At 71.8% G+C, this 109,200-nt stretch carries 115 protein-coding genes, 1 tRNA gene and 2 pseudogenes; 42 read left to right on the forward strand and 76 right to left on the reverse strand.

Translation table 11 applies throughout. From position 1 onward, the window contains the following. Positions 1–339: 339 nt before the first annotated feature. Both AB0F11_RS02110 and AB0F11_RS02115 read right to left on the reverse strand, forming a co-directional pair. The gene (locus AB0F11_RS02110; RefSeq protein WP_361918009.1) at positions 340–813 is read right to left on the reverse strand and encodes a RidA family protein; all 474 of its coding nucleotides are present in this window, start codon (positions 811–813) and stop codon (positions 340–342) included. Next, on the reverse strand, positions 810–971 hold the full coding sequence (locus tag AB0F11_RS02115) for a DUF4177 domain-containing protein (protein WP_007264966.1): 162 nt from the start codon (positions 969–971) through the stop codon (positions 810–812). The genes AB0F11_RS02110 and AB0F11_RS02115 overlap by 4 nt, the downstream gene beginning before the upstream one ends. A gap of 71 nt (positions 972–1,042) precedes the next feature. On the opposite strand from AB0F11_RS02115, the gene AB0F11_RS02120 reads away from it, so the two are divergent. Beyond that, a complete protein-coding gene (locus AB0F11_RS02120) occupies positions 1,043–2,023 on the forward strand; it encodes an ArsA-related P-loop ATPase (RefSeq protein ID WP_362167270.1) in 981 nt (326 codons plus the stop codon). A 56-nt stretch (positions 2,024–2,079) separates the two neighbouring features. After that, positions 2,080–3,372: an ArsA family ATPase gene (locus AB0F11_RS02125; protein WP_362167768.1), complete on the forward strand. Its 1,293-nt coding sequence runs from the start codon at positions 2,080–2,082 to the stop codon at positions 3,370–3,372. A gap of 65 nt (positions 3,373–3,437) precedes the next feature. On the opposite strand, the gene AB0F11_RS02130 is transcribed toward AB0F11_RS02125, so the two are convergent. Further along, a complete protein-coding gene (locus AB0F11_RS02130) occupies positions 3,438–3,794 on the reverse strand; it encodes a WhiB family transcriptional regulator (protein WP_361918016.1) in 357 nt (118 codons plus the stop codon). A 397-nt stretch (positions 3,795–4,191) separates the two neighbouring features. Between AB0F11_RS02130 and AB0F11_RS02135 the strand changes: the two genes are divergently transcribed. Next, positions 4,192–6,477: a transglycosylase domain-containing protein gene (locus AB0F11_RS02135; RefSeq protein WP_362167273.1), complete on the forward strand. Its 2,286-nt coding sequence runs from the start codon at positions 4,192–4,194 to the stop codon at positions 6,475–6,477. An 80-nt stretch (positions 6,478–6,557) separates the two neighbouring features. Here AB0F11_RS02135 and AB0F11_RS02140 read toward each other — a convergent pair whose 3' ends face one another. Continuing rightward, entirely contained in the window at positions 6,558–7,019 is a 462-nt protein-coding gene (locus AB0F11_RS02140) for a GatB/YqeY domain-containing protein (protein WP_362167275.1), read from the reverse strand. 67 nt (positions 7,020–7,086) lie between these two features. Here AB0F11_RS02140 and AB0F11_RS02145 point away from each other — a divergent pair, with 67 nt between their 5' ends. Together AB0F11_RS02145 and AB0F11_RS02150 are read left to right on the forward strand one after the other, a co-directional pair. Continuing rightward, positions 7,087–8,025, forward strand: coding sequence for a metallophosphoesterase (locus AB0F11_RS02145; RefSeq protein ID WP_362167278.1), 939 nt, complete (start codon positions 7,087–7,089; stop codon positions 8,023–8,025). A gap of 103 nt (positions 8,026–8,128) precedes the next feature. Beyond that, positions 8,129–8,202 (forward strand) — tRNA-Pro (locus AB0F11_RS02150). 119 nt (positions 8,203–8,321) lie between these two features. Here the strand turns inward: AB0F11_RS02150 and AB0F11_RS02155 are convergent. From AB0F11_RS02155 to AB0F11_RS02215, 13 genes are all read right to left on the reverse strand, one after another. Next, positions 8,322–9,839: a LacI family DNA-binding transcriptional regulator gene (locus AB0F11_RS02155; protein ID WP_362167280.1), complete on the reverse strand. Its 1,518-nt coding sequence runs from the start codon at positions 9,837–9,839 to the stop codon at positions 8,322–8,324. 51 nt (positions 9,840–9,890) lie between these two features. Beyond that, a complete protein-coding gene (locus AB0F11_RS02160) occupies positions 9,891–10,229 on the reverse strand; it encodes a helix-turn-helix domain-containing protein (protein ID WP_362167283.1) in 339 nt (112 codons plus the stop codon). A 480-nt stretch (positions 10,230–10,709) separates the two neighbouring features. Continuing rightward, the gene (locus tag AB0F11_RS02165) at positions 10,710–12,185 is read right to left on the reverse strand and encodes an ATP-binding protein (RefSeq protein WP_362167285.1); all 1,476 of its coding nucleotides are present in this window, start codon (positions 12,183–12,185) and stop codon (positions 10,710–10,712) included. A 2-nt stretch (positions 12,186–12,187) separates the two neighbouring features. Further along, positions 12,188–13,033: a bifunctional DNA primase/polymerase gene (locus tag AB0F11_RS02170; protein ID WP_362167287.1), complete on the reverse strand. Its 846-nt coding sequence runs from the start codon at positions 13,031–13,033 to the stop codon at positions 12,188–12,190. Between the two features lie 170 nt (positions 13,034–13,203). Beyond that, positions 13,204–13,485: a hypothetical protein gene (locus tag AB0F11_RS02175; RefSeq protein WP_362167290.1), complete on the reverse strand. Its 282-nt coding sequence runs from the start codon at positions 13,483–13,485 to the stop codon at positions 13,204–13,206. A gap of 10 nt (positions 13,486–13,495) precedes the next feature. Beyond that, positions 13,496–13,678, reverse strand: coding sequence for a hypothetical protein (locus tag AB0F11_RS02180; protein WP_362167292.1), 183 nt, complete (start codon positions 13,676–13,678; stop codon positions 13,496–13,498). Between the two features lie 11 nt (positions 13,679–13,689). Continuing rightward, positions 13,690–14,133 carry a hypothetical protein gene (locus AB0F11_RS02185; RefSeq protein WP_362167770.1) on the reverse strand — a complete coding sequence of 148 codons (444 nt, stop codon included), beginning with the start codon at positions 14,131–14,133 and terminating at the stop codon, positions 13,690–13,692. A gap of 266 nt (positions 14,134–14,399) precedes the next feature. Further along, entirely contained in the window at positions 14,400–16,511 is a 2,112-nt protein-coding gene (locus AB0F11_RS02190) for a hypothetical protein (RefSeq protein ID WP_362167294.1), read from the reverse strand. Positions 16,512–16,513: 2 nt separating this feature from the next. Beyond that, a complete protein-coding gene (locus tag AB0F11_RS02195; RefSeq protein ID WP_362167296.1) occupies positions 16,514–18,034 on the reverse strand; it encodes a hypothetical protein in 1,521 nt (506 codons plus the stop codon). A gap of 167 nt (positions 18,035–18,201) precedes the next feature. Then, positions 18,202–18,444: a hypothetical protein gene (locus AB0F11_RS02200; protein WP_362167298.1), complete on the reverse strand. Its 243-nt coding sequence runs from the start codon at positions 18,442–18,444 to the stop codon at positions 18,202–18,204. Between the two features lie 28 nt (positions 18,445–18,472). Beyond that, on the reverse strand, positions 18,473–18,811 hold the full coding sequence (locus AB0F11_RS02205) for an RRQRL motif-containing zinc-binding protein (protein ID WP_362167299.1): 339 nt from the start codon (positions 18,809–18,811) through the stop codon (positions 18,473–18,475). Next, on the reverse strand, positions 18,808–19,812 hold the full coding sequence (locus AB0F11_RS02210; protein ID WP_362167773.1) for a hypothetical protein: 1,005 nt from the start codon (positions 19,810–19,812) through the stop codon (positions 18,808–18,810). Before AB0F11_RS02210 ends, AB0F11_RS02205 begins: the two co-directional genes overlap by 4 nt. 59 nt (positions 19,813–19,871) lie before the next feature. Further along, a complete protein-coding gene (locus AB0F11_RS02215) occupies positions 19,872–20,129 on the reverse strand; it encodes a DUF6284 family protein (RefSeq protein WP_362167301.1) in 258 nt (85 codons plus the stop codon). Between the two features lie 595 nt (positions 20,130–20,724). Here AB0F11_RS02215 and AB0F11_RS02220 point away from each other — a divergent pair. Both AB0F11_RS02220 and AB0F11_RS02225 read left to right on the forward strand, forming a co-directional pair. Further along, positions 20,725–21,483 carry an XRE family transcriptional regulator gene (locus tag AB0F11_RS02220; RefSeq protein WP_362167303.1) on the forward strand — a complete coding sequence of 253 codons (759 nt, stop codon included), beginning with the start codon at positions 20,725–20,727 and terminating at the stop codon, positions 21,481–21,483. A gap of 2 nt (positions 21,484–21,485) precedes the next feature. Next, positions 21,486–21,959, forward strand: a complete 474-nt coding sequence (locus AB0F11_RS02225) for an NUDIX domain-containing protein (RefSeq protein WP_362167305.1) — start codon at positions 21,486–21,488, stop codon at positions 21,957–21,959. Here AB0F11_RS02225 and AB0F11_RS02230 read toward each other — a convergent pair. The 4 genes from AB0F11_RS02230 to AB0F11_RS02245 all read right to left on the reverse strand — a co-directional run bounded on the left by AB0F11_RS02230 (position 21,947) and on the right by AB0F11_RS02245 (position 24,868). Further along, positions 21,947–22,525 (reverse strand): HD domain-containing protein, encoded by a 579-nt coding sequence (locus tag AB0F11_RS02230; RefSeq protein WP_362167307.1) that lies wholly within the window; start codon positions 22,523–22,525, stop codon positions 21,947–21,949. The two genes, AB0F11_RS02225 and AB0F11_RS02230, sit on opposite strands and share 13 nt — an antisense overlap. Beyond that, positions 22,522–22,989 carry a MarR family transcriptional regulator gene (locus AB0F11_RS02235; protein ID WP_362167309.1) on the reverse strand — a complete coding sequence of 156 codons (468 nt, stop codon included), beginning with the start codon at positions 22,987–22,989 and terminating at the stop codon, positions 22,522–22,524. The genes AB0F11_RS02230 and AB0F11_RS02235 overlap by 4 nt, the downstream gene beginning before the upstream one ends. A 254-nt stretch (positions 22,990–23,243) precedes the next feature. Beyond that, positions 23,244–24,251, reverse strand: coding sequence for a hypothetical protein (locus tag AB0F11_RS02240; protein WP_362167311.1), 1,008 nt, complete (start codon positions 24,249–24,251; stop codon positions 23,244–23,246). Positions 24,252–24,343: 92 nt separating this feature from the next. Further along, positions 24,344–24,868: a hypothetical protein gene (locus AB0F11_RS02245; protein ID WP_362167312.1), complete on the reverse strand. Its 525-nt coding sequence runs from the start codon at positions 24,866–24,868 to the stop codon at positions 24,344–24,346. Between the two features lie 719 nt (positions 24,869–25,587). On the opposite strand from AB0F11_RS02245, the gene AB0F11_RS02250 reads away from it, so the two are divergent. Beyond that, entirely contained in the window at positions 25,588–26,229 is a 642-nt protein-coding gene (locus tag AB0F11_RS02250; protein ID WP_362167314.1) for a class I SAM-dependent methyltransferase, read from the forward strand. Positions 26,230–26,306: 77 nt separating this feature from the next. Then, positions 26,307–27,047: a metallophosphoesterase gene (locus AB0F11_RS02255; protein WP_362167317.1), complete on the forward strand. Its 741-nt coding sequence runs from the start codon at positions 26,307–26,309 to the stop codon at positions 27,045–27,047. On the opposite strand, the gene AB0F11_RS02260 is transcribed toward AB0F11_RS02255, so the two are convergent. From AB0F11_RS02260 to AB0F11_RS02285, 6 genes are all read right to left on the reverse strand, one after another. After that, complete coding sequence (locus AB0F11_RS02260) at positions 27,044–27,391, reverse strand: VOC family protein (RefSeq protein ID WP_362167319.1); 348 nt, start codon at positions 27,389–27,391, stop codon at positions 27,044–27,046. The genes AB0F11_RS02255 and AB0F11_RS02260 overlap by 4 nt on opposite strands. Before the next feature lie 9 nt (positions 27,392–27,400). Beyond that, on the reverse strand, positions 27,401–27,904 hold the full coding sequence (locus AB0F11_RS02265) for a DUF5956 family protein (protein ID WP_362167322.1): 504 nt from the start codon (positions 27,902–27,904) through the stop codon (positions 27,401–27,403). A 36-nt stretch (positions 27,905–27,940) separates the two neighbouring features. Beyond that, a complete protein-coding gene (locus AB0F11_RS02270; RefSeq protein WP_362167324.1) occupies positions 27,941–28,531 on the reverse strand; it encodes an HD domain-containing protein in 591 nt (196 codons plus the stop codon). Beyond that, positions 28,512–29,858, reverse strand: a complete 1,347-nt coding sequence (gene codA / locus AB0F11_RS02275; RefSeq protein ID WP_362167327.1) for a cytosine deaminase — start codon at positions 29,856–29,858, stop codon at positions 28,512–28,514. Before codA ends, AB0F11_RS02270 begins: the two co-directional genes overlap by 20 nt. 82 nt (positions 29,859–29,940) lie before the next feature. Further along, complete coding sequence (locus AB0F11_RS02280) at positions 29,941–30,105, reverse strand: hypothetical protein (RefSeq protein WP_362167330.1); 165 nt, start codon at positions 30,103–30,105, stop codon at positions 29,941–29,943. Between the two features lie 108 nt (positions 30,106–30,213). Then, the gene (locus AB0F11_RS02285) at positions 30,214–30,384 is read right to left on the reverse strand and encodes a hypothetical protein (RefSeq protein ID WP_362167332.1); all 171 of its coding nucleotides are present in this window, start codon (positions 30,382–30,384) and stop codon (positions 30,214–30,216) included. A gap of 101 nt (positions 30,385–30,485) precedes the next feature. On the opposite strand from AB0F11_RS02285, the gene AB0F11_RS02290 reads away from it, so the two are divergent. Together AB0F11_RS02290 and AB0F11_RS02295 are read left to right on the forward strand one after the other, a co-directional pair. Beyond that, a complete protein-coding gene (locus AB0F11_RS02290) occupies positions 30,486–32,279 on the forward strand; it encodes a prolyl oligopeptidase family serine peptidase (RefSeq protein ID WP_362167335.1) in 1,794 nt (597 codons plus the stop codon). Positions 32,280–32,324: 45 nt separating this feature from the next. After that, positions 32,325–33,143 carry an SURF1 family protein gene (locus AB0F11_RS02295; protein ID WP_362167338.1) on the forward strand — a complete coding sequence of 273 codons (819 nt, stop codon included), beginning with the start codon at positions 32,325–32,327 and terminating at the stop codon, positions 33,141–33,143. Here the strand turns inward: AB0F11_RS02295 and AB0F11_RS02300 are convergent. From AB0F11_RS02300 to AB0F11_RS02335, 8 genes are all read right to left on the reverse strand, one after another. Beyond that, positions 33,109–34,233, reverse strand: a complete 1,125-nt coding sequence (locus AB0F11_RS02300; RefSeq protein WP_362167339.1) for a hypothetical protein — start codon at positions 34,231–34,233, stop codon at positions 33,109–33,111. The two genes, AB0F11_RS02295 and AB0F11_RS02300, sit on opposite strands and share 35 nt — an antisense overlap. Continuing rightward, positions 34,230–35,060: a SigE family RNA polymerase sigma factor gene (locus AB0F11_RS02305; protein WP_362167341.1), complete on the reverse strand. Its 831-nt coding sequence runs from the start codon at positions 35,058–35,060 to the stop codon at positions 34,230–34,232. The genes AB0F11_RS02300 and AB0F11_RS02305 overlap by 4 nt, the downstream gene beginning before the upstream one ends. Before the next feature lie 168 nt (positions 35,061–35,228). Beyond that, a complete protein-coding gene (locus tag AB0F11_RS02310; RefSeq protein ID WP_362167343.1) occupies positions 35,229–36,305 on the reverse strand; it encodes an aspartate-semialdehyde dehydrogenase in 1,077 nt (358 codons plus the stop codon). Next, on the reverse strand, positions 36,302–37,582 hold the full coding sequence (locus AB0F11_RS02315) for an aspartate kinase (RefSeq protein ID WP_362167345.1): 1,281 nt from the start codon (positions 37,580–37,582) through the stop codon (positions 36,302–36,304). Before AB0F11_RS02315 ends, AB0F11_RS02310 begins: the two co-directional genes overlap by 4 nt. Positions 37,583–37,687: 105 nt before the next feature. Further along, the gene (locus AB0F11_RS02320; RefSeq protein ID WP_362167347.1) at positions 37,688–38,263 is read right to left on the reverse strand and encodes a Uma2 family endonuclease; all 576 of its coding nucleotides are present in this window, start codon (positions 38,261–38,263) and stop codon (positions 37,688–37,690) included. A gap of 50 nt (positions 38,264–38,313) precedes the next feature. Further along, complete coding sequence (locus AB0F11_RS02325) at positions 38,314–39,243, reverse strand: hypothetical protein (protein WP_362167349.1); 930 nt, start codon at positions 39,241–39,243, stop codon at positions 38,314–38,316. Positions 39,244–39,457: 214 nt separating this feature from the next. Continuing rightward, positions 39,458–39,679 carry a DUF397 domain-containing protein gene (locus AB0F11_RS02330; RefSeq protein WP_362167352.1) on the reverse strand — a complete coding sequence of 74 codons (222 nt, stop codon included), beginning with the start codon at positions 39,677–39,679 and terminating at the stop codon, positions 39,458–39,460. Next, positions 39,676–40,503, reverse strand: coding sequence for a helix-turn-helix transcriptional regulator (locus AB0F11_RS02335; protein WP_362167354.1), 828 nt, complete (start codon positions 40,501–40,503; stop codon positions 39,676–39,678). The genes AB0F11_RS02330 and AB0F11_RS02335 overlap by 4 nt, the downstream gene beginning before the upstream one ends. 75 nt (positions 40,504–40,578) lie before the next feature. Here AB0F11_RS02335 and AB0F11_RS02340 point away from each other — a divergent pair, with 75 nt between their 5' ends. Beyond that, positions 40,579–40,980, forward strand: coding sequence for a hypothetical protein (locus AB0F11_RS02340; protein ID WP_362167357.1), 402 nt, complete (start codon positions 40,579–40,581; stop codon positions 40,978–40,980). Here AB0F11_RS02340 and AB0F11_RS02345 read toward each other — a convergent pair. The 3 genes from AB0F11_RS02345 to AB0F11_RS02355 all read right to left on the reverse strand — a co-directional run bounded on the left by AB0F11_RS02345 (position 40,977) and on the right by AB0F11_RS02355 (position 42,660). Continuing rightward, positions 40,977–41,636 carry a DUF5063 domain-containing protein gene (locus tag AB0F11_RS02345; protein WP_362167359.1) on the reverse strand — a complete coding sequence of 220 codons (660 nt, stop codon included), beginning with the start codon at positions 41,634–41,636 and terminating at the stop codon, positions 40,977–40,979. The two genes, AB0F11_RS02340 and AB0F11_RS02345, sit on opposite strands and share 4 nt — an antisense overlap. Then, complete coding sequence (gene recR / locus AB0F11_RS02350; protein WP_361918066.1) at positions 41,629–42,228, reverse strand: recombination mediator RecR; 600 nt, start codon at positions 42,226–42,228, stop codon at positions 41,629–41,631. Before recR ends, AB0F11_RS02345 begins: the two co-directional genes overlap by 8 nt. Before the next feature lie 84 nt (positions 42,229–42,312). After that, positions 42,313–42,660: a YbaB/EbfC family nucleoid-associated protein gene (locus AB0F11_RS02355; RefSeq protein ID WP_362167362.1), complete on the reverse strand. Its 348-nt coding sequence runs from the start codon at positions 42,658–42,660 to the stop codon at positions 42,313–42,315. A gap of 264 nt (positions 42,661–42,924) precedes the next feature. Between AB0F11_RS02355 and AB0F11_RS02360 the strand changes: the two genes are divergently transcribed. Continuing rightward, positions 42,925–43,677, forward strand: coding sequence for an SLATT domain-containing protein (locus AB0F11_RS02360; RefSeq protein WP_362167364.1), 753 nt, complete (start codon positions 42,925–42,927; stop codon positions 43,675–43,677). A gap of 665 nt (positions 43,678–44,342) precedes the next feature. Here AB0F11_RS02360 and AB0F11_RS02365 read toward each other — a convergent pair. The 4 genes from AB0F11_RS02365 to AB0F11_RS02380 all read right to left on the reverse strand — a co-directional run bounded on the left by AB0F11_RS02365 (position 44,343) and on the right by AB0F11_RS02380 (position 49,856). Next, positions 44,343–44,999 (reverse strand): hypothetical protein, encoded by a 657-nt coding sequence (locus AB0F11_RS02365; RefSeq protein WP_362167366.1) that lies wholly within the window; start codon positions 44,997–44,999, stop codon positions 44,343–44,345. A gap of 117 nt (positions 45,000–45,116) precedes the next feature. Next, positions 45,117–47,681 (reverse strand): glycosyltransferase, encoded by a 2,565-nt coding sequence (locus tag AB0F11_RS02370; protein WP_362167369.1) that lies wholly within the window; start codon positions 47,679–47,681, stop codon positions 45,117–45,119. Positions 47,682–47,692: 11 nt separating this feature from the next. Further along, positions 47,693–48,373, reverse strand: a complete 681-nt coding sequence (locus AB0F11_RS02375; RefSeq protein ID WP_362167370.1) for a GntR family transcriptional regulator — start codon at positions 48,371–48,373, stop codon at positions 47,693–47,695. Positions 48,374–48,491: 118 nt separating this feature from the next. After that, on the reverse strand, positions 48,492–49,856 hold the full coding sequence (locus tag AB0F11_RS02380) for an aspartate aminotransferase family protein (protein WP_362167372.1): 1,365 nt from the start codon (positions 49,854–49,856) through the stop codon (positions 48,492–48,494). Positions 49,857–50,039: 183 nt separating this feature from the next. Here AB0F11_RS02380 and AB0F11_RS02385 point away from each other — a divergent pair, with 183 nt between their 5' ends. The 4 genes from AB0F11_RS02385 (at position 50,040) to AB0F11_RS02400 (ending at position 52,385) form a co-directional block, all read left to right on the forward strand. Then, positions 50,040–50,681 carry a DJ-1/PfpI family protein gene (locus AB0F11_RS02385; RefSeq protein ID WP_362167375.1) on the forward strand — a complete coding sequence of 214 codons (642 nt, stop codon included), beginning with the start codon at positions 50,040–50,042 and terminating at the stop codon, positions 50,679–50,681. Continuing rightward, positions 50,674–51,186 carry a MarR family winged helix-turn-helix transcriptional regulator gene (locus AB0F11_RS02390; protein WP_362167377.1) on the forward strand — a complete coding sequence of 171 codons (513 nt, stop codon included), beginning with the start codon at positions 50,674–50,676 and terminating at the stop codon, positions 51,184–51,186. The genes AB0F11_RS02385 and AB0F11_RS02390 overlap by 8 nt, the downstream gene beginning before the upstream one ends. A 150-nt stretch (positions 51,187–51,336) precedes the next feature. Continuing rightward, positions 51,337–51,738: a nuclear transport factor 2 family protein gene (locus AB0F11_RS02395; RefSeq protein ID WP_362167379.1), complete on the forward strand. Its 402-nt coding sequence runs from the start codon at positions 51,337–51,339 to the stop codon at positions 51,736–51,738. Positions 51,739–51,743: 5 nt separating this feature from the next. Next, the gene (locus tag AB0F11_RS02400; protein ID WP_362167382.1) at positions 51,744–52,385 is read left to right on the forward strand and encodes a LysE family translocator; all 642 of its coding nucleotides are present in this window, start codon (positions 51,744–51,746) and stop codon (positions 52,383–52,385) included. 16 nt (positions 52,386–52,401) lie between these two features. On the opposite strand, the gene AB0F11_RS02405 is transcribed toward AB0F11_RS02400, so the two are convergent. The 3 genes from AB0F11_RS02405 to AB0F11_RS02415 all read right to left on the reverse strand — a co-directional run bounded on the left by AB0F11_RS02405 (position 52,402) and on the right by AB0F11_RS02415 (position 53,799). Next, a complete protein-coding gene (locus AB0F11_RS02405; protein WP_362167776.1) occupies positions 52,402–52,887 on the reverse strand; it encodes a diadenosine tetraphosphate hydrolase in 486 nt (161 codons plus the stop codon). 64 nt (positions 52,888–52,951) lie between these two features. Then, positions 52,952–53,383 (reverse strand): MarR family winged helix-turn-helix transcriptional regulator, encoded by a 432-nt coding sequence (locus tag AB0F11_RS02410; RefSeq protein WP_362167384.1) that lies wholly within the window; start codon positions 53,381–53,383, stop codon positions 52,952–52,954. Beyond that, the gene (locus AB0F11_RS02415; RefSeq protein ID WP_362167387.1) at positions 53,383–53,799 is read right to left on the reverse strand and encodes an SRPBCC family protein; all 417 of its coding nucleotides are present in this window, start codon (positions 53,797–53,799) and stop codon (positions 53,383–53,385) included. Before AB0F11_RS02415 ends, AB0F11_RS02410 begins: the two co-directional genes overlap by 1 nt. 360 nt (positions 53,800–54,159) lie before the next feature. Between AB0F11_RS02415 and AB0F11_RS02420 the strand changes: the two genes are divergently transcribed. The 9 genes from AB0F11_RS02420 (at position 54,160) to AB0F11_RS02460 (ending at position 63,728) form a co-directional block, all read left to right on the forward strand. Further along, positions 54,160–55,236, forward strand: coding sequence for an alpha/beta hydrolase (locus tag AB0F11_RS02420; protein ID WP_362167389.1), 1,077 nt, complete (start codon positions 54,160–54,162; stop codon positions 55,234–55,236). Further along, positions 55,229–56,524 (forward strand): acyltransferase, encoded by a 1,296-nt coding sequence (locus tag AB0F11_RS02425; protein WP_362167392.1) that lies wholly within the window; start codon positions 55,229–55,231, stop codon positions 56,522–56,524. Before AB0F11_RS02420 ends, AB0F11_RS02425 begins: the two co-directional genes overlap by 8 nt. 10 nt (positions 56,525–56,534) lie before the next feature. Further along, positions 56,535–57,833, forward strand: a complete 1,299-nt coding sequence (locus AB0F11_RS02430; RefSeq protein ID WP_362167394.1) for a sensor histidine kinase — start codon at positions 56,535–56,537, stop codon at positions 57,831–57,833. A gap of 9 nt (positions 57,834–57,842) precedes the next feature. Then, a complete protein-coding gene (locus AB0F11_RS02435; protein WP_362167396.1) occupies positions 57,843–58,523 on the forward strand; it encodes a response regulator transcription factor in 681 nt (226 codons plus the stop codon). A gap of 88 nt (positions 58,524–58,611) precedes the next feature. Then, complete coding sequence (locus AB0F11_RS02440; protein ID WP_362167398.1) at positions 58,612–59,949, forward strand: histidine kinase; 1,338 nt, start codon at positions 58,612–58,614, stop codon at positions 59,947–59,949. Continuing rightward, complete coding sequence (locus AB0F11_RS02445; protein ID WP_361912685.1) at positions 59,946–60,605, forward strand: response regulator transcription factor; 660 nt, start codon at positions 59,946–59,948, stop codon at positions 60,603–60,605. Before AB0F11_RS02440 ends, AB0F11_RS02445 begins: the two co-directional genes overlap by 4 nt. A gap of 87 nt (positions 60,606–60,692) precedes the next feature. Then, positions 60,693–61,676 carry a helix-turn-helix domain-containing protein gene (locus AB0F11_RS02450; protein WP_362167401.1) on the forward strand — a complete coding sequence of 328 codons (984 nt, stop codon included), beginning with the start codon at positions 60,693–60,695 and terminating at the stop codon, positions 61,674–61,676. A 21-nt stretch (positions 61,677–61,697) separates the two neighbouring features. Continuing rightward, complete coding sequence (locus AB0F11_RS02455) at positions 61,698–62,519, forward strand: MBL fold metallo-hydrolase (RefSeq protein WP_362167403.1); 822 nt, start codon at positions 61,698–61,700, stop codon at positions 62,517–62,519. A gap of 9 nt (positions 62,520–62,528) precedes the next feature. Continuing rightward, entirely contained in the window at positions 62,529–63,728 is a 1,200-nt protein-coding gene (locus AB0F11_RS02460; protein ID WP_362167406.1) for a cytochrome P450, read from the forward strand. Here the strand turns inward: AB0F11_RS02460 and AB0F11_RS02465 are convergent. Next, a complete protein-coding gene (locus tag AB0F11_RS02465; RefSeq protein WP_362167409.1) occupies positions 63,691–63,861 on the reverse strand; it encodes a hypothetical protein in 171 nt (56 codons plus the stop codon). The two genes, AB0F11_RS02460 and AB0F11_RS02465, sit on opposite strands and share 38 nt — an antisense overlap. A gap of 17 nt (positions 63,862–63,878) precedes the next feature. Here AB0F11_RS02465 and AB0F11_RS02470 point away from each other — a divergent pair. Then, positions 63,879–64,028: pseudogene (locus tag AB0F11_RS02470) on the forward strand (MarR family transcriptional regulator); the annotation flags it as partial. Between the two features lie 134 nt (positions 64,029–64,162). Then, the gene (locus AB0F11_RS02475; protein ID WP_362167411.1) at positions 64,163–65,473 is read left to right on the forward strand and encodes a hypothetical protein; all 1,311 of its coding nucleotides are present in this window, start codon (positions 64,163–64,165) and stop codon (positions 65,471–65,473) included. Here the strand turns inward: AB0F11_RS02475 and AB0F11_RS02480 are convergent. Next, positions 65,457–66,272 (reverse strand): diacylglycerol kinase, encoded by an 816-nt coding sequence (locus AB0F11_RS02480; protein ID WP_362167778.1) that lies wholly within the window; start codon positions 66,270–66,272, stop codon positions 65,457–65,459. The genes AB0F11_RS02475 and AB0F11_RS02480 overlap by 17 nt on opposite strands. A gap of 184 nt (positions 66,273–66,456) precedes the next feature. Here AB0F11_RS02480 and AB0F11_RS02485 point away from each other — a divergent pair, with 184 nt between their 5' ends. Further along, complete coding sequence (locus AB0F11_RS02485) at positions 66,457–67,740, forward strand: adenylosuccinate synthase (RefSeq protein WP_362167413.1); 1,284 nt, start codon at positions 66,457–66,459, stop codon at positions 67,738–67,740. A gap of 57 nt (positions 67,741–67,797) precedes the next feature. Here AB0F11_RS02485 and AB0F11_RS02490 read toward each other — a convergent pair whose 3' ends face one another. Beyond that, the gene (locus AB0F11_RS02490) at positions 67,798–68,256 is read right to left on the reverse strand and encodes a hypothetical protein (protein ID WP_362167415.1); all 459 of its coding nucleotides are present in this window, start codon (positions 68,254–68,256) and stop codon (positions 67,798–67,800) included. A gap of 24 nt (positions 68,257–68,280) precedes the next feature. Next, entirely contained in the window at positions 68,281–68,877 is a 597-nt protein-coding gene (locus tag AB0F11_RS02495; protein WP_362167417.1) for a helix-turn-helix domain-containing protein, read from the reverse strand. Between the two features lie 97 nt (positions 68,878–68,974). On the opposite strand from AB0F11_RS02495, the gene wrbA reads away from it, so the two are divergent. Then, positions 68,975–69,586 (forward strand): NAD(P)H:quinone oxidoreductase, encoded by a 612-nt coding sequence (gene wrbA / locus AB0F11_RS02500; RefSeq protein ID WP_362167419.1) that lies wholly within the window; start codon positions 68,975–68,977, stop codon positions 69,584–69,586. A gap of 49 nt (positions 69,587–69,635) precedes the next feature. Here wrbA and AB0F11_RS02505 read toward each other — a convergent pair whose 3' ends face one another. Both AB0F11_RS02505 and AB0F11_RS02510 read right to left on the reverse strand, forming a co-directional pair. Continuing rightward, complete coding sequence (locus AB0F11_RS02505) at positions 69,636–72,695, reverse strand: DUF6879 family protein (RefSeq protein ID WP_362167421.1); 3,060 nt, start codon at positions 72,693–72,695, stop codon at positions 69,636–69,638. After that, positions 72,583–72,852: a hypothetical protein gene (locus tag AB0F11_RS02510; protein WP_362167424.1), complete on the reverse strand. Its 270-nt coding sequence runs from the start codon at positions 72,850–72,852 to the stop codon at positions 72,583–72,585. Before AB0F11_RS02510 ends, AB0F11_RS02505 begins: the two co-directional genes overlap by 113 nt. A 131-nt stretch (positions 72,853–72,983) precedes the next feature. Between AB0F11_RS02510 and AB0F11_RS02515 the strand changes: the two genes are divergently transcribed. Continuing rightward, complete coding sequence (locus tag AB0F11_RS02515) at positions 72,984–73,385, forward strand: RidA family protein (protein ID WP_362167427.1); 402 nt, start codon at positions 72,984–72,986, stop codon at positions 73,383–73,385. A 207-nt stretch (positions 73,386–73,592) separates the two neighbouring features. After that, the gene (locus AB0F11_RS02520) at positions 73,593–73,856 is read left to right on the forward strand and encodes a hypothetical protein (RefSeq protein ID WP_362167430.1); all 264 of its coding nucleotides are present in this window, start codon (positions 73,593–73,595) and stop codon (positions 73,854–73,856) included. Between the two features lie 35 nt (positions 73,857–73,891). Here AB0F11_RS02520 and AB0F11_RS02525 read toward each other — a convergent pair whose 3' ends face one another. From AB0F11_RS02525 to AB0F11_RS02540, 4 genes are all read right to left on the reverse strand, one after another. After that, positions 73,892–75,145: a hypothetical protein gene (locus AB0F11_RS02525; protein WP_362167432.1), complete on the reverse strand. Its 1,254-nt coding sequence runs from the start codon at positions 75,143–75,145 to the stop codon at positions 73,892–73,894. An 82-nt stretch (positions 75,146–75,227) separates the two neighbouring features. Continuing rightward, positions 75,228–75,743, reverse strand: a complete 516-nt coding sequence (locus AB0F11_RS02530) for a SigE family RNA polymerase sigma factor (protein ID WP_362167781.1) — start codon at positions 75,741–75,743, stop codon at positions 75,228–75,230. A 159-nt stretch (positions 75,744–75,902) separates the two neighbouring features. Next, complete coding sequence (locus AB0F11_RS02535) at positions 75,903–76,316, reverse strand: hypothetical protein (RefSeq protein WP_362167434.1); 414 nt, start codon at positions 76,314–76,316, stop codon at positions 75,903–75,905. Between the two features lie 359 nt (positions 76,317–76,675). Then, positions 76,676–77,149, reverse strand: coding sequence for a carboxymuconolactone decarboxylase family protein (locus AB0F11_RS02540; RefSeq protein WP_362167436.1), 474 nt, complete (start codon positions 77,147–77,149; stop codon positions 76,676–76,678). A gap of 113 nt (positions 77,150–77,262) precedes the next feature. Here AB0F11_RS02540 and AB0F11_RS02545 point away from each other — a divergent pair, with 113 nt between their 5' ends. Next, positions 77,263–77,685, forward strand: a complete 423-nt coding sequence (locus AB0F11_RS02545) for a hypothetical protein (RefSeq protein WP_362167438.1) — start codon at positions 77,263–77,265, stop codon at positions 77,683–77,685. Positions 77,686–77,707: 22 nt separating this feature from the next. Next, the gene (locus AB0F11_RS02550) at positions 77,708–77,992 is read left to right on the forward strand and encodes a hypothetical protein (protein ID WP_362167440.1); all 285 of its coding nucleotides are present in this window, start codon (positions 77,708–77,710) and stop codon (positions 77,990–77,992) included. A 322-nt stretch (positions 77,993–78,314) separates the two neighbouring features. Here the strand turns inward: AB0F11_RS02550 and AB0F11_RS02555 are convergent, their stop codons facing one another. Both AB0F11_RS02555 and AB0F11_RS02560 read right to left on the reverse strand, forming a co-directional pair. Next, positions 78,315–78,557, reverse strand: a complete 243-nt coding sequence (locus tag AB0F11_RS02555; RefSeq protein ID WP_362167443.1) for a DUF397 domain-containing protein — start codon at positions 78,555–78,557, stop codon at positions 78,315–78,317. Further along, positions 78,554–79,387 (reverse strand): helix-turn-helix transcriptional regulator, encoded by an 834-nt coding sequence (locus tag AB0F11_RS02560; RefSeq protein WP_362167784.1) that lies wholly within the window; start codon positions 79,385–79,387, stop codon positions 78,554–78,556. The genes AB0F11_RS02555 and AB0F11_RS02560 overlap by 4 nt, the downstream gene beginning before the upstream one ends. Before the next feature lie 125 nt (positions 79,388–79,512). On the opposite strand from AB0F11_RS02560, the gene AB0F11_RS02565 reads away from it, so the two are divergent. Further along, on the forward strand, positions 79,513–79,998 hold the full coding sequence (locus AB0F11_RS02565) for a hypothetical protein (RefSeq protein ID WP_362167445.1): 486 nt from the start codon (positions 79,513–79,515) through the stop codon (positions 79,996–79,998). Here the strand turns inward: AB0F11_RS02565 and AB0F11_RS02570 are convergent. The 4 genes from AB0F11_RS02570 to AB0F11_RS02585 all read right to left on the reverse strand — a co-directional run bounded on the left by AB0F11_RS02570 (position 79,923) and on the right by AB0F11_RS02585 (position 83,905). Then, positions 79,923–80,843 carry an alpha/beta hydrolase gene (locus tag AB0F11_RS02570; protein WP_362167447.1) on the reverse strand — a complete coding sequence of 307 codons (921 nt, stop codon included), beginning with the start codon at positions 80,841–80,843 and terminating at the stop codon, positions 79,923–79,925. The two genes, AB0F11_RS02565 and AB0F11_RS02570, sit on opposite strands and share 76 nt — an antisense overlap. Before the next feature lie 226 nt (positions 80,844–81,069). Then, positions 81,070–82,410 carry a kynureninase gene (gene kynU / locus AB0F11_RS02575; protein WP_362167449.1) on the reverse strand — a complete coding sequence of 447 codons (1,341 nt, stop codon included), beginning with the start codon at positions 82,408–82,410 and terminating at the stop codon, positions 81,070–81,072. Further along, a complete protein-coding gene (locus AB0F11_RS02580; protein ID WP_362167452.1) occupies positions 82,403–83,248 on the reverse strand; it encodes a tryptophan 2,3-dioxygenase in 846 nt (281 codons plus the stop codon). Before AB0F11_RS02580 ends, kynU begins: the two co-directional genes overlap by 8 nt. 243 nt (positions 83,249–83,491) lie before the next feature. Then, the gene (locus tag AB0F11_RS02585) at positions 83,492–83,905 is read right to left on the reverse strand and encodes a DUF3151 domain-containing protein (protein WP_362167454.1); all 414 of its coding nucleotides are present in this window, start codon (positions 83,903–83,905) and stop codon (positions 83,492–83,494) included. 228 nt (positions 83,906–84,133) lie between these two features. Between AB0F11_RS02585 and AB0F11_RS02590 the strand changes: the two genes are divergently transcribed. After that, positions 84,134–85,573, forward strand: coding sequence for a transposase (locus AB0F11_RS02590; RefSeq protein WP_362167457.1), 1,440 nt, complete (start codon positions 84,134–84,136; stop codon positions 85,571–85,573). A 321-nt stretch (positions 85,574–85,894) separates the two neighbouring features. Here the strand turns inward: AB0F11_RS02590 and fbaA are convergent, their stop codons facing one another. The 7 genes from fbaA to AB0F11_RS02625 all read right to left on the reverse strand — a co-directional run bounded on the left by fbaA (position 85,895) and on the right by AB0F11_RS02625 (position 92,569). Then, positions 85,895–86,917: a class II fructose-bisphosphate aldolase gene (fbaA, locus tag AB0F11_RS02595; protein WP_362167460.1), complete on the reverse strand. Its 1,023-nt coding sequence runs from the start codon at positions 86,915–86,917 to the stop codon at positions 85,895–85,897. 256 nt (positions 86,918–87,173) lie between these two features. Next, a complete protein-coding gene (pyrE, locus tag AB0F11_RS02600; RefSeq protein WP_362167462.1) occupies positions 87,174–87,713 on the reverse strand; it encodes an orotate phosphoribosyltransferase in 540 nt (179 codons plus the stop codon). Positions 87,714–87,777: 64 nt separating this feature from the next. Further along, on the reverse strand, positions 87,778–88,566 hold the full coding sequence (locus tag AB0F11_RS02605; RefSeq protein ID WP_362167463.1) for an aldose 1-epimerase: 789 nt from the start codon (positions 88,564–88,566) through the stop codon (positions 87,778–87,780). A 21-nt stretch (positions 88,567–88,587) separates the two neighbouring features. Continuing rightward, positions 88,588–89,505: an SRPBCC family protein gene (locus AB0F11_RS02610; RefSeq protein WP_362167465.1), complete on the reverse strand. Its 918-nt coding sequence runs from the start codon at positions 89,503–89,505 to the stop codon at positions 88,588–88,590. A gap of 131 nt (positions 89,506–89,636) precedes the next feature. Beyond that, the gene (locus tag AB0F11_RS02615; RefSeq protein ID WP_362167467.1) at positions 89,637–91,286 is read right to left on the reverse strand and encodes a polyamine aminopropyltransferase; all 1,650 of its coding nucleotides are present in this window, start codon (positions 91,284–91,286) and stop codon (positions 89,637–89,639) included. A 150-nt stretch (positions 91,287–91,436) separates the two neighbouring features. Next, positions 91,437–91,979 (reverse strand): DUF2617 family protein, encoded by a 543-nt coding sequence (locus AB0F11_RS02620; RefSeq protein ID WP_362167469.1) that lies wholly within the window; start codon positions 91,977–91,979, stop codon positions 91,437–91,439. Positions 91,980–92,278: 299 nt separating this feature from the next. Then, positions 92,279–92,569: a hypothetical protein gene (locus AB0F11_RS02625; protein WP_362167471.1), complete on the reverse strand. Its 291-nt coding sequence runs from the start codon at positions 92,567–92,569 to the stop codon at positions 92,279–92,281. A 132-nt stretch (positions 92,570–92,701) separates the two neighbouring features. Between AB0F11_RS02625 and AB0F11_RS02630 the strand changes: the two genes are divergently transcribed. Together AB0F11_RS02630 and AB0F11_RS02635 are read left to right on the forward strand one after the other, a co-directional pair. Next, the gene (locus AB0F11_RS02630) at positions 92,702–93,901 is read left to right on the forward strand and encodes a pyridoxal phosphate-dependent aminotransferase (protein ID WP_362167473.1); all 1,200 of its coding nucleotides are present in this window, start codon (positions 92,702–92,704) and stop codon (positions 93,899–93,901) included. A gap of 124 nt (positions 93,902–94,025) precedes the next feature. Further along, the gene (locus tag AB0F11_RS02635; RefSeq protein WP_362167475.1) at positions 94,026–95,180 is read left to right on the forward strand and encodes a hypothetical protein; all 1,155 of its coding nucleotides are present in this window, start codon (positions 94,026–94,028) and stop codon (positions 95,178–95,180) included. A 42-nt stretch (positions 95,181–95,222) separates the two neighbouring features. Here AB0F11_RS02635 and AB0F11_RS02640 read toward each other — a convergent pair whose 3' ends face one another. Both AB0F11_RS02640 and clpB read right to left on the reverse strand, forming a co-directional pair. Beyond that, a complete protein-coding gene (locus tag AB0F11_RS02640) occupies positions 95,223–95,765 on the reverse strand; it encodes a YbjN domain-containing protein (protein ID WP_362167477.1) in 543 nt (180 codons plus the stop codon). Between the two features lie 159 nt (positions 95,766–95,924). Continuing rightward, complete coding sequence (gene clpB / locus AB0F11_RS02645) at positions 95,925–98,516, reverse strand: ATP-dependent chaperone ClpB (protein ID WP_362167479.1); 2,592 nt, start codon at positions 98,514–98,516, stop codon at positions 95,925–95,927. A gap of 116 nt (positions 98,517–98,632) precedes the next feature. Between clpB and AB0F11_RS02650 the strand changes: the two genes are divergently transcribed. Further along, positions 98,633–99,046 (forward strand): TIGR03618 family F420-dependent PPOX class oxidoreductase, encoded by a 414-nt coding sequence (locus tag AB0F11_RS02650; protein WP_362167482.1) that lies wholly within the window; start codon positions 98,633–98,635, stop codon positions 99,044–99,046. A gap of 139 nt (positions 99,047–99,185) precedes the next feature. Here AB0F11_RS02650 and AB0F11_RS02655 read toward each other — a convergent pair whose 3' ends face one another. Beyond that, positions 99,186–99,500 carry a (2Fe-2S)-binding protein gene (locus AB0F11_RS02655; RefSeq protein WP_114053450.1) on the reverse strand — a complete coding sequence of 105 codons (315 nt, stop codon included), beginning with the start codon at positions 99,498–99,500 and terminating at the stop codon, positions 99,186–99,188. Beyond that, complete coding sequence (locus tag AB0F11_RS02660; protein WP_362167484.1) at positions 99,497–99,781, reverse strand: hypothetical protein; 285 nt, start codon at positions 99,779–99,781, stop codon at positions 99,497–99,499. The genes AB0F11_RS02655 and AB0F11_RS02660 overlap by 4 nt, the downstream gene beginning before the upstream one ends. Before the next feature lie 102 nt (positions 99,782–99,883). Here AB0F11_RS02660 and AB0F11_RS02665 point away from each other — a divergent pair, with 102 nt between their 5' ends. Next, a complete protein-coding gene (locus tag AB0F11_RS02665) occupies positions 99,884–100,903 on the forward strand; it encodes a helix-turn-helix transcriptional regulator (RefSeq protein ID WP_362167486.1) in 1,020 nt (339 codons plus the stop codon). Positions 100,904–101,016: 113 nt separating this feature from the next. Here AB0F11_RS02665 and AB0F11_RS02670 read toward each other — a convergent pair whose 3' ends face one another. From AB0F11_RS02670 to dnaK, 4 genes are read right to left on the reverse strand one after another with little or no spacing between them, the layout of a single operon-like run. Beyond that, complete coding sequence (locus tag AB0F11_RS02670; protein ID WP_362167487.1) at positions 101,017–101,487, reverse strand: helix-turn-helix domain-containing protein; 471 nt, start codon at positions 101,485–101,487, stop codon at positions 101,017–101,019. Between the two features lies 1 nt (position 101,488). Beyond that, positions 101,489–102,670 (reverse strand): molecular chaperone DnaJ, encoded by a 1,182-nt coding sequence (gene dnaJ, locus AB0F11_RS02675; RefSeq protein WP_362167490.1) that lies wholly within the window; start codon positions 102,668–102,670, stop codon positions 101,489–101,491. A 51-nt stretch (positions 102,671–102,721) separates the two neighbouring features. Then, positions 102,722–103,411, reverse strand: a complete 690-nt coding sequence (gene grpE / locus AB0F11_RS02680; RefSeq protein WP_362167493.1) for a nucleotide exchange factor GrpE — start codon at positions 103,409–103,411, stop codon at positions 102,722–102,724. Then, positions 103,411–105,252 carry a molecular chaperone DnaK gene (gene dnaK / locus AB0F11_RS02685; RefSeq protein ID WP_362167495.1) on the reverse strand — a complete coding sequence of 614 codons (1,842 nt, stop codon included), beginning with the start codon at positions 105,250–105,252 and terminating at the stop codon, positions 103,411–103,413. Before dnaK ends, grpE begins: the two co-directional genes overlap by 1 nt. Positions 105,253–105,504: 252 nt before the next feature. Between dnaK and AB0F11_RS02690 the strand changes: the two genes are divergently transcribed. Both AB0F11_RS02690 and AB0F11_RS02695 read left to right on the forward strand, forming a co-directional pair. Then, complete coding sequence (locus AB0F11_RS02690) at positions 105,505–106,062, forward strand: sugar transferase (protein WP_362167497.1); 558 nt, start codon at positions 105,505–105,507, stop codon at positions 106,060–106,062. Positions 106,063–106,172: 110 nt separating this feature from the next. Then, positions 106,173–108,380 (forward strand): annotated as a pseudogene (locus tag AB0F11_RS02695) ((Fe-S)-binding protein); the annotation flags it as partial. Positions 108,381–109,200 lie beyond the last annotated feature (820 nt).

Below are 109,200 nucleotides of genomic sequence, written 5' to 3' on the forward strand. Positions count from 1 at the left end.
GGCGCGGGCCCCCCCCCCCCCCCCTGCCCGGCGGAGCCGGGATCCTTGGGGCTCCGCCCCAAACCCCGCGCCTCAAACGCCGGCGAGGCTGAAATGGCCCACCCCCCGCTTCGACGGCAGGGCGCGGCTGGAAGGGGCTCCCGCTTCGACGGCAGGGCGGGTGAGATGGGCCCGCTCCGAAAGCGGAGCCCCTCGCATGGGCTGCGGTGGGCGGGAACGCGTCCCGCCGCGCGGGGCTTCGACGTCGGGTCCGGCACATCCAGCCCCGCCGGCGTTTGAGACGCGGGTCCGGGCAGAGCCCGGTACGGGCCCTGCCTCAGGAGACCCGGCTCCGGCGGATCAGGCGTCGGGGAGGAGTTCCACCTGGAGTTCGACCTCGACCGGGGCGTCCAGGGGGAGGACCGCCACGCCGACCGCGCTGCGGGCGTGGACGCCCTTGTCGCCGAGGACCTCACCGAGCAGCTCGCTGGCGCCGTTCAGGACACCCGGCTGCGCGGTGAAGTCGGGCGCCGAGGCGACGAAGCCCACGACCTTGACGATCCGCGCGATCCTGTCCAGGTCGCCCGCGACGGACTTCACCGCGGCCAGCGCGTTCAACGCGCACACGGCGGCGAGCTCCTTCGCCTGCTCGGCGGAGACCTCGGCCCCCACCTTGCCGGTGACCGGCAGGCTGCCCTTGACCATCGGGAGCTGCCCGGCGGTGAACACGTACGCGCCCGACCGGACCGCCGGCTGGTACGCGGCCAGCGGCGCAGCCACCTCGGGCAGGGTCAGGCCGAGCTCGGCCAGCTTCGCTTCGACGGCGCCGCTCATGCCTTCTCCCGCTTGAGGTAGGCCACGAGCTGCTCGGGGTTGTTCGGGCCGGGCACGACCTGGACGAGCTCCCAGCCGTCCTCGCCCCAGGTGTCCAGGATCTGCTTGGTCGCGTGGACCAGCAGCGGGACCGTCGCGTATTCGAACTTCTTGGTCATGGGGGCGAGCGTATCGCCTGTGGGGGAGGGTCATGCGCGGCCCGAGGGGCGAGTGGTTAGGCTCAGGCCCTGTGAGCAGGCTCCAGGTGGTCAGCGGCAAGGGCGGAACCGGGAAGACCACGGTCGCCGCGGCACTCGCGCTCGCCCTCGCACGCGAGGGCAGGCGGACGCTTCTGGTGGAGGTCGAGGGCAGGCAGGGCATCGCGCAGCTCTTCGGGACGCAGGCGCTCCCGTACGAGGAACGCAAGATCGCCGTGGCCTCGGGCGGCGGCGAGGTCTTCGCGCTCGCCATCGACGCGGAGCAGGCGCTGCTGGACTACCTGCAGATGTTCTACAAGCTCGGCTCCGCCGGGCGCGCCCTCAAGAAGCTCGGGGCCATCGACTTCGCCACGACCATCGCCCCCGGCCTGCGGGACGTGCTGCTGACCGGCAAGGCGTGCGAGGCGGTGCGCCGCAAGGACAAGTCCGGCCGGTACGTCTACGACCACGTGATCATGGACGCTCCGCCGACCGGACGGATCACCCGCTTCCTGAACGTCAACGACGAGGTGGCGGGCCTGGCCCGGTTCGGGCCGATCCACAACCAGGCGCAGGCCGTCATGAAGGTGCTCAAGTCCCCGGAGACGGCGGTCCATCTGGTGACGCTGCTGGAGGAGATGCCCGTCCAGGAGACCGCCGACGGGATCGCCGAGCTGGCGGAGGCGGGGCTGCCGTTCGGGCGGGTCGTGGTCAACATGGTCCGCCCGCACCACCTGGACGAGGACGCGCTGCGCGCCGCGGGCGGCGAGCGCCGGGCCGACGTGGCCCGGGCGCTGTCGCGGGCGGGGCTGGGCGGTTCCCGGCGCGGCGGCCTCGCGGAGCGGCTGGTGGAGCCGCTACTGACGCAGGCCGCGGAGCACGCGAGCCGGGTGGAGCTGGAGCGCGCGCAGCGCACCGTACTGCGGGAGTTGAAGGTGCCGACGTACGAACTGCCCCTGCTCGGCGCGGGGATGGATCTGGCCGGGCTGTACGAGCTGGCCTCGGAGCTGCGGAAGCAGGCGGGCGAGGAATGAGCGCGACGGGGGCAGACAACAACACCAGTACGGGTACCAGCACGAGCGGCGCCGGCATGGACGCCCCGTCGGCCCTGGCCGTGGACCGGCTGCTGGACGACCCCTCGACCCGGATCATCGTGTGCTGCGGCGCGGGCGGCGTCGGCAAGACCACCACGGCGGCGGCCCTGGGCCTGCGGGCGGCGGAGCGCGGGCGCAAGGTGGTCGTCCTCACGATCGACCCGGCGCGCCGGCTGGCGCAGTCGATGGGGATCGACTCCCTCGACAACACGCCGCGCAGGGTCGCGGGCGTGGCCGGCGACGGCGGTGAACTCCACGCCATGATGCTGGACATGAAGCGGACCTTCGACGAGATCGTCGAGGCGCACGCGGACCGCGAGCGGTCCGAGGCGATCCTGGCCAACCCCTTCTACCAGTCCCTGTCGGCCGGTTTCGCGGGCACGCAGGAGTACATGGCCATGGAGAAGCTGGGGCAGCTGCGGGCCCGCGACGACTGGGACCTGATCGTGGTGGACACCCCGCCGAGCCGGTCCGCGCTGGACTTCCTCGACGCGCCGAAGCGGCTGGGGTCGTTCCTGGACGGGAAGTTCATCCGGGTGCTGATGGCTCCGGCGAAGGTGGGCGGCCGGGCGGGGATGAAGTTCCTCAACGTCGGCATGTCGCTGATGACCGGCACGCTCAGCAAGCTGATGGGGGCGTCGCTGCTGAAGGACGTGCAGACGTTCGTGGCGGCGATGGACACGATGTTCGGCGGGTTCCGCACCCGCGCGGACGCGACGTTCCGACTGCTGCAGGCTCCCGGTACGGCCTTCCTGGTGGTCGCGGCGCCCGAGCCGGACGCCCTGCGCGAGGCGGCGTACTTCGTGGAGCGGCTGGCCGCGGAACGGATGCCGCTGGCCGGGCTCGTACTGAACCGGGTGCACGGGAGCGGTGCCGCGCAACTGTCCGCGGAGCGGGCGCTGGCCGCCGCAGAGAATCTTGAGGAAGGCGGCATTGTCGATCAGGAGTCCGGGAAAGCTGGACTTCGTGACGCCGAGGGCCTCGACCCCGCGTCGACTCCCGAGACCGGCTCCCCCACTGCCGACGGCCCGGGATCCGATGCGGACGCCCAGACGGACACCGAGACGGAAACCGACGACGTGGACCTGATCACGGCCGGGCTGCTGCGCCTGCACGCCGAGCGCATGCAGGTGATCGCGCGCGAGCAGCGCACGCGCGACCGGTTCACCTCACTGCACCCGGAGGTGGCGGTGACGGAGGTGGCCGCCCTGCCCGGCGATGTGCACGACCTCGCCGGGCTTCGGGCCATCGGAGAACGACTCGCGGCCGGGGTGCCGGCCGGAGCGTAGGCGTTCGTACGGAATGCAGACCTCTCGCCGCTCGCCCGGGGGCGGACGGGGCGGGTCGACAGCGGCTACCCGGCCGCCGCGTAGGTCTCGTACGGAACGTCAATCTCCCCATTGACATCCACATCCACGGTGAGGATGCCCGTACTGCGCTCGTACTCCGTGCGGGCGGTTTCGAGCAGCCGTCGCCACGAGGTGACGGTGGGACGCCTGCGCAGCAGTGCGCGGCGCTCCCGCTCGGTCATTCCGCCCCATACTCCGAACTCGACACGGTTGTCGAGCGCGTCGGCCAGGCACTCGGTCCGCACCGGACACCCGGTGCACACCGCCTTGGCCCTGTTCTGTGCCGCTCCTTGAACGAACAGTTCATCCGGATCGGTAGTGCGGCAGGCTGCCTGCGCACTCCAGTCGGTAACCCAGCCCATCCCGGCGCCGTCCTCTCCCGAATCGAGGCTCCCCCACGGCGGTAGCGGCATATTCACCGCTGCCAGTTGAGGACGTTACGGAAGGCGAGCACAGTGCAACACCCCCGACGGGCCCAATCTTGAATGGTCCGAACGGACTATGGGTAAGCGGCAGATCACCCGACGGAGTGATCCGGCGACATGCCCGACCATTCCGGCGATTCGGGTGTAATCGGCGGAGTCGGGACGAGCGGCCGTCAGAGTGAAGAACGAGATTCGGACATGAGTCCACCCCATTCGGGAAGGGTGAAAATCAAGCCGGGGGGTTGATGTCGCACCACACTGCTGTGACAGTTGGGGACAGCTTAGGCCAAGGCATTCGCGCGTGTCCGGTGAATGAGAACGTAGGCTGCCCTCCATGGGAAAGAAGCGCTCGGGCGCCGGGCTCACGGGGCCGCAACAGGCCGCAAAGTTCCTCGGGGTGTCCGTTCTCGCCGGCGTCGTACTGGCCGGCATCGCGATCCCGGGCGCCGGCGCCCTGGGACTCGCCGCAAAGGGCACGGTCGAGGGGTTCGACGAGATCCCGGCCAACCTCAAGACACCCCCGTTGAGCCAGCGCACGACGATTCTGGACGCCGAGGGTGGCCTGATCGCCATGGTCTACTCGCGCGACCGGCAGGTGGTGCCGCTCACGGCCATCTCCCCGTACGTGCAGAAGGCCATCGTCGCCATCGAGGACTCGCGCTTCTACGAGCACGGCGCGGTCGACCTCAAGGGCATCCTGCGCGCGGTCAACCAGAACGCGCAGGAGGGCAGCGCCGCACAGGGCGCCTCGACGCTCACGCAGCAGTACGTGAAGAACGTCTTCGTCGAGGAGGCCGGCGACGACGAGACGAAGGTGCGCGAGGCCCAGGAGAAGAGCCTCGGGCGCAAGGTCCGCGAGCTGAAGTACTCGATCCAGGTCGAGGAGGAGCTCGGGAAGAAGAAGATCCTCGAGAACTACCTCAACATCACGTACTTCGGCCAGCAGGCGTACGGCATCGAGTCCGCCTCCCAGCGCTACTACAGCAAGCCGGCCAAGGACCTCACCCTCGACGAGTCGGCGCTGCTCGCCGGCCTGGTGCAGTCGCCCAGCCGGTACGACCCGGTCAACGACTCCCAGGAGGCCATGAAGCGCCGCAACGTCGTCCTCCAGCGGATGGCCGACCTGAAGGAGGTCACCCAGACGGAGGCCGACGAGGCGAAGAAGAAGCCGGTCGTGCTGAAGGTGACCCGGCCCAAGAGCGGCTGCATCACCGCAGTCAGGGGTGCGGGCTTCTTCTGCGACTACGTGCGCAACACGGTGCTGACCGACCCGGCGTTCGGCAAGACCCGCGAGGAGCGGGCCAAGCTGTGGAACCTGGGCGGCCTGACCATCCGTACGACGCTGGACCCGCAGTCGCAGGACTCCGTCAACGAGTCGATCAAGGACCACGTCAACCAGGACGACAAGGTCGCCACGGCCGTCACCCTGGTCCAGCCGGGCACCGGCCGGGTCCTCGCGATGGGCCAGTCCAAGCCGTACGGCTTCGGCAAGAACGAGACGCAGATCAACTTCTCCGTCGACAAGCGGATGGGCGGCTCGAACTTCGGCTTCCCGACGGGCTCGACGTTCAAGCCGTTCGTCGCGGCCGCGGCGCTGGAGAACGGCATGCCGGCGGGCAAGGTGTACACCACCGCGCAGGAGATCGAGTACCCCGGCCCCGTGGAGACCTGTGGCGACAAGCCCTGGGTGAACACCGACCACGAGCGGGTGCCGAACGAGTCGCTGTCCGAGTTCGGCGCGTACAACCTGCGGGACGCGATGGCCAAGTCGGTCAACACGTACTTCGCGGAGATGATCGCGGAAATCGGCCTGTGCCCGGTGACCGAGATGACCACCAAGCTCGGGGTGATCCCCGCCGACGGCAGCAAGCTGCCCGAGGTCCCGGCCATCGCACTCGGCACCGAGGGCATGTCGCCGCTGACGATGGCGAACGCGTACGCGACCTTCGCCAACCGCGGCACGTACTGCACGCCGGTCTCCATCGAGTCGATCACGGACGCGCACGGCAAGGCCCTGTCGGTGCCGAAGTCCAAGTGCGACCGCGTCATGGCGGAGCGGACCGCCGACACCATCAACACGCTGCTGCTCGGCGTGGTCGACTCGGGTACGGGTACCCAGGCGGGCCTGACCGACCGGCAGAACGCGGGCAAGACCGGTACCACCGACAACCGCTACAACGCCTGGTTCGTCGGGTACACGCCGAACATGTCCGGTGCGACCTGGGTCGGCTCGGGCGGCGCCAAGCAGGTGTCGATGGAGAACATCAACATCGGCGGCCAGTACTTCGAGAAGGTCTACGGCGGCGGGCTGCCCGGCCCGATCTGGAAGCAGGCGGTCTCCGGCGCCCTGTCCGGCCGCGAGGCCCCGAACTTCGCCACGGTCGGCCTCGACGGCGGCGGCGCGCCGGTCGGCGGCGGCCGGCCCAGCAACCCGACGGGCCCGAAGCCCGGGAAGCCGAACAAGCCCGGTAAGCCGGGCAAGCCCGGCGGCACCACCGGATCCACCGGTTCGACGGGCACCACGGGCACCACGGGCACCACGACGGGCGGCTCCCCGAACGTCCCGGTCCCGGGAATCACCCCGGAGCCGGGCCTGATCGGCGGCCCGGACACGCAGTAGCCGGCGACGGCAGCGGCAGACAGCAGCAGAAAGGGAAGGGCCCCGACACCAAAAGTGTCGGGGCCCTTCCGGTTACGTGCTCAGGCCAGGTGCTTCTTCACGGCGGCGGCCACCCGGCCGCCCTCCGCCAGCCCGGCCACCTTGGGCGTCACGATCTTCATGACGGCGCCCATGGCCCGCGGCCCCTCGGCGCCCGCGGCCCGGGCCTCCTCGACGGCCTGCGCGACGATCGCGCCGAGCTCGTCGTCGGAGAGCTGCTTGGGCAGGTAGGTGTCGAGGAACTCACCCTCCTCCGTCTCACGCGCGGCCTGATCGGCACGGCCGCCCTGGGCGAACGCCTCCGCGGCCTCGCGGCGCTTCTTCGCCTCCTTGGCGATCACCTTGAGGACTTCGTCGTCGGAGAGGGTGCGCGCCTCCTTGCCCGCGACCTCCTCCTTGGTGATCGCGGCGAGGGTCAGTCGCAGCGTGGACGAGTGGAGTTCGTTGCGCTCCTTGATCGCGGTGGTGAGGTCATCCTGCAGCTTGGCCTTGAGCGTGGTCATGCCCCGAGTCTGCCAGGTGCAGGGCCGGTGGCGCCCGCCGGTTTTCCGGGTCTGAGACCATGGGGCCATGCGTGCGCGTTACGGAGTACCCCTGAAGGTCACCGCCGGAATCGCGGCGGTGGGGGCCGCGGGTGTGGCCTATGCCGCCGGTTTCGAGGCGCGGTCCTTCCGCCTTCGCCGGATCACCGTTCCGGTGCTCCCCGCGGGGATGCGCCCCTTGCGCGTGCTCCAGGTGTCCGACATCCACATGGTCAGCGGGCAGCGCAAGAAGCGTGCCTGGCTGCAGTCCCTCGCCGGGCTGCGCCCCGACTTCGTCGTGAACACCGGCGACAACCTCTCCGACACCGAGGGCGTGCCGGAGCTGCTCGACGCGCTCGGCCCGCTGATGGACTTCCCCGGCGTGTACGTCTTCGGCTCGAACGACTACTACGGGCCGCGGCTGCGCAACCCCGGGCGCTACCTGATCGAGAAGGTGCAGGGGCGGCACGGCCTGAACGGCAACAAGCCGGTCGTCGGCGCCGTGCACAACCCGTGGGAGGGCATGCGGGACGCCTTCGACGCGGCGGGCTGGGTGAACCTGACCAACACGCGGGGCCGCCTGAAGCTGGACGGCCTGGAGCTGGCCTTCACCGGCCTCGACGACCCGCACATCAAGCGGGACCGCTACGAGCGGGTGGCCGGCGGCCCGGAGCCGGACGCCGACTTCTCGATCGCCGTGGTGCACGCCCCGTACCTGCGCTCGCTGGAGTCCTTCACCTCGGACGGCTACCCGCTGATCCTGGCGGGCCACACGCACGGCGGGCAGCTGTGCATCCCCTTCTACGGGGCGCTCGTCACCAACTGCGACCTGGACACCGACCGGGTGAAGGGCCTGTCCACGCACGAGGCGGACGGCCGCCGCGCCTACCTGCACGTCTCGGCGGGCTGCGGCACGAACCGCTTCACGCCGGTCCGCTTCGCCTGCCCCCCGGAGGCGACCCTGCTGACCCTGGCCCCGAAGGCCTGACCCCGCCCGGGCACCGCCCCGCGAAAACCGGATTTCGTCTCCGGCCGAGGGTCCGCTAAAGTAATCGATGTCGCCAGGGCGAAGGCCCGAAAACGGCGGCGATCGGGGTGTAGCGCAGCTTGGCAGCGCGCTTCGTTCGGGACGAAGAGGTCGTGGGTTCAAATCCCGCCACCCCGACAGAGTAAGACCAGCTCAGAGCCGGTGTCCTTCCAAGGACACCGGCTCTGACTGTTTCTCCCCGGCCTCTCGGGAGAATCCTGGGAGAAACTTCCCCCGAAACGGCTACCGGCTCGCCCCTACGCTCCTGCCCTCAGCAGCGCATCGAGGACGGCCACAGGCGACCCCGGCGACATCCGCCGACGTACGGCGAGTGCGCCCTCCCACATCTCGGTCAGGCCGCGGAGGAGCTCACGGCGCATCTCGGGTGTGATGTGGGAGTACCGGGCCTGGACCGAGCCGTCCTCGTGCCCCATCCGCTCGTCCATGAGCTTGGGGGGCGTCCGGAGCTCGTCCATCATCGTCTTGTGGCTGTGTCGAAGCCCGTGGGGCGTGAGCCCCGGCGCGATCGGCACCCACGACGCCTCGGCACGGCCGGCGGCGCCCCGGCCGCGGGCCGGGATGCCCGGCCAGGGTTCCGCGATCAACGGCACCGGACGCGCTTCCTGCGGCGACTTCTTCGGGTACCAGCCGGTCACGGCCGGGTGGAACAGCCAGGTCGCGAAGCCGTTCCGCCTCCAGTGCGCCGCGTTCTCCCCGGACGCCCAGGCTCTGACGTACCCGAGGTCTGCCATGGCCTTCTCGACCACGGCCCGCGTCGCCTCGGCCACCGAGCCAGGACGGTTCAGCACGTTCGAGACCGTGCCGGTGGAGACCCCGGCCGCGCGCGCCACGTCGGCCAGCTTGGCACCGGGCCGGCGGGCCGCGCCATTGGCGGCCGCGTGCCCGCTGAACAGGTACCGCCGCCCATGACATTCACACGGTCTCTCCCCCGCCCGTGCGATCTGGCCGGCCAGCAGGTTCGAGAGCCAGCCCGGCGAATCAATCGTCCGATAGGAGTCGTCCTTCGGCGGGCAGCGGTGCAGCTCGCCGGAGTCCAGCTCGTACAGCTGGTGCTCGACCCGCACGGCCGCAGGACGGATGAACTCGGTCTCCAGGCCGACGACCTCGCCCCATCGCATGCCGGTGTAGCCCTTGAGCACGACACCGACGAACTCGTCGTCCCGACCCGACAGCAGAGCAGCCCGCTCGGCGATCAGCAGCACGCCGAGGGCGGACGTCACCACCTTCTCGGGGCCCCGGCTCCGGGATCGACCGGCCCGCTTGCCGCGGCCCCGGCGGCGGGTCGCGGGGTTCGACTCGCGCAGTTCCTCGTCGACCGCATCAGCGAGGATCAGGTGCAGAGTGCCGCGCCACGTCTTGATGCTGCTGGCGGCGTACCCACGCTCTCGCTCGCTGCGCTCCCACGCATCGATCTCCCCCTTCGTGATCTCACTGACGATGGCGTCCTCAAACTGCGGGAGCAGGTGCTCCTCGATGTGCCGGCGGTAGTTCTGCATGGTGGAGGCGGCGAGGTCCTGGCCCTCGTACCACCTGCTCGCGTAGTCGCCGAACGTGATCCGCTCGGGTTCCGGGGCCGCGGTGGCCCGGCTGGCGGTGAGGGCTTTCTCCTCCTCCACAGCGGCCGCCTTCTCGGCGGCGCGCTTCGTCCGGAAGCGGATGGTCTTGCCGTACTCGTCGGCGACGGTGCCGTACTTGCCGGGTGCGATCTTGTACCGCCCGCGCCAGTACTCCCCGCGGTTCTCTGCGAATCCCAAAGTGCTCTCTCTACGAATGAGCCCCGCCCGGATCGGCCGGGCGGGGCGGTCTTATGCGGCGTCCTGCTGTTGTTTCAGGTGGGCGGTGCGGCGTGGGGGGCGTGCCCGCAACCGTGCGGCCGGCGCCGGCCTCGGGACCTTGGGCAGCGCCCCCGGCACCCGGACCGAGGTGGGCCGGGGCTGTGGAGGCACGCTCGGGCCGCTCGGCCCGTCGGCGAAGAGACGGAGAATCTCCGCGAACTGCTCGGCCGTGAACCGGTAGGCGCGGCCTGGCTTCGTATAGGGGATCCGGTGGTTGCGTGCTTGCTCCTTGACCCACCACTCAGACTTGCCGAGCGCCCTGGCGACGTCGGCCGGGTAGTAGAGGTGGGGCAGAGGGTCTCGCTTCACGGGCTGGTCCTGTCCTCTCGGCGGGCTGTGCTGGACGATGCGGGAAGTCCGCGCCTGTCCGAGGCTCGGACTTCTGCGTCACCGCGTCGCCTGTGTCATTTGCCGTCTTGACCTGCGGTTTTCGGTGACACAGGGGGATAGCGTGTGTCACCGGCCTGTGTCACCCGGGCCCTGGGGTGACGCAGGCCGGTGACGAGGGTGACGCGTGCTGACACAGCCGGGGGCGTCTACGTCACCCCTGTGTGGGCAGCTCAGGGGCGGTTAGTGCGCTTGTGGTGACGTGGGTGACGCAGCGTCTCTCTTCTTAGGAAAAAGAGAGGGGTGGTGTCTGTTGTCGTGCGCGCCTTCAGGCATGAAGAAGGAGCCGCAAAGCGGCACGCCCTTTGGGCCGGCGTTCCGCCGGAACGGCAAGAAGAGCACGCCCGCCCGGGGGCCGGGTGCTCTTCTTGCCTGTGCCTGGCCGGTCGGCGGCCGGTCCGGTCAGAACATCGGGTCGCGCTGGACGGGTGCGGGTGGGGCCGGGCGGGTCATCTCGATATAGCGGGCTGCTTTGGTGCGGCCCCAGTCCACGAGGACACCGCGCGCGGCGAGCGTGGGCTGCAGCCGCTTGAGGCGGTCGGAAAGGACCTTGCCGGTGGTCGGCCAGCCCTTGGGCAGGGGGCGGAAGTCCTCGCCGGTGTAGAGCTGGGTGAGGGCGTGCAGCCACTCGGTCGAGGCCATCCGCACCTCCTCGCCCGGGTCGAGGCCCGCGGCGTGCTTGAGGACGGTCTGCGCGAGGAGGTCGCCTTCAATGACGTCGTCGTTGAGGTCGTCGAGGCTGGCCCGGTACGCGGCCAGCGCTGCGAGGCCGGTGGCCGCGTCGAGCTGGGCGCAGAGGTGGGCGAAGTCGGCCATGCGCAGGTCGGTGGGGATGTCGGCCTCGGTGGCCCGCACCTTCACGGTCAGGTCCAGCAGCGAGCCGAGGATGACGGGCAGCACCTGCGCGTACTCCGCCCACAGCTCGGCTTCCGTCCGCCGCACCCGGGGCCGCTCCAGACGGAGCGGCAGGAGGCGTTCGGCGAGGTCGGGGCGGATGACGCCCACGTCGATGCCGGTCAGCAGCAACGGGCGGCGGTAGCGGGAGCGGTGGACATCGCCATCGCTGAACAGGGCGCGTTTGATGCTTTCGGCGCCGGTGACGATGCAGCACATCAGGTCGGACAGGTCCGGCGGCAGGTGGGACAGGTTGTCCAGGGCGGTGACCCATCCGGCCGCCACCGCGGTGATCAGGTTCTCCTCGTCCTTCGGTGCCCGGCGTAGGTCACCGGTCATGCCCTCGATGATCCGCACGAGCATGCGGCCGCCGGTGGACTTGCCGGCGCCCTGGGGGCCGGTGAGGAACGGGGCGGGGACGGGCACGGACGGTTCCAGGCAGCCGATCAGCCACGCCACGGCCAGGCACTCGCTCTCGGCGTTCGCGAAGTTGCACAGCCGTAGCAGGGCGTCGATGCCCTTGCCGTCGGTGTCCTTCTCGGGGAGGGGCAGTTCGCCGGTGAGCTGGGTGCGCCGCCAGCACACCTCGCGCGGGTCGGGGATGCTGATGTCCCAGCCGGTGGGGTGGATGCGGACGGATCGGCCGTCATCGCGGCCCAGGTCCAGCCACGTCGCACCGTCGAAGCCGGGCGCGACCCGGATGTGGGTGGCCTGTACGTCCTGGCTGAGTGCGAGTGCTTCGATCAAGTCCAACGCCTCCTTCAGGGCGGTGCCGTTGAACACGCCGAGCCCGTCGTTGAACAAGCCCACCATGAGTTCCTGGCGATGGCTGCCGGTCGTGCCCTGGGACCGGATCGGCCGGGCGACGGGGTGGCCGTTCCGCTGCGCGTACACGGTGCCCTCTGTCGTGCGGAAGTACCGGAAGTGGGCCTGCGCGTAGTCGGTGATGATCTCGCGGGCCGGAGTCTTCTCCTCCTCGGGCACGATTACACCCCCAGCCGCATCCGGGCGTTCTCCCACGCCGCCATGCAATGCCGCAGGGATTCCCCCTTGGTCTGAGCGGCGGTGAACAGCCGGTCGATGTCGTCCTCGTTGAGACAGCCGCACCGCCCGTGAACGGACAGCACGGCGAGGAACGTCCGGTACACCGTGTGGTGGATGGCGCTGTCGGCGGCGAAGATGCGCTGCTCCGCCATGGCGATACCGCGCTCCAGGTAGGCCGGCGCGCGGTGGGGGCACTCCCCACCCCCGGCCGGGGCGGGGACAGCGGCAGACAGCGCGGGCCCGGCCGGGGTGGGGTGCTTGACGACAAGCGCACGCACGGCGTCCGGCAGAGCGGCCATGGGTCCGGCGCCGGGGCCGCGCCATCGGGCGTAGACCATCGTGGACTTCAGGTCGACGCCCGGGCGGACGCCGTTCGCCGAGCCCATGGCGCCCCGGTAGATCCAGTGTTCGCCGCGGGTGGTCGCCACGGTCTTGGTTGCGGGGAGGTTCTGGCGGGCCCATGCGACCGCGTCGGGGTTGTCGAGGTCGACGACGGTGAGCCCGGCGCCGCCGGGGTGGTAGGCGACGGCCTGAGCCTGCCGCCAGGCTCCCGCCCACGCGGCGGAGGTGAGAACGGCCGGGTCGGTCGTGGCGGCGGCCCAGGCGTGGCAGGGGGCCGGGCACTGGCAGGGGCCGGCGGCCTTCATGTTCGGCCGGTCGCCGCATGCCGAGCGGGTGCAGGAGCGGCAGTTCCCGAAGGGGAGTTTGCCCTCCCGCAGCGGCAGCACGGGCAGGCCGATCTCGGCGAGCCAGAGCGCGGTCCGCAGGTGGCCGGTCGCGCGGATCACGCGGCCACCGCCCCGGCGCCGCCCTGGCAGCAATACGCGTCCAGGAGCCGCAGCGCACGGCCTCGCGGAAAGGGGGTGGTGTGGGTCATGCTGGAGTCCTCCAGATCTGTGGTTGGAGCTGGACGTGGGGCGGCCCGGACTTTGCCGAGACGGGGCCGCCCTTCGCGTTGCTAGAACGGGGGCTCGTCGTCGTAGCCGCCCCACGGGTCCGGGCTGGCCTGCCTGCGCCGCAGACGCGGGATGGTGAGCGGGAGGAGGAGCCAGTGGCGGTCCTCGTCCCAGCAGGGGCAGGGCTCCCATTCGGTTCCGGCGTACTCGCCGGTGTCGTAGTCGCCGTAGTCGTGGTTGAAGCCGCCCCCGCCCCGGCAGTCGGGGCAGTTTGGGTCCGGGGTGTCGGTCAGGATCAGGGCCCGGCGGGGCCAGGTGACGTGCTGGATGCGGATCCGGAGCACGGCCTACTCCTCAGCCGTGGAGGGTGTGGTCGGTGGCGAGGTCCGTGAGGCGCTTGGCCTCGGCGGGGGTGACGGCGCGGTAGCGGACGCTGACACGGCATCCGGGTTCGGGGCAGCGCACGGTGCGCTGGCCGGTGAGCAGGGCGAATGCGTCATGGATCCGGTCGGTGAGGGGCGGGACGGAATCATCCATGCGGGTTCTCCTCAGCGGTTGTTGAGGGTGCCGGTGGCACGTCCGAAGAGGCCGTTGGCGGTGATGTTCTGCGTGATGTGCTGGACGGGCCCGCCGCGGTGGCTGGTGCCGCGTCCGGCGCGGAGGAGGAGGGGTGCGGCGGTGCCGGCGGCGATGAGTGCCGCGGCGGCCCAGAGGGCGTCGGCCATGGCGAGGACTCCGGGGGCTGCGTAGGAGATGCCGAATCCGGCGGCGCCGATCCCGCCGCCGATGGTCGGTGCGAGGAGGGCGGTGGTGCGGGCCCACCGCGGGATCGGCTCCGCCTGGCGGGCCGGTTCCGGTTCGCGGTCCGGTCCAGGCTGCGGGTGGGTGTAGGCCAGGGTCCGCACCCCGTTGGGGAGGGTGACCCATTCGACGCCTGGCGGGATGTCCGCGGGCAGCACCACCGGCGGTTGGACGGGCAGTGGGCGGTGGATGGGGTCGCCGTAGCGGGTGGCGGGGGCGGTGCCCGGGAGAGTGGGCTCGGTGTGCACAACGTGGTCCCTTCAGCGGGGCGGGACCACCCCTAAACGTTTAGGTGTGGTCCCGCGGTGGCTTGTCGGGTGCTTGTCGTCTGTCTTGTCGTGCGGCTTGTCGCTTGTCTTGTCTTGTCGCTTGTCGCCTCCGAGGTCAAAGCCCCGATTCCGTCGGCAGGCGGCTCCGGAGGGGCTTTCCCGTGATGGGGCGACAAGCGGCCTTGCGGCTACTGCTCGGGGGCGTGGGTGTGGTGGATGTAGCGGACTTTGGTCCCGCTCCCGACGCGGATGGCGGTGCCGTCCTTGGCCCATTCCTGGAGCCATCCGCTGATCGTCTGCCGGTTCGTCCCGTGTGCCTCGGCGAGGACGCGGGCGATCGCGGACGCCCCCGTCCCGGCCGGGCCGGCCGCCTTCAGCGCGGCGAGTGCGGCCTGCCGGGCGGCGTCGTCGGGCTCGTCGCGGAGCGCGGACAGGTTCAGCCCGCCCGCCTCCGGCCGGGGCGCCGGTGTGGGTTCCGCTTCCGGTGCGGGGGCGCTGGGGAACAGCTCGTCGAGCTGCTGGCGGAACGCCGCCGCGAGGCGGTCCTCCTCGCTGGCCGGGGCCTGCACCTGCGTGCCGGTGTCCTGCAACGCGGACAGCGCCAGCCCACCGGCCGCACCGCCCGTCGCACCTGAGGTCGGAGCGGAGGGGGCGGGGTCGTCGCCGGGGTTGGTGATCCAGGCGGTCCGTGCCTGGTCCCAGCGGCGGGCGTAGTCCGGGCCGGCCGCCTTGGCGGAGACGTCGTCCAGGCGGGGGTGCCGGTCGGAGGTGGCGTGGACGATGTCGCGGATCTGGTTCGGGGTGATCCGCCAGGACTTGAACAGGGCCGTGGGTGACTCGGGCGTGCCCAGGAACCCGGAGCCCTTGTAGGGGGCCTGTTCGACGCGCACGCCGTTGGCGTTGGGGAACATCTTGGCCAGGTCCATGCCTTCCTTCTCGCCACCAGTCAGGGCGGCGCGGACCTTAGCTTCGCGGCGGATCAGGAGGTTGCCCAGGACCGAACCGGTGGCGCCGAGAGCCGTGAGAACGGTGCGGATGGCCATGGCGCGAGAGATCCTGATGAGTTCGTAGATCTTCTCAGCTAGGGCCCGCAGGGTCCGGTCGGTGCTGATCAGGATCTCCGCACCCTCGTCGACGATCAGCATGATCTGCGGAAGCTCATGCGAGACCGGCAGGAGATCGGTGTTGGCCTTGGCCATCAGATCCTGGTAGGCGACCTTGCGCCGTTTGGCGATCGCGATCGCCGCGTCCAGCATCCGGTGCGCTTCCTCCGGCGTGGAGGCGAGCCAGTCGACCCCCGGCCGCACCGTCTGCCCCTCCTCAGCTCCCAGGGCGGGGCGGACCCAGGGCAGGCCGGCGGACCCGGCGTTGAGATCGATCACCCACGGCAGGATGTCCGTGGCGCGGGCCATGCCCGCCAGGATCGTGTGGACGAAGTTGGTCTTGCCGGACCCGGTCGGGCCCACCAGGAGTGCGCACTGCTCGCGCAGGTAGACCGGGACGGGCCGGCCGTCGGTGCGCACGCCCCAGGGCAGGCCGGTGTAGATGGACAGCGGCCCGTACTCGGCCGGATAGGTGATCTCTTCGGCCAGGACGTTAACGGTGGTGACGTCGATCAGCACCCGACCCTGGTCGATCCCGGGGGACGCGGCGGCGGTGCAGCCGTGCGGCAGACGGGCGTCGGCGGATAGACGGGCGCTCTCGCGCGCGATCCGGTCGTAGGTGGTTCCGCCGCCGGGGAGTTCGGCGTCGATGGTGAACCCGGTCCCGGTCGGCCACATCTCCACCGCCAGGATCTTCAGGCTCACACCGCAGACGCGCTGGACGCGGTCGGCCCACTCCGCGGCGATCTCCCTGCGCTCTGCCGACAGCTCCCGCGCCACCTCGAGTGCGGCCTGCTCCAGAGCAACGTTCTCCCGGCCCTCCTCATACAGGCCGCTAGCGCGTGCGGCGGCGGCCATGCCGATTCCGAGGGTGGCCAGCGATCCCAGGGCCGCCCAGGACAGGGGGCTGGTGGCGGCGGCCCAGGTGGTCCAGCCGCCGGCCAGGAGCCAGGACGCGGCCCGGGTGGCCAGGGTGCGGCCGGCGAGACGCTGCCGCAGGCCGGCGGCGGTGTGGCCGACCGCGCCGACTGCGCCGATGGTGAGGGCCCAGGCGGGGGGCATGTGGGTGGCGGCGCCGATGGCGGCGACGGCGTAGGCGCCGGTGGTGGCGGACAGGGCGCCGGTCACGGGTCCGTGACCGGCCGCCCAGTCCAGCGGCACCCCCGAAGCCTTCTTCTTGTTCGGGGTGGTGGCCATGATCAGACGTTCCAGCCCTTCTCGGCCTCGATGCCGTTGCGGGGGTCCTCGTGCCGGGCGATGTCCGCCTCGTGAACCCGACGGAAGATCGGGCCCATTTCCTCCGAGAGGGAGGAGGCGGCCATGACGGCGCCGAAGGCGTCCCGGAACGTCTCGGCGACCGCCTTGTCCAGGGGGAATTCGGAGTCGGAGCGCTCGGCGAGGATCTTCATCACGTTCGCCACCGAGGCCAGGGCGTAGGGCAGGCCCTCGATCATCGCGAGGATCTCCATCGCCGAGTCCGGTTCGTAGGCCTGCGCGGCCTGCTCCATCTCGGCCGCCAGCTCCTCGAAGCGGAAACCGGTGCTGCTGGTGCTCACGGCGCCTCCCAGGGCGGTGGTCGTGGACGGTGCGGAGGGGATGGTGGTGGGGGAGTCGGGGCGCTCGACCCGGTCCCCGATCGGGTTGTCCTGCTCGGACTGCTCCGCCGTCGCCTGCTGCTCGGCAGCGGTCTCGGCATCGGCGAGCTCGGCGCGGATCGCGGTGTCCCGGGCCTCGCGGGCTGCGCGGGCCTTGCCCGTCAGCCACGCGAGGAGGCGGCGGCCGGGGTGGATCAGGAAGGCCAGGCCGAGTTTTCGGCCCAGCGGGGTGGTGGCCATGCCGACGATCCCGGCGAGGCCGGCCAGGATCGCGGCGCCGATACGGCGGGCCTGGTAGCGGGCGGCGGATCGGAGCAGGGCCCGGCGGGCGGCCTTCTGTGCCGGCCGGGACAGTTCAGCCACCCGCCGGGTGCGGGCGGCGGACTTCACGGACTTCTCGGCGGCCTGGACCTGCCGGGCGGCCTGCCGGTCTCGGGCCTTGCGGCTGGCGGCCACCGCGCGATCCCGCACCCTGCCGACACCGGCCCGGACACCGGCCGCCGCCCGGCCTGCCACCGACCGGGCACCAGTCCGGCGGTGTCCGCTGGTCGGGGCCTTCGTTCCGGTACCGCCGGGGGTGGGCCGGTTGCTGGCAGGAGTGTGGGCGGTGGCCTTTGCTGCGCGGCGGGCGTCGGCGACGGCGCGGCGGGCGGTCGTGGTCTGGGCCCGGCGCGCCGCACGCGACGGTGCCGCCTGGCCCACCGCTGCCCGCAGCGCCGCCGCCTGCGCGGCCCGCCGACCACCCGGCACGCGGGCAGCCACGCGGCCAGCGGCCGACTTCAACCCGCCCCCGGCCCCGCCAGCACGGCGGCCGGCGGAGGAGCGGAGCCCGGCGGACTTCAGTCCGACGGCCCGCCTGGACTGGCCCGGCACCCGGCCCATGCCGGACCCTGCGCCGTTGCGGGTCGACGCCGTGGCGCCAGCACGAGCGCGTGAGGCGGCGTTCTGCCGGGCTTTGTTGCTGGTGCGGGTGGCGGCGACAGCGAGGACAGCTGCACCAGTCATCGCGAGCGCGGCGGCCAGCGGGCCGCCGGCGAGGGCGGCCGAACCGACCAGCCCGGCCGTGCTGTTCACCCCAGCCAGGGACAGCGGCACGACCGGCCAGCCGCCCGCCGTGTGGTCCACCGGTTCAGGAGTCACAGGAGCGGGGGCGGCGGCTGCTGCCGGGGTGGTGGTCGCAGGGGGTGGGACTGTTGGAGCATTGAGGGTTTCCGTCATGCTGAACAGGCCTCCAAGAGGTAGGGGCCCGGCTGGATCTGTGGTGGAGAGGGCCGGGCCCCGCTGGGTGTGGTTTAGAGCTGGTTGGGCTCCAGGGCGAAGAACATGACGTTGGCGTTGGCCAGCTCCGGGTACCGGCCGGCAACCTCCTGCCTGATGGCCAGGAACACGTCGTGCCGGGTCGAGCCGGGGCGCACGTTCCAGGTCCCGAACTGGGTGGCGGTGATCCGGCCGGGCACCTCCAGCGTGAGGACCCAGTGGAACGAACCCTGCGTGGCCGGGGTGGCGGTGCTGGGCTGTGCGTTCTGCGCGGTCACAGAGATCTCCTGATCAGGTCGAGGTGTGTCAGGTGATGTGCTGTTCGTCGGGGTAGGCGCACGGGGCGCACATGCCGAGCGAGGGCGGGATGACGTAGCCCGCGTCCCTGCCGCAGGCGGGGCAGGTACGGCGGGCGGTGTTCGCCCGGTTCAGGGCCTCCCGCTTCGCGGGGGTCATGGGTCGGACGGGCAGGGCGCGGTCGATCCGGTACAGGAACGCGACCAGCGGGCCCCGCCGATGGCGGGAGCGTTCGAGCTGCGCGGCGACGTCCTGACCGCCGGGCCGGAGCCCGGCGGCGCGGAGCTGGCGGCGCGTCGCCAGTCCCTGCGGGGCGAGGCGCCACGGGTAGACGGGGAGGGCGCTCACGGGGTGCTCTCTTCCTGGGCCATCAGGGCGCCCCAGGCGGAGCGGATGCGCTGCTCTCCGCCGACGAACCCGGCGTCACGGAAGGCCGTGACGGCCTGCCGGTAGGACAGCGGCGGGTCGTCCGCGTAGCGCAGGTGCCGCAGCACCACCACCAGCTGTACGTCCGTGAGCGGCTCTGCGGGATGGGGCGTGGGCACGCCCGCCACGGCCGCGACCTCGTCCAGCGTCACGGGCGGGACGGCGGCTGTGACGCTCTCCTCCTCAGAGGTCGGCATTGCCGGGTTGACCTGCGTGTCTTCCCCGTCACGGGGTGCCGTGACGGGGGTGTCCTCGGCCGCGGGCGAGGCGGACGCCGTCGACGGTTCCGGGGCCGGGGGGAGGGCGGGCGTCACGGGCGCCGTGACGGCGTGACGCTCGGGTGTGACGGCCACGGCGAACATGTCCGCCAGCGCGACGTCCGCACCGGTGGTGACGCGCTCGCGCTGCACGTCCAGCAGAAGCGAACCGAGCGAGACATCTCCCGTGCCGACCTTGCGGGCCAGCCTCCACGAGGTGCGTTCGGACCACTTGCGTACGCGGGCGTCGGGGTGGTTAGCGGCGCGGGCCCGGTGGAAGGCCAGCGACCGCACCACCGCGGCGGCGCGGTGCTCGGCCTCAGCGTCACGGCCGTCGGTGTGGACCACGATCCGCCGGGCCAGGAACGCCATGCCCTCCGCGGACACGCACATGCCCATCGGCGTCACCGCGTAGATGACGGTGCGACCCGGCCCGTCCGCGGCCATCGCAGCCATGACGGACGCGGCGGCCGGCAGCAGCCACAGACCTGCCCGCACCACGAGCGGCGAGGCTTGACCCAGCATGGTCAGCCCCAGCAGCACCAGGGCGAGGACAGCGGTGGCGCCCTCACCGGCGGCGACCGCGCCGAGCGCGGTCCCGGAGCCGTAGGCGCCCTTGATGTTGGTGAACGTGCCCACCCCGCCGGCTGCGCCGGTGGCGAGCATCGGCACGAATGCGGCGCCGAGAACGAACCTCTGCGGCCGGGTCAGGGCCCGGCCGGTGCTCACGCCGCCTCCTTCGGGCCCTGCCGGTTGGCCAGGTCCCGACGGGCGGCAAGCACCCGGTTGTGCGCGCGGCGGATCCGGCGGGCGTCGAACTCGCTCGCGGGCCGGTCCAGCAGGGCGATCAGGGCGTCCAGCAGCTCGACCTCGGCCGAGATGACCGGCATCTCGGCCTCGATCGCGTCCAGCTCGGCGGCCGTCGGCTCCAGATCCGGCGGCAGCACCGTAACGGGCTTCTGACGTGCAACGATGGACTTCATTGGGTCTTGCTCCTCTCACACAGGAACGGGACCGAACAGCGCCCCCGGTGTTCCAGCACCGGGGGCGCACGTCGTTGGTGAAGCAGGAGGAACTCCGGCTCCCCTGCGCCCCGCCCGTACGGCGCCGATGCGCGGACGGGCGGAGGAGGCAACCGGCCGTGAACCCAGGGGGGCCCGCGGGCAGCTCGAACACGTACTGCTGTCTCCTTCGGGAGCGAGCTCCCGTCTCAGGCGTATGGAGACGTGGCCTTTCGGCCTCAAGCCCTCCGGTTGACCAGGGATCCGGGACCCTCGGCCCCGTCTTTCAGGGGCCCCTTGTCGTACGGGGTGCCTCGCCCCTCCAGCCCTTTCAGGCAAGGAGGGACTAAGGCTCCGCTCCGCGTTCCTCGCAGAACCGATGCGGTACCTCTATTACAGGTATCGCATCCAGGCCCGTCAAGCAGGACCGCGGAGGTTCTTCGCTTTCGCGCCGGGACTTCCTGGCGCACCATCAGAATCCCGCCAGGTCAGGGGCGTTGTTTACCCCGCGCATGGACAGGTCGGGGCCTTCTGGCTACGGTCAAGAGCTCCCAAGACGTCCCACCTGGGGGTGTAGATGTCCAATGAGCGCTTACGGTCCGCCCTGCTCGCGAAGGGGATGACCGTCCAGGGACTCGCCGAGGCCATCGAAGTCAACGCGAAGACCGTGGAACGCTGGATCACGCAAGGCAAAGTCCCGTACCGGCGCCACCAGTACGCCGTAGCGGCCCAGCTCGGCGTTGCGGTGACGACGCTGTGGGACGACGAGCGGGCAGTCGAGACGTTTACCGACCTGAGCAAGGCCGAGATCGTGACGGTCTACCCGCACCGGCACATGGTGCCGTCGGGGCTTTGGCGTGAGATGTACGACCGCGCCAAAACACGCGTTGACGTGCTCGTTTACGCAGGCCTCTGGCTGTCGGAGGACCCGAAGTTCCACGAGCTCCTGAAGAACAAGGTGTCGGCGAACACCCAAGTGCGACTCCTGCTGGGGGACCCCGCCTGCGATGCCGTCCGACAGCGCGGCATCGACGAGGGTCACAGGATCATGGACGGCAAGATCCGCAATGCACTCATGAACTACCGTCCGCTACTCGCCAGCCACCCCGACATCGGAATCCGGCTGCACGACGCGACGCTGTACAACTCGCTGTTCCGGGCCGACGACGAGATGCTCGTGAACACCCATGTGTACGGCATCGGAGCCTACTTGGCCCCGGTCCTCCACCTACGCCGGCTCCCCGGGGGCGGCCTCTTCGACACGTACGCGAATAGCATCGAACAGACCTGGGGGCGGGCGCGCCAGGTCGCCGACGACGACTTCACGGGAGCATGAGCATGGGACGCATCGACTACCTTCACGACCCCGACGCACCGCCCGCCAACAGCGTCGTCCCCTCCGTCGTGGCCTTCGTCCAGAACAACGCCGGCGAAGTGCTGATGATCCAGCGCTCCGACAATGGCCGTTGGGCCCTTCCTGGCGGCGGGCACGACGTGGGCGAGTCCATCAGCGACACCGTCGTACGCGAGGTCTGGGAAGAGACCGGTATCAAGGCCGAGGTCCTCGACCTGTCCGGCATCTACACGGACCCCGGCCACGTGATGCTCTACGACGACGGCGAAGCGCGGCAGCAGTTCAGCATGTGCTTCCGGGCGCGCCCGGTGGGCGGGGATATACGTACGAGCAACGAGACGACGCAGGTCCGATGGGTGCCCCCCACAGACCTGGCCGACCTCGACATTCACTCCACGATGCGGCTCCGGATCCAGCACGCCCTGGACACGACCCGGGGCACGCCCTACATCGGCTGAGCCGCGCCGGCCCTCGCCGCGGAGAGCCTGCTCAGCACGCGGACCGTGCACAGCAGGATCTCCGGCTCGGCGCGCCGGATGAACTGCCCGATCAGGCTGTCGGGCCCGTAGCGGCCCGCGATCTCGTTGACCCGATCCACCGGGTTCGTGGGCGTGCCGTCCGGCGTGGTGTTCATGTCGCAGAAGCAGAGGGCATCCGCCAGGTGCTGCTCCTCCCGCGGGAACTCGGCTTCTAGCTTCTCCCGCAGGCCCCGGGCTTCTGCCTCCATCCACGCGCAGGAGTGGTGCGCGACGAGCCGTACTACGCGCTCGTCGGCCCCGACGCTCCGGAGGTAGCGGGCACCGTCCAACGGGTGGAACCCCGTCTTCGCCAGGGCCGGTGCGTAGCCGATGTCGTGCAGAACGGCCGCGGCCTCGAGCAGCTCGGCGTCCGGGCCCAGAATCTCCGCGATGGCGCGTGCCCGCTCGGCGACGCCGAGGCAGTGGTTCCAGCGGCGGGGAAGCGACTCGGCGAGCAGCGACTCCGCGAGCGGGTAGGCCCATTCCGTGAGCGTGGCGGTGGTCAAGACTTCAAGTCCTCCTGTTGGGATGGTAGGGCTCGGACAGCCCTGCGCTTGCCCTGCCCCCCTTTGGTGAGGAGGCCGGCGGCCTCCAACTGGGCCAGGGCTTTGCTGATGCTGGGGCGGGACGCTCCCAGACGGGTGCTGAGTTCCCCCGCACTCAGGAAAGGTGTCCCCACGTCTAGCCCCTCGGCAGTGATGAGCTCGGCGATCCTCTCGGAAAGCGGCCGCCGATCCATCCCCGCCCCCGCTCGTACGACGCGCCAACGGGCACCGGGCACTGGCTCGGCTAGACCCTCCTGCTGAAGCACCTTGAAGGCACGGAGGGCGACACCTCGGCTCACGCCGTGCTCATCCATGACTTCCGCCAACGAAGGCAACTCGGCCATGCCGGGTTCAGCGGCGATCCGCCCCTTCACGTGATCAGCGATCTTCAAGAAGGTCCCGCGAGGGTTTGCCTGCTCCGTCACTCGATCTCCTTGTCCGCCAGCAACTGAACCAAGCGTCGCACGAGGGCGTACCCGCGGAAGCGTGGACAGACATCCTCGGTGGTGGGAGGCGGATGCCCGCGGCAAGGAGGCCTTGCGGGTGGACCGCTTGCCGCCGGACGCCCGCTACGGCGGGGCGGGATTCGTCTGGCACCAGGGACGCCTAAGTCGGCGGGTCAACCATCGATTCTGTAGAGATACAGACCCCAAGACCGAGCCTTCCAGGCGGCCGCATATCAGCCTTTTTTGGTCCTCTCGGATCTTACTTTGCGTAGCCCTGCCCCGGAAATTCGCACTTCCTCAAGCTCTTCATTGGTCTCTGTCTCGCCCCGGAACTCACTGAAGTCGTGCTGTCCGTCAACGTATGCATCCTGAACGAACAACGTTACTCGGCTCCACATTCGGCGCTCTTCCAGAATATCTGCAGGCAATTCCAACCCCAACGCCTTGGCTAGGGGCTTGCGCCCCAAGTTTGCGAGAGCCTGCTGCGTGGCGGACCACTCTGCCGCAGATGTGCATGCCACGTGGTACCACATGCGCGACAAGACGACTAGTCCAGCAAAGGTGATCCACAGGATAGGCTTGTTTTGGGCGCCCGACAGGGCGGCGCCGAGAGCGGCGAGAGAAACCAAAATGTGCCCAAAAAGCAGACAAACGAATAGATCGACTGTACTGCGAGCCACATCGCCTTGGCGTGATACCTCTTTTGGCGCAACTGCCGATATTTCGTACCACAAAGTCTGAGTGTCTAGCTGGTAGCGATTGAATGAGTACTCTTCGAATTGCCGTATGGCGTTCCCGAGCCGAGTGGGGGCAACCTGGTCTTCATCGACAGGGTAAAGGGCTCGCTTCTCTTCGGTGATCCCAAGACGCAGCGCCCTGCTCTTCCCTTCATTTATAGCCTTCTGCAATTTTCCGACTTTCTTATCCAACCTTGCCCTTCTTTTCTTCTGCAGCCAGCGCCCAAAATCGTGCGCCCATTGCGGCCAGAACAGATATCCTTCCAGCATTCGGTAGAGGGGCGTCTGTAGGGCATTCAATAGCAGTCCCGCCATGATGACCGCGCCGATCACGAGCCACACGTCTCCAGCAGAGTCTTCAACTGCCTTTGCGCTGTAGCCTTTGCCTTGCAGGCTCGGCATGACCAGCACGATGAAAAGCGTGACGTTGATGGCAGTCGGTAGGAGCCAGCCGACCAGAAGCGCCCACCCTCCTGCGAGCACACCCTTCGCGATATCGATCATCTGACTTCCCGTTCTTTACATCTCGCATCTGGCGATTTGAGTGCCTTCGGCAACTGAACGAGTCGATGCAGCGCAATGGTGTCGATAGTTCACTAATCGCCTTTAGGGCGAAACTTCGGACCCGGGGGCCGCCATAGAGCGCGAACGCGCTCACGAAATTCTCGCTCCCTCATAGGCTCTTGCAGGTCCTGCGCCAAGCTTTGGATCAGCGATGGGTCGCTCGGAGTTTCTTTAAGGTTGGCGAGCGTGCCGTCCTGGCCGTCTATTCGACTTTTGACCAATCGAGTCAAGTCGGTCAGATCGTCTTGATCGGCCAGTACGCGCGCAGTTCTTTGGGCCACCCCGATAGCTGCAACATATTTTCGGTAGCCGACGCGGGAACGGAGAACCGCCCGAAACTTCTTGTTCTTGCCGATTTTCCGTACATGATCGGCCAGGTCGTATATGGCGCCCACGCTGTCGGGATTTTGCTCGGCTATGGTGAGCGCTTCTTGGGCGGTCGAATTTTCTACCAGATGAGACCGAACCAGCTCGGCCACCTGAGGTGCGGAGAGTGACCGACCGACGACAATCTCCGCGACGGCAAAGGCCTCTGGCTTTGTGAGCGATTTCGCCACGACTCCTCCATACTGACGCGGGCAAAAATTGAGCCCTGGAAGACGGCATCCACAACGAAATCGTGTGGGATTCTTTGGGCTGGCCGCGCGACGCCTGTTTTAACCTGCGGAGTCTCTAAGATCAGCTTGCACCTAATCCTCCAAAACCGCTACTGGAGCGGGCACTTGCCGACGACAGCGGATCGCGGCGGCGTTCTGACTTCAGCAGTAACCGCCCAGATGTTGCTCTATGCCGCGGCGGGCGGGGCCGGGACGATGCAGCTTCGGGCGCAGAACTGGACACGACAGATCCCGTGGAGGCAGGAAAGCCCCACGAGGGGCGATCGGCGAGGAAGGCGTGAGCCGCGACGGAGCTTCCTGGGAGAAGCTGGGGAGAAAATCTCCCCGGGGAGGCTCCCGGGAGGCCTTCCTGGCCAACTCTTACCGACGCTCTGACCTGCGACCATTCCGGTTGCGGCAGGTCGGGGCCGACACCGGACCTCATTCGGGACGAAGAGGTCGTGGGTTCAAATCCCGCCACCCCGACTTGGTAAGACCAGGTCAGAGCCACCTAGTGAGATCACTAGGTGGCTCTTCTGTTTCCTGCTTCACTCACGAGCGGCCACCGCGCGGCCGCTCCCCCGTCCCGAAGATCGCGTCGTGCCCCTGGCTCGACGGCCCCGATCCGGATCACCGGACGGATCTGCGCCCGCCGCGATCGCCGTCGGTAGCCTTTGGGGATGCGTGGTGAGGAGGGGGTCGGCGGGGAGGGCGGTGTGCGGGTCAGAGGGACCGCCGGGTATGCCGAGGCGGCGGATGAGTTGGCCGTTCAGTACGAGGGGGTCGGCTTCGACGAGGTGCACCGGGCTGTGCTTGCGCTGGTTCCCGTCGAGCCCGGGCGCGTCCTCGATGTGGGGGCGGGGACCGGGCGGGACGCCGCTGCGCTGGCGGCGCGGGGTCACCGGGTCGTGGCGGTCGAGCCGACTGCGCAGCTGCGGGCCCATGGGCAGCGCATCCATGCCGGCAGCGGGATCGACTGGGTCGACGGTGCTCTGCCGGACGTGGTGCTGGGCCGGCACACCGGAACGTTCGATGCGGTGTTCGCCACGGCGGTGTGGATGCATCTCGACCCCGAGGAGCGGGGGCGCGCGATGGGCAGGATCGCCGCGCTGCTGAACCCCGGCGCGCGGTTCTTCGTGAATCTGCGGCACGGGCCCGTTCCCGAGGGGCGTGTCATGTTCGACGTGTCTGCTGCCGAGACCGTCGAGCTGGGTGAGGCGTACGGGCTGCGAGCGGTCCACCGCAGTGAGCGGGCCGACCTGCACGGGCGGGGCGGGGTCCGGTGGACTTCCCTGGTGCTGCAGGCGGGTCACGCGTCCTGACGCGCCCGGTCTGGGTAGCGTCGGTGATGCCTGCGCCTGTGCCGAGGCGTGGGGAACTCGCTTGGGAGGGAACCGTTTTGACCGTCATCGCCCACGTCAGTGATCTGCACCTGGACCTCGGGGAGCGTGCCACGGCGCGTGCGCGCAAGGTCATGGACTACCTGCGGGACATACCCGGGCCGGTCGACGCCGTGCTGGTCTCCGGTGACATCGCCGACCACGCCGCGGACGAGGAGTACGCGCAGGCGCGCGAGCTGTTCGACCTGCCCTGGCCGGTCCTCGTCCTGCCCGGCAACCACGACCGGCGAGCCCCCTTCCGTACCGGGCTGCTCGGCGGCAAGCCGGAGGAGGACGAGCTGAACCGGGTCGTCGCCGTGCCCGGTGCGGTCTTCGTGCTGTGCGACTCGACGGTGCCGGGCAGCGACGAGGGCCACCTCGGCGACGCCACGCTGCGCTGGCTCGACGAGACCCTGGCGGGCCTGGCGGGCGACCTGCCCGTCTTCGTCTGCTTCCACCACCCGCCGGTCGACCTGCACACCCCGTACGTGGACCGGGTCCGGCAGTTCGGCGAGGACCGCCTCGCCGCGGTGCTGGGCCGCCACCCGCAGGTCGTGGCCCTGCTGTGCGGGCACGCGCACGTGGCCGCGGCCACCACCTTCGCCGGGCTGCCGCTGCTGGTGGCGCCGGGGGTGGCCTCCACCGTTCCGCTGCCGCTGGAGGGCCGTCCGGCGGTGGACTTCGAGCTGGCGCCGGGGTTGGCGTTCCACGTGCTCGACGATGCGGGGCGGCTGGTCACCCACTACCGGGCGCTGGGCTAGCCAGGCGTGACGAAGCAGAACTCGTTGCCTTCCGGGTCCCGCATGGTCTGGAAGGACCCCTGGTCGTCGGTGACCGGATCACCGACCGGGACGGCGCCCAGGGCGGCCGCCCGCGCGGTGGCGGCCCGGACGTCGTCGACGGCGAGGTCGAGGTGGAGCCGGTTCTTGGCGGTCTTGCCCTCGGGCACCGGCTGGAAGGCGAGCCGGGCGATGCCGGGCAGGTCCACGTGGGACCAGCCGCGGTCCCGGTCGACGGGCTCGCCGCCGGCCAGCCGGGCCCAGAACCGGGCCAGCGACGCGGGGGCGCGGGAGTCGACGACGACTTGGTGCAGGCTCATCCTCATGCCGACACCCTAGGCAGCCAGGGAGGACAGTTCCTCCTGGGCCAGCTGCAGGAAGGCCGGGGTGGGCGACGGCGGGACGCCGCGGGAGCGCGCCGTCGTACGGAGGCGGTCCAGGACCGCATCGACGGACGGGAGGCCTCCCACCGGGCGCAGCAGCCACAGGCGGCCGGGCGGCCGCGGGGGCAGGCCCAGCGCGGCCAGGGCCTCCTCGGCCTCCCGGTCGAGGTCGTGGAGGTCCGGCTCGGGCAGCGGGGCGGCCCGCACGTCCGTGATGTGGCCGTGGCCGTCCAGGACGGTGTCCACCGCCCAGTGGGTGGAGCGGTCCGGGATCCAGGTCCGGGCCGCCGGCGGCCACACGTACGGGAGGAACACCCACTCGGCCCCCTCGGGCGCCGGCTCCCAGCCGAGCACCTCCAGCTCCCGTACCTCCGGCAGCCGGTCCGGCTCCTGCTCGCTGCGTCCGGTGCGGCGCAGCGCGAGCGGGTGGGGGGTGCCGTTCTCGTCCCACGACATGGGCGCAGGCTACCGCCGGCTGCCGTCGACGGCGGGTTACATGCGGTCCAGCGGGTTGCTCCCGGCGCGTCCGGCGCCGCCGCTCGCGACCCAGCCCGCGGCCGCGCACCCCGGCTTGCGCGCCGCCTGCTCCTCGAAGAGGGCGGTGAAGGCCTTGCCGAAGCCGAGCCGCGGGTGCTCCGCGAGCAGCTCCCGTACGAAGCCCCGGTCGAACTCGCCGACCCGCAGCCCGGAGACGTCGGCGCTGGTGCCGACCTGGAGCAGGTGGCTCTCGACGTCCTCGGCGGCGGTGACGTCGTCCCGCATGTGCAGGACGATGATCTCCTCGGCGCGGGCGCGCCGTTCGGCCGGCCAGCCCAGTCCGGCGGTCAGGACGCGCGCGACGTGCCCGCCGGCCTCCTCGAACGGCAGGGTGTGGCTGTCGAACGGCGCGGTCAGCCCGAGGTCGTGGACCAGGGCGCTGACGTAGAAGAGGTCCTCGTCGTAGGCGAGGCCGTGGCGCGCCGCGTACTCGGCGCCGAAGGCGTACGACCGGACGGAGTGGTTCAGCAGCGCGGGGTCCGCGTACTCCGAGGCGATTTCCAGGGCGGCGCGGCCCGATGCGGTGTCATGTGTCCAGGTGTTCATGGGGGTTCAGGGTAGAAGGCCTGCCGAAGTCGGTCTCCGTCGGCGGCTCGCCCGGCCAGGACAGGCGGGTCGGCGCGGGCGGGGTCTCGGCGACGACCGTCCCGCGGGAGACGACGTACCGGGGCCGGACCTGCCGCCGGATCGCCTCGAGCGGCGACGGCGCGGGCAGCAGGACGAAGGAGGCGGGGGCGCCCTCGGTGATGCCGTACTCCGCCTCCGGCAGGCCGAGCACGCGTGCGGCCCGGTCGGTCACCATGGAGAACGCCACCGGGATCTCGTCCGCGCCGGTCAGCTGGGCGGCGTACAGGCCGACGAGGGCGGTCTGCAGCGGGTTGCCGGTGCCGAGCGCGTTCCAGGGGTCCATGACGTCGTCGTGCCCGAAGGCAACGTTCACCCCCGCGGCCAGCATCTCCTTGACCTGGGTGAGTCCGCGCCGCCTGGGGTAGGCGTCGAAGCGGCCCTGGAGGTTGAGGTTGGCGAAGGGGTTCGCGACCAGGTTGATGCCGGAACGCGCCAGCAGCCGCTGGAGTTTGAAGCTGTAGGCGCCGCCGTAGGAGCCCATGGCGGTGGTGTGCGAGGCCGTCGCCCGCTCCCGCAGCCCGGTGCGCAGGGCGTGCGCGGCCAGCACCTCCACGAACCGGGACTGCTCGTCGTCGATCTCGTCGCAGTGGGCGTCCACCCGCAGCCCGTGCTCCTCCGCGACGGCGAAGGCGATGCCGAGGGAGGCGACGCCGTCCTCGCGGGTGTCCTCGAAGTGCGGGATCGCGCCGACGACGTCCGCGCCGCGGGCCACCGCCTCGCGCAGCAGGGCCTCCCCGCCGGGGAAGGAGACGATGCCCTCCTGCGGGAAGGCGACGATCTGGAGGGTCATGAAGCCGCCGACGCGGTCCTGCACTTCGAGCAGCGCGTCGAGCGCGGTGAGTGCCGGGTCGGTGGTGTCGCAGTGGGTCCGTACGTGCAGCACGCCCTGGGCGGCCTGCCAGCGCAGCACCTCGGTGGCGCGGTCGACCACGTCCTCGCGGGTCAGGGTGGGCTTGCGCTCGCTCCAGCAGGCGATGCCCTCCCAGAGGGTGCCGGAGGCGTTCGGGCGGGGCTGTCCGGCGGTGAGGGCGGTGTCGAGGTGGATGTGCGGCTCGACGAACGGCGCGGTCAGCAGTCCGCCGTGCGCCTCGATGCGGACGCCGGTGGCCGGGGGCTCCTTCTGGTCGTCGTACGGGATCACCCGGGCGATCCGGCCGTCCTCGGCGACCTCCACGTCGTACAGGCCGGTGCGCAGCGCGGGGCGGTCGGCCGCCAGCAGGCGGGCACCCCGGACGATCATCCGCATGCGGCCAGCCTAGAGCCGGGGCCCGCGGTTTCCCGGGAATCGCGGGAAACCGCAGGCCCGGGCGGGCCGGGCGGACACCTGCTCAGCCGCGCTTGGCCTGGGCCTTCTGATGCATCCCCCTCGTCTTCGCCGACAGGGACGCCTCGCGCGCCGCGGATTTGGCGCGGGCCTCGGCCGCGGTGTTCTTCGCCCGCTCGCGCTCGCGCTCGGCGGACTGTGCCGTGCCGGCGCGGTCCTTCTTGGCCATGGTCACTCCTCCTCGGGGCACACCGGAGGGCGTACGTCCCTCCACTGTCCCCCGGTTGGGCGGAGGCGGCATCCGCAGGGGCGGGCGGAGGTCACCGGCAGGGCTCCGTCAGCCGCGACCGCCCTTCCTGCGCTGCTCGCGCATCCGGTCCTCCTCCATGGCCAGCCGCTGGGCCTCGCTGACGTCCTCGACCAGCTGGGCCGGCTGCTGCCGCTGCCCTGACCCGGACTGCGACGCTCGGCGGGTGTCCTGCGCCGGTTCCTTGCGCTGCTTCGCCATGATCACTCCTCACGGGAATACGGCTGGGTGGGACTCCGCCCACACTCCTCCCTCTTGCCCGGACCGACCATCCGACAGCGCCAATCGGGTTACATAGAGGTATGACTGAGAACACGGCCATGCCCGACTGGGAGAAGCGCTTCCGGGCGCCGCGCGTCGGGCTGCCCGAATGGGCCGAGGACGCTCCGGACCGCTCCCTGTTCGTGTCGAACGCGACGGGGACGTACGAGCTGTACGCCTGGGACCGCGCCACCGGCACGCAGCGGCAGGCCACCGACCGGCCGAACGGCACCACCGACGGCACGCTCTCCCCCGACGGCGAGTGGATCTGGTGGTTCTCGGACACCGACGGGGACGAGTTCGGCACCTGGGTGCGCCAGCCCTTCGCGGGCGGCCCCGACGAGCCGGCCACGCCCGGCCTGGAGCCCTCGTACCCGGCCGGCCTCGCCCTGGGCCGGGACGGCACGGCGGTCGTGGGCCGGTCCACCGACGAGGAGGGCTCGACGGTCCACGTGGTGCGGCCGGGCGGCGCGGAGCCGGTGGTGATCTACCGGCACCGCGAGTCGGCGGGCGTCGGCGACCTGTCGCGGGACGGGGGGCTGCTGGCGATCGAGCACACCGAGCACGGCGACGCCATGCACGCGTCCCTGCGCGTGGTCACCCTGGACGGCGCCATGGTCGCCGAGCTGGACGACTCCAAGGGCGGCACGCAGGAGCTGGGCCTGGAGGTCCTGGGCTTCGCCCCGGTCGCCGGCGACACGCGGCTGCTCGTCGGCCACCAGCGGCGCGGCCGCTGGGAGCCGATGGTGTGGGACGTGGCCACGGGCGCGCAGGAGGACCTGGCGCTGGACCTGCCGGGCGACGTGAGCGCGCAGTGGTACCCGGACGCCTCCGCGCTGCTGGTCGAGCACAGCTTCGAGGCGCGCAGCGAGCTGTGGCGCTACGACCTGGCCCGCCGGGAGCTGGTGCGCGTGGACACGCCGCCGGGGACGGTCTCGGGGGCGACGGCCCGGCCCGACGGGACGGTCGAGTACCAGTGGTCCTCGGCGGCCGAGCCCTCCTCGATCCGGTCGACGGCGGGCGGGGTCGTGCTGGACCCGCCCGGCTTCCGGCCGCCCGGCTCTGTGGCGGTCCAGGACGTGTGGGTGGAGGGCCCGGGCGGGCGGATCCACGCGCTCGCGCAGCGGCCCGTGGGCCACGGCGAGGGTCCCTTCCCGACGGTCTTCGAGGTGCACGGCGGCCCGACCTGGCACGACAGCGACGCGTTCGCCGCGGGCCCGGCGGCCTGGCTGGACCACGGCTTCGCCGTCGTGCGGGTCAACTACCGAGGCTCGACGGGGTACGGCCGGGAGTGGACCGACGCCCTCAAGCACCGCGTCGGGCTGATCGAGCTGGAGGACATCACGGCGGTCCGGGAGTGGGCGGTGGCCTCGGGGCTGGCCGACCCGGCGCGGCTGGTGCTGTCGGGCGGCTCCTGGGGCGGGTACCTGACGCTGCTGGGGCTGGGCATGCAGCCGCAGGCCTGGGCGGTGGGCCTGGCCGCGGTGCCGGTCGCCGACTACGTGACGGCGTACCACGACGAGATGGAGGCGCTGAAGGCGCTGGACCGCACCCTCTTCGGCGGCTCGCCGGAGGAGGTCCCGGAGCGCTTCGAGGCGTCCTCGCCGCTCACGTACGTGGACGCGGTCACGGCGCCGGTGCACATCGCGGCGGGCGTCAACGACCCGCGCTGTCCGATCCGGCAGATCGAGCACTACGTCGACCGGCTGGCGGCGCGCGGCGCGGTGCACGAGGTGTACCGCTACGACGCCGGGCACGGCTCGCTCGTCGTGGAGGAGCGGATCAAGCAGGTCCGGATGGAGCTGGAGTTCGCGCTGAAGCACCTCCCCCGCTGAGCCCCCGCCACGCTGATCGCGGTGCACCCCCCGTACGGTGGTGGGGTGCACCGGTTTCTCCTGACCCCGCGCTGGTGGGGGATCAACGTCTTCGTCGCGCTCGCCGTTCCCTTCTGCCTGTTCATGGGGACCTGGCAGCTCGGCCGGTTCGAGGACCGCGTCGCCACGCACCGGGAGGCGGCCGAGGGGCGCCCGGCCGACGAGGCCGCCGCGCCGCTGGAGTCGCTGCTCCCGGTCGACAGGCAGACCTCGGGCCGGCTCGCGTCGGTGTCGGGGCAGTACGCCGACCAGCTGCTGGTCCCCGAGCGGCGGCTCGACGGGAAGGACGGCTTCTACGTCCTGACCCTGCTGAAGACCGACTCCGGCAAGGCCGTCCCCGTGGTGCGCGGCTGGCTGCCGGGCGCGCCGGACGCGGGCCGGGCGCCGGCCGCGCCGACCGGGCGGGTCGAGGTCACCGGGGCGCTCCAGGCCTCGGAGACCTCCACCAGCAAGGGCGTGCGCGCGCAGGGCGGTCTGCCGGCCGGGCAGCTCGGGGTGATCGGGGCCGCCTCGCTGGTCAACCTGGTGCCGTACGAGCTGTACGACGCCTGGCTGACGGTGCAGTCCCCGGCGGACGGGATGACGCCGGTGCCCGCGCAGGCGCCGACCAACACCGGGCTGGACCTGAAGGCCTTCCAGAACCTCGGCTACACCGGCGAGTGGTTCGTCTTCGTCGCGTTCGTGCTGTTCATGTGGTTCCGGCTGTACCGCCGCGAGGTGGAGACCCTCCGCGACGCCGAGGCCGGGCTGCTGGCCGGGGCCGACACCGGGGCCGCCCCGCACGCCCCCGTCACGGCTTCGGCGTCGGGGTCTCCAGCGGAATGACGCCCGTCCGGTAGACGGTGCCCCCGCAGGCCGCGGGGATGGTCGCCTGCGTGGTCGGCGCGACGCCGGGCACGGCCGTGTTCGGGGTGTGGGTCACCGCCACACGGGCCGCCGGGTCCGGTGCCGGGCCGTCGGTGCGGGCGGTGGTGCCCGTCGCGGCCGAGGTGTCGGCGGTGCCCGGCTCGTCCTTCGGGGCGCCGCCCGCGGGGGTCTTGGCGGCCGGGTCGGGCGTGGCCGCCGGGCAGGACTGGTCCGAGGGCACCCAGGCGAAGCGGACCTCGTACGCCGTGTACGGCTGGAGCAGCATCACCGAGGCCTCCGCCGACGGGTCGGGCAGCAGCCCCGCCGCCGGGTCCCCCGCGGTGTGGCCGACCACGGTGACGCCCGAGGTCTTGCCGGGCGCGGAGGCCGTCACGGAGGACGCGGTGACGGTGTCCGGGCCGACGACGGCGCAGCCGCGGGCCGAGACGTTGGTGACCTTGAAGCTGCCGTAGACCTTGCCGTCGGGCTCGGGGGCGCGGGCGCTGCCCTGGACGCCGAGCTGCTCGGCCCCGCAGGCCGGGACGCCGGATACGGCGACCGGCGGCATGGGACCGGCGCCGAGGCCGGTGCCGGGTCCGGCGGAGGCTCCGGAGGTCGCCTCCCCGGTGGCGTGGCCGCCGTCGGGGGAGCCGCCGGCCGCGGAGTCCGGGGGGGTGCCGGTGCCGCCGGGGCCGATGCCGCGGCCGGGTGCCTGGGGCGGGTGGGGCCCGTCGCCGGGGCCGCCGGCGTGGTGGGCGGGGCTGTCGCCGGTCTCCGCGGCGGCGGAGTCCTCGCCGTGGCCGGCCATGGCGGAGTGCTCCCCGACGCTGCCCTCGCCGCCGGTGGTGCGCAGGTGCAGGGCGGTCGGGACGGCGGTGCCGGCGAGCAGGACCGCCGCGGCCGCACCGACCAGTGCCCGCCGCCTGCGGGTCCGGCGGGCGGGGACGGCGGCCTGCAGCCGCTCCAGGGCGCCGTCGGAGGGCTCCAGGCCGGCGACCGCGCCGTGGAAGAGGTTCCGCAGCTCCTGCTCCCCGGCGGTGCCGCCCGGCGCGGTGTGGTCGTCCATCATGACTGCGCAGCCTCCATCGCCACCCGCAGCGCGGCAATGCCCCGCGATCCGTACGCCTTGACCGAGCCGAGGGAGACGCCGAGGGTCTCGGCGACCTGGGCCTCGGTCATGTCCGCGAAGTACCGCAGCACCAGCACCTCGCGCTGCCGCCGCTGGAGCCCCCGCATGGCCTTGATGAGGTCGTCCCGTTCCAGCTGGTCGTACGCGCCCTCCTCGGCGCTGGCCATGTCCGGCATCGGCTTCGACAGCAGCTTGAGGCCGAGGATGCGGCGGCGCAGCGCGGAGCGCGAGAGGTTGACGACGGTCTGGCGCAGGTACGCCAGCGTCTTGTCGCGGTCGCGGACCCGGTTGCGGGCCGAGTGGACGCGGATGAACGCCTCCTGGACGACGTCCTCGCAGGAGGCGGTGTCGTCGAGGAGCAGTGCGGCGAGGCCCAGCAGGGAGCGGTAGTGGGCCCGGTAGGTCTCGGTGAGGTGGTCGACGGTCGTGCCGGCCACGACCTCGCGCGCCCCTTCGGCGCCGTCGACGGCAGCGGCATCGGATCCCGCGGCGGTGGCGTCGGCGCCGGCGGCAGTGGTTCCGGTGGTGGTGCCCGCCTCCTCCCCGCCGGCTGCGGAGGGCTCGCCGCTCCCGGAGGCCTCGGCGCTACCGCGCGGCGCGGGCACGCGGCCGCCCGGGGTCGGCAGGGCGGTCAGGGCGGCCGACGGCACGGCCGGCGGAACCGGGACGATCACCGGGAAGCCGCCGGGCGTGCGGGGTAGCCGGCGCGGGGCAGCGATCGTGCTGCGCACCGGAGCGCCGGCGTATTCGAGAAGTGCCTCTGCCACGCCAGTTGGACACGCGTCCCCCCGCCAGGGTTGTACGCGCGAGGCGACTTCACCAGCAATGTCTTCATTGCCCTCATGCGTACTCGCTCTTCCTGATTGCCCCGTCCGTCCAGCGGCAGTCAGGCCATCACCTTGATCAAGGGATCAGCGCTGATCCTACAAAGTGAATTACGCGAATTCACCAGCGAGCAGTTCCGCGATCTGAGTGGCGTTCAGCGCCGCCCCGCCCTGGAGGTTGTCGGCGCACACGAAGAACTCCAGCGACCGCGGATCGTCCAGCGAGGCCCGCAGCCGCCCCACCCAGGCCGGGTCCGTGCCCGCCGCGTCCACCGGGGTAGGGAACTCCCCCGCCGCCGGATCGTCCACGACGACCACCCCCGGCGCCGCCTCCAGCACCTCCCGCGCCCGCCCGGCGTCCACCGCGGCCCCGAACCGGGCCCGCACGCTCAGCGAATGCCCGGTCAGCACCGGCACCTGGACGCAGGTCACCGCCACCGGGAGCGCCTCCAGCCGCAGGATCCGGCGCGTCTGGGCCCGTACGGCCAGCTCGTGCGAGGACCAGCCGCCCTCGCGCAGCTCGCCCGACCACGGCACGACGTTCAGCGCGAGCGGGGCCGCGAAGGGCCCGGTGTCCTCGCCGACCGCGCGCCGCACGTCCCCGGTCATCTCGCCCAGCGAGGTCCCGGCGACCAGCGACAGCTGCCTGCGCAGCGTCTCGGAGCCGGCCCGCCCGGCGGCGCTCGCGGCCTGGTACGAGGACACGGTCAGGTCGGCGAGCCCGTACTCGGTGTGCAGCGCGCCCAGCGCCGCGATCATCGCGGCGGTGACGCAGTCGGGGCTCGCGACGATCCCGCGCGGCCGGTTCCGTACGGCCGGCGCATTGACCTCGGGCACCACGAGGGGCACCTCGGGGTCCTCCCGGAAGGCCGCGGACTGGTCGACCACGACCGCGCCGCGGGCGGTGGCGACCGGCGCCCAGCGGGCCGAGACCTCGGCCGGGGTGAGGAAGAGCGCGACGTCGCCCGCACCGAGGCCGTCGAAGGCGTCCTCGCTGAGGGCGAGCACCTCGGTCTCCTCGCCGCGCACGGCCAGCATGCGGCCGGCCGAGCGCGCGGAGGCGATCAGGCGTATGTCGCCCCAGACGTCCGCCCGCCGGGACAGGTTCTGGAGCAGGAGCGATCCGACCGCTCCGGTCGCCCCGACCACGGCGAGCGCCGGAGCCGGGGTCGACCGGGCCGGCGTCATCGTCCGGTGCCTCCGTAGACGACCGCCTCGTCGCTGTCGGAGTCGAGGCCGAAGGCCGTGTGGACGGCGACGACGGCCGCGTTGACGTCGTCCTGGCGGGTCACCACCGAGATGCGGATCTCGGAGGTCGAGATCAGCTCGATGTTGACGCCCGCGTCGGACAGCGCCTGGAAGAAGGAGGCGGTGACGCCCGGGTTGGTCTTCATGCCCGCGCCGACCAGGGAGATCTTGCCGATCTGGTCGTCGTAGCGCAGGGAGTCGAAGCCGATCTGCGCCTTCGCCTTCTCCAGGGCGTCGATGGCCTTGTGGCCCTCGGTCTTGGGGAGGGTGAAGGAGATGTCCGTCAGGCCCGTGGCCGCGGCGGACACGTTCTGCACGATCATGTCGATGTTGATCTCGGCGTCCGCGATGGCGCGGAAGATCGCCGCAGCCTCGCCCGGCTTGTCCGGAACGCCGACGACAGTGATCTTGGCTTCGGAGACGTCGTGGGCGACTCCGGAGATGATGGCGTGCTCCACCTGCTCGTCCCCTTGCGACTCGGGCTTCTCGTTGCTGACCCAGGTACCCGGCAGTCCGGAGAAGGACGAACGGACGTGGATCGGGATGTTGTAACGGCGCGCGTACTCCACGCAGCGGTGCAGCAGCACCTTGGAGCCGGAGGCGGCGAGCTCCAGCATGTCCTCGGAGGAGATCCAGTCGATCTTCCGGGCCTTCTTCACCACGCGCGGGTCGGCGGTGAAGACGCCGTCGACGTCGGTGTAGATCTCGCAGACCTCGGCGTCCAGCGCCGCGGCGAGCGCGACGGCGGTCGTGTCCGAGCCGCCGCGGCCCAGGGTGGTGATGTCCTTGCTGTCGGCGGACACACCCTGGAAACCGGCGACGATGGCGATGTTGCCCTCGTCCAGCGCGGTGCGGATACGGCCCGGCGTGACATCGATGATGCGCGCTTTGTTGTGGACCGAGTCGGTGATGACGCCTGCCTGGCTGCCGGTGAACGACTGCGCCTCGTGGCCCAGCTTTTTGATCGCCATGGCCAGCAGGGCCATGGAGATCCGCTCTCCGGCGGTCAGCAGCATGTCGAATTCACGCCCGGCAGGCATCGGCGATACCTGCTCGGCGAGATCGATCAGCTCGTCCGTCGTGTCGCCCATCGCGGAAACCACGACGACCACCTGGTGGCCGTTCTTCTTGGCATCCACGATCCGCTTGGCGACGCGCTTGATGCCCTCGGCATCGGCTACGGAGGAGCCTCCGTACTTCTGCACGACAAGGCCCACGTGCGCTCCTCGCTCATTCCAGTACTCGGTCGCGGGCCAGTGTAACGAGCGACCGCAATGCGGCCGACGCGTACCGCATCATGAGACGTTCCGTTCACCTCATGATCACTCTGCGAATTCCTTGAGCCCTTCGGTCGCCAGGGTGATGCCGACCGGCTCGGGCAGCTCCACCTCGGCTCCGAACGGCCGCTTGGTGACGGCCAGGTACCGGCCCTCCTCCGGTTCCGCGTGCACCACGACCGACGGCTCGTCCCGGTCGATGAGCAGATAGACGGGAATGCCCGCTGCCGCGTACCCGGCGGGCTTCTCCACCCGGTCGCGGGCGTTGGCGTCCCGGTCGCGGGAGGTCACCTCGACCACCATGAGCACGCCGGCGGGATCGGCCCACTCCCCCTGTCCGCCGAGACTCCTCTTCGGCGCCAGCAACCCGTCCGGCCGTGCTCGACCGCTGCGGTACTTCTCCACCTTCAGCCCGCGCTCGGGGTAAAGGAACAGCTCCGGGCGCTGCTGCATGCACACCGTCAGCAGCCACGCCACGATCTCGCTGTGGTATCCGTCCGGCACCGGCTTGACCTGCACCTTCCCCTGGATGAACTCCAGCCTCACGAGCTCGGGCGCGTTGCGCGCCAGCTCCTCGAACTCCTCGGTCGACATCTGCGCCCGGGCACCGGTGGGGGTCATGGCTTCACCTCCTCCCCACCATGGTGCCCCGACGGGCACCTCCTGCACGCTCATACGCGGCCCCTGGGGAGGAGACCGCCCGCCTCGCGGACGATGTCGGCGAACTTGCGGACCTCCTCGGGGGTCGGCCCGGCGGCCCGGAAGGTCTGCCGTTCGCGCAGCTCCTCCACCTCGGCCTCGACGGCCTTGCAGTGCTCGCAGTTCATCTCCAGCAGGCACTGCGGGCAGAGGCCGTTGACGATCCGTACGGTCCGTTCGTCCTGCTCGCAGAACATGCAGGCGAAGTACCGCTCGACCACCACCCCCTCCTCCCCGTTCTCGTCCGTCTCCACGGCCGGCTGTTCGGGCGGCATCTTGGGCTCCAATCGCGACCGGATCAGGGCCGCAGCGTTGTGGACGGGCCGGGGCAGTCCGGCCGTCAGGCTCTGGGTGAGCTCGGCGACGGTGACCCCGCGCTCCAGCCACCGTTCGGCCAGCGGCGCGAGCTCCTCGCACTCGGCGGCCGACAGCACGAGCTGCGGATCCGCCTCCTTCAGCCGGGCCAGCGCCTGGTAGGCCAGCTCCTTGGGCGGCAGCCGCAGCGGCTCGGCGCCGATGCTCTTGCAGTACTCCAGCCACCAGCCCCGGTCCCGCTGGGTCCGCGAAAAGTAGGTCCTGGTCACCCAGCGGGAACTGGACGGCAGGACCACGCGCTCGCGGAACAGGCAGAGGTGCCCGGAATCGACGAGCCGGTGCAGCAGCCCCCGGCAGCCGGCCTGCCCGAGCCCGTCGATGCGGGCGGACAGGGTTTTGTGGTCGATCGCCGCCCCCTCGGGCAGGCGCTCGATAAACCAGGCGAGCGCCGCTTCATCCTTGGGCAGGTGTGCGAAGTCGTCCCCGGTTCGGGGCGCCTGGCCGGGCGCGTCGCGCTTTCCGTAGCCGGGATTGGCCATTGGGTGGGCGGCGGCAGGCTGGGCAGCGCTAAGGTCGTCGTACGCCACGAGATCCCCTTTGCGGATCTTGTAGGTCAGACCCCGGCCGGTGTTCCTGCACCGTCCGGGGTCGATTCGTCTGGGCCGGACGCTAAGGCCTCGCGACGCTCCGTCGCAACTCGATCACGATTAGTCATATCGCGCTGCATGCGCGGGACTTGGGTGGGCGGGTGGGTTCAACCCAACCGCCCAATCCAACAAGAAAGAGCTCGGAGCTCGGAGCTCAGATCCGCCCCACGAAATCGCCCCACACGGCTGCCGGGAACGTGAGTTCGGGCCCTCCGGTCACCTTGGAATCCCGCACGTGGACGGCGTCCGGCCCGTCGGCGACCTCGACGCAGGCACTGCCCTCGCCATCGCTGTACGTGGACTTTCGCCAGTTGAGGGCCACCTCCACGCAGGCGTCACCCTCGGAGTCGCTGTAACTCGACTTGAACCACTTCATAGTTCATCCACCATCCGCTTGATGAAGGCGACCGACTCGCAAGGGCTGAGGGCCACTGTGCGGATCATGCCAAAGCGCTCGGTGTGCGTACTCACCACTGATGGGTCGGAGGTCAGTTGACTCACCGACTGCCCGGTCGAATAGGCGTAGCGATCGAGCTCGCGGGACTCCAGCAGAACCATGGGGCCGCTCGCTGCCGCCGGGATAGCCCGGTCGAAAGGCATCACCTGGAGCGAGACGTTGGGCAGCTGGGCATCCCAGGTCAGGGAGAGCAGTTGCTCTCGGTGCATCTCCACCCCGCCCCAACGGCAGCGCAGAGCGGCCTCGAAGACAACGAAGCTGGCCGCGACGGGCGACTTCCCCGTGAGCAGCACCTGACGTTCCAGACGGGCCGCAACCCGCTGCTCAAGCGTCTCCTGGTCGAGCGGCGGCCAATGCTTGGCCATCAGCGCCCGCACATAGTCCTCGGTCTGCAGCAGGCCAGGGATCAGCGTGACCTCGTACCACCAGATACTCCGCGCCTCGCGCTCATGCTCCATGAAGTCCACGGCCCGCGCGGGGAACTTCTCGCGCCGGAGGTATTCCTTGGCGGCGCTCAGCAGCCCCTCCGCCTGGAACAGCGCATCAGCCGCGCCCAGCAGTTGCGGGGTCGGCATGCGCACGCCCTGCTCCATGGCCTTGATGGTGTCGGGCGAGTAGCGGGCGGCCTCGCCCAACTGCTCCCTCGTGACGCCGGTCTTCACCCGCCACCGCTTCAGCTGGTCACCCGCATACCGCCAGGAGGACGGCGGTACGGAAGGGTTCGGCACTGACACAGCGGCCACCTCCGACGGCTACATCACGACCTGTATCCGCTCAGTCACTCTCCACCGTAGCCCCGAGGCGGAAGGCTGCGGGACATGAACAGCGCACTGCGGCCCGATTGGGTCCCCCTGCTCGGCCACCAGCTCCGCCTGACCGGCGTCCACTTCGACGCGGTCCGGATCCCCGGGGTGCGCGGCGAGGCCGTCGCCGGGCAGCTCATCGAGGCGACCGACGGGCGGGCCGGGCCGATCGTGTGCGAGGCGGCCGGGTTCCGCTGGATGTACTTCCTGCTCGCCCCCGGCGCCTCGCGCCGCTACTCCTGGCCGCTCGGCGTCCAGCGCTTCGGCACGCAGACGCGCACCGCCGCGTACGTCGGGGTGCCCGCGCTCGGCGGGGACACCTGGCCGCTGTTCTGGCAGTCCCCGCCGACCGCGGCCGCGCCCTTCGTGGACGCGGCCGCGCTGCACTCCGTACTGGCGCGGCCGAGCAGTGGCTAGCTGCGGGCGGGGCGGCGGCCGATCGTGCCGAGTTCCTCGGCCATGACCCGGCCGGCCTGCTCGGCGAGGTCGTCCTCGGCCAGGTCCTCGTCGGTGTCGAGCCCGTCCAGGGCCTCCAGCGGCTGGTCCAGCCGTACGTGGGCGACCAGCGACTGGAGGGCGCGCAGGGTGGCCGAGGCCGTCGAGCCCCAGTTGGAGAAGTACGAGAACTGCCACCACCACAGGGCCTCGGCCGTGCGGCCCGCCCCGTAGTGCGCCAGGCCGTGCCGCAGGTCCGCCACCACGTCGGCCACGTCGTCGGAGATGCGGTGCGCGACCGGGGCCTTGCGCGGCTCGTAGGGGTCGAAGACCTCGGAGTAGACGTCGACCGGTTCCAGCAGGTACGCGAAGCGCTCGCGCAGCTCGTCCACGTCCGGCTCCGGGCCGAGGTCCGGCTCGTAGCGCTCGTCGGGCAGGACGTCCTGGTAGGCGCCCAGCCGGCCGCCCGCGAGCAGCAGCTGGGAGAACTCCAGGAGGAGGAAGGGCACCGCGCTGTCCGGGTCCTCGCCCCTGGCCACCTCGGTGACCGCGACGATGAAGGACTCGATCTGGTCCGCGATCGAGACCGCGAAGTCGTCCGGATCCTGGCCCAGGATGTTCAGCGTTGCGTCAGACATCGAGAAGTCGCCTTCCTTCAAAGGCCCGCCCCAGCGTGACCTCGTCCGCGTACTCCAGGTCTCCCCCGACGGGGAGCCCGCTTGCCAGGCGGGTGACCTTCAGGCCCATGGGCTTGATCATGCGCGCGAGGTACGTGGCCGTCGCCTCGCCCTCCAGGTTGGGGTCGGTGGCGAGGATCAGCTCGGTCACCTCGCCGTCCGCGAGGCGGGCGAGCAGCTCGCGGATGCGCAGGTCGTCCGGGCCCACGCCCTCGATCGGGCTGATCGCACCGCCCAGGACGTGGTACTTGCCCCGGAACTCGCGCGTCCGCTCGATCGCGACCACGTCCTTCGGCTCTTCCACCACACAGATCACAGTGGCGTCCCGGCGCGGATCGCGGCAGATGCCGCACCGCTCCTCCTGCGCCACGTTCCCGCACACGGCGCAGAACCGGACCTTCTCCTTGACCTCCAGCAGCGCGTGCGCGAGGCGCCGGACGTCGGCGGGCTCCGCCTGCAGGATGTGGAAGGCGATCCGCTGCGCGCTCTTGGGCCCGACACCGGGCAGCCTGCCCAGCTCGTCGATCAGGTCCTGGACCACGCCTTCGTACAACGGACTGCCTACTCTCGGGAAAACGAAACGAAACGAAACGGAACAAAACAGAACGGAACGGTAAGGGTCGGGGAGGTCCGGAGGCTAGAACGGCAGGCCGGGGATCCCGGTGCCGCCGCCGCCCAGGCCCTGGGCAAGGGGGCCCAGCTTCTCCTGCTGGAGCGCTTGGGCGTTCTCGTTGGCCGCCTGCACGGCCGCGACCACCAGGTCGGCCAGGGTCTCGGTGTCCTCCGGGTCCACCGCCTTCGGGTCGATCACCAGTGCGCGCAGCTCACCGGATCCGGTGACCGTCGCCTTCACCAGGCCGCCGCCGGACTGGCCCTCGACCTCGGTGCGCGCCAGCTCCTCCTGGGCTGCCGCGAGATCCTGCTGCATCTTCTGGGCCTGCTGGAGCAGCTGCTGCATGTTGGGCTGACCGCCACCGGGAAACACAGGTCATTCACTCCGTACCGTCGGGACGCGTCTGGACGCTTGGTCAATCCGAGCCTACGTGCTCACCGGGCGCAGCGCCCTACGCCGTGAGGACCAACTCTTTCGAGTGAGGGGCGGGGCGTGCGCGTCCCTGATGGAGACCTCCTTGCGGGCGGAAATCCGGGGATTCGACGCCCATCCGCCGCCATTCGGAGGTAGGAAGAGCATGCGCATCATTGCGCACACGCGCACCACCACAGTCAGCGCAGGCAGAGGGAGTGCCGGGTGAGCCAGCCGGAGATGCAGCCCGAGGGGCCACCCCGGGATCCCCGGGAGGAGGGCGGCGGGCCGATGGCGGCGGGCGATCTGACCGGCGGGCCCTTCCCCCTCGGGGACTGGGGCGAGCCCGCCGAGCGGCTGGACGAGCTCTACCGGCGGGTCGAGGCGGATGCGCTGCGCACCGCCGAGTGGTACATGTCCGACCGGGCCCGCAAGCGGCTCGGGGCCCGGATCCTGCGGGCCGGCGCCGCCGCCGGGGCCGTGATCGGCGCCTCGATGCCGCTGCTGGCGCTCACCGGCTCCGCGCCGGGCGCCGCGTCGTACGGGTACCTGGCGCTGTTGCTGGGGGCCGCCTGCATGGGGTGCGACCGGTTCTTCGGGTTCACGTCGGGCTGGATGCGGGACGTGGCGACCGCCCAGGCCGTGCAGCGCCGGCTGCAGACCCTGCAGTTCGACTGGGCCTCGGAGAACGTACGGGAGGTGCTGGGGCCGACGGAGGGGACGGCGAGCGAGGCGGCGGAGCGGTGCCTCACCGTGCTGCGGAGGTTTGCGGAGGACGTGGCGGAGCTGGTGCGGTCGGAGACCGCGGAGTGGATGGTGGAGTTCGGCAACGGGCCCGCCCCGCTGGTCATGCAGTCCCTGTCCCCGTCCTCCCCGCGCGGGGGCGAGCCGGGGGCGCTCCCTCCGCCCCGCTACCCCCTCCCCCCGGGCACCCGTCCGAACATGCCCCGCCAGCGCCCCCCGGAACAACCCCGCTGAACGTACAGGCCTCCGCCCCGGACCTCGCGGCAGGGCCCGGTACCCGGCCGACCCGGGGTTGCTGGGGCTCCGCCCCGGACCCCGCGCCTCAAACGCCGGCGGGGCTGACATTGCCGGACCCCCGCCACGCGCGTCGGCGAAGCCGGGAGGCAGCGGGCATAGCCCGATGCCCGGCCGCGCCGGGGTGGCGCCGATTCCGCCTCGCCGGCGTTTGGGGCGCGGGGTCCGGGGCGAGGCCCCGAGCTTTGAGCCCGCCGGCTTCGAGACGCCGGGTAAGGGCGAAGCCCCCGCCCTTCAGCCTCGCCGGCGATTGAGGCACGGGGCCCGGGGCAGAGCCCCGACCCTTCAGCCCCGCCGATGATTGAGCCACGGGGCCCGGGGCAGAGCTCCCGCCCTTCAGCCCGCCGGCGATTGAGGCACGGAGCCCGGGGCAGAGCCCCGACCCTTCAGCCCGCCGGCGTTTGAGGCGCGGGGCCCGGGGCGGAGCCCCGGTCTTTGAGCCCCGCCGGCGTTTGAGGCGAGCGGGGTCCGGGGCGGAGGCCCGGGATACGGAGAAAGGGCGGGGCGGGGAGACGGCTCCGCGCAGCGGCCCCCCGACCACGCTCGGGCTTCGGCTCCGGCCCGGCCGGGCCCCCGGCCCGGGCCAGGTGGACGACCAGGAGGCGTCAGCTGAAGATGATCATGGAGCCTTGACCGAGGCTTCGGGTGGCGGCCGCATGCAGGCCGAGCCACACATGCCGCTCCCGCGCGAAGGGACCGGCGTCCTCACCGTACGGGATCGGCCCGGCCGGTTCCTCCAACGCCGTGGGCCTCCTCGGCGGTGCCGGGGCCCCGGGCGGGTTCCCCGGGTCGATCCCGATCGCCGGCGCCACCACCACCAGCTCCCGCAGCAGCCCCTGCGCCGACCCCAGCGGCCCACCCCCGGCCAACAGCTCCTCGTTCGCCAGCGGCACCGCGAAGTCCACCGGCACGTACGCCCCGGCATGGTCGTAGTGCCACACCAGATGCGATTGCTGCGCCGTCGACTCGAACATCTCGAGCAGCTGCTCGTAGTCGCCGCCCAGCTCGTCCACCGGCGTCACCGGCAGCCCGCAGATCTGCAGCAGGTACGCCCGCCGCAGGAAGTGCAGGGCGTCGTAGTCGAAGCCGGCGACGGGGGCCACGTCCCCGCTCAGCCCCGGCATGTAGGCGAACACCGGCACGGACGGCAGTCCGGCCTCGCCCAGCGCCTTGTCGTACGAGGCGATCTCTTCGGCGAAGGGGTTGTCGGGGCTGTGGCACAGCACGTCGACAAGGGGGACCAGCCACAGGTCACAGGCCACGCGGGCTCCGATCAGTCGAGATCAGTCGTTGCCGCCGATCCCGCCAGCGTAATGCGCCGGACACCCTCCGCGAAGGCCTGCGCAGAACCTGCTCTCCGGAGCGCCGCCGGCGCACGGCTACGGCCGGGTGCCCACCTTCCACACCCACACGTCCTGCACCCGCTCCGGCTGCCGCCCCACCAGCTCGCTCACCAGCTGCCGCAGCACGTCCGCCCGGTCCTGGTCGGGCAGCACCAGCGCACCCGCCTTCCAGTACTCCAGGTCCCGCCGGGCCTGCTCCCGCCACTGCGGGGTGATCTCCGGCGGCTCCTGCCCGTAGCGGACGTCCCGCAGCAGGTTCGACAGGTGGCGCGGGGCGGCCCCGTAGATCCCGATCCGCTCGGGCCCCCACGGCCCGTTGAAGTAGCCTCCGGCCAGCCGGAAGCCGAAGTCCGCCTCGACCTGCCAGTGCAGCGCATCGGCCTGCCCGGGGTCGGGCAGCGGTACCGGAACGAGTGCCTCGCCCTCGTTGACGTAGCCCTTCCAGGCCCCGGAGGCGACGAAGGCCGGCACCGGCGCCCGCTCCCGCACGTTCAGCGGCAGCGGCAGCACCGGGACCAGCGCCGCGGCCGCCGCCAGCAGCCCGAGCGTGCGCAGCTCGCGCGCCCGCACCCGGACGATCCGGTCCAGCGCCAGGGCCAGCAGCACGCCCAGGACGGGGGCGCACACCATCGCCACGCGCCCCTCGATCACCGACTCGAACAGCGGCAGCTTCCCCAGCACCCACCAGGGGCCGGGCAGCACGACCCCGGTGTGCGGCACCGGCACCCGCGCCCCCAGGGACAGCAGCAGCGCCGCGGCGCCGGTGAGCGCCAGCGCGCGCACGGCCGGGCGCCGCCACAGCCACACGCAAACGGCCGCACCGAACGCCAGCAGGGGCCAGCCGTAGAAGGCGTTCTGCTCGGTGGTGTTCAGCGCGAGCCGGCCCGCCGTCTCGGGGTCGCCGAACAGGGAGCGGGCGGCGTACTCGACGAGCGCGCGCGGGCTGTTGCCCGCGTTGTCGCCGTGCAGGACCGAGTGGTAGCTCTGCGGCCCGAAGAACTGCCAGTACAGCGGGACCGCCACCAGCGGCAGGCAGACGGCCGCGGCGACCGCGAGGCCGAGCCCGAGCGGCCGCACCGCGGCGAGGGCGCGCCGGCGGTCCACCAGCAGGCAGGCCAGGGAGAAGACCAGCATGCCGAGCGCGGCGATGAGCAGCGGCTCCTCGCCGAGGAAGATCTGGTACGTCGCGAACAGCCCGAGCAGCACCCCGTCGCGGACCACGCTGCGCCCCTCGCACAGCCGCAGGGCCCGGTCGACGATCAGCGGGATCATGAACAGGACGACGAAGTTCGGGTGGCCGTTGGCGTGCGAGACCATCGGTGGCGCGAACGCGGCGAGCGCCCCGCCCGCGGCGGCCGCCCAGCGGCTCTCGACGAACCGGCGCCGGATCATCCAGTACCAGGTCCAGGCGCTGGCGGCCATGCCGAGGGTGAGGACCAGCGCGAAGGTGACGGTCTCGCCGAAGGCGAGGGTGACCGGGATGAGCGGCACGGTCAGGCCGAGCATCGTCGCGTTGGCCATCAGGTTCACGCCGTCGGGCATGCCCTGGGCGGTGGTGAAGAGCGGATTGCGCAGGTGGGTGATGTTGTCGGTGGCGACGCCGACGAACCACTCCCACTGGTTCTGGTCCTGGAGCGCGTCGTTGAGGTACCGGCCGTCGAGGTCCGCCCACAGGCCGTGGAAGACGTAGAAGGAGAGCGCGAGGAAGACGGCGGCGACGGCGAGGCCGCCGGCGTTCAGGCGCAGCAGCTCTACGAGCGCACGGCGCCGGCCGCCGGTTGCGGCAGGGCGAGCGGGGCGGGCGGGGCGGGCTGCGGCTGCGCCCGGCGCGGGCCGTCCGGCTGCGCGGCGTACCGGCACCTCGGCCACGGTCCCGCCGCCGCGCCGCAGCAGGCGCGTGACCTCGGCGTCCACGGCCGGTCCGTCGAGGGCCGAGGCGGCGAAGGCGGCGCGGGCCGCGTCCCCGTCGAAGAGGGCGAAGCCGAAGGTGCCGGCGCGCAGGCCCGGTATGCCGGGGATGCCGACGGCGCGGCCGAGGCGGCTGCGGCTCCGCCCGAGCGCCGCGACGGGTCGGCCGGCGATGCCTTGCGTACCGTGCTCCTCCTGGTCGAGGGCCTGCTCCAGGCGGGCGAGCTCGTCCAGTGGCGTGCCGAGTCCGGCGTCGGTCAGCAGGACCCTCCGGCCCGCGGAAGCCCGTACTCCGGCGCGCAGCGCGGTGCCCTCGCCCGCGGGACCGTCGAGGCGGACCGTACGGATCCGGGGATCCGCGGCGGTCGCGGCCTCTGCCCCGTCACCGGACTCGGCGCCGGCGTCGGCGTCGGCGTCGGCGTCGGCGTCGGCGTCGGCCGCACACTCGGCGGAACCGTCGTCGACGAGGACCAGCTCCCAGCCGCCCGGGCGGCCCTCCAGGTGCTCGCGGACGGCGGCGACCGTCGCCCTGATGCGGTCCCGCTCCCCACGGACGGGGATCACGACGGACAGGCCGATGCCGGTGCCCCCGGCCCGCGAGGCAGGGACGGAGACGGAGGGAGCCGAGGCCTGCGGGGCAGAGGCGGTCGCGGCCCAGGCCGCGGTGGCGATGGCGGCGGCGTGGCGGTCCACGCTCCCGCCCCTCACGCCGCGACCGGCTTCAAGGTCGCGGCCCAGTCCAGCGTGTGCCGGTTGTACGCGTGCACCAGGCGCCGCACCTCCTCGGCGTCCGCCCGCGTCACGGCGTCGATCAGCTCGTTGTGCCCCGACCACAGCCCCGTGTGCAGGTCCGCGGCCGCCTTCAGGTAGGGCACGGTGAAGGCCCAGCACTGCACCCGGATGCGGTGCAGGAAGTCCGTGATGTACGTGTTGCCGACCAGCCCGCTCAGCTCCTTCCAGAAGCGCAGGTCGTAGCCGATCAGCACTTCGAGCGAGCCGCTCTGTGCAGCCCGACACGCCTCCTCGGCCCGACGGCGCACCGACACCAGCAGGTCGCTCGATCCGGGCGCGGTGCCGCGCTCCACGAGCCGCCGGAAGATCCCGTCGACGATGAGCGTACGGGCCTCGATCATGCCCCGGAAGTCGTCCAGGGTGTAGACGCGCACGCGGAAGCCCCGGTGCTGCACCGACTCCAGCAGCCCTTGCGCGGCGAGGTCGACCAGTGCCTCGCGCACGGGGGTCGCGGAGACCTCGTACTGCTCGGCGATCTGCTTGACCGTGAACTCGGTGCCCGGTGGCAGGCGTCCCGCGAGCACCTCGTCGCGCAGCGCGTCCGCGATCTGCTGACGAAGTGTGTTGCGGGTGACAGCCGTGCTGCCTGGCATAGGGGTCCGTCTCCTTAGGTGAGCTTCGGACACCTTAGGCCAGGCAGCACGGCTGAAACCGATCGGTGCGCGGCCGATTTCGGCCGCGCACCGGGCAGGTCCCGGCGGGACCGGGCGGTCAGGCCGACGTGGTGTGCCGGTCGGCGACCGTCAGCGCCTCGTCGAGCAGGGCCAGGCCCTCCTTCGCCTCGGCCTCGGTGATGTTGCAGGCGGGCACGACGTGGGTGCGGTTCATGTTGACGAACGGCCACAGGCCGGAGGCCTTGCAGGCGGCGGCGAACTCCGCCATCGGCGCGTTGTCGGCGCCCGCGGCGTTGTACGGCACGAGCGGCGTACGCGTCTCCTTGTCCCGTACGAGCTCCAGCGCCCAGAAGGTGCCCAGGCCCCGCACCTCGCCGACCGACGGGTGCCGTTCGGCGATCTCCGCGAGGGCCGGGCCGATCACGTTCTGCCCGAGGTGGGCGGCCTGCTCGACGATGCCCTCCTCCTCCATGGCGTGGAGCGTCGCGACGGCGGCGGCGCAGGCCAGCGGGTGGCCGGAGTACGTCAGGCCGCCGGGGTAGGGGCGGGTGGCGAAGGTCTCGGCGATGGCGCCGGAGATGGCGACGCCGCCGAGCGGGACGTAGCCGCTGTTGACGCCCTTGGCGAAGGTGATCAGGTCGGGGGTGACGTCCCAGTGCTCGGCGGCGAACCACTTCCCGGTGCGCCCGAAGCCGGCCATGACCTCGTCGAGGATGAAGACGATGCCGTAGCGGTCGCAGAGCTCGCGCACGCCGGCGAGGTAGCCGGCCGGGGGCACCATGATCCCGGCGGTGCCGGGCACCGTCTCCAGGATGATCGCGGCGATGGTGGCCGGGCCCTCGAAGGCGATGGTGTCGGCCAGGTGGGCGAGGGCGCGCTCGCACTCCTCGGCCTCGGTGGCCGCGTGGAAGGGGGAGCGGTAGAGGAACGGGCCCCAGAAGTGCACGACCCCGGCGGCGCCGGTGTCGGAGGGCCAGCGGCGCGGGTCGCCGGTCAGGTTGATCGCAGCGGCGGTGGCGCCGTGGTACGAGCGGTACGTCGACAGCACCTTCTGGCGGCCCGTGTGCAGACGGGCCATCCGGACGGCGTTCTCGACGGCCTCGGCGCCGCCGTTGGTGAAGAAGATCTTGTCCAGGTCGCCGGGCGTGCGCCGGGCGATGAGGCGTGCGGCCTCGGAGCGGACGTCGACGGCGAAGCCGGGGGCGAGGGTGCACAGGCGGGCGGCCTGCTCCTGGATCGCCGCCACGACCTTGGGGTGCTGGTGGCCGATGTTGGTGTTGACCAGCTGGGAGGAGAAGTCGAGGTAGCGCTTGCCGTCGTAGTCCCAGAAGTACGAGCCCTCGGCCCCGGCGACGGCGAGCGGGTCGATCAGGGCCTGGGCGGACCAGGAGTGGAAGACGTGGGCGCGGTCAGCGGCCTTGACGGCGACGCCGTCCGCATCGAAGGGGAGATGAGGGGTCATACGGCCACGCTAGAAGTGCGCAGGTGGGAAGGGATATCGGCGGACTGTATGGGGGCGGCGCCGCACCCTCGGCACTCTGTCGCCGCACCCGGGGCAGGTGCGGCCTGACGCCCGCTCCATTGACAGCATCCTCCCAAAATGACAGCCTGCTGTCATATGCGGTCTCAAGAGGAGGCGGTCCACATGAGCGACTTCGAGCGGGACACCGCCCCGCGGCCGGTCCACCTGGCGGTCTACGACACGTACGCGGACTGGGAGACCGGCCACGCCACCGCCCACCTGGTCCAGCGCGGCCACCGCGTCCGTACGGTCGGCTTCGCCGCGGACGGCACGGTCACCACCATGGGCGGCGTCCGCATCCGGCCCGACCTGGCCCTCGCGGACCTCTCGCCCGAGGACTCCTCGCTGCTGATCCTCACGGGCGCTTCGCTGTGGGACACCGGCGACGAGCTGGCCCCGTTCGCCGCGAAGGCCCGGGAGTTCCTGGCGGCCGGGGTCCCGGTCGCGGCGATCTGCGGCGCCACGGCGGGCCTGGCCCGGCAGGGCCTGCTGGACAGCCGCGCCCACACCAGCGCGGCCGCGGCGTACCTGGCGCAACAGCCGGGCTACGCGGGCGCCGGGCGGTACGTGGAAGCCGACGCGGTGACGGACGGCGACCTGATCACGGCCGGGCCCACGGAACCGGTGGCCTTCGCGCGCGAGGTCTTCGCCCGGCTGGAGGTGTACGGGCCGGAGGTGCTCGACGCCTGGTACCGGCTGTTCCACGACTCGGACGCGAGCGCGTTCCCGGTGCTGATGGCGGCAGCGGAGCGCGGCGATGCCTGACGCGGAGCGCGTGCAGCCGGCTGGACCGCCGCCCGCCCGGCCCTCCACGACCCGGGCGCGCCAGGACCTGCTGAGCCGGACCGCGCTCGGCGTCTTCGGCCTGAACGGGCGGTTCCTGGCCCTCTCGGAGGAGCTGGCCCGCCCGGCCGGCCTGACCGCGGCCCGCTGGCAGGTGCTGGGCGCGGTCCTGCAGGAGCCGCTGCCGGTGGCCGGGATCGCCCGGGCCATGGGCATCACCCGGCAGAGCGTCCAGCGCATCGCCGACCTGCTGGCGGCGCAAGGCCTCGCGGAGTACGTACCGAACCCGGCGCACCGGCGCGCGAAGCTCCTGCGCCCGACGGAGGCGGGCCGCGCCGCGATCGCCCGCATCGGCCCGTCCCACGCGGCCCTGGCCACGGCCCTGGCGGCCCAACTCGGCGACGAGGCCTTCGAGGAAACGGTCCGCACCCTGGACCGGCTGGCCGCGGCGCTGGACGCGCTGCTGCCGGAGGCGGCGTCCGACTAAGGTTCGCCGCCGCCGGAGACGCGCCGCCGGACCATCGCGGGGCGGGCGCTCACCCGTCTGCTCGACCGCGGAGCCTGAGTTTGTGTCGAAGTCAATAAGCCTGCAAGCAAAGCTTGTTACGCGAGAAGGGCCCACCGCAGACTGCCGCTCATGGAGCCGTTGAAGGTAGTGGCACAACTGTGGGAGCGAATCGACGCACGCGACTGGCACGGCGTGTCCCGCCTCATCGCCGAGGACGCCGTCATCGAATGGCCGGTCAGCGGCGAGCGCATCGTCGGCCGGGCCAACTTCATCGCCGTGAACAGCGATGACGCCTATGCCGACGAGAGATCCGTGGAGGTGCTGCGGATCCTCGCCGACGGGGACCTCGTCGTCACCGAGGTGGAGATACCCCAGGACCACGTCGTCTACCGGGCCGTCTCCCTCTGGACCGTCAAGGACGGCGAGATCGTCGGGGCCCGCGAGTACTGGACCAGCCCCGGCCAGGACCCGGCGCCCCGCTGGCGTGCGGGCTATGTCGAGCCGCTGGCCGAGCCCCTGGTGGCAGACTGAGCCGCGTGCTCACCCAACTCGCCACCGCGACCGGTGTCCTGGCCCTGCTGACCCTCGTCCCCGGGCCCGACATGGCGGTCGTGACCAGGCGCGCCGTCGCCCGCGGGCGGGCCGACGGGCTGCGCACCGTCGCCGGGATCACGGCGGGACTGCTGCTGTGGGGCGTGCTCACGGTCGCCGGTCTGGCGGCCCTGCTCGCCGCGTCGGCCGAGGTCTACCTCGTGGTGAAGCTCGCGGGCGCCGCGTACCTGTGCTTCCTCGGCGTGCAGGCGCTGCGCCGCCCGGGGGCCGAGCCGCAGCCGGGAGACGGGAACGGCTCGGCACGCGGCGAGGAGCGCGGCGACCGTCGCGACCGCAGCAGTGCCTGGCGCACGGGGCTCGTCAGCAACGCCCTCAACCCGAAGATCGCCGTGTTCTACACCGGCCTGCTGCCCGCACTCGCCCCGTCCGGCCTGCGCCCGGCGTTGGGCATGGCGTTGCTGGTGCTCGTCCACGTCGTCCTGACCGTGGTCTGGCTGGCCGCGTACGTGTACGTGCTCTCGCGCGCCCGGCGGTTCTTCTCCCGGCCGCGCGTGCGCCGGGCCCTGGACCGGGTGACCGGGGTCGTCCTGATCGGCTTCGGGATCCGGGTGGCGACGACCCCGTGACCGGCGCGCGTCAGGGTCAAGCCTCGGTCCCGCCGCCCAGTCGGTCCAGCTCCTCCCCGATGGCCGTCCGCAGGCCGTCGTGCCGGGGGCCGAGCTCGTACTGGCTCCCCCGCCAGTACTCCTCCTCGTACAACCAGACGGGCAGCCGGACCAGGTCGGCGGGCTCCCAGTCGTAGCGCGGCCAGATGTGGGCGTGCAGGTACGGGTCGGTGTTGCCCAGGATCTCGATGTTCACCCGGCGGAAGGCCGGGTCGAGCCGGCGGCAGGCCCGTTCCACGGCCTCGGCGAGCCGCTCCATGTCGCCGAGGTACGCGGCCCTGCGCGCCCGGGGCAGGTCGGAGAGCCGGGTCACGGACGGGTCGTCGGTGAGCAGCACGGCGTACCCGGGGAGGAACTGCCGGTCCCCGATCACGGCGAAGCCCTGGTCGAGGCGGCGCAGCACCGTGGGGTTCTCGCCCCGGTGCGCGCTGCCTATGCGGTCGTTGCGCCAGTTGTCGTTGATCATCGGCCCAACGTAGCGGCCGTCGGCAGTCGGCGGCCTGCGGTCGGGAGCGGGCCCGTGCCCTTCAGGACTCGGGCCGCCCCGCCAGCCGTCCGAGCAGGGCGATCGCCTCGGCCACCGGGACCGGCTCGAAGAAGCGGGCGTCGGCCTCCTCGACGGCGGCGACCGCGCGCGGCGCCAGCCGGGCGCCGGCGTCGGTGACCCGGAGCCGCTTGGCGCGGGTGTCGGCGGGGTCGACCTCGCGCCGGATCAGGCCCTTGGCCTCAAGGGTGCGCAGGACCTGCGAGGCCATCTTGACGTCGGTGCCCGCCTGGCGGGCGACGGCGAGCTGGTTGGGCTGCTCGCCCTGCTCGTTGAGCCACCACGTGCAGGCCAGCAGGACGAACTGCACGTGGGTGAGGTCGAGCGGGGCGAGCGCGGCGGCGATGCCCCGCTGCCAGCGCAGGGTGGCGTGCCAGAGCAGGAAGCCGGGGCTCTCGGCGGGCGTGAGGGCCATCAGCCGGCCGCCCGGGTGACGAGGGCGGCCATGGTCTCGGGCCAGTCGGCGGTGACGGCCGGGCCGATCTCGGGGCCGAGCGCGTCGGCGCCGTCACCGGTGATCTCCATCCGGTACACGACGCGGGTACGCAGGTCCCGGCCCCGGTCGATGCGGTGGACGGTGCGCAGGAGCAGGCCGTCGAAGCGGGCCTCGTCCACGAACAGTTCGCCCGGCTTCGCCTCGGCGATGCGCAGGTGCACCGGGTCCTGGCCGGCGGGGGTCATGACGATGGCGGTGCCGGTCTCGAAGGGTCCGTCGAGCTCGATGTGCTCGATGTCGGCGTTCCAGGTGCCCCAGTTCTCGACATCGGCCCACAGTGCCCAGACGGCTTCAGGCGCGGCGTCGGTCTCGATGCTGTGCTCGTACGTCCACATGGAATGCCTCCGCAGGGATCGGCGTCTCGAAGAAGTTCTGCGTACAGATTATCTTCGCGACGACTATCTGTCCACGGGTATCGGCGGCGCGTTGGGGGCGAGACCGGGACTCCTTCGCAGGCGCCCTCCGGACCCCTTCGTGGACCCCTCCCCGGGATGATCCGGTCCGCCTCGGGGAGGCGGTCCCGTAGCTCGCAGGTTTCCCCTGTCATACCTGAGAGCTATTCAGGAAGGCCGCTCTGCAGCGGGACGCCGACCACGGGTGCCGATTCATAACTTCGGTATCGGACAACGCGCTTCGAGCGCACCACCCGCACCCCCACAGCACCCGCTGGATCGAGCGAAGGAGCAGGGACCGCCATGACCCGCCTCGACGGACACCCCGCAGGACGCCCCGAAGGATGTGGCGACGACGTGCGCCGTCCGCTCGGCCGTCTGCGCCGCACCCTGCTGGCCGGCCTCGTCGCCGCGGCCGTCGCGCTTCCCGTGTCCGCCGCCGCATCGCCCGACGTGCCCGCGCCGATACCGGTGGCGTTCGAGGAACAGGCCGCGCCCCAGGCTCGATACGCGGCCAACCGTGCCAACCTCGCCGAGGCGGCGCGCATGGCGCAGCAGGCCGGGCGGACCGGCCGCGCCGGGAAGCTGCGGGCGATGGAGGCAGACGGGACCGCGCAGTTCCTCGCCTTCGACGGCCGCGGCAAGGGGCGGGCGGTGGAGGTCTTCGGCGACCTGGAGACCGCCGACCGGATTGCGGTCCTGGTGCCCGGCTCCGATACCTCCCTGGACACCTACCAGCGGTTTCGATCCGGGGCGCTGGCGCTGCACCAGCGCCTGAAGGCCGCGCACCCCCGCTCCGCGGTGGTCGCCTGGCTCGGGTACGAGACGCCCGGGACGGTCAGCCCGACGGTGCTGACCTCCGACCGGGCGGCCGAGGCAGCAGCCGAACTGGCGCCATTCCTGCGGCGTTTGGCACAGACCACCGTGCCCGACGCCCGCATGTCACTCCTGTGCCATTCCTACGGCTCGGTGGTCTGCGCCCGCACCGGGACCGGCCCGAAGGTCGGCGACATCGCCCTGTTCGGCAGCCCGGGTACGGGCGCCGCCTCGGCCGCCGAGATGCCGACCGGTGCCCAGGTCTGGGCCGGGCGCGGCGCCGGCGACTGGATCGCCGGTGTACCGCACGTCCGGCTCGGCGGGATCGGCTTCGGCACCGACCCGGTCTCCCCTGCCTTCGGCGCCCGGCCCTTCAAGGCAGGGCCGGGCGGCCACAGCGACTACCTCAAGCCCGGGACGGAGTCCCTGGAGAGCCTGGCCCGCATCGTCCTCGGTGCCGACAGCCCCGCCCCGGCCCCTGCCCCCGCGACTGTGCCCGCCCCCGCTCCTGCTCCTACTCCTGCTCCTGCGTCCGCCACCGCTCCGGAGGTTCCCCATGCGTAAGCTCCGTGCCCGCTGGTCCGCCGTTGCCGGGCGGGTGGAGGCCGCCACCCCGGCCGGCCGGGACCGGGCGGTGGATGCGCTGCGGGCCTTCGCCATCCTCGGGGTGGTGCTGGGGCACTGGCTCGTCACGGCCATGACCACCGCCGACGGCGGCCTGAGCACCACCAGCCCGCTGTCGCACATGCCGTGGCTGGCGCCGGTGTCCTGGGTGTTCCAGACGCTGTCCGTCTTCTTCCTGGTCGGCGGGCAGGTCGGCGCCCGGTCGTACGCCGCGGCGCGGGAGCGCGGGGTGTCGTACGGGGTGTGGGTCGGCCGGCGGCTCGCCCGGCTGTTCCGGCCGGTCGCGGCGGTGCTCGCGCTGTGGGCTGTCACCGCGGTCGGGATGCTGCTCGGCGGGGCCGAACTGGACACGCTGCACGCGCTGGTGCGGCTCGTGCTGTCCCCGCTGTGGTTCCTCCTCGTCTTCGCCGCGCTGACCGCCGCGACGCCGCTCGTGGCCCGGATGAGCCCGCTGTGGCCGCTGGGCGTGGTGGCGGCCGTGGACCTGTGGCGGTTCGGGCTGGAGGGCCCGGCGTGGATCGGCTGGGTCAACGTGGCCGCAGGCTGGCTCGTCCCCTACACCCTCGGGGCCGCCTGGTCCCGAGGGGCGTTCGCCCGGCGCACTCCGGCCGCCCTGCTGCTGGGCGGGGGTGCGGCCGCCACCGCGGCGCTCGTGCTGTGGGGCGGCTATCCGGCGTCCATGGTCGGCGTCCCCGGCGCCTCGATATCGAACCTGAACCCGCCGACGCTGGCCGCGGCCGCCTTCGGCCTGGCCCAGTGCGGGCTGGCGCTGCTGCTGCGCGAGCCGGTGGCGCGGGCCATGCGCCGGCCCGGGGTCTGGGCCGCGGTGGCCCTGCTCAACCTGTCCGCGATGACGGTGTTCCTGTGGCACCAGACCGCCATGATGGCCGTCACCGCTCTCGGGCTGCTGGCCCCCGCCGACCTGCCGGGGCTGCACACCGTGCCGGACTCCCCCCAGTGGATAGCCGCCCGACTGCTGTGGCTGCCGGTCTTCGCGGCCGCGCTGGCCGTCTGCTGGTCTGCGTTCCGTGCGTACGAGCAGGGTGTTCGGCGTCGGCGGTCCACCCCCTCGCGCACAGTCGCGGGCTCCGTCGGCTCCATCGGCTCCATCGGCTCCGTCGGTTCTGCCGGTCCCGCCGGTTCCGCCGGTTCAGCCCCGTCGTCCGCGGGCCTCGTCGACCCCGGTCGTCCACGGGTGGCTCCGGAAGAGGTGATCACCCATGCCTAGGCTGGGCGGCATGACCGAGCTGAGCAGCGCCCCGGCCCACCCCGCGGGCTCCGGAGGGCGTGCCGTCCTGCGGGGTCTGGCAGCCGACCTGTTCACCCTGGAGTGGAACCCGCTCCCCCGGCTGTCCCGGCCGCGCTGGCTGGCCTGGCTGCCGCACGCGGTCGTCGGCTACCTGGCACTGTTCTTCACCTTCCTGACCACCGAGCAGCTGTCCGACCACTACGGCGTCACCGGCGGCTATCCGCTGCTGGCGGCGCTGGCGACGGGCGCGTCCATCGTCCTGGCCATGTTCCGGCCGATCGCCGCCTGGTGGCTGGCGCTGCTGGCCGGCACCCTGGTGGCCGTGCGGACCCACGACCACGTGGGGCCCGGCCAGAGCTGGCCGTGGACGCCCGGCGGGATGATCGGGTTCGGACTCGTGCTGATGCTGGTCGCCCTGCGGGTGCCGCCGCGGGTGACCGCCGTCGTCGTCGGCCTGTCCGTCGCGTTCACCGGCCTGGCCGAGTTGCTGTTCAAGCCGCCGGGCGCGCAGAGCGTGGCCCTCGCCGACCTGGTCCTGTTCGGCTTCATCGGCGTGCTCGGGTACGCGCTGCGCGCGACCCGGCTGGCCCGCACCAAGCTCGTCGAGCAGGAGACGCTCACCGAGGAGGAGCGCAGTCGGCGCACCCTGCTGGAGGAGCGCAGCCGGATCGCCCGCGAACTGCACGACGTCGTCGCCCACCACATGTCGGTGATCTCCATCCAGGCGCAGGTCGCCCCGCACCTGGTGGAGAACCCCTCCGAGGAGCTCAAGGAGAACCTGGCGGGGATCCGGGAGAACGCGCTGGAGGCCCTGACCGAGCTGCGGCGGGTGCTGGGCGTGCTGCGCTCGGAGCATCCCGACGACCCGGCGAACCCGCACCATCCGCAGCCCTCCCTGGCCGAGTTGGAAGGGCTCGTCGACAACGTGCGCAGCGCCGGTCTGGACGTCACCACCGAGGTCGCCGGGGTACGGCGGCCGCTCGCGCCGGGCGTCGAGCTGACCGCGTACCGGATCGTGCAGGAGGCGCTGAGCAACTGTCTGCGCCATGCGCCCGGTTCGCGCGTGGAGGTGGGCATCGCGTACGGGCCGCGCGAACTGCACCTGTGCATCGCCAACAGCGCACCGAGCCGCCCGGCCCCGCCCTCGCAGGGTGCGGGGCACGGGCTGCTGGGGATGCGGGAGCGGGCGGGCATGCTGGGGGGCGAGCTCGCCGCCGGCCCGCGCCCGGGCGGCGGGTACGAGGTGAGCGCCGTGCTCCCCATGGATCCCGAGACGAAGAAGGGCTGAACCGGACGCATGAGCGCTCCCGCCGCACCGATCAGGGTGATGATCGCCGACGACCAGATGATGGTCCGGCAGGGATTCACCGTCCTCCTCAACGCCCAGCCCGACATCGAGGTCGTCGGCCAGGCCGTGGACGGCGCGGAGGCGGTGGCGAAGGCCGCCGAACTCGGCCCGGACGTGGTCCTGATGGACATCCGGATGCCCGGGATGGGCGGCATCGAGGCCACCTCCGTCATCACCGCCGTCCCGGACTGCACGGTGAAGGTGCTGGTGCTGACCACCTTCGACCTCGACGAGTACGTGTACGAGGCGCTGCGCGCCGGGGCTTCGGGGTTCCTGCTCAAGGACGCCTCGGCCGACCAGCTCGCGGAGGCGGTGCGGGTGGTGGCGGCCGGCGAGGCGCTGCTCTCGCCGAACATCACCAAGCGGCTGATCACCGAGTTCTCCCGGCTGGGGGCGCCGCGGGCGCCGTCGAAGGCGCGGATCGCCGATCTGACCGAGCGGGAGACGGAGGTGCTGGCGCTGATCGCGCAGGGCCTGTCGAACGCGGAGATCGCCGCGCGGCTGATCGTGGCCGAGCAGACGGTGAAGACGCACGTGGGCCGGATCCTGGTGAAGCTGGGCCTGCGCGACCGGACGCAGGCGGCGGTGTTCGCCTACGAGACGGGTCTGGTCCGTCCGACGGGGTACTGAGGGCCGCAGGTAGTACCTGAGAGGGAGGCCGGGAAATCCCCTTCGGCGGCGACGCGGACGAGGCGGCGGCGGACCTACCGTGTGGAACATGACCGAGACGACTTCCGGGGCGGCCCCCCGGACACCCGAGATCCGGCTGGCATCGGGCCTGCTGGAGAGCCTGCGCCGCGAGCTGATCACGGATGCCTTCGCGTACCGGCCGCTGCCGCCGATGCGCACGGACGGTCGGCTGACGCGGCGGCTGCCGGAGCGGATGCGGGCGCGGGCGGCCTACCTGCCGCATGCCGCGGCCGTCGGGGCGGCGCTGTTCGTGCTGCTGCTGGCGGCGACCTCCAGCGAGATCGGGTGGCCGCTGGGGGCGCTGGTGCTCGGGCTGATCGCGGCCACCCCGGTGCTGATGACGCTGGTCCGGCCGGTGGGGGCCTTCTGGGTGGCCCTGGTGGCCGCCGGCCTGCTGGGGCTGGCGGCGCCGAGTGAGCCGGCGTGGCCGTGGTCGCCGGGTGCCATCGCCTCGTACCTGGTCACGGTGAGCATCGTGGCGATGCGGACCAAGCCCCGGGCGGCCGGCTGGATGTGGCTGATCACGGTGGCGTTCGGGCTCCTGATACCGGCCGTCGCCGGGCGGGGCGATCTGGCGGGCGTCTCGCCGCTGGCGTTCATACTGGCGGTGGTCTTCCTGGCCGTGACGGTCCGCAACACGCGCCGGCAGGCCGAGAAGGAGGTCAGCGCACAGGCCGAGGTGACGGCCGTCGAGCGGGAGCGCCGCACCCTGCTGGAGGAGCGCACGACGATCGCCCGGGAGCTTCACGACGTGGTCGCGCACCACATGTCGGTGGTGGCGATCCAGGCGGAGGCCGCGCCGTACCGGGTGAAGAACCCGCCGGCGGAGCTGGAGGCGGCGTTCGCCACCATCCGGGAGAACGCGGTGGCGGCACTGACCGAGCTGCGCCGGGTGCTCGGTGTGGTGCGCTCCGCGGACTACGAGGCGCCGGAGGCGCCGCAGCCGACACTGGCCTCGCTGGACGGGCTGCTGGCCAATGTGCGCGAGGCCGGGCTGAGCGTGGACAAGACGGTGACCGGAGCGGTGCGGGAGCTTCCGCAGGGCGTGGAGCTGTCGGCGTACCGGATCATCCAGGAGGCGCTGAGCAACACGCTCCGCCATGCGCCGGGGGCGCCGGCCGAGGTCGAGGTGTCGTACGTGCTGGGCGGCCTGGGGATACGGGTGGTCAACGGGGCGGCGACCGGGGATGTGCCGCCCTCGCCGGGCGCGGGGCACGGGATCACGGGGATGCGGGAGCGGGTGGCCATGCTGGAGGGTGAGATGACGGCCGGGCAGACGGCCGCGGGAGGGTACGAGGTGGCGGTGTTCATACCGGTGCGCGGGCGGCAGGAGCCGGCCGGGGAGACGGTGCAGGCCCCGGCATGACGATCAGGGTGCTCATCGTCGACGACCAGATGATGGTCCGTGAGGGCTTCTCCGTCCTGCTGAACGCGATGGAGGGCATCGAGGTGGTCGGCGAGGCCGTGGACGGCCGGGAGGCCGTCGAGCGGGTGGCGGCGCTGCGGCCCGACGTGGTGCTGATGGACATCCGGATGCCGGTGATGAACGGGCTGGAGGCCACGCGGGAGATCGTCGCCGCGCACTCGGACGCGAAGGTGCTGGTCCTGACGACCTTTGACCTCGACGAGTACGTGTACCAGGCGTTGCGGGCCGGGGCCTCGGGGTTCCTGCTCAAGGACGCCTCGGCCCGGCAACTGGCGGACGGGGTGCGGGTGGTGGCCTCCGGGGAGGCGCTGCTGGCCCCGACCGTCACCAAGCGGCTCATCCTGGAGTTCTCCAAGCTCTCGGCGGCGCCGAAGCTCGCGGGCTCGGCGGCGGTGGAGGAGCTGACGGAGCGGGAGACGGAGGTGCTGGTGCTGATCGCGCAGGGCCTGTCCAATGCGGAGATAGCCGACCGGCTCGTGGTCGCGGAGTCCACGATCAAGACGCATGTGAGCCGGATCCTGGTGAAGCTGGGGCTGCGCGACCGGACGCAGGCGGCGGTGTTCGCGTACGAGACCCGGCTGGTCACGCCCGCGTAAGGAGGTGTCCGGCGCCCTTAGCGGCATGGCCGGATCTGACAGAACCTGGTCATTGCGGCCATCGTGGCGGGGCGAAATGATCGAGGCATGCTCCCACCGCACAGGATCGTCATCGCCGCCTTCCCGGGGGCCGAGCTGCTCGATGTCACCGGCCCGGCCGAGGTGTTCTCGGTCGCCACACGGGTCGCCGGCCCCGGCCGCCCCGGCTACACGGTCCGGATCGCGACGGCCGGCGGAGCCCCGGTGGTCACCTCCAGCGGCCTGCGGCTGATGGCCGACCTGGCCTTGGAGGAGGTGGACGGAAGTCCGGACACCCTGCTGGTGTCGGGTGCGGTCGAGGTGGGCGAGAGCGGTGTCGAGCCGGTGCTCGACGACGTGGTCATCGACTGGCTGCGCGAGGCGGCGCCCCGGGCCGGCCGGGTGGGCTCGGTCTGCGCGGGCGCGCACCTGCTGGCCGCCGCGGGATTGCTGGACGGGCTGTCGGCCACGACCCACTGGCTCACGGCCGGGCGGCTGGCCGCCGACCATCCCCGCGTCACCGTCGATCCGGACCCCATCTTCATCAGGGCGGGCCGCCTGTGGACCTGCGCCGGCATCACCTCGGGGATGGACATGGCCCTGGCGATGGTCGCCGAGGACTACGGCCGCGAACTCGCCCTGGCGACCGCCCGGATGATGGTCATGTACGTCAAACGCTCCGGCGGGCAGAGCCAGTTCAGTGTTCCGCTCGCGCTGCCGGACGCCCCCGACGACGACGCGCGGATCGACGAGCTGCGCGTGTGGATCGGTGAGCACCTCACCGAGGACCTGTCCGCCGAGGCCCTGGCCGCACGGCTGCACCTCAGCGTGCGTCACTTCTCGCGGCTGTTCCGCCGCCGCACCGCCACCACGCCGGCCGCCTACGTCGAGGCGGTACGGCTCGAGGCCGCCCGCAGGCTGCTGCAGGACAGCGGCCACGGCCTTGCGGAGGTCGCCGCCCGCAGCGGCCTCGGCTCCGTCGAGAGCCTGCACCGCTCCTTCCGGCGCCGCCTGGGGACCACCCCTGCCGAGTACCGGCGCCGTTTCCGCTGACCACACCAGGGAGAACACCCCGTGTCCCGCACCCGCATCATCCCGCTCCCGGTCCTGGGCCGGCACGGCATCAACGCCTACCTGCTGCTGGGTCGCCGACCCGTGGTCGTCGACGCCGGCACACCCGGCAGCGGCCGCAGGATCCACGACGCGATCGCCGCGCACGGGGTGGACCCGACCGACGTATCGCTGATCGTCCTCACCCACGGCCACATCGACCACTTCGGCTCCGCGGCCGAACTCGCCCGCTTGACCGGGGCCCCGGTCGCCGGCCACATCGCCGATCTCGGGCCCTACCGCACCGGCCGGGTGCGCGAACCGTACCTGCCCACCGGCCCGATGGGCCGGCTCATGGCGCGGAACGCGAAGCTGCACGTCCGTGCCGAGCCGCTCGAACCCGGGGTGCTCCTACGGGGCGAGACCGACCTGGCCGACTTCGGGATCGCGGGGCGGATCATGCCCACGCCCGGGCACACCGCGGGGTCCGTCTCCGTCCTCACCGAGCAGGGCGACCTCGTCGCGGGCGACCTGATCGCCAATTCCTTCATGGGCCTCATCCCGGGCAGGCCGGCCAACCCTCCCTTCCACGACGACCCCTTGGGCAACCTGGCCAGCCTGCAGAGGATGCTCGACCTGGGCCCCACCCGGCTCCACGTCGGGCACGGCAGCCCCCTGGAGCCCGACCGGGTCCGGCGCTGGGCCGCCAGGGAGCAGCGGCGGCTCGACCGGCTCCGGGCCGCCGGGCGGCTCCGCACCCGCCCGGCCGATGACCCGGTTGACACCCCCGTTGACGCTCCGGTTGACGACCCGGTTGACCGGCAGGACGGGGCACGGACGGCCTAGGCTGCGGGCATGGGCTTTGATCCGTGGGACGCCGCATTCGTCGCCGATCCGTACCCCGCCTACCGGGAGCTGCGGGAGCAGGGCCGGGCCATCTGGTGGGAGGCCACCGGGCAGTGGCTGGTGCCCCACCATGCCGATGTGAGCGCGCTGTTGCGCGACCGGCGGCTGGGGCGGACGTACCTGCACCGGTTCTCGCACGAGGAGTTCGGGCGGCAGGCGCCGCCGCCGGAGCACGAGCCGTTCCACGTGCTCAACGACAACGGCCTGCTGGACCTGGAGGATCCGGCGCACGGCCGGGTCCGGCGGCTGGTGTCGAAGGCGTTCACGCCGCGGACCGTGGAGCGGCTGGCGCCCGCGGTGGAGCGGCTGGCCGGGGAGCTGGTGGGCCGGCTGCTGGCCGAGGGCGGGGGCGATCTGCTCACGGTCGTCGCCGAGCCGCTGCCCGTGGCGGTGATCGCGGAGCTGCTGGGGGTGCCGGAGTCGGACCGGGGGCTGCTGCGGCCCTGGTCGGCGGACATCTGCGGGATGTTCGAGCTGAACCCGGACGAGGAGACCGCGCGGCGGGCCGTGCGGGCGAGCGTGGAGTTCAGCGCGTACCTGCGGGAGCTGATCGCGGAGCGCCGCAAGGAGCCGGGCGAGGATTTGATCTCCGCCCTGATCGCCGCCCACGATGACGACGCGGGGCGGCTCAGCGAACAGGAGATGATCTCCACCTGTGTGCTGCTGCTGAACGCCGGGCACGAGGCGACGGTGAACACCACCGTCAACGGGTGGTGGTCGCTGTTCCGCAATCCCGAGCAGCTCGCCGCGCTCCGTCCCGAAAAGTTGTCCACAGCTGTGGACGAACTGATGCGCTACGACACACCGCTGCAGATGTTCGAGCGCTGGGTGCTCGACGACGTCCGGATCGGGGACACCACCGTCCCCCGCGGGGCCGAGGTCGCCCTGCTCTTCGGGTCCGCGAACCGCGACCCGGCCCGCTTTGAGAACCCCGACGCCCTGGACCTCGACCGGGTGGACAACCCCCACCTGAGCTTCGGCGCCGGGATCCACTACTGCCTGGGCGCTCCGCTGGCCCGGCGGGAGCTGACGGCCTCGTTCGGGGCGCTCCTGGCGGACGGGGTCCCGCCGCTGAAGCTCGTACGCGAGCCGCAGTGGCAGGAGGGCTACGTCATCCGCGGCCTGCGGGAACTCCTCGTCGAGTTCTGATCCCGAGGGCCGCGAGCGGGGTCCACAGGGCGCCGGAGGCGACACCGGAGCCGGGGAGCTTGGGCAGGTGGGCGAAGGGCGAGAGGTCCAGGGCGGCCAGCAGCAGGATCAGTGCCGACCCGCCGAAGGCCACGGCCAGGTGGCCTCCCCCTGCGCGAGGGCGTGGCGGGCCTCGGCGCCGACACCCCGGCGGGGGCGCGCATCGCCGAGACCGCGGCGTTCTTCGAGTTCCCGCAGCAGGAGCTGCTGGGCCTGATGGACCGCTGGCGCACCCACCGCGCCACCCTCGACCTGCCCTGACGGGCGCGAGCCCCGCGAGCCCCGCGAGCCCAACAAGCCCCGCCCAAAACCGGGTTCCCCGGGGCCCCGGCCGACTGCTAACCTGCGTCCGCTGCCTTCGGCGCCCCCAGCGGGAGCGTTCGGAGGCTTTTTTCATGCCTTCTGACACCCCCTCACCAGCCCCCGCCGGCTATCGCGCCCTGCTCCGCAACCGCGAGTTCGCCGGCCTGTACGCGAGCCTCACCCTGACCGTGGCCGCGAGCACCCTGTCCGGCTTCGCGCTCGGCACGCTCGTCGACCGGCAGCTCCACTCCCCGTTCCTGACCGCCGTCAGCATGTACGGGGCCACCTTCGCCACCGTGCTCGGCGCGCTCACCCTGATGTCCGTGGCCGACGGCAGCCGGCCGCGCCGGACCCTGGTCCTGCTCCAGTGCATCGCCCTCGCCGGCGCTGCCGCCCAGGCCGTGCCGGGGCTGCCCCTGGCTGCCCGGTTCGGCCTGCTCCTGGTGGCCGGCTTCTTCCAGTCACTGGGCACCGGGACCCGGATGGGCCTGCTCTCCGAGGTCCTGCCTCAGTCCTCGTACGCCCTCGCCCGCTCCCTGATGAACATCACCGCCGGCGGCATGTCCGTCCTCGGCTACGCCGCCGGCGCCCTGCTGCTGGCCCGCCTCGGCCCCCACCGGGTCTTCGCCCTCGCCGCGGCCCTGACCGGGCTCGGGCTCGCCGTCGTGGCGGCGACCGTGCGCGAGCGCTCGATCCGGCCGGCCCGCCGCCCCGGGCTGCGCACCACCCTGTCCGCCAACGCCGAGCTCCTCGCCCGCCCCGGCCGGCGGGCGCTGCTGCTGAACCTGTGGGTACCCAACGGGCTGATCGTCGGCTGCGAGGCCCTGTTCATCCCCTACGCCCCCGGCCACGCCGGGACCCTCCTCGCCGCCGCGTCCGCCGGGCTGCTCCTCGGCGACCTCGCCGTCGGGCGGCTGCTCACCGCCGACGGCCGGCGCCGGGCCGCCTTCGCCCTGCGGCTGCTGCTGGCCGCGCCGTACCTGCTCTTCGCCTTCCATCCGCCGCTGCCGCTCGCCGCGGTCGCGGTGTTCGCCGCGGGGGCCGGCTTCGCGGCGACGCTGCCCCTGCAGGAGCAGCTGCTCGCGCTCACTCCCGACCCGGTCCGCGGCCAGGTCCAGGGCGTGGAGTCGGCCGGCCGGATGACCTGGCAGGGCCTCGGCGCCGCGCTCGCGGGCGCCGCCGCCCAGTTCGCCGGGCCGGCGCTCGCGATCACCGCCCTGGCCGCGGCCTCCGTCGCCGTCACCGTCGCCTCCCGCCCGTTCGTACGGCGCGAGGGCGCAGCGGCGGCGCAGACCGACTCGGCACAGACCGACTCGGCACAGACCGGATCAGCACAGACCGGATCAGCGCACACCGACTCGGCGCAGGCCGGCCCGGCCGCGGAGATCACCGCGGCAGGATGAGCCCCCACGCCGCCGGCCGCAGGGTCCAGGTCCGTCTGCGGACCGGCCCGGCGACGGCGGCGTCGGCGCGGTAGCGGAAGTCCGCCCCCGACACCGTGACCACCCCGGCCCGCACCCGCACCACGCTCCCGTCCACCCGGACCGCCACCTCCGCCAGGCCGCCGTCCGCGGCCGCCACCGAGACGTCCTCCACCCTGCGGTCCACGTCGGCCAGCACCACCCCGTCCGCCTCGATCCGCAGCCGGTGCCCGCCGCTCCCGCCGGGCGCCGCCGCGGGCGGCCGGATCAGCGTGCGCACCAGCGAGCGGTACGCGCTGCGCACCGAGGGTCCGGCCGGCCTCGGCACGGGCGGCCGAACGGGTGGAATCCGCAGGCCTCCGAGCACGACCCCGTCGCTGTCGTCGACCAGCAGGTCCCGTACGCCGACGACCCCGTCGAGGACCGCCCGGGCGGCGGCCACCGCCGACAGGGGAACCCCCAGCCGCCGTGCCAGACCCAGCGACCCCGCCTGCCCCACCGGGATGAGCGAGACGGCCCCCTCGGCCAGGCCCCGCTCTCGGTGCAGCAGCCCGACGGCCCGCACCAGCGCCCGGTCGTCGCCCACGATGACCGGCCGCCGATGGCCCCGGCGGGCGAGCGCCCGCGCAAACTCCCCGTCCGAGTCCGGGAGGCAGATTTTCGCCGCCGCCCCCGCCGACAGGACATCTTTCGCGATCCGCACGGACTCGCCGTCAAGACGGCGGGCGACCGGGTCGACGAGCACGAGCAGGCCGCCTACCGGCGCGCCCGCGGGGCTCATGGTGGGCTCTGGAGCCGACACCTCGGTCCTTCCTCGGGTAGCATCTTTGTGCAAGAGGCCCTTGCGCTATTGCGCCAGGGCCTTCGTCTATTCCGGGGTACCGGTCCGACGGCTCAGCCTGCGGTGTACATCGTCGTACGCCCCCTGACCCAGGACATGCCCCATCCGGAAGAGGTGTACGCCTGTGCCCGCTCTTGTGCTGCTCGGAGCTCAGTGGGGTGACGAGGGCAAGGGAAAGGCCACCGACCTGCTCGGTGGATCCGTTGACTACGTGGTGCGCTACCAGGGCGGCAACAACGCCGGCCACACGGTCGTCGTAGGCGACCAGAAGTACGCGCTGCACCTTCTCCCGTCCGGCATCCTCTCCCCCGGATGCACCCCGGTCATCGGCAACGGCGTCGTCGTCGACCCGTCCGTACTCCTCTCCGAGCTGCGCGGGCTCAACGAGCGCGGCATCGACACCTCCAAGCTGCTGATCAGCGGCAACGCCCACCTGATCACGCCGTACAACGTCACCCTCGACAAGGTCGGCGAGCGCTTCCTCGGCAAGCGCAAGATCGGCACCACCGGCCGCGGCATCGGTCCGACGTACGCGGACAAGATCAACCGCGTGGGCATCCGCGTCCAGGACCTGTACGACGAGTCGATCCTGACCCAGAAGGTCGAGGCGGCCCTCGAGGGCAAGAACCAGCTCCTCGCGAAGCTGTACAACCGCCGCGCGATCGACGCCGCGCAGATCGTCGAGGAGATGCTCCAGTACGCGGAGCAGATCAAGCCGTACGTCGCCGACACCACGCTGATCCTCAACAACGCGCTGGACGAGGACAAGGTCGTGCTGTTCGAGGGCGGCCAGGGCACCCTGCTCGACGTCGACCACGGCACGTACCCGTTCGTGACCTCGTCGAACCCGACCGCGGGCGGCGCCTGCACCGGTACCGGCGTCGGCCCGACCAAGATCAGCCGAGTCATCGGCATCCTGAAGGCCTACACCACCCGCGTCGGTGCCGGCCCGTTCCCGACCGAGCTGTTCGACCAGGACGGCGAGGACCTGCGCCGCATCGGCGGCGAGCGCGGCGTGACCACCGGCCGCGACCGCCGCTGCGGCTGGTTCGACGCCCCGATCGCCCGGTACGCGACCCGCGTGAACGGCCTGACGGACTTCTTCCTGACCAAGCTGGACGTGCTGACCGGCTGGGAGCAGATCCCGGTCTGCGTCGCGTACGAGATCGACGGCAAGCGCGTCGAGGAACTGCCGTACTCGCAGTCGGACTTCCACCACGCGAAGCCGATCTACGAGAACCTGCCCGGCTGGTCCGAGGACATCACCAAGGCCAAGTCGTTCTCGGACCTCCCGAAGAACGCCCAGGCGTACGTGAAGGCCCTGGAGGAGATGTCGGGCGCCCCGATCTCCGCCATCGGCGTCGGCCCGGGCCGCGACGAGACGATCGAGATCAACTCGTTCCTGTAGGACGAGCGGAACATCCGCGAAAGGGGCGGTGCGCTGCGGCGCGCCGCCCCTTTCGGCTCACTGCAGGTCGCCCCGTCCGAGCCAGGACGGGGTGTCGGGGACGTCCGCGTCCCACTCCTTGCCCGCCTCCGCAGGCCCGTCCGGCGCGGCCGGACGCCGCGGCACGATCACCGGCCGCAGCCCCCGGGCGGCCTCCGGTCCGGCCTTCGCCACCTGCTGCGGCTTCGGCTCGGGCGGCGGCGCGCTGTCGTGGACCTGCTCGGCCACCGAGAACCGGCAGTGGAAGACCTGCCAGGCCCCGTCGAGGACCGCGAGGAATCCGTCGTCCGTCCGGTAGACCACCCGGCGGCGCACCGTCCGCGGGTGCACGGGCTCGAAGGTCTCCGCCCGCCGGCCGAGCTCGGCGAGGGCCTCCTCGCGCGTTCCCTCCACGTGGCCCAGTACGCCCACCGACCACATGCGGTGTTCGCCACCGAAGCCGAGGTTCTGCTCCACGAGCAGCCCCCACCTGGCCATCCGGATCCCCCCTCGTCGTAGCCGTCAGTCGTGCATGCCGAGCAGGGCGTCGACGGCGCTCTTGATGCGGTCGGTCGACACCCCGCGGTTCACGGTGAGGTGCTCGAAGAGGCTGGGCGCGAACGGGGCGAGCAGGAGATGGGCGAGGACCGCCGCGTCCGCCTGCGGCCGGGTCTGCCGCACCAGCATCGTGACGTGCGTGTGCATGGTGAGGTACGCCCCGCTGTCGTAGCGGGCGCCCGGTGAGGCGGCCTCGGCGGCCGCCATCACGGCGCGGTGCTCGACCAGCCGCTCGGCCTGCGTGTGCAGGAACGCCCGCAGCCGCTCCTCGGGCGGCGCCTCGGGCCCCAGCGGCGGCGGCCCGCTGAGGAAGGCCTGCTGGAACCGCTTCTCGTCGTCGTCGAGCAGCGCGTACAGCAGCCGGCTGACCGTGCCGAACCGCCGGTAGACCGTGCCGACGCCCATCCCCGCGGCATGCGCGACGGCGTTCATGCTGACGGCGTCCGGGCCGTGCTCGGCGACCAGCTGCGCCGCCGCGTCCAGGATCTTGCGCCGGTTGCGCGCGGCGTCCGCCCGCTCGGGCGGGGCCTGGCCCGCGACGGGGAGTTCGATGCGGCTCATGGAACGAGGCTACCGGACACCCTTGCAAAACGGATTCCTATCCGGTTAACTCTCACCCATCGAACCGGATAGCAATCCACTTACCGGAGGGTCCGCCATGAGCGCCAAGGTCGCCGTCATCTACTACTCCGCCACCGGCAACGTCCACGCGCTCGCGAGCGCGGTCGCCGAGGGCGCCGAGAAGGCCGGGGCGGAGGTCCGCCTGCGCCGGGTTCCCGAGCTCGCCCCCGATGCCGCCATCGACTCCAACCCGGCGTGGCGCGAGCACGTCGAGGCCGCCAAGGACGTCGAGGTCGCCACGCTCGACGACCTGACCTGGGCCAACGCCTACGCGATCGGCTCGCCGACCCGCTACGGCAACATCGCGGGCCAGCTGAAGCAGTTCCTCGACACCACCGGCGGGCTGTGGCAGAAGGGCGCCCTCGCCGACAAGCCGGCCACCGGCTTCACCAGCGCGCACAACGCCCACGGCGGCAACGAGTCCACGCTGCTCGCCCTCTACAACACCTTCCACCACTGGGGCTCGGTCATCGTCGCCCCCGGCTTCACCAACCCGGCGATCTTCAGCGCCGGCGGCAACCCGTACGGCACCTCGCACCCGGGCAGCAGCGGCGAGGTGACCGAGGAGACCCTGGCCGCGGCCCGCTACCAGGGCGAGCGCCTCGCGAAGTTCGCCGCCCGCCTCGCCGCCACGACCGACCTGGTCTGACGGCCGGGGGACCCGTCCCGCGGCAGCCCACGGGACGGGTCCGGCCGGCTCAGCCGCCGGCCAGCCGCTGCTCTATGCGCTCCCTCAGCGCGACGGCCCGGGCGTCGTCGTACGGGCCCAGCAGCCGCGCCGCATCCCGCCAGTGCTCCCGGGCCTGCTCGGCGTCCTGCGGTGACAGCGCCGCGGCCAGGCCGTCCAGGGCCTGGGCCTGCTGCCAGCCGTCCCCGAGCTCCCGGTGCACCGCCGCGGCCCGGCGGTGGAAGCCCGCGGCCTCATCGCAGCGGCCGAGGCTCCGGTAGACGCTGCCGGCGCCCTGCCAGGCGAGGGCCTCCCGACTGCGGTCGCCCAGCCTGCGCTGGATCACCGCGGACCGCTGGTACGACTCCAGCGCCTGCGCCAGTTGCTCCTGCGCGTGCTGTGCGGCTCCGAGGACCAGCAGCCAGTACCCCTCCAGCACCGCATCGCGCAGCTCCCACGCGATGTCCATGGCCTCCTGCGCGATCTCCCGGGCCTTGAGCACGTCCCCGCGCTCCAGATGCAGGGTGCTCTGCAACCGCAGCACATTGCCCGCGCTGCGCTTGTTGCCCCGCCGCCGGTGCATGCCGAGCGCCAGCCCGAGCCCCCGCTCGGCCTCCGCCAGCCGGCCCGCTTCCAGGTGCACGGTGGCGAGGTTCCCCCAGGCCACCGCCTCCCCGTGCTCCGCGCCCAGCTCGCGCGAAATCTCGATGACCTGCTCGAACCGCTCCTCGGCCTCGTCCAGCTGCCGCCTCTGCAGCAGCACCAGACCCAGCGCATTGAGCGCCGAGGCCTCTCCCTTGCGCGCTCCGAGCGCCTGCCGGATCCGCAGGGACTCCCGGTGCAGGTCCATGCTGTCGGTGAGCCGGTTCAGCCTGCGGTAGGCGAAGCCGAGGCTCTCCAACAGCGCGGCCTCACCTTCCTGCTCCCCCAGCCGCCGCACGGCCCGCAGCCCGATCTCACCGGCCGCGACCCAGTCCCCGACCGGCGCGGACGGCGCCTGCGCACTCCAGAACAACGCCGCCAGATGCCAGGCGTGCCGGTCCAGCCCCGCCTTCTCGGCAGCCCGCACCGCCGCACCCAGATTGGCGTGCTCCCGCTCGGCCCAGTCCACCGCCCGGTCGTAGTCCTCGAACGACAGCGGCTCGACGCCTTCCGCAGGAGCCCCCAGCTCGGGCGGCACGAAGGTCGGCGAAATCCACTTCCGCGCCGCGTCAGCCGTGTGCAGGTACCAGTCGAGCACCCGCTCCAGCGCCGCGGCCCGCCCCGCGGCCGTCTCCTCCAGCCGCGACTGGTCCATCGCGTAGGCCCGCAGCAGATCATGGAACTCGAACCGCTCAGGAGCCGTCTGCTCCAGCAGATGCGCCCCCACGAGCACATCCAGCAGCTGTCTGCCCCTCCTCGCACCGACACCCGCGAGCGCAGCAACCGCCCCCGGCCCGAACTCCGGCCCCGGATGCATCCCCAGCAGCCGGAACACCCGCGCCGCATCCACGGTCAGCGCCCGATACGACCAGGCGAACACCGACCGCACGGCCTCGGCATCCTGCTCGTCACCCGTACTCAACGCGTCCCACAACGCCGACTCGTCCCTCAGATCACCGATCAGCTCATCGAGCTCCATATGCGGATGGCTGGCGGCACGCTCCGCCGCGATCCGGAGCGCCAACGGCAGCCGCGCACACAACCGGGCCAGGGCCAGCAGCTTCTCCTCGTCGTCCTCGGCCCGGTACCCCGAGGTCACGCTCCGCAGCAGCTGCACCGCCTCGGCCTCGGGCAGCACCCCGAGCGTGATCCGCTCCGCACCGTCCCTCACGGCCAGCCCGGACAGCCGGCCCCGACTGGTCACCACGACCAACGACCCCGGGCTGCCGGGCAACAGGGGCCGCACCTGAGCCACCGAAGCCGCGTTGTCCAGCACCACCAGCACCCGGTGGTCGGCCAGCATCGACCGGTACAGGGCGGCCGCGGCATCGGTATCCGCAGGCACCGCCCCGGCAGGCACCCCGAGCGCCGCCAGGAACCGCTGCAGCGCCTCCTGCGCGGACACGGGCTCACCAGGGTCATACCCGCGCAAGTTCACATACAACTGCCCATCGGGAAAGTCGCCTTGAACCCGATGCGCCCAGTACAGAGCGAGCGAGGTCTTCCCCGCCCCGGCGGTCCCGGCGATGACGCAGACGGCCCCGCTCGCCATCCCGTCGAGCCGCCGCAGCTCCTGAACGCGATTGACGAACCCCCGCACAGTACCCGGCAGTTGCCGCGGCCGCACGCGCGACGCCTTCTCCCCAGAGGCACCGTGAAAGTGCACGCCCCCACTGATGGACCCGGCCTGCACCAGGTCCCGAGCAGACCCCCCGGACACGGCGTTGCCGACATCAGGAGGAGGCAGCGGCGCCACCCGCCGGGCAAAGAAGGACAGCACGTCCTCCCCCTGGCCGTAGAGCCCCCGGATGAAGCCCTCCCACCGCGCGATCAACTCGGGATCCCGGTACCGAACGGCCCCGTCGACGACCCCGGCCTCGGTGTAGAGCACCTGGTAGAGAACCTCGCCGCCCAGCACCACGACCTCGGGCAGCGGCCCGTCCGACTCAAACGGCCTGACCACGCTCAGGTCGACAACGCGGATCTCCTTGCCGGCCTCCGCCTGCACCCGGAAGGCGTGCAGCTCCCACTGCATGTAGGCAGTGAGCGGCCACTCCACCACACGTACCCGCCGAAACGGACTCTCCCGCTCCCGGTCACACCGAACAGCCCGCTCGATCCCGTCCCGCTCCCTCTCCAGCAGCCGGACGGACTCCTCCCACTGCCCGCGCCTGAGGGCCCGCCAGCTGATGTCCGGCTCCTCGAAGGTCTGGAGCCGCTCGAACTTCCAGGACTCGCGTCCACGCAGCGCGGTACGACGTGTCCGAAAATCTCTCTTGTACTCCGCTTGCCCCAGCCGGTCGCCCTGCATCCCGCCGAGGTAGAGCAGACCGGGATCACGCATCCGCAATGTCCGGCTTCGCCGAGCGCAACATGTCTCCCGGGATGACGACCAGCCGCTCGTCCCTCGCGACGGTGACTCCCGCCGGCAGACGGCGCGCATAGGCATCCGTCATATCGCGGCCGATGACGACGACGTCCCCGTTGTCGAGCTCCCAGATATCAGGACACCCGTCGTCATCCTTGGTGTGGTTCAGCTCCTGCGCGGATTTGCCTAACCGCCGCGCGAACGATGCGGACGCGTCGGCTTCCCAAGGACGAGTCATGTGTGCCCCCCACTCAAGTCCGCCCGGTGATTACGCATTGTAGCCAATCCGACTACGCACAGCAAGGACCATTCAGGCCACCGCGACTGTTCACCCAAGTGACACACGCGGCGTTCTGCGACCATGTCGCGATGGAAGATGCCCGAAAAACAGTCAGCTCCGGCTCACCGCTCGAGCCGCAGATCGGCTTCTCGCGAGCGGTGCGCAAGGGCCGACACGTGGCTGTCGCAGGCACGGCCCCCATCGGCGCAGACGGCACGACGACATCCGTCGGGGACGTCTACGCCCAGACGACCCGCTGCCTGGACATCGCACAAGAGGCCCTGAACCAGGCAGGCGCCACACTCCAGGACGTGGTCCGAACCCGCATCATGCTCACCGACGTGTCCCGCTGGCGAGAAGCGGCCAAGGCTCACGGCGAACGGTTCGCCACCATCCGCCCGGTCACCACGTTCGTGGAAGTCTCCCGCTTCATCGACCCCGACTGGCTCGTCGAAATCGAAGTCGACGCCATCCTGGACAACGACGAATGAGGTCCGATCCGGCGATCCAGGAGGTGTCCACCCGTACCGCAGACCGGTCTACGCCGGGCCCGGGCAGCGTGGAAGCCGAGATCCGCAGGAGACGGCCTGGACCGGAGTGCGGGCGCCGATGCGGTGTTCTAGCGTCGGAAGGGCGGGGGTGACCAATGCGGCACGCTCGCGGATCGCGTGACCGCCCGAGAGAGCAGGTGCATCACCATGCGTCCGTCGGCCCGTGTCCCCAGCATCCTCGCCGCCCTGGTCCTCGCCGCCGGCGGTGCCGCCTTCGCCGCCCCGGCCGCGTCCGCCAGCGTCCAGGACTGCCAGCAGTACCTCGCGTCGCACGGCAAGCAGTCCACGCCCGGCGCCGCCCAGGCCTGCTACCAGGGCTCCATCGGCAACCAGACCAGCTGCGTCGCGAGCCTCCAGCAGGCCGGCGTCTCCTCGAACGACGCGAGCGGCGCCTGCCGCGCGTCCCGCTAGACCACTGGGTTCTGTCCGGCGGATCTTGCGACCGCCTAGTTCCCGTCCCGGTTCCAGCCCGGGGCGGTCGCGAGCTCCTTCATCTGCTCCAGCGTGAGAGCAGGCGCCTTGCGGGTGGCCTGGCCGCTGATGTTGGCGGTGTTGTAGGCGGTGAGCGTCACGCGCAGCCCGTTCTTGCGCAGGGTGTCCACGATCCACTCGACGACGCCCTTGCCCTTCTCGGCGGGCCGCTGCGTGACCTTCACCCGGGTGCCGTCCGCCAGCGGGGCCTCGTCGCCGTCCGGGAAGTTCGCGGCGCCGTGGTCCTTGACGACGTTGACCTGGACCAGGGACTTGCCCTTGCCGTCGTCGAGGACGACGTAGCCGTACCCGTTCTCTCCGCCCTTGGACGCGACCGGGATCCCGTACTTGGCCACCAGGCCCTCCAGCGCCTCCAGGCCCTCCTGGTCCCGCAGCGGCGTCGAGGGTCCGGGCCGGAAGCCTTCCTCGTCGGCCGCCGGAAGGTCGTTCAGCGCCGGGCGCCACTTGTCCGAGGTGACCACCGCCTTCAACTGGGCCGGGGCCAGCGGCGGGTTGGCCCGGGACGTGCCGGCGCCCTTCTCCGCCGCGGAGTTGTTCTCCGACACGTGCACGTAGAAGCCCTGCGGGGTCACCAGCCAGGCCCGCCAGACCTTGGTGTTCACGCGGCGGTCCGGGTACTCGTAGCCCTGCTCGACCAGCACCTTGGAGCCGTCCGCCAGCTGCTCCACCGTGCAGTCGTCGTACCCCTGGATGTTCTTGTCCCCGCACTCGGTCAGCTGGCGGGTGTTGAACCCGTCCGGGTCCACCCGGTCGAGGCCGAACAGGATCGTCGACTTGCCCTTGCCGTCGTCGTACACGCCACCGACGAAGGGGGTCGACGTCTCCGTGCCCGACACATTGTCGGGCGAGAAGTTCCCGGGCGGCAGCAGCTCCTTGAGGATCGCGACCATCTGTGTACCGCTGACCGCACCGGTCCCGCTGGGCTTCCGCGCGTGCGGGCCGCCGCTTTTGCCGGACTGTCCGGCCTGTGGCGTCGGCGGCGCCGCGACGTCCAGCCGTTCCGGCCCGGCGAGCAGGCCGCTGGTGTACGCGCCGGCCGCGCCGATCAGGGTCAAGGACAGGACCGATCCGCCGATCACGGCGGCCCGGCGGCGGGCCACGAGCCGCCGTCCGCGCTGTTCACCGGCTTCCACGAGGGCGTGCCGGTCGGTCGTGAAACCGTCCCCCGCACGCCGGAGGGCTTCGCCGAGCTCGTCTTCAAAGGGCATGGGGAACCAAACCTTCCGATTTCAGGGGTGTGAAGAGGGCCAAACCGGCGGGCCGCACGAGGCAGCCGGCCTTTTCCGCTGCTCAGAGGCCCGCGAACTCGGTAATGCTGCCGCCCAGTTGTTCCCTCAGCCGGCCGAGCGCCCGCGAGGTCCGGGTACGGACCGCCGCCGAGCTGGTGTTCATCGCGTCGGCGGTCTCCTCGATGCTGCGGTCCTCCCAGTACCGCAGCACGAGCACCGCCCGGTCCTTGGGCGCGAGCCGCCCCAGCGCCTCCAGGAGCGTCAGCCGCAGCGCGGGATCGCCGGGACCGGCGGCGGCCGCGCCCGGATCGGGGAACTGCCCGACCGGACGCTCTCCCGCCGACCGCCGGCGCTGGTGCGTCAGGAAGGCCCGTACGAGCACCGTCTGCGCGTACGCCGCCGGATTGTCGATACGGCAGATGCGCCCCCAGAGCAGGTACATCCGGCCCAGGGTTTCCTGTACGAGGTCCTCCGCGAGGTGGGTGTCCCCGCTGGCCAGCAGACAAGCCGACCGGTACAGGTGCCCCGACCTGGCTTCCGCGAACTCACGGAACCCGTCTCTGCGCCCCTGCCGCATGTACTCCCCCTCGCGTCGTCTCACCCCATCGACGCGACGGCCGCCCGGTAATGTTTCACACGAGTTCGTGGAGGTGGACGTGGAACTCCTCGTGCACGAAGCCCTCCGACTCGTACAGGCCCCGGGCGGCCGCGGTGCGAGGCGGCTAGTAGTGCTTTGTTAGCTGGTCCAAGGCAGGCGGACGGCTTCGATCTCACTGTCCGCGAGCGGCGCCTCGACGAGCGGGCGGGGGCCGCAGACCTTGGTGCCCCGGAGGTCGCAGACGGCCCAGGAGCGGTCCGCGGCCCACAGGTTGGAGGGGCTGTACAGGATGTCCGGGTGGTCGAAGAGAGCCTGCGCGTCGCCCAGGCGGTCGGATCGGACATGCCCGCACTCGAAGTCCCGCGCGACGATCGGGTTGTAGTACGCCAGGCAGAGGGTGTCCGCTCCCTGGGGGCTGTGCGCGGTGAGGAAGCGGATCAGTTGGTCCCATGTCGTCCTGTCAAGGCTGCCCTCGGCGGGCCACTCGATGGAGCCGGGCCGGATGCCCGCCTCCTTCGCGCAGCGAAAACAGCGGTACAGGCCCTGCGGCACGACCGGATCGCCGACACGGACGGCCGGCTCCGCCCAGCGCAGCCGCTGCCAGCCCGGGCCGGGGTGCTCGTTCCGACCCTGACGCCGAGCACCCAGGCGGCGTCCGGCCGCCCGGGTGCCTCATAGCCGGTGAGGCCGTCGTCCTGGGCGAGCCCGGCAAGCCAGTCGACGGCGGTTCCCAGCCGCGACACCAGCACGCCGTAGTGCGAGAACAGCTGATCAACGTCGGCGGTGCAGACGCTGCGCGTCGGTCGAGCCGGAGACCGACCTGCCTTCCCGCCGGCCTGGTCACCGCGTACGGTGACCAGGCCGATCGGGTCCACCGTGCGCCACCGGCGGCCCGGGCCGAGGACTCCCCGTCAGCCGAACTGGCCGGGCTGGTAGTCGCCCGCGGGCTGCTGAACCAGGACATTGATCCGGTTGAAGGCGTTGATGAGCGCGATCAGCGAAACAAGAGCGGCAAGCTGCTCCTCGTCGTAGTGCTTGGCAGCGTTCTCCCACGCCTCATCGCTCACCCCACCGGCCGCGTCACCGATCCGCGTGCCCTGCTCCGCGAGCTCCAGCGCCGCGCGCTCGGCATCGGTGAAGACGTTGGCTTCCCGCCACGCCGCCACCATGTGGAGCCGCACCGGGGTCTCCCCGGCCGCAGCAGCGTCCTTGGTGTGCATGTCGAGGCAGAACCCACAGCCGTTGATCTGGCTGGCCCGGATCTTCACGAGCTCCTGCGTCGAGGCAGGCAGCGTCGAGTCCGAGATCGCCTTGCCTGCAGAGACGAAGTGCTTCAGGGCCTTGCCGGCCACGGGGCTGCCGAAGACGTTCAAACGAGCCTGCATGGTGTGCTCCTCTTGTCGATGGCTACGCCCATATGACGGCCCCAGCCCACCGAATGTGACACCCACGAATGTGACCTGCGTCTCCTGTCGGCGGCCGCCCCTACCCTGCCCTCATGACCGCCGATCCCCTCCAGGAGCACCTGTCATCCGTCGATGACCTGCTCGCCCACCCCTCCCCGACCGACGACGACGCCGTACGCGCCCTCCGCACCAGCGAGGACTTCTGGGACGACGAGGACTTCCAAGCCTGGCTCGCAGCCGAAGCGGACATGCAGTCCCACCTCGCAGCCCTCACCGCAGCACTCACCACCCGCTGGGGCACCCCGCTCACCGTCGACCTGTGGTCCTACCTTCAGGCCGGCTACGAGGGCGAGGACATCCCCGCGCCGCTCGACGAGCTCAGCCAGCAGGCCACCACCATGCAGGCCTGGCCGCTCCCGGACGGCCGCTGGCTCGGCCTCACCGTCGCCCAGTGCGACAAGGAGCTCCCCATGCAACTTCTGGCCGCAGTCGGACACCTCCACCACCTGAGGTAACCGATCCCTTACCGTACGTCGCATGAAGACGGCACTCGCAGTCTGCGCAACGGCAGCGGCCCTCGCCCTCGCCACCCCGAGCTCCGCCTATGCGGCCCACGGCGTCCTGATCATCGACGGCGCGTCCCACCCCTCACCCAGCGGCTGCTACCCGCTGGGCGACTTCGTCCCACCGGTGGTCTCCAACTACACCGACTCGGTCATCGCAGTCTGGTCCGACTACGACTGCACGGGCCAGGTCGAATGGTTCATCAACCCGGGCGAGACCTACCACCCGAACGGCAACCGCAGCATCTTCGTCCCGTGACCGCAGACGCCTGACCAGGGGAGCACGTAGCGATCGGCTGCGCCGGGCGGGAGCACGGGCAGTGAGGGAGGAGCGGACAGCAGCCGCGGCCGGTCTGCCGCCCTGCCCGTCCCTCCCCCCTCCTCCCGGGGGCCCGGACAGTCCGTGGCGTTCCGGGGCGGTGGTCGGGGTCAAGGGTGGCCGGAGGCCATCGCGCAGCGACGCGACCGGAGGGAGCGCCCTTGAGGCCGGCCGCCGCGCCGGAATGACACTGGGACTGACCGGGCCCCCGGGAGGAGGGGGTCCCTCCCTGATGCCGAGGACGCGTCCGCGGCTCAGCGGCTCAGCCGGCCGCCCAGGCGGCAAAGTCCACCCAGGCCGCGGGGGCCACCGCGAAGGCCGGCCCGCCGAGGTCCTTGGAATCCCGGACGTGCACGGCGTGCGGGCAGGCTGCCACCTCGACGCAAGCGCCGCCCGCATCGCTGCTGTAGCTCGACCTACGCCACTCATAGGCCACCTCGATGCAGTTGCCGCCGCTGCTGTCGCTGTAGCTCGACCTGAACCACCTCAGCGCGCTTGCGCTCATCTCCGCCCTCCCGCCAACTTCTTGATGAGGCCCAGGGATTCGTCCGGACTCAGAGCCTGTGCGCGGATCTTCGCATACCGCTGCGCCAGGCGTGAGACCTTGGCACGGTCGCTGATCAGGATGCTCTCATCCTCGATTTCCAGGTAGACGACATGGTCATGGTCCTGGGTCTCCACCAGTTTCATCGGGCCGCAGGCGCCCGCATAGGCGCCACTCAGCCCTCTGTCCTGAGGCAGGATCTGCACGGTGACGTTGACGCGCTCCGCATCCTCAATGAGTGAGGTCAGCTGCTCCTGCATGATCTCCTGACTGCCGAAGGGCCGTGAGAGAACGGACTCCTCCAGGATCATCTCGATCATCACTTCCCGATCGCTTTCGAAGAGCGACCGCCGGGCCAGTCGAGCCTCGACCAGTTCCTCGACCTTGCCAGGGGCAACGGGTGGATACCCGGCCTTGATGAGCGCACGGGCGTAGGCCTCGGTCTGGAAGAGACCGTCCATCACCAGCGTCTCGTAGGAGGAGATCGTGCAGGCGGACGCCTCGATCTGCGAGAACGGACGGAAGCCGACTGGATACTTCTCCAGCAGGACGTACTTGCGGCTGACCTCGAAGATGCCGAGACCGTTCCCGATGGCCAGCTCCAAACCTTCCAGCATTCGATCGCTCGGCGGTTGCGCGCCTGTCTCCAGCGCACTGATGGCCGATCCCGTGTAGCCGATCCGATCGCCCAACGCCTCCTGAGTCAGGTTCTCCCGTACACGCAGTAGGCGAGCAATCTCGGCGATGAACCTCGTCACCGGCCGGTCGTCGTTCCTGTCAGCCTTGGGCATCACGAACACCCCCGAACTCAAACGAACTCAAACGGTCTCCAGCGCACAGCCGCGTAATCCCAGAGTTTTGGACTCTCGAATCCGAGCCCTAGAAAACCGTAGACCGCACCCCCCACCCTGGACCCATGAACACAGAAAGTCACTCCACCGGCACCCCCAACACCCCCACCCCGAGCTGGATTCCGAACACCGGCATCGGAATCCGCAAGGCAGGAGTGCTATTTGACGCGGTACGCGTGGACGGTGACACGGGACGGAGCCTCGCCGATCTCCTCGCGACGCTCACAGGCGGTGACCCCGGGCCGATCATCATTCAAGCCAACGGCCGGCGCCCGGTCTACTTCCTCGTCCCGGTCGGCAGCGCCGCCTACCGCGTCTGGCCGCCCGGATTCACCCGGCTCACCTCAGGCCCCCGCCGCACGACCTACCTCCCGATCCCCGCCCTGGAAGGCTCCTGGCCCCTGGCCTGGCGTTGCCCGCCCACCGCCGAGGACCGGTTCGTACACGCACTGCTGCTCTACCGCGCAGCCGGCCTCTACCAAGCCAGCTGCGAGATCTCCTCGGCCACCACCGCACAGGCGTCCGCGGCCGGATCGATCAGCGGGAAGTGACCGACCCCGTCGAGCAGCGTCAGCCCGACCGTCTCCCCGGCCTTGGCCGCCGCAGCCACGTACGACTCGGCCACCGCACTCGGCACGACGATGTCCTCCCGCCCGTGCACGATGGTGGTCGCGATCCCCGTCGGCACCAGCGCCGCCGGATCCGCGTACGCCACCCGCTCCGCCCAGTGCGCATCGCCGCCCAGCAGCTGCGCGGAGGCCCCGCCGCACACCCCGAGCTCCTCCGCCACCTCGAAGTCCGCGATGGGGGCCAGCGCCACCACGCCGCGCAGCAGCGGCGGGGAAGGCAGCTTCCACCCGGCCGGGGACCCAGCCGGCAGCACGTGCCGGGCGGCGGCCCACAGAGCGAGGTGCCCACCGGCCGAGTGCCCGGCGATCACGGTACGACGGGGATCGGCGGCCGGAACGGAGGCAGCGGCAAGCCCGGGCAGCGCATCCATCGCAGCCGCCACATCATCGAAGGTCTCGGGCCACCGCCCCGCAACCAGCCCACCAGCACCCACACCCGCACCCGCACCCGCACCCTGATGGGGTACGGGACCCGAACTCCCCCGCCGATATTCGACACTCGCCACGGCGAACCCGCACCGAGCCAGAAAATCAGCCAAAGGCGACACGTGCACCCGGTCATAGGGAGCCCGCCAAGCACCCCCGTGAAGCAGCACCACCAGGGGGGCGGAGGCAGCAGAGGTGACAACATCCCCCCGCGGCGCATAAAAGTCGATCACATGATCCGGATGGTCCCCGTACGCAGCAGTCGCGTCCGGCGCGACCGGCGGGTGGGAGAAGGCCGAGGCGGCCTCGGCGGCGTCCCGTTCGACTGCGGGGTCCGTCATCGGCTCAACCTCTCGGTAACGCTGGCACTGGTGTTCCGGTGATCCCGGTGATCCGGCAGAGCCGGACCGTATCAGGCCGGAACCCGCCTGTCCCTTGGGGCCCTTGCACACCCGCGAACCGGGCATGGAATCGGATGGCGGCGGGCAGGGATCACACCCTGCCCGCCCCTAGCCGTGACGTTTCGCCACGACCGCGCCCGACGGTCACCCGAACATCACCCGAACGTCACCCGAAGATGTGACCCAGCGAACCCAGCGTCCGGGCCGCACGCTCGGCATCGGCGAAGCCGACGTACAGGGGCGTGAACCCGAACCGGAGCACGTCCGGAGCCCGGAAGTCCCCGATGACGCCCACACCGATCAGCGCGTCCATCACCTCACGGGCGTTCTCGCACCGCAGCGAGACCTGGCTCCCCCGCCGCTCGTGCTCCACCGGGGTGACGGACTCGACCTTCCCCTCCGGCACGTACGCGGCCACGCACTCCAGGAAGAAGTCCGTCAGCGCAAGGGACTTGGCCCGCACCGCCAGGACGTCGACACCGTCCCACGCGTCCAGCGCCGCCTCCAGGGCCAGCATGGACAGGATGTCCGGCGTGCCGACCCGGCCGCGTACGGCACCCTGCGCCGAAGGCGCGTACTCGGAGGTCATGGCAAACGGATCCGCGTGCCCGTTCCAGCCGGGCAGCGGCGAGTCGAACGCAGCCTGGTGCCGTTCGGCGATGTACAGATACGCGGGTGAACCGGGGCCCCCGTTGAGGTACTTGTACGTGCAGCCGACCGCGAGGTCGACGCCGTTCTCGTCGAGGCCGACGGGCAGGGCACCGGCCGAGTGGCACAGGTCCCACACCACCACGGCGCCGGCGGCGTGCGCGGCCCGCGTGAGGCCGGGCAGGTCGTGCAGCCGGCCGGTGCGGTAGTCGACGTGGTTGAGCAGCACCACGGCGACGCTCCCGCCCCGCGCGGCGAGCACCGCAGCCGCCTCGGACGGATCCACCGGCACCACGGTCAGACCGGTCATCCGGGCGGCGGACTCGGCTATGTACCCGTCGGTCGGGAAGGTGGAGGCGTCGACCAGCATCTCGGTCCGACCACCACCGGCAGCGGCGCCCAGCCGCGCAGCCCCCACCAGCGCCTTGAACAGGTTGACGCTGGTGGAGTCGCCCACGACGACCTGGCCCGGCGCCGCACCGACGAGCGGTGCGATCCGGTCGCCGATCCGCTCGGGCGCGGTCCACCAGCTGCCGGAGCTCCAGGAGCGGATCAGCTCGGTGCCCCACTCCCGGGTGACGACCTCGGCGACGCGCTCCGCGACGCCGACGGGCAGGGCGCCGAGGGAGTTGCCGTCGAGGTAGACGACGCCGTCGGGGAGGGCGAAGCGCTCGCGGAGCTTGCCGAGCTCGTCGGCGGCATCGAGCCGGGCGGCACGGTCGGCGAGCTCGGCAGCACGGTCGGCGAGGTCAGCGCTGACGGCGGGAGCGGCGCCGACGGCGACGTCAGCGCCGACGGCGAGATCAGCGCCGACGGCGAGGTCCGGGCCCAGGCCGGCAGAAACGTCGGACTCAGACATGGCTGCGCGCCGTCCACAGCTCGGGGAACACGTTCTTCGAGGCCCGCTTCTCCAGCCAGGTCACCCCGGCCGAGCCGCCCGTCCCCGTCTTCGCACCCATCGCGCGGCGCGTGGCGACGAGGTGGTCGTTGCGCCAGCGCCAGACCAGCTCGGCCACGTCCGTCAGGACCTCGCCCAGCCGGTGCAGGTCCTGGTGCAGCTCCGGGTCCTCGTACAGGGTGGTCCACACGGCCTCGACCTCGGCGGAGGCCTCGTACCGCTGGGACAGGTCGCGGTCGAGGACGGCCGGCGGCACCGGCAGGCCGCGGCGCGCGAGCAGCCGCAGCACCTCGTCGTAGAGGCTGGGCTCCTGCAGGGCCTTCTCCAGCTCCGCGTGCACGCGCGGCGCACCGCGGTGCGGGACGAGCATGGAGGCGGACTTCTCGCCGAGCAGGAACTCCATCCGGCGGTACATCGCCGACTGGAAGCCGGAGCCCTCGCCGAGGGCGGCGCGGTACGAGTTGAACTGGCCCGGGGTGAGCTGGGCGAGCGGGCGCCAGGAGGCGTTGAGGGCCTCCAGCTCGCGGAGGGATCGTTTCAGCGCATCCATCGCAACGGGGATGCGGTCCTCGCGGAGCGCCTTCGCGGCCGTCTCCCACTCGTGGACGATGACGGTGAACCACAACTCCATGACCTGGGTGGTGACCAGGAAGACCATCTCGCCGGGATCGTCCGAGCGGGGGTGCTGGAGGTGGGTGAGGACGTCCGCCTGGACATAGTCCTCGTACGGGGTCGTGCCGTCGAAGTCGAGGTTCGGGGTGTCCGAACCGGCTCCGGAGGCATCAAGGGTGTTAGACATCGCTGTCTCCTCGACACGTGCTTCCGGGTAGCGGTCCGCTCCTTCCGAATGGGTATGTGGAGCCCCGGTCCCCTGCCCGCATCATAGGACTGCTTCCCGGGCCGCCTCCAATGATGCGTGACCGGGCTCACAGACACTTTTCGGACACGGCGGAGCCCCGAAAGCCCCTGCCCGGCGGGCTGCCGGTCAGGGGCCTCCGGTACGGATCGGGCCGATCTGCCCTGGTCAGAGCCGGTAGCCCCGTCAGGCCCCCAGCGTCTGCGCCGCCGTCTCCGAGGAGTCGCGCAGGAACGTCGTGCAGCGCTCGTACTCGTCCTTCTCGCCGATCGCCTCGGCCGCACGGGCCAGGGCGTACAGGGCGCGCAGGAAGCCGCGGTTCGGCTCGTGCTCCCACGGCACCGGGCCGTGGCCCTTCCAGCCCGCGCGGCGCAGGGCGTCGAGGCCGCGGTGGTAGCCCGTGCGGGCGTACGCGTACGCCTCGACCGGGCGGCCGGCGGCGAACGCCTCGTCGGACAGGACCGCCCAGGCGAGGGACGAGGTCGGGTGCGCGGCGGCCACCTCGACGGCGGGCGTGCCGGCGGCGATGGCCTCGCGGCCGGGCTCGTCGGGGAGGTGGGTGGGGGCGGGGCCCCCGAGCAGGTTCTGGTGAATGGACATGGATCAAGTCTGGGGTATCGGGCGCCGAAGCGGGCGCGGTGTCGCATGCGTACGCCCCCACCACCTCGGCCGGGGTGCCCGGCGGTGGTCCAACCACCGCCGGGCGGCCCGCGCGTGGGGGGTGGTGGGCGCCCCACCACCGAGCGGCTCAGCCGTGTGCCCGGCGCACCTCCCCCCGGGAGGGGGCTCCGGCGGACCGTAGGAGGGCCATCGACGAAGGGGGAAGTCGTGACCACCGCCACCGCCACCGCCACCGCCACCGGCATGACCAGCGCCTCGACCAGCGCCATGACGAGTGCCATGACCAGCGCCATGGCCGGCGCAGCCGTCGGCGCCGTCGGCGTCGACCTCGACGGTGCGGTCGAGGAGCTGTGCTCCGCGGTGTTCACCTCCCTGCGGCGCAAGGACCAGCGCGAACGCGGCCGCCAGTACGTACGCGGGCTGCTCGCCACCGAGGGCCGCAAGTCGATCCGCAACATCGCCCACCACCTCAGCGGGGCCGCCGACGGCGGCGACGGCAGCGGCAGCGGCTCCGCCGCCGTCGAGCAGAGCCTGCACCACTTCATCGCCGCGTCGACCTGGGACTGGCAGCCCATCCGGACCGCGCTGTCGCAGTACCTCGGCCAGTCGGCGCCACTGAACGCCTGGGTGGCGCAGCCGATGGCGATACCGAAGGGCGGGGAGCACTCGGTCGGGGCCGGCCACCGCTTCGACCCGCACCGGGGGCAGATGTTCCGGGGGCAGCAGGCGTTCGGGGTCTGGTACACCTCCGCGTCGGTGGTCACGCCGGTGGGGTGGCGGCTGTTCCTGGAGGAGGGGGCGTGCGAGTCGCGCGAGGCGCAGGAGTCGCAGGAGTCGCAGGAGGTGCACGAGTCGTACGAGACCTGCGCGGTCACCGGTGTGCTGAACTCGGTGCGCGAGGCCGGCATGCCCACCCGGCCCGTGGTCCTCGACATCCGCGACATCGCGACCCGGGCCACGCTGAACCGGTTCGCGGAGGCGCGGGTGCCGGTGGTGGGGCGGATCAGCCCCGAGGCCCGGCTGCTGGTGACCGACCCGCGGCTCCCCGGCTTCGGCGCCGGGACGCTGGCCGCGCGGGACATCCTGCAGAACGTGCGGGGGCTGCGGATGCCGGTGGAGTGGCCCGACCCGGCGGTGCCGGGGGCGCGGCGGACCTCGCTGGTCGCGGCCGTGCGGGTGATGGTGCCGGATCCTGCTCCGGGGCGTCGGCGGGAGGTGCTGCTGTTCGGGGAGTGGGAGGCGGCTCGGCGGCTGCCGACGCAGCTGTGGGTGACCGACATGGTGCGGACGGATCCGGGGGTGCTGGTGCGGATGACGAAGACGGCGCTGCGGGTTTCGGCGGCGTCTGCGGTGAGTGGGCAGGACGTGGGGCTGCGGGACTTTTCGGGGCGGTCGCTGGCCGGGTGGCATCGGCATGTGACGTTGGCTTCGGTGGCCCATGCCGTTCGGTGTCTGGGGGGTGGGGATGCGGGTGGCTGGGGGTCCGGGCTGGGCTCGGCCCCGGGCTCGGTCCCGGTCCCGGTCCCGGCCCGGGGCCCGGCCCCGGTCTCCGTCCCGGGGGCGGTGGCCGGGCCGCTGCCGGGGCGGGTGGCTGGGCGACGGGCTGTGCGGAGCCATGCCGCTGCCTCTCTGACCGGGGCGCGGTGACCGTTGCCGCTGCGCGGAGCCGTCTCCCCGCCCCGCCCTTTCTCCGTATCCCGGAGCTTCGCCCCGGACCCCTTTCGCCTCAAACGCCGGCGGGGCTGAAGACTCGGGGCTCCGCCCCGGACCCCGCGCCCCAAACGCCGGCGGGGCTGGGTTTGCCCGCGCGGCCCAAAGACTCGGAGCTCCGCCCCGGACCCCGCGCCTCAAACGCCGGCGAGGCTGGGTTTGCCCGCGGGGCCGGCATTGGCGGGGCTGGAGTGTGCATGCGGAAGGGCCCCGTACACCGAGTGGTGTGCGGGGCCCTTTCGTGGTGCCGGGCGGGGATTACTTCAGCTTCGTGCCCGTCGAGCGGAGGTTGGCGCAGGCCTCCGTCACGCGCTGGGCCATGCTCGCCTCGGCCAGCTTGCCCCAGGTGCGCGGGTCGTAGGTGGACTTCTTGCCGACCTCGCCGTCGACCTTCAGGACGCCGTCGTAGTTGCGGAACATGTGGTCCGCGACGGGGCGCGTGAAGGCGTACTGGGTGTCGGTGTCGAGGTTCATCTTCACGACGCCGTTCTCCAGCGCGGTGGCGATCTCCTGCTCGGTGGAGCCGGAGCCGCCGTGGAAGACGAAGTCGAACGGGTTCGTCTTGCCGTACTTCTCGCCGACGCCCTGCTGGAGATCCTTGAGGAGCTCGGGGCGCAGGACGACGTTGCCCGGCTTGTACACGCCGTGCACGTTGCCGAAGGAGGCGGCCAGCAGGTAGCGGCCCTTCTCGCCCAGGCCGAGGGCCTCGGCGGTGCGGATCGCGTCCTCGACGGTGGTGTACAGCTCGTCGTTGATCTCGTGGCTGACGCCGTCCTCCTCGCCGCCGGTCGGGGTGATCTCGACCTCAAGGATGATCTTGGCAGCGGCGGCCTTGGCGAGCAGTTCCTGGCCGATGGCCAGGTTGTCGGCCAGGGTCTCGGCGGAGCCGTCCCACATGTGCGACTGGAAGAGCGGGTTCAGGCCCTTGGCCACGCGCTCGGCGGAGATGTCGAGCAGCGGGCGGACGTAGCCGTCCAGCTTGTCCTTGGGGCAGTGGTCGGTGTGCAGCGCGACGGTGATGTCGTACTTGGCGGCGACGACGTGCGCGAACTCGGCCAGGGCGACCGCGCCCGTGACCATGTCCTTGCTGTACTGGCCGCCCAGGAACTCGGCGCCACCCGTGGAGATCTGGATGATGCCGTCGCTCTCGGCCTCCGCGAAGCCGCGCAGGGCAGCGTGCAGGGTCTGGCTCGAGGTCACGTTGATGGCCGGGTAGGCGAACTTGCCTGCCTTCGCCCGGTCGAGCATCTGGTTGTAGACCTCGGGGGTTGCGATGGGCATCTGTCCGCTCCTTGGATGTGCGGGGAGTGTGCGATTGAACCCTGACCTGGGGGCGACGTAACCGTCGCGCCTATCTTTCCAGACTCCGCACGACCCTCGACCCGTGCCGGGAGGGGCGAATTCCGGAATCTGCGCCACCGGAGGGTGAAAGAGCAGGTCAGCGGTTGTTTCAAGGGTCCCGCACCCTTGTCGGCCGGCCCCGGGACCGTTCCGGAATACGGAACGGGGAACAGGCCCGGGGCCGGTGCCGGCCGGCTCAGGACAGGCCGAGGTCCGACAGCTGGTAGCCGGTCAGGTACGGCAGGCCCGCCTCGGCGATGGCGTCGGAGGCGCCGCGGTCCACGATGGTGGCGACGGCGACGACCTCGCCGCCCGCCTCGCGGACGGCCTCGACGGCGGTCAGCGGGGAGCCGCCGGTGGTGGAGGTGTCCTCGACGACCAGGCAGCGCTTGCCCTTGACGTCGGTGCCCTCGATGCGGCGCTGCATGCCGTGGGCCTTCTGCGCCTTGCGGACGACGAAGGCGTCCAGGCGGCCGCCGCGCGCCGCGGAGGCGTGCAGCATCGAGGTGGCGACCGGGTCGGCGCCGAGGGTGAGGCCGCCGACGCAGTCGTAGTCGAGGTCGGCGGTGAGGTCGAGCATGACCTGGCCGACCAGGGGGGCCGCCTCGCCGTCGAGGGTGATCCGGCGGAGGTCGATGTAGTAGTCGGCCTCCTTGCCGGAGGAGAGGATCACCTTGCCGTGCACGACGGCCTTGTCCTTGATCTGCTGCAGAAGCGCATCGCGTACGTCAGTCATGCTCCCGAGCTTAGTTGCGCGGGGGCAGGGGCCATGCCATGGCGCCTGCGCCACCGCGCCCGCCTCAGCCCAGCCGGCGCCACGTCCACGTCATCGCGACCTCCAGCGGGTCCACGGGCGTGACCAGCCGCGGCAGCGTGTTCAGCCCGTTCGGCGGGCCGGACTGCGGCTCCACGCACACGGCCTCCGGCTGCTCGTCGTAGACGACGACCCACTCGGCCCGGCTGGTGACCTTCAGCTCCAGCTCGCCGGGCCAGGTGAGGGTCGCCTCGACGCCGTACGGCATGCCGAAGCAGTCGTCCCAGGGGCCGGGCTGCGGGTCGATGCGCTTGCCGGTGGGCATGTGGTCGTCGCCGCGCTCCTCCTGCCAGGCGGGGTCGAAGTCGAGGTGTACGTCCTCGCCGCCGGCGCCGAGGTTGCGCAGGAACCAGGGGTGCCAGCCGGCCTGGGCGGGGAAGGAGTCGCCGTACGTCTCCACCCCCATCGTCACCGTCAGGCTCTCCGCGGACAGCTCGAAGGTCTGGGTGACCCGGCCGGGGTACGGCCAGGGCTCGGTGAGGTCGTACGTGAAGGCCGCCTCGGTGCCGGTGCTGTGGGCCCGGCGCCACGGGTGGTCGCGGCCGAAGCCGTGGATGGCGTGCGGCGGCTGGTTGATCGGCAGCCGGTGGACGGCGGCCCCGTCGCGGAACTCGCCGTACGCGGTGCGCCCGCACCACGGCACCATGGGGAAGCTCCCGTACCGGGGGCCCTGTCGCAGCAGCTCCGTCCCCTCGATGCGCAGGCTGCTGATCCGGCAGCCGTCCTCCTGGTCGACCGTCACCTCGGCGCCGCCGGCGCTCAGTTGCGTACTCATACCGCCGAGCCTAACGAGGAGTCAGCGGCGACGGCGCAGGGCCCGGCCGAGGACGACCGCCGAGGCCAGGGCGAAGGCGGCGGCCGGGGCGATCCAGCGCAGCCCGGCGCTGCCGGTGCTGGTGGCGGGCGCGGGCACGGGGGCGTAGCGGCCGCGCGGAGGCGCGTGGTCGACCTCCTCGGCGCTGCGGCCGATCATGGTGCGGCGGGCGTGGGCGGCCTCGGCGGGGGGCTGCGCGGCGCCGGCGGTGAAGGCCTCGACCTCGCGCAGGCGGTCCAGGTCCCCGAGGTCGGTGAAGTCGGAGATGTCGCCGAAGTCGCCGTCGAGGAAGGGGTCGAGTGCGGGCTCCCCGGAGGGGTCCGGGGACGGGTCGGAGGAGGGGTCCGGGGACGGGTCCAGGGAGGGCGGGGGGACCTCGGTGTCGAACACGGAGGCCCGGCCGGGCCCTCCGTCGCCCGCATCCCCGGCCTCGCCCGCGTCCCCCGCCTCGGACTCGGTCCGCCCGCCCGCCTGGGCGGCGAGCAGGCCCGCGGCCCGTTCCAGCAGCCGCTGTACGGCGCCCTCCACCGCCTCGGGCGCGAAGCCGGCGGTGCGCCCGCCGGCGGTGCCGCGGGCGGTGAGGTCCAGGGTGGTGCCGCCCTCGGCCGGGGTGAGCCGCAGCGCGACCGTCAGGGTGACCGTCCCGCTGCCCCGGACCTCGGTGCCCTCGCCGGCGACGGCGAAGTGGTCCGGGTCCCGCTCGGTGACGGACAGGCCACCGCGGTAGGTGACGGTGTTCCCGCCGACCCGCAGTTTCAGCCGGCCCGCCACGGGGCCGGATCCGGCGCCCGCGGCCGCGTCCTGCTGGAGCCCGGGGACGCAGCGGGCCACCCGGGCGGGGTCGCGCAGCACGGCGCGGAGGCTGTCGGCCGGTACCGGAACGAACACCTGATGCTCCATGCGCCCGAGCCTACCGAGGCGACCCCCTCCCGTACCCGGTCCGGCACAACCCGAATGGGGGGGGATTGGGCCATCGCAGGAATCGCCGTCGGGGAGCACCGCAGGATCAGCGATCGCCACGGCGATCGCCCTCAGCTGTAGCGCGGATGCGGCAGCGTCGACGGGGGCAGTCCCGCCACCCGGGTCCGCTCGGCGTCGCGGGCCGCGTCCCGCAGGGACTGCGTGGACAGCGAGCGCAGGCCGGGCGCGCCCGGCGTGTCGCGGTCGACGCGCAGCTCCGGGGCCCGCCCGCGGCCGGCCAGGACGAAGCCCCAGTCCTGCGGCGGTGCGTCGCTGACGCCGGGGCTGCGGTCGGGGCCTGCGGCGAAGCCGGAGAGCCGGCCGCCCGCGCTGTAGGGCGCGGTGCGCAGGCCGGCGGCGCGCAGGGTGGCTTCGACGGTCCAGTAGATGCGGGGGCGGGTGGCGAGCGGGCCGGCGTGCACGGCGAGCCGCCCGCCGGGGGCGAGGGCGCGCGCGGCGAGCCCGTAGAACTCCTGGGAGTACAGCTTCGTGCTCGGGGTGATGCCCGGGTCGGGGAGGTCGGAGACGATCACGTCGAAGCGGCGGTGGGCGGCCGGGCCGCGCAGCCAGCCGAAGGCGTCCTCGGTGACGACGCCGAGGCGGGGGTCCTCGTAGGCGCGGCCGTTGAGCGCGGAGAGCATCGGGTCCGTGCGGGCGAGGCGGACGACGCCGGGGTCGAGCTCGACGACGGTGACGGAGGCGACGTCGCGGTAGCGCAGCACCTCGCGGGCGGCGAGGCCGTCGCCCCCGCCGAGGACGAGGACGCGGCGGTGGGGGCCGGTCATGGCGGGGTGGACCAGGGCCTCGTGGTAGCGGTACTCGTCGTAGCCGCTGACGCGCAGCCGGCCGTCGAGGAAGAGGTCGAGGGAGCGGGGGGAGCCGGCGGCGGGGCCGGTCAGCACGAGCTCCTGTATGCCGGTCTGCTCGGCGACGCGCACCTCGCCGCCGTAGACGGCGCGCCGGGCGACCTGCTCGAAGTCGTCGGCGAGGACGGTGGCGCAGGCCAGGACGGCGAGCACGGTGGCGTTCGCGGTGATCAGCAGCCAGCGGGAGCGGCGGCTGAGGTCGCGGCGGAAGAGGAACAGGACGAGGCCGGAGCCGACGACCGCGTTGACGGTGCCGGTCAGCATGGCGCCGGTGAGCTGGCCGAGCACCGGCAGCAGCAGGAAGGGGAAGGCGAGCCCGCCGACGAGGGCGCCCACGTAGTCGGCGGCGAAGAGGTCGGCGACGGCGCCGCCCGCGTCCTGTCGGCGGATGCGCTGGATGAGGACCATGAGCAGCGGGATCTCCGCGCCGATCAGTACGCCGATCACCAGGGAGAACGCGACGAGCGCGGGCCGGGATTCGCCCAGCCAGGCGAAGCTGGCGTACAGCGCCATCGCCGAGAGTCCGCCGAGCAGTGCGAGGGCGGACTCGATGGCGGCGAATCCGAAGGCGGGCCTGCCCCGCAGCCGTTTGGCGAGCAGGGAGCCCACGCCCATGGCGAAGACCATGACGGACAGCACGACGGAGGCCTGGGTGACGGAGTCCCCGATGAGGTAGGAGCCGAGGGCGAGCAGTTCCAGCTCGTACACCAGTCCGCAGGCGGCGCAGACGAAGACGGTGGCCAGGACGAGGAGTCGGCCGGTCCGGGGCCGTACGGGAAGGGCGGGCGGGAGGGCCGCCGCGCCCCGGGGCTCCGGAGCCGGGAGCACCCGGCGCGGGACGGAACGGTCGATCATGCAGCGAACCGTACGTCACCGCCCACTTGCATCAGGTCACCCACATGAGTGCAAGTAGCGTTTCGTTCCCGCCAGTTGGCGCAACCTGTGCGCACCCCCCGTCCGCCCCGCACCCACCCTGTGCACGGCGCCCGCCTTGCGGCTGCGGCGCTAGAGCGGGGCGGGCTCCCGGGCGCCGGCGGATGCGCCGGCGCGCACGCCGACCCTCGTACGAGTGGCCACCAACTGGCCTTCCTGCGGGTACGCGTGCCACGTCCGCCACCGCACCTGGCCCTCGTGGCGCTGCGCGAGCATCGCGGTGAAGGCGTGCGGGCTGCCGGGAAAGGTTCCGGCCAATCCGTTCGGGTGATCGGCGACCAGCGCGAGCAGCTCCTGCGCGCGCCCGGCGAAGGAGCCCTGCGACAGGGTCTCGACGCGGGCGGCGAACTCGTACTCCCAGCCGTTCATCCGCTTGGCCACGCCGAGCGGCAGCGGCGTGCTGCTGCCGGGCATGCAGGCGACCGTCTCCGAGCAGAGCACCGCGCCCTCCTCCAGGAGCACCTGGTGCGAGGCTCCGAGCAGGCGCAATTCCACCCGGGCGCCCGCGAGTTCGAGGTTGAGGACGGCCAGGGCGGGCAAGCGGTCGCGACCCAGGGCCCAGGCGAGGTCGGCGGCACGCGTGTCGGTGTAGGTGGTCTGGAGGGTCGTGAGCATGAGTCGGCTCCGCAAACGCGCGAGGGAGAGGGGCCGGACCCCGCCAGCGGTCGGTTCAACGGGTGGGGGGTCACCGGCTCGGGTCCACAGGAAGTCCCTGGTGGTCCGGGGACTGGTCTACTCAACCGAGGGAATCATGAAAGGCACGGCACTCACAGCGTTTTTACCCAACTTGGTTGGGTTTACATCCCCGCGGGGGCTCAACAGTTCAGGTGTTCACCGGGACCCCGTACGCGAGGGCGCCCGGCGGCATGCAGCACCGCCGGGCGCCCCACGTACGCGGCGCCAGCTGCCCCGTGTCAGCTGGAACCGCCGCACCCCCCGCCACCGCAGGACGAACCGCCCCCGCAGGACGAGGAGGAACCGCAGGAGGACGAGGAGCCGCAGGAGGACGAGGAGCCGCAGCCGGCACCGCCGCCCGACCACCAGCTGTGGGAGCTGCTCCGCCCGGAGAGCCGCCGGGAGCTGCGCGGCTTGGACATGGAGAGGATCCTCGCGGTCCGCTTGCGGGAAGCCGCGCGCCGCACGGCGGCGGCGACGGCGACGACAACGGCGAACACGGCGAACACCACGGCAAAGGCCAGGAACACGGTCCTCGACCCCCTTTGACTAGGCCTCGGTCCCCCGAGGGAGCGGGATCCCCTCGTCCCGCGTGCAGGGGAGATGCCCGCGCGCCACCCCGGCCAAAGCGCACTTGAGCAACTCCAGAGGTTCGCCGCAGGATGAGGCCCATGAGCACACCCGCGGCAGGCCGCCGCCCCCTGTTGAACCGCCGTCTTGCGTCCTTCGGTACGACGATCTTCGCGGAGATGTCGGCGCTGGCCGCCCGCACCGGGTCGATCAACCTCGGCCAGGGCTTCCCCGACACCGACGGCCCGGCGCAGATCGCCGAGGCCGCCTCCCGGGCCGTCCTGGGGGGCCTGGGCAACCAGTACCCGCCGGGGCCCGGCGTCCCGGAGCTGCGCGCCGCGATCGCCCGCCACCAGCAGCGCTTCTACGGCCTGGACTACGACCCGGACACCGAGGTCCTGGTCACCGCCGGTGCGACGGAGGCCATCGCCGCGGCACTGCTGGCACTGCTGGAGCCGGGGGACGAGGTCGTCGCCCTGGAGCCGTACTACGACTCGTACGCGGCCTGCATCGCGATGGCCGGCGCGGCCCGGGTCCCCGTCACGCTGCGCCCGCACGCCGGCTCCTTCACCCTCGACCTGGACGAGCTGCGCGCCGCGGTCACCCCGCGCACCCGCCTGCTGCTGCTGAACAGCCCGCACAACCCGACCGGCACCGTGCTGGGCCCGGCCGAGCTCGCGGCCGTCGCCGAGCTGGCCGTCGAGCGGGACCTGCTGGTGGTCACCGACGAGGTGTACGAGCACCTGGTCTTCGACGGGGTGCACACCCCGCTGGCCTCGCTGCCCGGCATGCGCGGGCGCACGGTCACCATCTCCTCGGCCGGCAAGACCTTCTCGTTCACCGGCTGGAAGGTCGGCTGGATCACGGCCGCGCCGGAACTGGTCGCGGCGGTCCGCTCGGCGAAGCAGTTCCTGACGTACGTCTCCTCGGGCCCGTTCCAGTACGCGATCGCCGAGGCCCTGGACCTGCCCGACAGCTACTACGCGGACTTCCGCGCCGACCTGGCCGCCAAGCGGGACCTGCTCTCCGACGGGCTCGCGGCCGCCGGCTTCGAGGTGTACCGCCCGCAGGGCACGTACTTCATCACCACCGACATCACCCCTCTGGGTGAGAAGGACGGGCTCGCGTTCTGCCGGTCGCTGCCGGAGCGGTGCGGCGTGGTCGCCATCCCGAACCAGGTCTTCTACGACGACCAGGCCGCCGGTGCCGCCCAGGTCCGCTGGGCCTTCTGCAAGCGCACCGAGGTACTGGAGGAGGCCGTGGCCCGCCTCGGCCGGCTCGCAGGGGCGTAGCCCTCCCGTCGCCGAAGGTTCAGGGACGGTTTCCGGCAGACGGCCGCACGCGGTCTTGTCGGGGGCCGATGCTCTCCCCATCATCGGGGGGTTCCTCCCACCACCTTCGCGAAAGACGGGGTCCATGACGGCGACGGACAGTACGCCGGTTTCCGTGCGGCCGCCGGACCTCCGGACCGCCGGCGTGCCCGCGGCGGCGGTGGCGCTCGGGGTGTTCGCCGCCGTCCGCGGGGTCGGGGCACTGGTCGTCGCCGCCGCCGCGGGGTGGGCCGGTCGCAGCCCCGTGCGGGTGCTGGGGTACTCGTGGGACTCCGTCTGGTACCTGGCGATCGCCCGGCACGGCTACGGCCGGACGCAGATGTGGCCGGGGCCGGGCACCGGGTGGGTGCAGAGCGACTGCGCCTTCTTCCCGCTCTACCCGGTGCTGGTGCGGCTGGCCGGCGGGGGCCAGTGGGGCGCGCTGGCGGTGGCCTGGACGGCGGCCGCGGTGGCCGCGGTCGGCGTGTACCGGGTCGGCGAGCTGGTGGCGGGGCGGCGCGTCGGGGTGCTGCTCGTAGCCCTGTGGGCGGTGGTGCCGCACGCGGTGGTGCTCTCCCTCGCCTACACCGAGCCGCTGCTCGTCGCCCTGGCCGCCTGGTCGCTGTACGCGCTGCTGGGCGGCCGGTGGATGTGGGCGGCGGGGCTGGCCGCGGCCGCCGGGCTGACCCGGCCGACCGGGATCGCCGTGGCCGCGGCCGTGTCCGCGACCGCCCTGCACGCCGTGCTCGTACGGCGCTCCCGGGCGCCCGGGGTGTGGGCGGCCGGGCTGCTGGCGCCGGCGGGCTGGCTGGCGTACGTCGTGGCCGTCGGGGTGCGCAGGGGGGATCCGGCCGGGTACTTCACGGTGCAGCAGCAGTGGGGGTCCCGCTTCGACTGGGGCCGGGACACGCGGATCACCGTCTGGCGGGTGCTGACCGGCGGGCCCGTGCCGCTGGCCACCACCGTGTCGGCCGCCGTGCTGGGCGTGGCGCTGCTGCTGGCGGGGCGGCTGCTGCTGGAGCGGCCGCCGCTGCCGCTGCTCGTGTACACCACGGTCCTGCTGGTGATCGCCGTCGGCGGGGCCGGCTACTTCGAGTCCAAGCCGCGGTTCCTGCTGCCGGCGTTCCCGCTGCTGCTGCCGGCGGCCGCCGCAATGGCAAAAGCCCGGCCGCGCACTGCGGCCGCGGTGACCGCAGTGCTGGCCGGGCTCTCGTACGGCTATGGGGTGTATCTGCTGGTCATCGCCAGGATGCCACCGTAGTGCCGCCCATGGCGACGGCTGCCGAACGGCTTTCGAGGGGGACTACTCCCCCTCGCCGTCCTTGTCGTCGTCGCCGTCGGCGGCGTCGAGGTCCTTCTCCAGTCCGAGCTGCTCCACGAGCCACTTGTCGAACTCGATGGACGCGCGGACCCAGCTGACCGTGGAGGACACGAAGTGCTCCAGGCTGACGCCGGTGCCGATCAGCATCTGCGCCTCGCCGATCAGGCGGACGGAGCCGTCGTCGTGGGTGTGGCTGTAGACCTTCGGCCACAGGGTGCGACGGTTCCAGTCGTCGATCGACTCCAGGAGCTGCGGCTTCTCCTCGATCGGGTGCGGACGGTCGTAGAACGTCCGCACCGAGAAGACCTGCTGCTCTCCCTCGCCGCGGAACATGAAGTACGTGCGGAACTCCTCCCACGGCGCCGCGAGGTCACCCTCGTCGTCGACGACGTACTTGAGCTCCATCTGCTCCAGCAGCTGCTTGACCAGGTCCTGGTCGGGGACCACGGGGCCCGCCGGTCCTGTGGCCTGCGGTTCGGGCTGCTGCCCTCCGAAATTCGGAATCGAGGCCGGGTCGATGCTCACCGTGTTCTTCCCTTCGTGCGGATGATGCCATCCTCCCCCATCGCTCCTACCCCGTGTCCAGCCCCACACGTGCGATCCGCTCCGGGCGGACAGCCGTGCCCCGTGCCCGGCGGGGCCGGGCACGGGGCAGGACAAGGGGTCCGGGCTACGGGACCCGGGCTAGAGGGCCTTGCCGACCAGGAGGTCGTCGCCGGCCACGTCGACCCGGACGGTGTCGCCGTCGCGGACCTCGCCGGCCAGGATCTCCTTGGCGAGGCGGTCGCCGACGGCCGTCTGGATCAGGCGGCGCAGCGGCCGGGCACCGTACGCGGGGTCGTTGCCCTTGTCGGCGAGCCAGGCCAGGGCGTCGGGCGTGACGTCCAGGGTGAGGCGGCGCTCGGCCAGGCGCTGGGCCAGGCGGCCCACCTGGAGCTCGGCGATGTGGGCCAGCTCGTCCTTGGTCAGGGCGGAGAAGACCACGAGGTCGTCGAGCCGGTTGAGGAACTCCGGCTTGAAGGAGGCCCGGACGACCTCCAGGACGCGGTCGCGCTTGTCCTGCTCCGAGGTCACCGGGTCCATCAGGAACTGGCTGCCCAGGTTCGAGGTGAGGATCAGGATCGTGTTGCGGAAGTCGACCGTGCGGCCCTGGCCGTCGGTGAGGCGGCCGTCGTCGAGGACCTGGAGCAGGATGTCGAAGACCTCGGGGTGGGCCTTTTCGACCTCGTCCAGGAGCACCACGGAGTACGGGCGGCGGCGGACGGCCTCGGTGAGCTGGCCGCCCTCCTCGTAGCCCACGTACCCGGGCGGGGCGCCGACCAGGCGGGCCACGCTGTGCTTCTCGGAGTACTCCGACATGTCGATGCGGACCATGGCCCGCTCGTCGTCGAAGAGGAAGTCGGCGAGGGCCTTGGCCAGCTCGGTCTTGCCGACGCCGGTGGGGCCGAGGAAGAGGAACGAGCCGGTCGGCCGGTCGGGGTCGGCGATCCCGGCGCGGGTGCGGCGCACGGCGTCGGAGACGGCGCGGACGGCCTCGCCCTGGCCGATCAGGCGGCGGCCCAGCTCGGCCTCCATGCGCAGCAGCTTCTGCGTCTCGCCCTCCAGGAGCCGGCCGGCGGGGATGCCGGTCCAGGCGCCGACGACGTCGGCGATGTCGTCGGGGCCGACCTCCTCCTTGACCATGGTGTCCTTCGACGCCTCGACCGCGGCCTCGGCCTCGGTGGCCTCGGCGAGCTCGCGCTCCAGGGCGGGGATCTCCCCGTAGAGCAGCTTGGAGGCGGTGTCGAAGTCGCCGTCGCGCTGGGCGCGCTCGGCCTGGCCGCGCAGGTCGTCCAGGCGCTCCTTGAGCTCGCCGACGCGGTTGAGTGACTGCTTCTCCTTCTCCCAGCGGGCGGTCAGGCCCCGCAGGTCCTCCTCCTTGTCGGCGAGGTCCTTGCGGATCTTCTCCAGGCGCTCGATCGAGGCCGGATCGGACTCGTTCTTCAGCGCCAGCTCCTCCATGCGCAGGCGGTCGACCGAGCGCTGCAGCTCGTCGATCTCCAGGGGGGAGGAGTCGATCTCCATGCGGAGCCGGGACGCGGCCTCGTCGACGAGGTCGATGGCCTTGTCGGGCAGGAAGCGGGAGGTGATGTAGCGGTCGGAGAGCGTCGCCGCGGCCACCAGGGCGCTGTCGTTGATCTGCACCTTGTGGTGGGCCTCGTAGCGGCCCTTGAGGCCGCGGAGGATGGCGATGGTGTCCTCGACGGTGGGCTCGGCGACCAGGACCTGCTGGAAGCGGCGCTCCAGGGCGGGGTCCTTCTCGATCCGCTCGCGGTACTCGTCGAGGGTGGTCGCGCCGACCATGCGCAGCTCGCCGCGGGCCAGCATGGGCTTGAGCATGTTGCCGGCGTCCATGGCGGAGTCGCCGCCGGCGCCCGCGCCGACGACGGTGTGCAGCTCGTCGATGAAGGTGATGATCTGGCCTTCGCTGGACTTGATCTCCGCGAGGACGGCCTTGAGGCGCTCCTCGAACTCGCCGCGGTACTTGGCGCCCGCGACCATCGCGCCGAGGTCGAGGGAGACCAGGCGCTTGTTCTTCAGGGACTCCGGGACGTCGCCCTTGACGATGCGCTGGGCCAGGCCCTCGACGACGGCGGTCTTGCCGACGCCGGGCTCGCCGATGAGGACCGGGTTGTTCTTGGTGCGGCGCGACAGCACCTGCACCACGCGGCGGATCTCCTGGTCGCGGCCGATGACCGGGTCGAGCCGGCCCTCGCGCGCGGCAGCGGTGAAGTCCGTGCCGAACTTCTCCAGGGCCTTGTACTGGCCCTCGGGGTCGGGGGTGGTCACCCGCCGTCCTCCTCGTGCGTCTCGGAAGGCGTCCAGCAGCTTCTTCGCCGTCGCGCCCTGTGCGGAAAGGACCTCACCGGCGGCGCCGCCCTTGGCGGCGACGGCGATGAGGAGGTGTTCGGTGGAGAGGTACTCGTCGCCGAGCTCCCCGGCTTGGCGGTCCGCCTCGGCGAGGACGGCGAGCAGGTCGCGGGTGGCCTGTGGGGGCGCCACCGTGGAGCCGGTGGCACTCGGCAGGGCGGCGAGCAGCTTCTCCGCGCCGGCCCGGACGGCGACCTGGTCGGCGTCGGTGGCGGCGAGCAGGTCGGTCAGGTTCTCGTTGTCCTGGCCGGCGAGCAGGGCCAGCAGCAGGTGGGCCGGGGTCAGGTCCGCGTGGCCGTCCTTGACGGCGCGGCTGGTGGCGGCGTTCAGCGCTTCCCGGCTCTTGTTGGTCAGCTCGGCGTCCACGTGCGACTTCTCCTCTCGGGTGCAGCCCGATACCGATCACTCTGATGACTCTGACACGGTCAACGTGCGCAAAGTTGAGTCTATTCCACTCAAGGCCAGAGTCGTACGCTCTGCGCATGTCCCATGACGTACTCCACCCGACGCCCGAGTACCTCGCCTTCTGGCGGGAGCGGCACGTCTGCACCCTCACCACGCCGCGCCCGGACGGCACCCCGCACGTCGTGCCGGTCGGCGTGACGTACGACCCGGAGGCCGGGCTCGCGCGGGTGATCAGCAACAAGCACAGCAAGAAGGTCCGCAACGTGCTCGCGGCGCAGGGGACGGCCCAGGGCGGGGCGCGGGTCGCGGTGTGCCAGATGGAGGGGAAGCGCTGGGCGACCCTGGAGGGCCGCGCCGTGATCCGTACCGACGAGGCGGCGGTCGCCGACGCGGTGGCGCGCTATGCGGAGCGGTACGGGCGGATGCCCTCGCCCAACCCGGACCGGGTGGTCATCGAGATCGCCCTGGACCGGGCGATGGGGCGCGCCTGAAAGGCTGTTCTGCCTTCACCTTTGTCCGGTTCGAATACTGGACGGGGACATCACAACGGCGCCATCGTGGTCAGGTCCACGATGGCGCCGTTGTGTGGGGGAAGCACCTGGAGCGATCTGCAACGACGGGGGAATCGCTTCAGGCACTGCGGGGGGTGGCGGTGGTGATATCGGGTTCGAAGAGCTGGTGGTCGCGCTGATCGAGATTGACGAAGACCATGCCGTAGCGCACCTCGCAGCGGACGGGCTGCGGCGCACCGCGGGGGCGGCGCAGGCAGCGGTACGCCCGCACGTCCTCGTCCTCCTCGCGCGTGATGACGATCGGCTGGCCGAACAAGGTGACCATCAGCGAGTCGCCGACCTGGGGGATGGCCGTGGCGAGGTCGATGAACTGCCAGCCGGAGCGGTAAGCGGAAGCCATTTCGCGGCGGAAACCGCGGTCGTCGGGGGTCATGCCGCGCTCTCCGCAGCAGAGGTGGCGGATTCGGCATCGACGGGGGCGGAGCGCCAACCGCTGTCGAGCGGGGCCGCACGCCAACCGCTGTCCTCCAGCGGCGCCGCGCGCCATCCGCTGTCCAGCGGGGCCGCACGCCATCCGCTGTCCTCCAGCGGCGCCGCCTGGGTGTCCGCGGCGCCCCCTCCGGCGCCCCCCAGAGTGGCTCCGGCAAGTCCCAGACCGGCCACAGCCGAGAAGATGACGGTGGCAAGCGCCGAGCGAAGCATTCTCTTGTTCATGGTCGGCTTCGTCCTCACTTGATGAAATCCTCTCCCCCGCCTGTCAGACGATGGCTCATTCAGGCACGTCGCTGCCACAGGGACGATGCATCATGTTCTTGCATGTTCAGGACCCTGGGGGGTGGAGATTTGACCATAAACACAACAAAAGCGACACATCCCCACTCGGTCACCGACCTGTGCAGTGAGGGGGCGCGGCTCTACACGAGCGCGCTGCGGACCGGTCGCATTGCACGTGGAGACGTGAAACCGGCGCCTTGCCTGCTCGATCTGGCCCTGTTGCAGCCGGATCCTGATGACGTCAATTCACTCCGTCCGGTTCCACCGGCGGTCGCGCTCGCACAGCGGCTGCATCCGATCGAACGCGAGATCCGCGAGCGGCACCGCGATTCTCTCGAACTGTCCGAGGCGTTCGAGCCGTTTCTCGCCATCAGTGCACAGACTCCGGCCAGCACCCACGCCATCACGGTGCTGGAGGGCTTCGACCCCATCAACGCGGCCCTCAACCTCGCCACCGCCGAGTGCCACACCGAGATGCTCACCATCCAGCCCGGCGGCGCCCGCCCCAGCCTGGAGCTTACGGAAGCCCTGGAGCGCGACCAGCCGCTGACCGACCGCGGTGTCCGGATCCGGACCCTCTACCAGCACACCGTCCGCCACAGCCGCGGCACCCTCGCGTACGTCGACATCCTCAAGGCCGGCAAGGTCGAAGTCCGCACCCTGGAGGAGCTGTTCGAGCGGCTCATCATCTTCGACCGCACCGTCGCCTTCATCCCGGCCAGCGACGACCGCCAGGTCGCCCTGGAGCTGCGCCACCCCGGGCTCGTGGACTACCTCATCAAGGTGTTCGAGCAGCTGTGGCACCGTGCCGTGCCGCTGCAGGAGGAGGTCACCTACCAGCCCACCCGCGGCGGTATCTCGGGCGTACAGCGCTCCATCGCCCAACTCCTCGTCGAGGGGCACGTGGACGAGGCCATAGCCCGCCGGCTGGGCATGAACGTACGGACCTGCCGCGCGCACATCGCCAAGCTCGCCAGCACGCTCGGCAGCGGCAGCCGCGCCCAACTCGGCTTCCTCATCGCCCGGTCGGGGATCCTGGACGACGACGCGGCGGACGGCTGAGGCCGACCTGACCCACAGGTGTGCGGGAACGCGTGAGGGCCCCGCCCGGGTTCCCGGGCGGGGCCCTCACGCGGCCTGTGGCCGTTCTGCGCTTGGCCCGCGTATGGCCGGAACTAGTCGGCCTGGCGCTTCGGGGCGGGCCGCCAGACGACCAGCGCGTTGCCCTGCACCGGCGGCTGGTACTTGACCAGGTCCCGCCGGTACGAGGCGTGCACCTGGGCCTCGCGCTGCTGGAGCACGGCCGCCGCCCCGTCCACCGCCGCCGAGAGCTCGGCGACGCGCTGCTGGAGCGCCTCGACCTGGTTCTGCAGCTCGATGATCCGCTTGATCCCCGCCAGGTTGATGCCCTCGTCCTGGGACAGCGCCTGCACCGTGCGGAGCAGTTCGATGTCCCGGGCCGAATAGCGCCGGCCGCGGCCGGCCGTGCGGTCCGGGGAGACCAGGCCGAGGCGGTCGTACTGGCGCAGGGTCTGCGGGTGCAGACCCGAGAGCTGGGCGGCCACCGAGATCACGTACACCGGGGTCTCGTCGGTGAGCTCGTATCCTCCGCCCCCGAACCGGGCCTGTCGTCGGCGGCCGTCCATGTCATGCTCCCTTCGCGGACTCGAACAGCGCGGCACGCGGGTCGTCCGACTCCGTCGCGTCGCGGTACATCTCCAGTGCCTCGCGTGCCTTGTCCGTCAGGACCGACGGGGTCGGAACCGCGACCTCCACCGTCACCAGCAGGTCGCCCCGGGTGCCGTCCTTGCGGACCGCGCCCTTGCCTCGGGCCCGCATGGTGCGGCCCGTGGGGGTGCCCGGGGGCAGCTTCAGCGTCACCGCCGGGCCGCCCAGGGTCGGGACCTTGATGTCGGCGCCCAGGGCCGCCTCGGCGATCGTCACGGGGACGGTCACCGTCAGGTTGTCGTCCTTGCGGCCGAACACCGGGTGGCTGCCCACATGGACCACCACGTACAGGTCGCCCGCGGGGCCGCCGCGCTCGCCCGGCGCCCCCTTGCCGCGCAGGCGGATCCGCTGGCCGTCGGAGACGCCCGCCGGGATCCGGACCTGCATGGTGCGGGAGGACTTGGCGCGCCCGCTGCCCTTGCAGACCTCGCAGGGGTTCTCCGCGATCAGGCCGCGGCCCTTGCAGTCCGCGCAGGGGTCGGTCAGCGAGAAGCCGCCGCCGCTGCCGCGCGAGACCTGGCCGGTGCCGACGCAGGTCGGGCACACCCGGGGCGTGCCGTTCTTGTCGCCGGTGCCCGAACAGGCCTTGCAGGGGGCCTGGGAGGACATCCGCAGCGGGACCGTGGCCCCGTCCACCGCCTCCGTGAAGGAGAGGGTGACCTCGGACTCGACGTCCTGGCCGCGGCGCGGCTGGGTGCGGGTGCCCGCACCGCCGCCGGCCCGGTTGAACAGGCCGCCGAAGACATCGCCCAGACCGCCGCCGAAGCCGCCGCCCGCGCCGCCGCCCTGGGCGCCCCCGAAGAGGTCGCCCAGGTCGAAGTTGAACGAGCCGCCCGCGCCGGGACCGGGGCGGAAGCCGCCGTTCCCGAACAGCGCGCGGGCGTCGTCGTACTCCTTGCGTTTCTTGGCGTCGCCGAGGATGTCGTTCGCCTCGGAGATCTCCTTGAAGCGCTCCTCGGCCGCGACGTCGCCCTTGTTGGCGTCCGGGTGGAACTCGCGCGCGAGCTTCCGGTACGCCTTCTTGATCTCTGCCTCGGTGGCGTCCTTGGGGACACCGAGGACCTTGTAGTAGTCCTTCTCGACGAAGTCCTTCGTGCTCATCCCCGGTGTCCCTCCTCCCGTGCCCCTACGTGCTCGATCCTGCGGACGTCATCAGCCCTTGTCGGCTGCATCCGCGTCCTTGTCCGACGGCGTGTCGCCTTCCGCGGACTCGGACTTCGGGGCCGCGCCCGGCTGGGGCTCGGCCACCGCGACCCGCGCGGGGCGGATCGTCCGCTCGCCGATCCGGTACCCCGGCTGCAGGATCGCCACGCAGGTCGTCTCGGTGACGTCCGGCGCGTACGAGTGCATCAGGGCCTCGTGGATCGTCGGGTCGAAAGGCTCGCCCTCCTTGCCGAACTGCTGCAGCCCCATCTTGGCGGCGGCGGTCTCCAGCGATTCGGCCACCGACTTGAAGCCGCCGACCAGCTCGCCATGGTCCCGCGCCCGGCCGATGTCGTCCAGCGTCGGGAGCAGCTCCGTCAGGAGGTTCGCGACCGCGATCTCCTTGACGGCGACCCGGTCCCGCTCCACCCGGCGGCGGTAGTTCTGGTACTCCGCCTGGAGCCGCTGGAGGTCACCGGTGCGCTCGGCGAGCGCCGTACGGACCTGGTCCAGCTGCGCCAGCACTGCCGCGTCCTCGGCGGACCGGTCGGACGTGGCGGACTTTGCTCCGGAGTCCCCGGCCGGGGCCGCCGCCTCCTCGGAGGAGGAGTCGGCGGTCTTCGGCTGGGCGGCGTCGTCAGGGGTGGCGCCGTCGGGGACTTCGGGCTTCTCGTCGAAACCCGCGGTCTCCTCCGGCATCAGTGCGCGCCCTTCGGCTTGTCCTCGTCGACGATCTCGGCGTCCACGACGTCGTCGTCCGCCTTGGCCTGGCCCGCGTCACCGGCACCGCCGGCGGCCTGGGCGGCCTGGGCGTCCGCGTAGATCGCCTGGCCGAGCTTCTGGCTGACCGCGGCGACCTTCTCGGTCGCGGTGCGGATCTCGGCCGTGTCCTCGCCCTTGAGCTTCTCCTTCAGCTCGGCGACGGCGGACTCGACCTCGGTCTTGACCTCGGCCGGGACCTTGTCCTCGTTGTCCTTGACGAACTTCTCCGTCTGGTACACGAGCTGCTCGGCCTGGTTGCGGGTCTCGGCGGCCTCGCGGCGGCGCTGGTCCTCCTCCGCGTACTGCTCGGCCTCCTCGCGCATGCGGTTGACCTCGTCCTTGCCGAGCGAAGAGCCGCCGGTGACGGTCATCTTCTGCTCCTTGCCCGTGCCCAGGTCCTTGGCGGTCACGTGCATGATGCCGTTCGCGTCGATGTCGAAGGAGACCTCGATCTGCGGGACGCCGCGGGGGGCCGGCGGCAGGCCGGTCAGCTCGAACATGCCGAGCTTCTTGTTGTACGCCGCGATCTCGCGCTCGCCCTGGTAGACCTGGATCTGCACGGACGGCTGGTTGTCCTCGGCCGTGGTGAAGATCTCGGACCGCTTGGTCGGGATCGTGGTGTTGCGCTCGATGAGCTTGGTCATGATGCCGCCCTTGGTCTCGATGCCGAGGGACAGCGGGGTCACGTCGAGGAGCAGGACGTCCTTGACCTCACCCTTGAGGACACCGGCCTGGAGGGTGGCGCCGATGGCGACGACCTCGTCCGGGTTCACGCCCTTGTTGGCCTCCTTGCCGCCGGTCAGCTCCTTGACGAGCTCGGCGACGGCGGGCATGCGGGTGGAGCCGCCGACCAGGACGACGTGGTCGATCTCGCCCAGGGAGATGCCGGCGTCCTTGATGACGTTGTGGAACGGGGTCTTGCAGCGCTCCAGGAGGTCCGCGGTCAGCTGCTGGAACTGGGCGCGGGTGAGCTTCTCGTCCAGGTGCAGCGGGCCTTCGGCGGACGCCGTGATGTAGGGCAGGTTGATCGTGGTCTCCGTGGAGGAGGACAGCTCGATCTTCGCCTTCTCGGCGGCCTCGCGCAGACGCTGCAGGGCCATCTTGTCCTTGGACAGGTCGACGCCGTGGCCGTTGGCGAACTGCTTCACCAGGTAGTCGACGACGCGCTGGTCCCAGTCGTCACCACCGAGGTGGTTGTCACCGTTGGTGGCCTTGACCTCGACGACGCCGTCGCCGATCTCCAGGAGCGACACGTCGAAGGTGCCGCCACCGAGGTCGAAGACGAGGATGGTCTGGTCGTCCTTGTCCAGGCCGTAGGCCAGGGCGGCCGCGGTCGGCTCGTTGACGATGCGCAGGACGTTCAGGCCCGCGATCTCACCGGCCTCCTTGGTGGCCTGGCGCTCGGAGTCGTTGAAGTACGCCGGGACGGTGATGACCGCGTCGGTGACCTTCTCGCCCAGGTAGGCCTCGGCGTCGCGCTTCAGCTTCTGCAGGATGAAGGCGCTCATCTGCTGCGGGTTGAAGTCCTTGCCGTCCAGGTTGATCTTCCAGTCGGTGCCCATGTGGCGCTTCACCGAGCGGATGGTGCGGTCCACGTTCGTGACCGCCTGGCGCTTGGCGACCTCGCCGACGAGGACCTCGCCGTTCTTGGCGAAGGCGACGACGGACGGCGTGGTCCTGGCGCCCTCGGCGTTGGTGATGACGGTGGGCTCGCCGCCTTCGAGAACGCTGACGACGGAGTTAGTGGTGCCCAGGTCGATGCCGACCGCACGTGCCATTTCGATTCCTCCAGGTGACTTGAGTGGAACAGACTCAAGGATGCCCGACACCCCGAATCGCGTCAACAGAGCTGAGTGGAGTCGACTCAACTTTTATCGCGCCCTTACGCTCACGCGAGTGAATCTTGAGTGGTCGAGAGGGCGTATCGGAGGCGGAAGGGCAGGTCGGGGGCGGGGCCGAGCGGGGGATGCTGCGGCGGCGCGCTGCGCGGCGGCCCTGAAAGCGCCGCGGCCGCAGGGCACGGTGCCTGCATGCCGCTGCCGTCGCTCTCCTTCCCGCCGGTCCGGCGCCCCGCACGCGGGCCCGCCTTCCGCCGCCCGGATTGTTCGGCCAAGCGGGTGGTCGACCTCGCGGGGGCCGTGGTGCTGCTCGTCGCGCTCCTGGTGCCGCTGCTCGCGCTGGCCGGCCTGCTGTACGCGGTCCAGGGCGGCCGGGCCCTGGACCGCGCGCCGGCGGTCGGGCTGGGCGGGCGCCGCTTCCGCACCTGGCGGCTGCACGCGGACCCCGCGGGCCGGGTCGGGCGGGCCGTGCGCCGGTGCGCCCTGGACGGGCTGCCGCAGCTGCTGAACGTGCTCCGCGGGGAGATGTCCCTGGTCGGGCCGCGCCCCCAGAACCGTACGGACCGGCGCGACCGGCTCTTCGTACGGCCCGGAATGACCGGATTGTGGCAGGTCAGCGCACGCTCTGACCTCCCCTGGGAGGAGATGGCCCTGCTGGACCGGCACTATGTGGAGAGCCATTGGCTGGGGATGGATCTCGCAATCCTGGCGCAGACCCCTCGGGCGGCCCGTACACACAGGCATGCCTGAGCGACACAGATCACCGCACGCTCACCTACATTGCGGCGCGGAGAATGGGTAACCTCAAGCCTTGACTCAATAAGTTACTGCTTAGTAAGTCCCGCCCGAGGAGCCCTCCCATGCAACTCGCCGCGATCATCGTGTCGCTGGTCCTGACCGTGGTCGGCGTCGCGCTGCTCGCCCGAGCCGTGGCGCAGATCTACCGGTTCGTGAAGCTCGGACAGCCCGTGCCGGCAGGCAGCCGCACGGACAGCCCGAAGGCTCGAACGCTCACCCTGGTCCGCGAGTTCCTGGGCCACAGCCGGATGAACCGCTGGGGCATCGTCGGCTTCGCGCACTGGTTCGTGGCGATCGGCTTCCTGACGCTGCCGCCGACGCTGGCGCAGGCGTACGGCCAGCTGTTCCAGGCCGACTGGACCCTGCCGGTCATCGGCGGATTCCTGCCGTTCGAGCTGTACATCGAGTTCATCGGCCTGATGACGGTCGTCGGCATCGTCGTGCTGATGGCCATCCGCCTGATGTCCCTGCCCTCGCGGGCCGGCCGCAAGTCGCGCTTCGCGGGCTCCAAGGCCTGGCAGGCGTACTTCGTCGAGTACGTGATCCTCACCATCGGCCTGGCGATCCTGGCCCTGCGCGGCCTCGAAGGCGCGATCCACCACGTGGACTCGTACGAGCCGGCGTACTTCGTCTCGTACCCGCTGGTCCTGGCCTTCAAGGGCCTGTCGACGGCCGCCCTGCAGAACGCCATCTACTTCACCGCGATGATCAAGATCGGCACCTCGCTGATCTGGATGATCACGGTCTCGCTGAACACCAACATGGGTGTCGCCTGGCACCGCTTCCTCGGCTTCCCGAACATCTGGTTCAAGCGCAACGCCGACGGCGCCTCCGCGCTCGGCGCGCTCCAGCCGATGACCAGCGGCGGCAAGGAGATCGACTTCGAGGACCCGGGCGAGGACGACGTCTTCGGCGTCTCCCAGGTCGAGCAGTTCTCCTGGAAGGGCATCCTCGACTTCTCCACCTGCACCGAGTGCGGCCGCTGCCAGTCGCAGTGCCCGGCCTGGAACACCGGCAAGCCGCTGTCGCCGAAGCTCCTGATCATGTCGCTGCGCGACCACGCGCACGCCAAGGCCCCGTACCTGCTGGCCGGCGGCGGCAAGACCATGGAGGGCGAGGAGAAGGCCACCGAGGCCCAGCTCGCCGGCGTCCCGGCCACGGCCCTCGCCGAGGCGGAGCGCCCGCTGATCGGCACGGTCGAGGAGAACGGCGTCATCGACCCGGACGTGCTGTGGTCCTGCACCACCTGCGGTGCGTGCGTGGAGCAGTGCCCGGTCGACATCGAGCACATCGACCACATCGTCGACATGCGCCGCTACCAGGTGATGATCGAGAGCGCGTTCCCGTCGGAGGCGGGCACGATGCTCAAGAACCTGGAGAAGAAGGGCAACCCCTGGGGCCTGGCCAAGAAGCAGCGCGTCGAGTGGACCAAGGAGGTCGACTTCGAGGTCCCGATCGTCGGCAAGGACGTCGAGGACCTGACCGAGGTCGACTACCTGTACTGGGTCGGCTGCGCCGGCGCCCTGGAGGACCGCGCCAAGAAGACCACCAAGGCCTTCGCGGAGCTGCTGCACATGGCGGGCGTCAAGTTCGCGATCATGGGCGGCGAGGAGAAGTGCACGGGTGACTCGCCGCGCCGCCTGGGCAACGAGCCGCTGTTCCAGCAGCTGGGCCAGGAGAACGTGGCCATGCTGAACATGGCCTTCGGCGAGGACGACGAGGACGAGTCGACGAAGAAGCCGAAGTCGGCGAAGAAGATCGTCTCGACCTGCCCGCACTGCTTCAACACCATCGCGAACGAGTACCCGCAGCTGGGCGGCGAGTACGAGGTCATCCACCACACGCAGCTGCTGCAGCACCTCATCGACGAGGGCAAGCTGCTGCCGGTGACCCCGGTCGACGGCCTGATCACGTACCACGACCCGTGCTACCTGGGCCGGCACAACAAGGTCTACACGCCGCCGCGCGAGATCATGAGCGCCGTCCCCGGCCTGCGCCAGCAGGAGATGCACCGCCACAAGGAGCGCGGCTTCTGCTGCGGCGCCGGCGGCGCGCGGATGTGGATGGAGGAGCGGATCGGCAAGCGCATCAACAACGAGCGCGTCGACGAGGCCCTGTCCCTCAACCCGGACATCGTGTCCACCGCCTGCCCGTTCTGCCTGGTGATGCTGACCGACTCGGTCAACGGCAAGAAGAACGAGGGCCAGGCCAAGGAGTCCGTCCAGGTCGTGGACGTGGCCCAGCTGCTCCTGGAGTCGGTGAAGACCCCGGGCCCGACGGAGGCCGAACTGGCCGCGGCGGCGGAGGCCGAGGCCAAGGCGGCGGCAGAGGCCGAAGCCAAGGCGAAGGCGGAAGCCGAAGCGAAGGCAAAGGCGGAAGCCGAGGCCAAGGCCAAGGCCAAGGCAGAGGCCGAAGCCAAGGCGAAGGCCGACGCGGAGGCGGCAGCCGCTGCGGCAGCGGAGCAGACCGAGGCGGCGACCGAAGAGGCGGAGGCGGAGGCGGAAGCCGAGGCCAAGACCGAGCCGCAGCCCAAGGCGGAAGCCAAGGCCGAGCCGGAGCCCAAGACTGAGGCCACCACCGAAGCCAAGGCCGAGGCCGAGCCGAAGGCCACCACCGAAGCGAAGGCCGAGGCCGAGCCGGAGGGCGACGCGGAGGCACAGGCCGAGGACGCCGAGGCGGCGGCGAAGCCGGCGGCGGCCGAGGCCAAGCCCGAGGCTCGGGCCGAGACCGAGGCCGAGGGTGCTGCAGCCGCGGCGGAGCCGGCGGCGGCCGAGCCGCAGGGCGAGACCGCCAAGTAACCCGCACGAGCCGGAACGGCCGGTCCCCCGCACGGGGGACCGGCCGTTTCCGCGTCCCGGGGGCCCGGGGGCGCAGCCCCCGGTTTCGGGAAGGGGCGGGGTGGGGAACCGCTCCGCGCAGCGGCCAGCCGGCCCAGCCGGCCCAGCCGGCCCAGCCAGCCCAGCCGGGCCGACCCACCCCGCCCGGCCCAGCCAGCCCAGCCGGGCCCACGCCGCCCGGCCCAGCCCGGCCGGCGGGCCCAAAAACCGGACTCCCTCCCTCCACCCTCACCTCGGTGGGGCAGACCCCCCA

Origin of the sequence: Streptomyces sp. NPDC032472 (assembly GCF_040636955.1) — a bacterium.
Classification (GTDB): Bacteria; Actinomycetota; Actinomycetes; order Streptomycetales; family Streptomycetaceae; genus Streptomyces.

Coding starts and splice junctions, on each gene's coding strand:
- AB0F11_RS02110 (WP_361918009.1), bottom strand. CDS start 813: ATGAGCGGCGCCGTCGAAGCGAAGCTGGCCGAGCTCGGCCTGACCCTG.
- AB0F11_RS02115 (WP_007264966.1), bottom strand. CDS start 971: ATGACCAAGAAGTTCGAATACGCGACGGTCCCGCTGCTGGTCCACGCG.
- AB0F11_RS02125 (WP_362167768.1), top strand. CDS start 2,080: ATGGACGCCCCGTCGGCCCTGGCCGTGGACCGGCTGCTGGACGACCCC.
- AB0F11_RS02130 (WP_361918016.1), bottom strand. CDS start 3,794: ATGGGCTGGGTTACCGACTGGAGTGCGCAGGCAGCCTGCCGCACTACC.
- AB0F11_RS02135 (WP_362167273.1), top strand. CDS start 4,192: ATGGGAAAGAAGCGCTCGGGCGCCGGGCTCACGGGGCCGCAACAGGCC.
- AB0F11_RS02140 (WP_362167275.1), bottom strand. CDS start 7,019: ATGACCACGCTCAAGGCCAAGCTGCAGGATGACCTCACCACCGCGATC.
- AB0F11_RS02145 (WP_362167278.1), top strand. CDS start 7,087: ATGCGTGCGCGTTACGGAGTACCCCTGAAGGTCACCGCCGGAATCGCG.
- AB0F11_RS02180 (WP_362167292.1), bottom strand. CDS start 13,678: ATGGATGATTCCGTCCCGCCCCTCACCGACCGGATCCATGACGCATTC.
- AB0F11_RS02190 (WP_362167294.1), bottom strand. CDS start 16,511: ATGGCCACCACCCCGAACAAGAAGAAGGCTTCGGGGGTGCCGCTGGAC.
- AB0F11_RS02210 (WP_362167773.1), bottom strand. CDS start 19,812: ATGCTCGCCACCGGCGCAGCCGGCGGGGTGGGCACGTTCACCAACATC.
- AB0F11_RS02215 (WP_362167301.1), bottom strand. CDS start 20,129: ATGAAGTCCATCGTTGCACGTCAGAAGCCCGTTACGGTGCTGCCGCCG.
- AB0F11_RS02220 (WP_362167303.1), top strand. CDS start 20,725: ATGTCCAATGAGCGCTTACGGTCCGCCCTGCTCGCGAAGGGGATGACC.
- AB0F11_RS02225 (WP_362167305.1), top strand. CDS start 21,486: ATGGGACGCATCGACTACCTTCACGACCCCGACGCACCGCCCGCCAAC.
- AB0F11_RS02240 (WP_362167311.1), bottom strand. CDS start 24,251: ATGATCGATATCGCGAAGGGTGTGCTCGCAGGAGGGTGGGCGCTTCTG.
- AB0F11_RS02250 (WP_362167314.1), top strand. CDS start 25,588: ATGCGTGGTGAGGAGGGGGTCGGCGGGGAGGGCGGTGTGCGGGTCAGA.
- AB0F11_RS02260 (WP_362167319.1), bottom strand. CDS start 27,391: ATGAGGATGAGCCTGCACCAAGTCGTCGTCGACTCCCGCGCCCCCGCG.
- AB0F11_RS02265 (WP_362167322.1), bottom strand. CDS start 27,904: ATGTCGTGGGACGAGAACGGCACCCCCCACCCGCTCGCGCTGCGCCGC.
- AB0F11_RS02270 (WP_362167324.1), bottom strand. CDS start 28,531: ATGAACACCTGGACACATGACACCGCATCGGGCCGCGCCGCCCTGGAA.
- codA (WP_362167327.1), bottom strand. CDS start 29,858: ATGCGGATGATCGTCCGGGGTGCCCGCCTGCTGGCGGCCGACCGCCCC.
- AB0F11_RS02280 (WP_362167330.1), bottom strand. CDS start 30,105: ATGGCCAAGAAGGACCGCGCCGGCACGGCACAGTCCGCCGAGCGCGAG.
- AB0F11_RS02285 (WP_362167332.1), bottom strand. CDS start 30,384: ATGGCGAAGCAGCGCAAGGAACCGGCGCAGGACACCCGCCGAGCGTCG.
- AB0F11_RS02290 (WP_362167335.1), top strand. CDS start 30,486: ATGACTGAGAACACGGCCATGCCCGACTGGGAGAAGCGCTTCCGGGCG.
- AB0F11_RS02300 (WP_362167339.1), bottom strand. CDS start 34,233: ATGATGGACGACCACACCGCGCCGGGCGGCACCGCCGGGGAGCAGGAG.
- AB0F11_RS02310 (WP_362167343.1), bottom strand. CDS start 36,305: ATGACGCCGGCCCGGTCGACCCCGGCTCCGGCGCTCGCCGTGGTCGGG.
- AB0F11_RS02320 (WP_362167347.1), bottom strand. CDS start 38,263: ATGACCCCCACCGGTGCCCGGGCGCAGATGTCGACCGAGGAGTTCGAG.
- AB0F11_RS02330 (WP_362167352.1), bottom strand. CDS start 39,679: ATGAAGTGGTTCAAGTCGAGTTACAGCGACTCCGAGGGTGACGCCTGC.
- AB0F11_RS02340 (WP_362167357.1), top strand. CDS start 40,579: ATGAACAGCGCACTGCGGCCCGATTGGGTCCCCCTGCTCGGCCACCAG.
- AB0F11_RS02345 (WP_362167359.1), bottom strand. CDS start 41,636: ATGTCTGACGCAACGCTGAACATCCTGGGCCAGGATCCGGACGACTTC.
- AB0F11_RS02375 (WP_362167370.1), bottom strand. CDS start 48,373: ATGCCAGGCAGCACGGCTGTCACCCGCAACACACTTCGTCAGCAGATC.
- AB0F11_RS02380 (WP_362167372.1), bottom strand. CDS start 49,856: ATGACCCCTCATCTCCCCTTCGATGCGGACGGCGTCGCCGTCAAGGCC.
- AB0F11_RS02385 (WP_362167375.1), top strand. CDS start 50,040: ATGAGCGACTTCGAGCGGGACACCGCCCCGCGGCCGGTCCACCTGGCG.
- AB0F11_RS02390 (WP_362167377.1), top strand. CDS start 50,674: ATGCCTGACGCGGAGCGCGTGCAGCCGGCTGGACCGCCGCCCGCCCGG.
- AB0F11_RS02395 (WP_362167379.1), top strand. CDS start 51,337: ATGGAGCCGTTGAAGGTAGTGGCACAACTGTGGGAGCGAATCGACGCA.
- AB0F11_RS02410 (WP_362167384.1), bottom strand. CDS start 53,383: ATGGCCCTCACGCCCGCCGAGAGCCCCGGCTTCCTGCTCTGGCACGCC.
- AB0F11_RS02415 (WP_362167387.1), bottom strand. CDS start 53,799: ATGTGGACGTACGAGCACAGCATCGAGACCGACGCCGCGCCTGAAGCC.
- AB0F11_RS02420 (WP_362167389.1), top strand. CDS start 54,160: ATGACCCGCCTCGACGGACACCCCGCAGGACGCCCCGAAGGATGTGGC.
- AB0F11_RS02425 (WP_362167392.1), top strand. CDS start 55,229: ATGCGTAAGCTCCGTGCCCGCTGGTCCGCCGTTGCCGGGCGGGTGGAG.
- AB0F11_RS02430 (WP_362167394.1), top strand. CDS start 56,535: ATGACCGAGCTGAGCAGCGCCCCGGCCCACCCCGCGGGCTCCGGAGGG.
- AB0F11_RS02435 (WP_362167396.1), top strand. CDS start 57,843: ATGAGCGCTCCCGCCGCACCGATCAGGGTGATGATCGCCGACGACCAG.
- AB0F11_RS02440 (WP_362167398.1), top strand. CDS start 58,612: ATGACCGAGACGACTTCCGGGGCGGCCCCCCGGACACCCGAGATCCGG.
- AB0F11_RS02445 (WP_361912685.1), top strand. CDS start 59,946: ATGACGATCAGGGTGCTCATCGTCGACGACCAGATGATGGTCCGTGAG.
- AB0F11_RS02450 (WP_362167401.1), top strand. CDS start 60,693: ATGCTCCCACCGCACAGGATCGTCATCGCCGCCTTCCCGGGGGCCGAG.
- AB0F11_RS02460 (WP_362167406.1), top strand. CDS start 62,529: ATGGGCTTTGATCCGTGGGACGCCGCATTCGTCGCCGATCCGTACCCC.
- AB0F11_RS02475 (WP_362167411.1), top strand. CDS start 64,163: ATGCCTTCTGACACCCCCTCACCAGCCCCCGCCGGCTATCGCGCCCTG.
- AB0F11_RS02480 (WP_362167778.1), bottom strand. CDS start 66,272: ATGAGCCCCGCGGGCGCGCCGGTAGGCGGCCTGCTCGTGCTCGTCGAC.
- AB0F11_RS02490 (WP_362167415.1), bottom strand. CDS start 68,256: ATGGCCAGGTGGGGGCTGCTCGTGGAGCAGAACCTCGGCTTCGGTGGC.
- AB0F11_RS02495 (WP_362167417.1), bottom strand. CDS start 68,877: ATGAGCCGCATCGAACTCCCCGTCGCGGGCCAGGCCCCGCCCGAGCGG.
- wrbA (WP_362167419.1), top strand. CDS start 68,975: ATGAGCGCCAAGGTCGCCGTCATCTACTACTCCGCCACCGGCAACGTC.
- AB0F11_RS02505 (WP_362167421.1), bottom strand. CDS start 72,695: ATGCCTATGCGCGCCGTCTGCCGGCGGGAGTCACCGTCGCGAGGGACG.
- AB0F11_RS02510 (WP_362167424.1), bottom strand. CDS start 72,852: ATGACTCGTCCTTGGGAAGCCGACGCGTCCGCATCGTTCGCGCGGCGG.
- AB0F11_RS02515 (WP_362167427.1), top strand. CDS start 72,984: ATGGAAGATGCCCGAAAAACAGTCAGCTCCGGCTCACCGCTCGAGCCG.
- AB0F11_RS02520 (WP_362167430.1), top strand. CDS start 73,593: ATGCGTCCGTCGGCCCGTGTCCCCAGCATCCTCGCCGCCCTGGTCCTC.
- AB0F11_RS02525 (WP_362167432.1), bottom strand. CDS start 75,145: ATGCCCTTTGAAGACGAGCTCGGCGAAGCCCTCCGGCGTGCGGGGGAC.
- AB0F11_RS02530 (WP_362167781.1), bottom strand. CDS start 75,743: ATGCGGCAGGGGCGCAGAGACGGGTTCCGTGAGTTCGCGGAAGCCAGG.
- AB0F11_RS02540 (WP_362167436.1), bottom strand. CDS start 77,149: ATGCAGGCTCGTTTGAACGTCTTCGGCAGCCCCGTGGCCGGCAAGGCC.
- AB0F11_RS02545 (WP_362167438.1), top strand. CDS start 77,263: ATGACCGCCGATCCCCTCCAGGAGCACCTGTCATCCGTCGATGACCTG.
- AB0F11_RS02550 (WP_362167440.1), top strand. CDS start 77,708: ATGAAGACGGCACTCGCAGTCTGCGCAACGGCAGCGGCCCTCGCCCTC.
- AB0F11_RS02555 (WP_362167443.1), bottom strand. CDS start 78,557: ATGAGCGCAAGCGCGCTGAGGTGGTTCAGGTCGAGCTACAGCGACAGC.
- AB0F11_RS02560 (WP_362167784.1), bottom strand. CDS start 79,387: ATGCCCAAGGCTGACAGGAACGACGACCGGCCGGTGACGAGGTTCATC.
- AB0F11_RS02565 (WP_362167445.1), top strand. CDS start 79,513: ATGAACACAGAAAGTCACTCCACCGGCACCCCCAACACCCCCACCCCG.
- AB0F11_RS02570 (WP_362167447.1), bottom strand. CDS start 80,843: ATGACGGACCCCGCAGTCGAACGGGACGCCGCCGAGGCCGCCTCGGCC.
- kynU (WP_362167449.1), bottom strand. CDS start 82,410: ATGTCTGAGTCCGACGTTTCTGCCGGCCTGGGCCCGGACCTCGCCGTC.
- AB0F11_RS02580 (WP_362167452.1), bottom strand. CDS start 83,248: ATGTCTAACACCCTTGATGCCTCCGGAGCCGGTTCGGACACCCCGAAC.
- AB0F11_RS02585 (WP_362167454.1), bottom strand. CDS start 83,905: ATGTCCATTCACCAGAACCTGCTCGGGGGCCCCGCCCCCACCCACCTC.
- fbaA (WP_362167460.1), bottom strand. CDS start 86,917: ATGCCCATCGCAACCCCCGAGGTCTACAACCAGATGCTCGACCGGGCG.
- pyrE (WP_362167462.1), bottom strand. CDS start 87,713: ATGACTGACGTACGCGATGCGCTTCTGCAGCAGATCAAGGACAAGGCC.
- AB0F11_RS02605 (WP_362167463.1), bottom strand. CDS start 88,566: ATGAGTACGCAACTGAGCGCCGGCGGCGCCGAGGTGACGGTCGACCAG.
- AB0F11_RS02610 (WP_362167465.1), bottom strand. CDS start 89,505: ATGGAGCATCAGGTGTTCGTTCCGGTACCGGCCGACAGCCTCCGCGCC.
- AB0F11_RS02615 (WP_362167467.1), bottom strand. CDS start 91,286: ATGATCGACCGTTCCGTCCCGCGCCGGGTGCTCCCGGCTCCGGAGCCC.
- AB0F11_RS02620 (WP_362167469.1), bottom strand. CDS start 91,979: ATGCTCACGACCCTCCAGACCACCTACACCGACACGCGTGCCGCCGAC.
- AB0F11_RS02630 (WP_362167473.1), top strand. CDS start 92,702: ATGAGGCCCATGAGCACACCCGCGGCAGGCCGCCGCCCCCTGTTGAAC.
- AB0F11_RS02635 (WP_362167475.1), top strand. CDS start 94,026: ATGACGGCGACGGACAGTACGCCGGTTTCCGTGCGGCCGCCGGACCTC.
- AB0F11_RS02650 (WP_362167482.1), top strand. CDS start 98,633: ATGTCCCATGACGTACTCCACCCGACGCCCGAGTACCTCGCCTTCTGG.
- AB0F11_RS02655 (WP_114053450.1), bottom strand. CDS start 99,500: ATGACCCCCGACGACCGCGGTTTCCGCCGCGAAATGGCTTCCGCTTAC.
- AB0F11_RS02660 (WP_362167484.1), bottom strand. CDS start 99,781: ATGAACAAGAGAATGCTTCGCTCGGCGCTTGCCACCGTCATCTTCTCG.
- AB0F11_RS02665 (WP_362167486.1), top strand. CDS start 99,884: ATGTTCAGGACCCTGGGGGGTGGAGATTTGACCATAAACACAACAAAA.
- AB0F11_RS02670 (WP_362167487.1), bottom strand. CDS start 101,487: ATGGACGGCCGCCGACGACAGGCCCGGTTCGGGGGCGGAGGATACGAG.
- dnaJ (WP_362167490.1), bottom strand. CDS start 102,670: ATGAGCACGAAGGACTTCGTCGAGAAGGACTACTACAAGGTCCTCGGT.
- grpE (WP_362167493.1), bottom strand. CDS start 103,411: ATGCCGGAGGAGACCGCGGGTTTCGACGAGAAGCCCGAAGTCCCCGAC.
- dnaK (WP_362167495.1), bottom strand. CDS start 105,252: ATGGCACGTGCGGTCGGCATCGACCTGGGCACCACTAACTCCGTCGTC.
- AB0F11_RS02690 (WP_362167497.1), top strand. CDS start 105,505: ATGCCGCTGCCGTCGCTCTCCTTCCCGCCGGTCCGGCGCCCCGCACGC.